Raw genomic sequence first — 83,145 nt, forward strand, 5'->3', positions numbered from 1 at the left:
GTGCCAGATTGAACCGCCCCGCGTTCGCTTCTCGATCAGGAACGGCGCAAAGGACGCCCATTCCGCATCGTTTATCAGCCCGCGAACCACCGCTGGCCTCCGCAAAGAGCAGCGTTGAATCAGACATCAGGCGATTTGGGCGTTCCGTTTGTCCACACGACCTAGTTGTCCCCTAGCCGGACCCGGCTCGGGGAGCCGATGACAACCCGCCATTATGCGCGGCCGTTCGTCGAGTGGCTGGATCTTGCCGGGCTCGACCTTACGCTCTTCGGCACGCACAGACTGCGACGCACGATGGTCGCCTTGATCTACAAGAGGACCGGCAATCTGTGGGCCTGCCTGCTTTTGCGTGGACATGCCAAGCGGGAGACGACGACACGCTACCTGTGAGTGGAGCTCGACACGTTGTAGCTATCCAGAAAAGTCGATCTGTGACGGCCTGGCGGTGCTTCACTGCTGAATCTGCAGCCAAATCCGTCAAACTGGGCAGGAAATTGACCCTGTTCACGCTTGCGCAGTTGCTTCGGCATTGTCATTTTTGGAGCGCGGGTCGAAATTGCCGATGCTAGCCCATCCCTGACAACTCCATCTGGCGCGATGGAGCAGCGCCTTGAATGGTCCCGAGTGCCGTCTCCAGGCCTCGGAGCCTCCAACCATGGCGCCTCCTTGACAGGGCGCCTCTGCACCGAGGATCGAGCACCGATGCGGACGGAAATCGACACGCTCGTCGCGGGCACGGCGCCGTGGAGCCTCCGCGCCATAGGGCTGTCGAAGAGCTACAAGGTCTACCGGCAACCATCGGACCTTTTGAGCGAGATCATAACCGGAAGGCCCAGCCACGATCTAAAGCATGCGCTGCAAGATGTAAGCTTCACGATTGCGCCCGGCGAGGTGGTTGGCGTAATCGGGCCAAACGGGGCGGGTAAAAGCACATTGCTCAAAATAGTAGCCGGCACACTGGCGCCTACCGCCGGCATACTGGACATTCGAGGCAAAATCTCGGCCATTCTTGAACTCGGCACCGGCTTCCACCCCGAATACACAGGTCACGACAACATCTATCTCGGTGGGTTGTGCATGGGTATGTCACGCGAGCAGATCGACCAGAAACATGACTGGATCGTGAAATTCGCTGAACTCGGGCCTGCGATCCATCAGCCGTTCAAGACGTATTCGAGCGGCATGCAAGCGCGCTTAACCTTCGCCACGGCGATCAGCGTCGAGCCAGAGATCCTCATTATCGACGAGGCTCTGGCGGCGGGCGATGCCTACTTCGTCGCGAAATGCGGTCACCGTATCCGCCAGCTCTGCGAGAGCGGCGCAACCGTTCTGTTCGTCAGCCACTCGACGTACCAGATTGCCGCTCTGTGCCAACGGGCCATCTGGATCGAGGACGGGCGCGTGCGCGAGATCGGAAGCGCGGTGGACGTGTGCCGCCATTACGACTACGCGGTGCACGAGCGCATCTCGGGCGGCGAGGGCAGTATGGTCGCTGTGCAGGCGACGGCGACCGGCAGCGCCTTCGACGCTCCCGCCGAGCAGGGGAACGCGCCTGCCATCGCGATACCTGACGTCTCAACCGACGAGGATCCGATGCGCGAGGATCCGTCTTTCGCGACAGCGCGCAGGCTGGAGGGCGAGCTTGAGGTTATCGGCCTCGAGACCGTCCATGCCGAAATCTATCGCCGAGGCCCTTCGCGCATCACCTCGGTTCGGCTGCTCGACGCGGAAGGCCGAGCATTCTCCCGACTGAGGACATGGGACGAGGCACAGCTCGTGGTCGCGTATGAGTATCAACAACCGGCGACCGCGGAGGAACCGACGCTCGGCTTGTCGATAGCCATCAATAGACGCCATGACCTGCTCTCGGTCGCTATGTTCTCCATGGTCAATCCGGTCACCGATGAAGGCCTGGTTGGCTATGAGGAGGTCGAATGGCGCCGTCGCGCGTTTGGGCGCGGCGTCCTCGTGGCGAGATTTCCGCATATCGAGCTTCTGGAGGGAGAGTACCTGCTCTCACTCGGGATCCAGCACAACGTGCCCAGCACCAGCGACTTCCACGAATACCATCACATGCGTTACGTGCTCCGCGTTGGACGCAACGGTTACCCGAGCGGGTCGATTTTTCACCCTCTTGTCGAATGGCGCCACTTTCCGCGCTGAGATTGATGCCATGGTGGCGAACGTTATGGTCGGATTGCCCAGCGATACTCCGAGTCGTTCCGACCGAGGGGACCCGACCGATGAGGCCGCCGCCCGCCCCGAGCCGGTGCTGGGCGCGCCCGAGGCAAGCACGCACGAGAACTGCCAGGTGTTGATGTCCGATCCATCTCCGGAACTGGGCCCTCCGCCCTTCGAGACGACCGATAGGGACCGCTATTGGATCGAGCAGCTCAATCATTTGCAGGCCAACATGATGACAGTGATGGAGGCCAGCAACGCCAACCTTGTCGGCCTGATCGAAACGAACGCCAAGGAGATGCTGACGCTCATCTCCAAGTTAGATGTCGACACGCGCAACCAATCGTCGCTCATCGACCTCCAAATCCAAACGCTGCAAAAAAATGTAGAGGCGGCCAACGCGGTCGCGCGGCAATCCATCGCTGAGGGAACATCGGCACGCTCCGAGGCGCAGCTCATGGGCGCGTCTATGCTGGAACTGATTGGTCAGAACTTCCACAACCTGAGCCAGGTCATGGGCGAACGACTCAGGGACTTATCCCAAGAGTTCGATGTCCGTGAGCAGCGCATCCTTGAGACGTTGATGACCCAACGGCTCCATGCGCCACCGCGCCACTCACCGGACGCGGGAGCAACGCCAAATCCGCAGCCGCGTCAGCCGATCCCGCTGGAGAATGCCTTCGCGCTGCTGCGGGAGCTCGCGCCACTCAATTTCGATGCCTACAGGTCCTGCTTGGCCGAGGGGACGCGCAGCTACGAGGGCCTGCCATCGGAAAGCTGCAGCACCGAACGACATCCTCAAGGGCGTCAGTTCGCCGGTTTCCTTCGGCCCTATCTCGCGGGCCACGTACTGGATATTGGGTGCGGACCGCAGACAGTGCCCAGCTACCTCGCTCATTGGCCCACGAACCAGATCGCAGGCGTCGACCCCATCTCATCAGCCGAAGATCACCCATTTCTGTTCGTACCGGGCGTTGGCGAGTTTCTGCCCTTCGATGACGGGAGCTTCCAGACGGTTGTATCGGGCACAACGCTCGACCACTATTACTTGCTCGATGTCGGGCTCCGGGAAGCGTTCCGTGTGCTGGCACCCGGAGGCTACTTCGTCGCCTGGATCACCGAGTTCGAGGGCGCGCCCCCCTATGATCCGTACTTGCGCGAGATGGAGCCTTACGACTCCGAGCATATGTACCATATCGACCGCCGCTGGTTCCTCCCATTGATGCAGCAGACGGGCTTTGAGGTCGCCGAGGTGATCGCCTTCCACCAGCCGTTCCGATACCTGTTCATGAGCTTCCAAAAGCCGCCGGGTGTCCGGCACAGTCAAGCCGCTTGCGAATGATCCCGGAGGCTGACCTGGGGTCCGCAGATGCCGCATCATCTGACTGGCCTGAACGGTTCCGTTCGCACATGGGCCGACCGCCGCGGGTGCTTCATGTCGGGAACATCGGCAATTATGCTTGGGTCAATGCAAAACTGATGCGCGCACGCGGCGTGGACTGCGTCATACTCGACCCCGACTTCTACCATGTCGCGTCGGCCCCCGAATGGCTTGAAGCCGAGATATCTGGCGATCCGGGCGACCTGTTCTACCCAGATTGGCGGGCGGCGGGCGCGCGCGGATTCAGCCGGCCGGAATGGTTCATCAACGGACCGGGGCCGTTCGTCCTGCGAGAGCTGGCCGCCAGGGAGGCAGGGCGAAAGGTTGCGAGGGCCCGCTATGCCGTGCTGTCCGCGCTCTACAGGCGAGGCCTTGCGTCAGCCAAAGGTAGGCGCTCTCGCTTTCGTGCCCTGATGGAGTCCGATGGGCAGGCCCTCCGTCTGGCGAAGGCGATGGCGAGGCGGTTGGCGCTGGGCGGCGCCGCGTCGCGGATGGCGCCCGCGATCCACAGTGAGGCCTTCCCGAGCGAGCCGGAGATGCTGCCCTCTAGTGTCCCTCGCGAGATCATTGGCAAGGCTTTGGCAGGCTTCGACGTGGTGCTGGGCTACGCGCTCGGCGCTCGATTCGCCCATGGCGTCAACCATCCGCGCTATGCGTCGCTCGAACTTGGGACCTTGCGGGGGCTCCCCTTCGAGGACACGCCGCTCGGTGTTCTGGCAGCGGGGCTATACCGCCAATCGCCGGGCGTGTTTGTCACCAATGTCGACTGCCTCGCCGCCGCGGCACGCCTTGGTATCCCCGAGGAGCGGATCACTGCCATACCGCACCCCTTCGAGCTGTCGGCGGCATTGGCGGCGGCGACGGCACATCCGGTGGCCACCGAAGGACGACCTCTGCTTCTGTGCCCCGCCCGGCACCACTGGACCAAGGGCAACGCCAGTTGGCGGAAAGGCAATGACGTGCTGATCCGCGGAGCCGCACTAGCTGCCGAGCGAGGCGCGGACTTCCGGCTCGTTTTTGTCGAATGGGGAGAGGATGTAAATGCGAGCCGCGAGTTGATCGCCGAGCTCGGGCTCTCTGGACGGACGCGCTGGGTACCGACATTGCCGCGACGAAGGCTGTGGGCTCTCATGCTGGAAGCGACCTGCGTACTCGACCAGTTCGACGCCTCGGCTTTTGGAGGGCTTGCTCTCGAAGGCATGGCGCTCGGCAGACGTGTCGTGACACGCCTCGATCAGGCTCCGCCAGCAGCCTTCTTCTCCATGACGCCACCTCTGCTGGCGGCGGCCACACCCGAGGAACTGGCCGCCCGAATCCTTCAGATCTTGAGGGACCCAGGTGACGCCGAGGGCATCGGGCGTCGCGGCATGGAATGGATGGAGCGTGAGCACGGCGAGGACCGTCAGCTCGCGCTCCAGTTCGCGGCCTTCGAGCGTCTGCTGGCGGCCTCCGGTGCGTCCTCATGACGGCCTTGCCAAACCCGATTGTCGATGGATCCCGGCTGCGCATCCTGCATCTGCCTGTGGACCTCGGCGGCCATCCTGCTGCCCTGGCAAGGGCGCAGCGCGCGCTTGGTCATGATGCAGTCGCTGCAAACCTTGCTTGGTCGCCTTTCGGCTTCCATGGGGACATCAACCATGCCGTCGAGCCGGGGAAACCTTGCCGCCTCGTGCGTCGCGAGCTCGGCCGCGTGGCTCTTCTGGCGCGTGCGTTCCGGGCCGACGTGATCCACGCGCACTTTGGCCAGACACTCTTCTCCCTCCGCCCCTTCCCCATCACCGATCCGTCGCGGCACGGCCTCGTCGAACGAGCAACAGTCGCGGCGGCACGGGCGCTGTGGATGGGGGACCTGGCGCTCTGGCGCCGGATGGGGAAAGCCCTTGCCATGACCTTCTACGGCGACGACGTCCGCCTCGTGAGCGGCGCGGTGGAGCGCAATCCCTGGAGCCATCTTGGCCTTCCCGAAATAGCGCGGGCCTACGAGGAGCGTGACCCGTGGAAAAGGTTGCTCGGGGACAAGTTGGGCCGGGCCGGAGTCACGCTTTTCGCCGTCAATCCGGACCTTCTCGATACCTTGCCCGCCGGTGCAGAATTCCTTCCCTACGCCCATGTCGACCTTGGCCGTGAAGCGCTGGACGCCCTCGCATCCACTTTGCGAACCGAGCGCGAGCTGCGACTCCTGCACTTACCGAGCGACCGGGCAGTTAAGGGCACGGAAATCATCGTCTCGATCGTGGACCGCTTGCGGGCGGAGGGAGTCGCCTGCCGTCTGACCGTGGTCGAGAACCTCAAGCGCGATGAGGTGCCTGCCCTTTTCGCCCGGCATGACGCGCTGATCGATCAGTTGCGCGTTGGTTGGTATGGCGGAGTCGCGGTCGAGGCGATGGCCGCTTGCCGGCCCGCCCTCGCTCACATCGCGCCGCGCGACCTGCAGCACATACCGCACCAGATGGCGGCCGATCTTCCGGTAATCGCGGTGACAGCCGACACTCTTGCCGCCAAAATCCGTGAGCTCGCTGCGCTCGATTCCGCCGCGTTCCGCTCTCTGGGCCTGCGCTCACGAGCCTTCGCGCAGCACTGGCACGCGCCGGAAGCCGCGGCTCGGCGTACCATCGCAGCCTATCGGTCGCAGCTCGGATAGCACCTCGTATTTGATGAGACGGGCGCTGGCGCGAAGCGCGCCAGGGTCGGCCGTCAGACCAGAATGCGGGGTTGAACAGCAGTTGCTGGCGGCCGTGCGGTCCGCAACGTCGGACACCAATGCACCACCGGATGTACCGATGAAGGATGCGCATCACGCCGGCCATGGCCGCAATAGCCAGTCTTTGATCACTCATCTACGGACCGGGCATCGTGGTTCCCTTCGCGCAAACTTGCTAATGAAGGACTCACGAACTGCTCAAAAAGCCGGAGAGACGGATCCAGCATGTTGGAAGGCAAAAAGATCTTCATTACCGGGGGGGCGGGCTTCATTGGCTCTAATTTGGCCAAGCTGCTGCTGGGGGCGAATGAGGTCGCCACCTATGACAACTACGTCCGCAACGCGGCCGACTCTATCCTCGGCGAAGATGTAAAGAAGCTGAAGATCTACACGGGTAACGTCATGGACGGTGAAGCTATTCACAAGGCGGTCACCGAATTCCAGCCGACGCATATCGTTCACTGTGCAGCGGTGGCTGGCATCGACACGGTACGTCAAAAGCCGGTTTCGACACTTGAGATCAACACGCTCGGCACCATCAACTTACTACGGGCAGCTCATAGTGTCGGCGATAACGTCGAGCGGGTCGTCACCTTCTCGACATCCGAGATTTTCGGCTCGCATGCATACGGATCAAGTGAAACCTCCTCGGCCGTTATCGGCGCCGTCGGCGAGGCGCGTTGGACCTATGCCGTCTCGAAGCTCGCAACCGAACACCTCTCGCTCGCTTACTGGACACAGCACCGGCTGCCGACGGCTGTGGTACGGCCGTTCAACGTCTACGGCCCGGGCCAGGTTGGCGAGGGCGCACTCTCGACTTTCATAAAGAGGGCAATCCGCAACCAGGATCTCGTCATCCATGGCTCGGGCACGCAGATTCGCGCCTGGTGCTATGTCGACGACATGATAGCCGGCATCATGGCCTGCCTTGAACACCCCAACGCGGTGGGCAAGGCTTTCAACATCGGCAATCAGCGCGCTGTGACGACGATTTATGGCCTCGCCAACACAGTGATCCGCCTCCTCGGCGCGACGTCGAAGATCACTTTCCAATGGAAGGACTATGCCGACATCGAACTGCGGGTGCCGGACGCCAACTGGGCGAAGTCACAGATCGATTTCGAGGCCAAGGTGGATCTCGAAGAGGGCATCCCGCTGACAGCGGATTTTTATCGAAGCCAAGCGAAGGCCTGACGTCGTTGCAAGGTCAAAGCCTGCCCATGCGGGACTTACGCAACGTGGCAACCCAGCGCCCTTGATCGCGCCGAGCCAGATCCGAACCCGCGTCGCATGATCGGGCATTAATGAGTGAGTGCGAAGACTACAAGAATGATCTCGGACCGTTGGAACTGTCCTTGAGTTCCGTCTTCACCAACGTTATGGCCGGAAGGAACAGCTAGGGCGGGGCGGTGGCGTCCGGCAATTGCGAACACGGCGCAAGCGCAAAGATGTCCGACGAAGTCACCCGGCGGCGGATCGGCAAGACGCCTGTGAGCGTCTTGGCGTTCCTGCGGCTCATCATCGAGCGGAGGGCGCTTCTCCGGGAACTGGTAATCCGCGACCTACGCGACGGCTACCAAGGCTCCACCTTCGCACGCTGGTGGGCGTTGTTTCATCCTTTGGCTCTCATTTCCCTCTACCTGTTCGTGTTTGGCAATGTATTCACGCCTCGGCTTGGTGAGAAGCTGCCGGAAGCGCCTGACTTCGCTGTGTTCTTGCTAAGCGGACTCTCGGTCTGGCTCACAGTACAGATGTCACTGGTGAAATCGGCAAGTGCGGTAGTCGGCTCGACAAATCTTGTAAAGCAGGTCGTATTCCCGATCGAACTACTACCAGTTCGGGCCGTATTGGCGTCCTTGATGCCCATGATACTGGCGATGGCCGCTACTGCCCTCTATTCAGCGCTGCGCTTCGGCATCGTCAGCCCGATGTTACCGCTGGCTTTTCTGGTGGTGTTCTTCCTGGCCATGACGCTGATGGGGCTGGGCCTGTTCTTCGCGGCGCTCACCGTGTTCATCCGAGACACGCGCGAGGTGCTGCAGCTCTTCACTGCAGCGGGCTTGTTCCTGACCCCGGTCCTCTATCTTCCGGGCACATTGCCTGGCTGGTTCGAGACGGCGATCTACCTCAATCCTTTCTCGCATCATGTCTGGTGCCTACAGGACGTCTTCTTCCATCAGGGCCTGATGCATCCGACGGCGTGGATCGGGATGTTTGCTGTTGGCCCACTCGCGCTCTGGCTCGGCGTGGCCTTCTTCGAGCGGACGCGCCACAACTTCGGGGACGCGCTATGAGGTCTGGAGAGAAGGCCCGGCAGCTCAGGGTGCTGCACATCGGAAACGTTGCCAACTATGCGTATAACATCGCCAAGGTGCTGCAGACGGACCGAATCCGCAGCGATGCAATCTCTTGGGACTATTATCATATTAATGCCCGCCCCATATGGGAGGAGGGTGACTTCGACGCCTCGTTGGCCGGAGACCATTTCTTTCCCGCGCTGCCAAGCGGAGCGGAAGCCCGGTTCGACGAGCCGGATTGGTACTGGCACGGGCCGCGCCGGCTCGCCTGCCTAGGGCTGATCGCGCATAACGAGGGCCACCCTAGGCTCGCAGCCATGATACGCCGGATGTGCGAGCGGCATCTTCGACGCATCGCTGACCCCAGCCGGCGCGCTCGAGACGTTGAGCGCGGCGACGTGCGCATCTTGGAGATCCTGGCAGGGGACCTGCTTGGCGGCTTCGGACCGGCCGACAGCCCGCGGCAGGTCCAACGCTGGCTGAATGGACGATGCTGGGGCCGGCCGCTCGTGCCGTTGGCGGAACGGTTCATGGCTGTGGCCACACGACGCCGCGAAGGTCCGGTCTGGGAAGAAGCCGGTGCGGGTGCCTATTTTGGCGGATTGGTCGAGCGTCTCCTCTCAGAATACCAGACTGCTTGGCCGGATCGGGCGATCGATCCGATGCTGCTGCATCAATTCGCCAGCGATATCGGTCTCATGCGTCGGTTGCTCAAGCCTTACGACGTGGTCATCGGCTACGCCATCGACGGCATCTGGCCGCTGCTCGCCGGCCGCAAGTATATTGCCTACGAGTTTGGCACGATCCGGAACTTGCCCTTTGAAGACAACCCGATGGGCCAGTTGGCCTCAATGGTCTACCGGAATTCGGAGCTCACTATCGTTACAAACTGCGACAACGAGGCGCCGGCGCGCCGCTTGGGTCGGCCCTACCGATTCCTACCTCATGTGATCAACGAGAGCGGTCTGATTGAGAGCCGCGACGGGTTGCGTGCCGAGCTTGAGGCCCGCCATGGCGGCTCCTTCTACATCTTTCATCCCCCCCGGCAGCATTGGGACGAAACGCGCAACACGAATTGGGACAAGGGCAACGACAAGCTCTTCCAAGCGCTGGCGATCCTCGTCCACGACCGGGGTTTGGATGCACGGTGCATTGCGGTGAACTGGGGCGCGACACTCGCGAGCAGTAAGGCGCTCATCTCCGCGCTCGGCATCGAGCGAAACGTGATCTGGATCGAGCCTCAGCCTCATCGGCGGATGATGCGATGGATCGCTGCGGCCGACGTCGTGGCCGACCAGTTCACCATCCCGACCTTTGGAGGCATCCCGCCGAAGGCCTTCCTGGCGGGCCGGCCGGTTGTGACCCGCTTCGATCCCGCGCTTCATCGTTGGTGCTTTGAGAACTTGCCGCCGTTCTTGCCAGCATCAGAGCCGGAGGAGATCGCCTCGGCACTCCAAAGACTAGCCAGCGACCCCGCTTTTGCTGCCGAGTTGTCGGCGCGGGGACGAGCCTGGTACCGGATGGAGAACTCCAACGACCGGATCCGTTCCATCTTGGTCGATATGGTCGAGAAGAGCGTCGCAGCCTGACAAGAAGCGCTCGCTGCGGAATGATGAGCCGGCTACTTCCCCACTTACTGGATATCCAATGAATAACGCAGCCCCCTCCGGCCGCATTCTGATCACCGGTGGTAGCGGGTTCCTGGGCCGCGCCTTCATCGCCGCAATGGGGGCCGAAGGGCGGGAGGTCATATCCATAGGGCGATCGCCGGCGCCTGGGGCGCGCCACGCGCCGGCCGATCTTGCCGATCCCGCATCGCTCCGGGCTGCTCTGGCCAGCTTGCGCAACGAGCCGGCCCCTGACGCGATCGTCCATCTCGCCGTCTCGCGCCATCATCGCGATTTCCCTGCCAAGGCACTCGACCTTTTCCATGTCAATGCCAGCACAGCGGCGGAACTCCTCGACTTCGGTTGCGCGAGAGGTGTTCGGCAGGTCGTTTTCGGCTCCACGGGCACGGTCTATGGCGCGGGCGTGACATCGCCGGAAAAGGCCAGCCTGCGCGCGTCGGAGGATACCTTCCAACGACCATCCTCGTATTTCGCGGCCAGCAAGCTCTTCGCTGACACTATGGCCGAGCTGTATCGCGGATACATGTCGGTGGCGGTGCTACGATTCTATGCTCCTTACGGACCCGGACTGAGAAATCGAATGCTCGCTGATCTCGTCGAGCGAGTTCGCGAAGGCAGGCCGCTCAGCCTGCCGTCTTCCGGCGGCGGGCTGACCTTCAGCGCGATCCATATTGACGATGCGGTCGCGGTGCTGAGGGCAGCGCTGGATCTAGGCTGGCGCGACACGGTCAATGTGGCTTCACCAGAAGTCTGGTCCATTGAGAGCGCGGGCCACCTCATTGGGCGGCTGGTGGGGACAGAAGCGAAGTTTGAGCGGGATTCGAACACCTTAGCGCTGCGCCTGGTGCCGGCTGTTGATCTGCTTCAAACCCTCATGCCTGGACGTGACTGGATCCGGCTGGAGGATGGCCTGGCGGGGATGATTGCAGGACTCTGATGTCGTGCAGTAACAAGGGCTGCGCCAGTCATAGACCTGATCTCGAAGATCCCGCGGTGATCCTCCAGCCGAAAGGCAAGCGACTGTCCGGCACCGAGGGCCTATAGCTGGCCATCACAGTGTGACGGCAAACCTTTCTCCCCAAATGCCCACGTTCGCAATGCGCCAGAGCGTGAAGTCGAAGGGCCGGCGACCATCCAGCATGTCGTCTCGCAGCGCGCGGACGCCCGCCGGATTGAACAGATCCGGATAGCGCACGAGCGTTTCCTCGATGCCTTCGTGGATCAGGGGGCGCAACGGGCCACGGAACCAGATCTCCTCGGGCGTCGCAAAGCCGAGCTTGTCCCGCCGCTCACGGACCGCCGCGGGCAGAACGTCGTGCATCGCCCGACGCAGCACGCGCTTGGTATCGCCGCCGACGACCTTGTGATCGTCTCCGAGCGCCAGAGAGAACTCCACTAGCGGATGGTCCAGGAACGGTACCCGTGCCTCAATGGAGTGCGCCATGGAGTTGCGGTCTTCCCAGTGAAGCAACATCGGCAGGTTCGTGGCATAAGTCGACGCTAGGCATAGGCTACGCAGGTCTGTAGGCGGAGCCAGGCCAAGCGATTGCGTAGCTGTTGTGAACGCGTCGGCCGTATTGCCTATGGCGCGCAACAAGTCAGAACCTAGCCAGTTATGCTGGGTGAGCGAGGCGCGCTGACGGCGGAGCGTAGCGCCAACAGACCAAGGCAGGAGTGTCAGCAGGAGGCGTCGCAACTGCGCCGGAATCGGCGAGCCGTGATACCGGCGACGCTCAGCGAGCGTGCGCAGAAACTGCGCGAACTTCCCTTCGCGCACCAGCGCAGCCATGTAAAAGTCGAAGCTTGAATGGTAGCCGGCGAGCAGTTCATCAGCGCCCTGCCCATCGAGCATGACCTTCACGCCGACCCTTCGCGCCTCCTCAAAGACGCACCACTGCGCGAAGATCGACGTCGACCCGAACGGTTCGTCCTGATGCCAGGTGATGTCGGCCGCGCGCTGAAACACGTCATCCGCGCGGGGAAAAGTGAAGTGCGGCCTTGTGCCGGCGTGTGCCACGACCGCATTCACGAACGGCCGCTCGTCGGCGCTCTTCTCGGCGTGACATGACGAGATTGTCTGCAGCTGCTCGCCGGGCGGCAACAGGCCGGACGCCAGGCAGACGATTGATGAGGAGTCCAGCCCGCCTGAGAGGCAGGAGCCGACCGGCACGTCCGACCGCAAATGAAGCCGGACGGATTCGAGCAGAAGAGAGCGAAATCGCTCGGCCGCTTCATTCTCGGAGAGTCGCAGGTCACGCGCTGCGGTCGGATACCAACGCCGTTTTGTGGCGACGGGGAGGGCCGACGCGGCTTCCACAGTCATGCACTCTCCGCCCCGAAGCTGCATGACGCCATCGAACATCGTTTCTTCGGTATGGTCGCTGATGCCGTAGGCAAGGAAGTCATGCAGTCGCACGACGTTCATGCGGCCCCTAAGCCCTGGGAGGCCCACAAGCTGCTTGATTTCTGAGGCCAAGGCGATTTCCCGCGGCCGGACCACGGTATAGAGCGGCTTGATCCCGAAACGATCTCGGGCGGCGAACAGCCGTTTATCGCGCTCGTCCCAGACGATAAATGCGAACATGCCCCGCAGCTGATCCAGGCAGCCCTGGCCCCAGAGCATGTAAGCCCTCAGTAGGACCTCGGCGTCTGTCGCCGTCGCGAAGGCCTCCCCTCGCGCCTCCATCTCGGCGCGCAGCTCAACATGATTGTAGATCTCGCCGTTGAAGATTAGGTGATAGCGCCTGGACGCATCCTGCATGGGCTGCAGACCGGCATCGGATACGTCGATGATTGCCAGTCTCCGATGGCCGAGTGCAACCGGCCCCGCCGCACTCGCGAATGTGCGCCAACCGCGCCCGTCAGGCCCGCGATGCGCCACCATGTCGATACGGGCGACGTCGGGCGCGAAGCCAATGGAGGCATAAAGTCCGCACATTCCCTGTCCGTGTCCTCGTCGTGCACCGATGGCGCGTCCAAGCGATTGGACGGACGGCCTCCACCGAAGATCCTCGCTGAATGCAGGCCGGCGCATCAAACTCGTGCGATACGCGCCAACTCACGAAACTTCATTCCTTCCACCGCGGTGCGAGGCCGGCACGAGCGCAGGCGCCATGCAAAACCTCCGCTAATCTGCGCTTCTCATGTTCCCAGACCAGTTCCCGAGCCGCTGCGCGTGAAGCCGCCTTAAAGCGCGCTACCACCTCTGGCGTCAGCCGCGCGATCGCAGCTGCGATCGCCTCGACGCCAGCGTCACGGCTGACCACGCCGACACCATATGTCTCGACCAGCTCTTTGAGATCGTCGCCTGGAGATACGACGACGGCTAGTCCCGCAGCGATGTATTCGAACAACTTGTTGGGCAGGCTCAGGCGTTGTTGAGGGGTTCGCAGGGGCGGCGTGAAGACACCGACATCGGAACTGGCGGCCGCTGCGTCAACGACCTCCCACGGCTCCACGGACGGCTCGAAGCGGACAAGACCAGCCACCCCAGCTTCCGCCGCGAGGTTTTTGAGTTCACACAGGTACTGGTCAGGACCGGAACCGCGGATCAAAAGTGTATTGCGCTCTGGGAGCGCCGCTAATGCCAGGATTAGCATGTCGATGCCGCGATCTGGCCGGATCAGGCCATGATAGAGAAGCCGCGGCGGCCAGAAAGTCTGTTCCTCGCGGAACGTAGCATGCTTTTCAGGCACGGAGCGCACGGTCGCAGGAAGGCGATGGAGGCCATAGAGATCCTGCAGCGCTCGAGCGAGACTTGGGCCGACCGTCGAAACGCTGTCCGCCGCACCAATTGCCGCGCGCTCCAGATGCGTCACGAAGGGCTTGTGCACCAGCCGCCACCACGGCCTGTCGTCGAATTCGTGCACTGAGAATTCGTGCGAATCGTAATGGACCGCTGCGCCTGTCTCCGCGCGCCAGCGGGCCGCGACGACGAGGGCTGGCCAGTCATTGGCCAGAACGAGGCGAGGCCGGATCTCGCGAAGGCGACCCAAGGCCCAGCGATGACGCTGAGCCGCCCAAAAGCCGTACCCAGCCGCGGCTTCACCCCAGGGTCTTGGAAGATGCGCGGGAAGCTGCCTTAGAACCGTCGGCAGCCGATGCTGCCAGGTCGGACGCGGCTCCGGATAGGAACAGAAAGGCAGGCTTATGGCATCATCAGGCTCGCCGAAGCCGACTGCGCAGGTCGTCAGGCCCATATTCACCAGCAACGCGCCTTGCCGCAGGACGCGCCAGTCCCGCGCGACCCGCGAGAACGAAAGGATGACGGCGTCGGCGCGGCTCACGGCGCGTCTCGGGCGAGACGGCTGGCCGCCACCTGGTCCAGCACTGAATGCAGCCGGCTTACCTGCTGCCGCCAACTCGCCTCAGCCTGGACATGAGCTGCGCCGTTAAGCCCCATGGCCCGGGCGCGGGCCTTATCCCCTGCGAGCTCCGCGACCGCGGCGGCTAGGGCGGCGGCATCGCCCATTGGCACGACCAGCCCTGCATCGAGCCGGCGCACCAGATCCGATTGTCCCGGCAGGTCGCTGACGATGACCGGAGCGCCGCAGGCCATGGCCTCGAGCAGTTTGAGCGGAGCAACACCGGTGCTGGAGCGCCTGTCAGGATCATCAAGAACGCATAGTACGCTGACCGCTCCCCGCAAAAGGGGCGCGATCTCGGCCTGCTTCCGAAGGCCGAGATAGACGAGGCGCGGATGCCCGGCCTTACGAACCAACTGGTCGCGTTCGACGCCGTCACCAACAATGACGAGGCGCACGCTGGCCGGCCATGCCGGATCCTCGAGTGCGAACAGCATCTGACCGATGCCATGCCAAGCGACCAGGCCGCCCACGAAGACCACGAAGGGCGCCAGCTCCGCATCGGCCGGCCCGGCCGGGTTGAAGATATCGGTGTTGGCACCGTTCGACACCATGGATACACGGTCATGGCCAGCGAAGGCTTTCGCCCAGACAGCTAGCCCCTCCGTCACGGCCACTAGGTGGGCAGCGCGACGATACTGGCCGCGATAGGAGCGTTGGATTAGCCAGGAAAGCATGCGCAAGGCAGGGTATGTAATGACCACGTCGCGCGGAGTGCCGTTGATTTCGTGCACGACTGGAACGCCGCAGAGGTGCGCAAACCATGTCACGGGCCATGCCATGAAGTGGCTGCGGACGTAAAGCACGTCATAACTCGCGACCCGGCGCGCCAACGCGATCTGCAACGCGAGCTGCTCGATCACGCGCCCCGCGAGCGACGTCCCGCTACTGGCCCCGCCGCCACGGCTCGCATGGAGGTCCACCGCCCATCCCAGCGCGCGCAATCCCGCGACTACCTCGCCCACTTTCGTGTAGCTGGCTTGACCTTCCCTTGGCGTTTCCAAGGAGAGGTAGGCAAGGCGCGCCAAGTCAGGCAGCCTTAACGCCACCCCTGAGGGCAGCCCGCGCCGTGTCAACGATGCTGCCCTGCATACCGACGTAGAGGTAGGTGCTCGTTGAAATCGCGCTGACCTCCGAAACTACGCGGTCCGAAACGGGCAATTCGTTGCCCGCCGGTGGGCAGCGCCGGTGGTCCATTTGCTGGTACGGTGACCTTGGGTCGTTGAGGGCGGTCGGCACACTGTTGGCCTTGAACTGGTCGACACTCGGGCGAAGCAGGATAGGGCTATAGACGATACACGAAGCCCATATGGAGGCGCAGCCATTTTGTCATCTGCGTGACCACCGCGACACCGACGACGCGCGCCGCTTAACCGTCCGCCATGATCGGGCGCCTGCTAAACTCCTCATCGAAGGCAGCTAGGCTCTCGATAAGCACGGCGGCCCAGACCGTATTGGGTAGCGAGTTCACGCCGATACGAGTCTAGTCGCGGATGCAGTGCCATTCGTCTGCGACTTGACGATCGCCTCCCCCATGCGTTGACCGGTATGGCGGCGCTGAGCCTCGAGATCGATGAAGTCGATCGCCGGAAGGGAGGGAGCGGCGATCATCAAGTGATCTCCGTGAGATCGTCGGGTGCGGCCTCGCGGTAACGCCGCCCGGTCTCCGGGCACACGAGATCCGCGCCTAGCCGGATGCCCGCATGACTCATCCACCCGATCCGCCGCGCCGGAACCCCTGCCATCAGGGCGAAGGGCGGTACGTCATCAACTACCACTGCCCCAGCGGCTATGAAGCAGTAGGCTCCGAGTTCATGGCCGCAGACTATCGTTGCGTTCGCACCGATTGTCGCGCCGCGACGAACATATGTCGGTCGATATTGCGTTTTCCTGACGATTTCTGCGCGAGGGTTGTTGACATTCGTAAACACGCACGATGGGCCACAGAAAACACCATCTTCCAGGATAACGCCTTCGTATACGGACACATTATTCTGTATCTTGACATTAGAGCCGACACTAACATTCGGCCCAATCACCACATTTTGTCCAATATTACAGCCATCACCGATCGCAACATCACTCAAGACATGACTGAAATGCCAGATCTTGCTCCCGGAGCCGATCGAGACGCGGTCATCAATATAGGCCGATTCGTGCACCAGGACGCCTGCTGCCAGCCTTGCGCCGGGGTGGACACGAGGCAGACACTGCGGTTCCCCTTTCGGCCCCCTAAGCGCGGCGGAGGCACGCTCGAGCACGGCGAGGACCCTTAGCCCTTCGTCGCCGTCTGTGCGAGGCACGGACCCTTTGGCAATCACCTCCAGGAAGTGGCGACACTCGTCCTTGAGCGGGTTGCCCGTATCGTACGGTAGGGCTACCCCCTCCTCCTTTTCGGCCTTGACGGCGTGCGGCGTGCCGTCCGACCACTCTACCTTGTGCTCGTAGAGCCGCAGCTTGGCCGTCGCGTCTTTGGCTGAGTCCTCAAACACTAGCATTCCGCGCTCGCCCACCGCGACGATCCGCTGCTCCTTGAACGGGTGCAGCCAAGAGCAGAACACATGGGCGCGCACGCCCGAGGGGAAGCTCATCTGAACCTGGCAGAAATCACCGACGGTAGGATGAAGCGTGGATGCGCCAAAGGCGCTGACGTCCGACGGCTCCTCGCCGGTCAGGCCTAGTATCATCGAGATGTCGTGGGGAGCGAAGGACCACAGCACGTCCTCCTCTCGTCGCAGGATGCCGAACGATAGGCGATTTGAGTAGATGTAGGTTAGGCGGCCAAGGCTGCCCCGAGCGATAAAGGCCTTCATCGCAAGATAGGCCGGATGAAACTGAAGCAGATGACCGACCATAAGCCTTCTGCCAACGCGCGCCGCCAACGTCACAAGCTCTGCACCGTCTCGCGTCGAGAGCGCGAGCGGCTTCTCGACATAGACATGCTTGCCCGCCTCAAGCGCTTCCTTGGCTAGAGCGTAATGGGCTTTCGCCGGTGCAGCGATGGCAACGCCTTCAATACGCGGATCGGCGAGCGCCTCGGCAAGCGAGGCTGAGCGAGTGCCGTACTGATGGCAAAGCGCCCGCGCAACATCCTGATCGGGCTCAACGATCGCCTCGAGTGCACCCAGCGCCGCGAAGTCGCGTACCAGGTTCTTACCCCAATAACCGCAGCCGATCACCGCCACGCGGGGGCCCGCGCCTTCTGCCCTCATCGCCATCCTCCAACTCAGTGCGTCGTCAGGCCTTGACGACGTTCACCGCCCTCACCCCCGCGCGTTCGCAGGCGTTGCGGGTGTCCAGGACCACCTTCGAGGCGGCGGCGACGGTGTGGTAGTCTACGTGGTCGTGATCGGTGGCGATCAGCACAGCGTCGTAGCGTGATAGGCTTTCACGATTGATCGGCACCGAGCTGCGCCCGGCAAGGTCCATGTGCTCGCGAGTCGCAGGGATCACCGGGATCAAGGGGTCGTGATAGTCGACATGCGCGCCTCTTTTCTGGATCAGCTCGATGAGCTTTAGCGCAGGGCTCTCACGCATATCGTCAACGTTCTTCTTGTAGGCTATGCCTAGGATCAGCACGCGCGCGCCGCTGAGTCCTTTGCCAACCATTGCGTCGACCGCCTCAGCCAGCCGTTCAACCACCAGGTACGGCATGCGTGTATTGATCTGGCCTGCCAGCTCGATGAAGCGCGTCGAGATGTCATACTCGCGCGCTTTCCAGGTCAGATAGAAGGGATCTATGGGAACGCAGTGCCCGCCGAGACCGGGCCCGGGATAGAAAGGCATGTAGCCGAAGGGCTTAGTCTTCGCCGCCTCGACCACCTCCCATATGTCCAGTCCCATTGCGTTGTAGACGACCTTAAGCTCGTTCACCAAGGCAATGTTGACAGCTCGGAAGATATTCTCGGTGAGCTTCACCGCCTCTGCGGTAGTGGCGGACGAGACGGGCACGGTGCGTACGACGATCGCGGAGTAAAAGGCATCCGCCATCCTAAGCGCGCCCGCGCTGTCGCCGCCTATCACCTTGGGGATATTGCCAGTGTTGAACTGGTCATTGCCCGGATCCTCTCGCTCGGGCGAATAGGCTAGGAAGAAGTCCTTGCCGCTCCTGAGGCCGCTAAGGGCCTCGAGTTGAGGGCGGATTACTTCAGCTGTGGTTCCGGGATAGGTAGTGGACTCCAGAACGACAAGCTGGCCGCGCCGCAGGGTTTTGCCGATCGCCTCGACCGTCGTGATCACATAGGACAGGTCTGGCTCGCGGTACCTGTTAAGCGGGGTCGGTACAGCAATCAGGATGGCGTCGAGCTCTGCAAGGCGCGAGAAGTCTGCTGTCGCTTCGAAGCGCCCCTCGGCGAGGCCCTGCTTAATCTCCGTCATGTCGATGTGGGAAATCGATCGGAGGCCGGAATTGAGGCCGTCGACCCGGTTCCGATCGATGTCGAAACCGATCACCCGGAAGCCTTTGGAGAGCGCCGACAGGGCCAGTGGAATGCCGACATATCCCATGCCCACGATTCCAACGACGAGGGACCGGCTTGCGACCCTGGCACAGAACTCCTCGACTTCCCGAGGCACGTGATGACGATCCAGCATTTGCATCTTCAGAAACGATTAGTGCCCCGTAGAGCGCTTACGACAGGGGACTCTAACTACGCACCAAATGACCTGCCACTGGTTTGTCATCCAGCGGCGGTCAGAGCCTCGGCGGCTGTTAGTCTTGTCCCGGACCTGGTCCAAGGTCTCTGCCTCCCTCTCCGCCAATCTTCTTTGATATTGCTGGGGAAATTGCGCTGCCGGGCGGCTTACCCTAACGGCTGCCATCACGGGCCTCGATCGTCGATGCTCTGAGAAATCGACAAGCGGGTGCTGGACCAAGAGCTTGTCGCCGACCTCGTGGCTGATGAACGCCATTCGCACGTGGGGCGGTGGGGTCGGCGTGTCAGGTGTCTCACCGAGCCGTCGGCTTTTGGGCCCGCAGTTGTCGCCACGGGCTGATGCCTTTCCCAGCGCGCGAGAGCACAGAAAGACCTCACAGGCCGCGAAACTGTTCTGCGGGCTCATGGTTGCGGCGCGTCTCCCGTCGTCGCCAGCGCGATGCGGCGGGTGAAAATCGAGGCTGCCATGGTCCGGTGGGACATCGTGATCAGCACTGAAAGCGGCAAAGCCTCCCGGATCTTCCGGAAAAGCAGGGTTTCGGTCTCCTGTGACAGAGCGCTGGAGGCGTCGTGCGTGAGGATCCAGCGCGGTTGATGGACAAGCAGCCTGGCAAAGCCAAGTCTCTGCTGGTCCTCGATCCCCAGTTCCTGCGCCCATAAAGACGTTGTCACAACCTGCGCGGCAAGATGGACCAAGCCGACATCGGTCGGGGCGCGGCAGACCAGATCATGAGAGACGTCGTCGGGGCCGAGGGGCTCGGCAATCACCTCGAGCAATGTCGCCTCGGGCAGATAGGGCTTATCCGTCAGGAAGAAGATGTCGCCGTCGTTCGGAAGCACGATTGCCCCTGCGCCGTCGGTCGGCAGGCCGGCAATGGCACCGATCAGGGCCGTTGAGGCCTGCGGCGTCGCCTCGATCAAGACGCGCTCGCCTTGACGGACCTCGGTCGTCAGATCGTTCACCAGTCTGTCGCCAGATGGACCGACGATGGTGAGAGCGGAGAATGTGAGGACCGGCCCGTCACCGATCGTCCGCGACACCAGGCCCGAGGAGGCTCCCTCCCCTACCCGGAGCCGATCGATGGCGTCGCCTAAGGCGAGCACGCGGGATGCCGAGGCCTGCCATTGGGCGATCATCGCATAGTTCGCCGACAGCCAGGACAGCGCCATCGTAACCTGGCCGAAGGCGATCGCCACCTGCATCAGCGTGCCGAGGGTGATCGCACCATTCAGGTATCTCGGTGCCATGATGAGGAGGGGCAGAGTGCCGGTCAGCAGCGCCAGGCCCGACGAGAAGAACATGAGATTGCGGAACGAGGCAGTTTGAACCGCCCATGCCCGCCGGATCGCGTCGAAGGAGCGTGCCAGCCGACGCCTCTCGCCAGCCTCTGATCCTGTGAGCGCAATGGCGGGCGCCTGAGCCACGATATTGACGAGGCGTGACCGATATTGGGCCTCGGCCGCCTGTCGGAGATCTGTGGCCTTCACCAGCGGATGACCCACGACGGTGATCAGGGTCGAAGCGATGATGGCATACGCGATCGCGACGAAGACCATATGCCCCGGCACAGTTACGGATATGGTCCCGGCACTGACGGTGAGCGGGCCTGAATAGAGCCAGAGGACCCCTGCGAACAGGACGAGCTGCACGAGGGCGTAGAGCAGCGACACCGCAAACTCGACGGCCATCTCGCAGACGATGCGAATGTCCTCTGCGATGCGGGCATCCTCGTTGGTGTGGTCGCCCGCCATCGACCTCAGGCGATAGTAGTGTCCCTCTGACATCCATCTGTCGCGCACCAACGTCGTCAGATGTGATCTCAGTGCCATCTGCAGCTTCATCTTCGTCTGCAGGCTCAGGCCCTGGAGAGTCATCATGCCCAGGAGCAGGCCCGCGAGGATCCAGATCTGGCTGTGCAGGCTCGCGTAGGATCGCGCCTCCAGGACGTCGAAGAAATCCGCGTTCCAGGTGGCGAGCCGCAAGACGACCAGCACCTCGACAACGGTCACTGTTCCGACGAGAACCGTAAGCGCCAGAATGCGCCAACGACCGGGTTTGCGAGCGACACCGGCGATCAAGGCGAGCATCCGGAGAGACGACCGACCTGGACGCGGGCTCGAAGCAAGACGAGCACGAACCGCAGCATTGGCGGCAAGCTGTTCCCTCAGAGCGGTGAGGTCGTTGAACAGCATGGCGTGGCTCCGGGCCGAGGGGTCGCCGACATGCGCAACGGCAATGCAACAATTGCCGCAGTTGGCAGTTCATGGCCCATACGATCGCGCTAGTCAAAACTATTGGCGCAGCATTTTCGATCCTTGATGCACATCAAGGCGATGGCTTCAAAATATGTCTCACCTATGCGAGCCGAAATGCGCCGCCCGAATGCGTTGGTCTGGCCGTCATGTCGACAGGTCTCCGGCCAAGGAGAAGTTCCATGTCTATCGGCACCATTCTCGTTATCATCCTGATCGTCTTTCTACTCGGTGGCTTTAGCGGCCGCTTCGGTGGCTACGGTTATGGCTTCGGCCACGGCGGCGTGGGCGCGCTCGGCACCATCCTCATCATCGTCCTTGTCCTGATGCTCCTCGGCCGCCTGTGACCGTCGCCCCGCGCAGCGATATCGGGACTGCCGTTCCGATGCTGGCCATCGGTGATCTTGCGACAATTGACGACCGCTCGGGAGCGGGGCCACGGCAACTGCCGGATGGAGAGATGCGATGACCGACCTTCGACCCAGCCTAACCGCCCCCGCCACGGAGCTTCGCCACGACGGATTGTCGATCGCGCTGCACTGGGCAATGCTCGCCGCTGTGGTGCTGACCTACGCGCTGGGCATCGGACGCGAAGCCGTGCCGCGCGGCCCGGCCCGCGACATGGTGCTGCTGCTCCACATCTCCACGGGGCTGCTCGTGCTGGCCGGAGCTGTCCTCCGTATCGCCTGGCACGCCGGACGGAACGGCTTCGGCTTCCGCTCACCCCCGACGCCTTGGGCTGGCAGGCTGGCTCACCTTGGCCTTTATGCCGGCATGATCCTTGTGCCGCTCGCAGGTCTCGTTGCGGTCTGGACCCGCGGCCAGGCTGCACCCTTCTTCGGGATCGCGGAGTTGCCACAGCTGCTGCCGACGAACCGCGCGGCGGCGGCGTTCCTCGCAGAGGCGCACGAGGTGCTCGCTCACGGCCTGATCGCCCTGGCCGGACTGCACGCGCTGGCCGCCCTGGTCCACCATTTCGTGCTCAGGGACGGCGTTCTGCGCGGCATGCTGCCCCGCTTCCGGTAAGCCCTCTTGCCGGGAAGCGGCGCCTCCCCCTCTCGGCCCAGGAGATCCCGATGCTGCCGCATGCACCCGAACGTCACCTGGTCGATCGGATTGGCTGGCTGCGCGCCGCCGTGCTCGGAGCCAATGACGGAATCATTTCGACGGCCAGCCTCATGGTGGGCGTGGCGAGCGCCTCGACGTCGCCTCACGAGGTCGTCGTGGCCGGAATTGCTGGCCTTGTCGCCGGCGCCATGTCGATGGCGGCTGGAGAATATGTGTCGGTCAGTTCGCAGGCGGACACCGAAAGGGCGGACACCCATCGCGAACGGCAGGAACTGCTCTCCCAGCCTGACTTTGAACTGGCCGAACTTGCCGGGATCTACGAAGCCCGGGGGCTCGATCCGGTCCTGGCGCGCGAGGTTGCGACCCAGCTGATGGCCCGTGACGCGCTCGCCAGCCATTCCCGCGACGAGCTCGGGATCACCGACATCGGGACGGCCAGACCGGTCCAGGCGGCGCTGACATCCGCCGCCACGTTCTCGATGGGCAGCATCCTGCCGGTGATCGTCGCGATGGCCGCTCCGGCCTCCCTCGCATCCGCTGCCATCACCGCGTCGTCGCTCGCCATGCTCGGGATCCTCGGCGCCATCAGCGCAAGGGCCGGAGGGGCCGGAACCGGCCGGCCGACGTTCCGGGTCCTCTTTTGGGGAGCGCTGGCCATGGCGACCTCGGCCGCGGTGGGTATGCTGATCGGGCGGGCGGTCTGATCAGTCAGGCTTCGCGCACCTGATCGCCCCGGCGCGCCAGTCCGGAGCTTGGCGAAGCGGACTGCAATCCTGACAATGCTAGGCCTCCTCCTGGACGAGAATGATTGCCAGACTCCAAGTTCGGTCACGCGCCGGAATGACACCGAAAGGACTGGCCCCGCATCTGCGCCAACCAGGTCACAAACTGCAGCTGGTGGCGAAAGGATCACGGGCCAAATGCATTGTGGACCGCCTAACCGCCTCATTGCCTGTGCCGTGGCTGCCTGCGTTCGGCTACCTTCAGACCCGCCAGCGAAGTGGCGGCGCCCGCTTGCCGGCGCGGCCTATCGCAGCGTCGGATCGAGCCGGTCGCGCAGCCAGTCGCCGAGGATCGACACGGCGAGGGTGGTCACCACGATGGTCAGGGCCGGCGCCAGCATGATCCAGGGCGCGCGGGTGATGTATTCGCGGCCATAGCCAACCATGTTGCCGAGGCTGGTCATGGGCGGCTGGACGCCGAGGCCGAGGAAGGACAGTCCGCTTTCGAGGAGGATCACCTCGGGAAAGACCAGCGTCATGGAGACGATCAGGGTCGAGGCGATGTTGGGCAGGATGTGCTTGAGATAGACCCGCGTCGGCGACGCGCCGAGCTGCGTCACCGCCGAGGCATAGCCCTGGGCGCTGGCCGCAATGGCGAGGCCGCGGGAGATACGGGCATAGCGCTCCCAGCCGAACAGGCCCATCAGCCCGATCAGCAGCGGCAGCGACGAGCCGAAGAAGGCGAGCACGGCGAGGGCCATGATGAGGAAGGGCATGCTCGCCTGGAAGTCCGCCAGCATCAGCACGACCTGCTCGACGAAGCCGCGGAAATAGGCCGCGAGGAAGCCGAGCGTCGTGCCGACAACCGCCGACATCAAACTCGCGCCGAAGGCGATGAGCAGCGAGATGCGGATCGAGGCGATGAGGCGGGAGAGCACGTCGCGGCCGAGTTCGTCTGTGCCGAGCCAGTGCAGCGGATGGCCGGGCGCCACGAGCCGGTTGCGCAGGTTCGGCGCGGTGTAGGAATAGGGGCTGACGAGGTCGGCGAGCAGGGCCACGGCGATCATGCCGCCGAGCCAGGCGAGGGCGAGCCAGACGAGGAGCGGCACGCCGGCGAGCCGCTGGCGCAGGCCGGGGGACGCAGCGGCCGTGTCGATGGCGCGATCGGTCATGAGCCGCTCCTGCCGCCGGCATGACGCAGGCGCGGATCGAGGAAGCCATAAAGGAAGTCGACGATCAGGTTCGAGACGACCATGGTCGCGGCCACCAGCAGCAGGATGCACTGGACCACCGCGAGGTCCCGGTTGGAGACGGCGACCACCAGCAGCCGGCCGACGCCCGGCCAGGAGAAGACGCTCTCCACCACCACCGCGCCGGCGATGAGCGAGCCGACCATGAAGCCGATGATGGTGACGGTGGGGATCGTCGCATTGGGCAGGGCATGGCCGATGACGACCTGCCGCCACGGGACCCCCTTGGCCGAGGCGGTGCGCACATAGGGCTGGCCGAGCACTTCCAGCATGGCGCTGCGGGTGAAGCGCGCCAGCACTGCCGCGCCGCCGATGCCGAGCGTGGCGATGGGCAGGATGGCGTGGCGCCAGCTGTCCTGGCCGCCCGAGGGCAGCCAGCCCAGATGCACCGCGAAGATCAGCACCAGGACGAGGCCGAGGACGAAGCTCGGCACGGTGAAGCCGGCGACCGAGAGCAGCATGACGAGGCGGTCGGTGAGGCTGCCGCGGTTGAGGGCGGCGATGATCCCGGCGGGAATGCCGATGCCGATCTTGATGATCAGGGCGGGAATCGTGAGCGCCAGCGTCGCCGGGATGCGCTCGGCGACGAGGTCCATGGCGGCACGGCCATCGCGCATGGAGCGGCCGAGCTCTCCCTGGGCGATCGCGCCGAAATAGCTGAAGTACTGGCGCCACAGCGGCTCGTCGAGGCCCCAGGCCTTGCGGAAGGCGGCGATGGCCTCGGGCGCCGATTCCGGGCCGAGGATGATGAGCGCGGGATCGCCGGACAGGCGCAGGACCACGAAGGCGAAAGTGACCACGAGGCCGATCGTGATGAGGGCGCGCAGCAGGCGCAGGGCGAAGAAGCGGAGCATCAGGCGGCCTCGCGGTTCGCGGCAGCGGGTCCCGCCACGACATGGCAGGCGACGCGGCGACCGCCGCCAAGCGTCGTCAGGGCCGGCGTCGCCTCGCGGCAGCGGCCTTCCGCCAGCGGGCATCGCGGATGGAAGGCGCAGCCTGGCGGGCGCGCCGCCGGGTTCGGCGGCTCGCCGGTGAGGATGATGCGCTCGCGCTTCGATCCGGGCGCCGGGGCGGCGGAGACGAGGGCGCGGGTGTAGGGGTGCTGCGGTGTTGCAAAAAGCTCGTCGGCGTCGCCCTCCTCGACGATGCGGCCGAGATACATGACGGCGACGCGCCGGCTCACCTGGCGCACGACCCGCAGGTCGTGGCTGATGAAGAGCATGGCGATGCCGAGGCTCTCCTGCAGGTCGACCAGCAGGTTCACCACCTGCGCCTGGATCGAAACGTCGAGGGCGGAGACCGGCTCGTCGCAGACGAGGAAGGCCGGGTCGGTCATCAGCGCCCGGGCAAGGACGACGCGCTGACGCTGGCCGCCGGAGAGTTCGTGCGGATAGCGCATGACCACATGGCGGGAGAGGCCGACGCGGCCGAGCATGGCGAGTGCCTTCTCGTTGCGTTCAACGGCAAGGCCGCGGCCGTGGATGGCGAGCGGCTCGGCCACCTGGTCAAGGACCGTGAGACGGCGGTCGAGCGCCCCGAGCGGGTCCTGGTAGATCATCTGCATGCGGGCCCGCGCGCGCCGCCAGGCCGCCGTGAATGGTTCGGGCATGGGGGCGCCGTCGAAGGCGACCGTGCCGCCATCCGGCTTTTCCAGCCCGAGCACCATGCGGCCGAGCGTCGACTTGCCCGAGCCGGATTCGCCGACGATGCCGAGCGTCTCGCCGGCGCCGACATGCAGGCTGACGCCATCGACGGCGCGGACGGCAACCGGGCGGCCGAAGAGACCGCGGCGAAGCTGGTAGGTGCGCGCCAGGTCGCGGGCGGTGACGAGGCTGATCATGGGGTGAGCGCCAGGGCGGGGGTCGCGGCGCTCGTGGGAGCGGTCGCCACATCGGCCGGCACCGGCACGGCGGTCTCGGCGCCCGGATGGAGGCAGGCGACCCGATGGACCTCACCCGCCGCCGCAAGGCGCGGATCGGTGTCGCGGCATCCGCCGCTGGCGACGGCGCAACGCGGCGCGAAGGCGCAGCCAGCCGGCAGGTGACGCGGATCGGGAACGGTGCCGGGGATGGAGGTCAGCCGCCGCCGCGGTCCGTCGAGCGGCGGCAGCGAGCCGACCAGGCCGCGTGTGTAGGGATGCAGCGCCTCGCCGAACAGGGTGGCCACCGGCGCCTCCTCGACGATGCGGCCGGCATACATGACGGCGACGCGCTCGCAGGTCTCGGCGATGACGCCGAGGTCATGACTGATGAGCACCAGCGCCATGCCGAACTCACGGCGCACGGCGCGCAAGAGGTCGAGGATCTGCGCCTGGATCGTGACGTCGAGGGCGGTGGTCGGCTCGTCGGCAACGAGGAGGTCGGGCTTGCCGGCCAAGGCCATGGCGATCATCACCCGCTGGTTCTGGCCGCCGGAGAATTCATGCGGATAGGCGTCGAGCCGGCGGGCGGCGTCGGGAATGCCGACGAGCTCCATCAGCCGCTTCGCCTCGGCCCGCAGGGCGCCGCCCGAGAGCCCGGCATGAAGCGCCAGCGCCTCGCCGATCTGGCGGCCGACGGTCAGCACGGGGTTGAGGGCGCTCGCCGGGTCCTGGAAGATCATGGCGACCCGGCCGCCGCGCACGTCGTCGAGCCGGGAGGGCGGCGCAGCGAGCAGCTCCTCGCCGGCGAGACGCACGCTTCCCGCCACCCTCGCCTTGGGGGGCAGGAGACCGAGTGCGGCGAGCCAGGTGACGGACTTGCCCGATCCGGATTCGCCGACCAGGCCGACGGCCTCGCCAGGCGCGACGGTGAGGTCAATGCCGCGCAAGGCGGGCACGCCCGCAAAACTGACGGTGAGATCGCGGATGGCGACGAGGGGCACATCCCCCGGGGCTATTGTCGTCTGAATGAGGGACATTGCGGCCCTTTTTCGATCAACGCGGCGGAGCCGGCCGCGGGCGGCGGCCGGCTCGAGGCCAGAGGGATCAGGCGCCGTAATTGCCGGGACGGAAGTCCATGGCGAAGGCCGGGGCGGTCTTCCAGCGGATGGATTTCGCCTTGGCGGTGAAGGTCGCGTTCTGGTGGAGCACCGTGTAGGCGGGGTCCTCGCGCTCGCAGATCTCCAGCATGCGGCGGAAGGACTTGCGGCGGAGATCCCGGTCGGTCGAGGTCTCCAGCACCTCGCAGAGCTGGTTCATCTCGGCATTGGTCCATTCGCCGATCTGCTGCTGCTGGCCGTTGGGGCCGTGCTGGTTGACGATCGAGGAGACCGGATCGTTGAAGGGCGCCGAGTTCGACCAGTCGCGCACGGCGCGCGCCGGCCCGCGCTCCATGATCTGGCTCCAGTTCTCCACCGTCTGCATCTGCACGTTCAGGCCGACCGAGCGCCACATCTCCGTGAGGATCTGCGAGGTCGGGTTCTGGTTGGTGTAGTAGTTGTTGAGCACGCGGTAGACGATAGGATCGCCGCGATAACCAGCCTGGCGGAGCAGGTCGCGGGCGATCTTCGGGTCGTAGTCCGGCACCTTCCAGTCGGCATGGAACATGTCGCCGTAGAACTCCCACTGCAGGCCCGCCGGCACCTTGGTGCGGCCGGCCCAGAGCGTCTCGACGATGGCCTGACGGTCGATGGCATGGGTGAAGGCGCGGCGCACGAGCGGATTGGCGAGCTGGGCGTTGTTCTTGTCGAAGACGGTGAGGCGGTGGTTCTGGATGGTGCCGCCCTGGACCTCGAAGGCGGCGTTCTTCTCGATCTCGCCGATCTGGTCCGGCGGGATGTCGCAGGCGAACTGGTACTGGCCTGACAGCAGGCCGGCGACACGGCTCGCCACTTCCGGCACCTCGACGAAGCGGATGGACTTCAGCGGCGGGCGGCCACCCCAGTACTCGTCATGAGCCTCGAGGGTGAGCGACACGTCGGGGCGGAACTCGACGACCTTGTAGGGGCCGGTGGTGATCGGCTTGCGCGCCCAGTCGAGATAGCTTGCCGCCTCGTCCCAGCCGCGGCGGCTCATGATGTCCGAGCCGTAGCGGGACAGGCGGCCCTCCAGCGTCACGTCGGGCGTCGCATTGATGAAGCGCACGGTATAGCGGTCGACGATGTCGATGCGCAGCAGGTCGGGCCAGATGCGGCGGGCCGTCGCCGCAATATCCGGGGGCAGCTCCTTGCCGGCGCGCGGGGTCGGGATCTGCTCGAAGGCCCTGATGGTGGAGCGGTTCTTCGCCTCGGTATTGGCGAACATGCGCTCGCGCGAGAAGGTGAAGACCACGTCCTCGGCGGTCATCTCGTCGCCGTTGTGGAACTTCACGCCCTGACGGAGCTTCAGCTCGACCGTCTGGTCGTTGACGCGGCGCCACTCGGTGGCAAGGCCGGGGCGCGGCGCGAGATTGCCGAGCCAGTCACGGCCGATCAGGCTCTCCCAGAGCGAGGTGTAGAACACGCGCTCGCCGACATTCGACTGCTCGCGCAGCACGTCGAGCACGTTGGAATTGACGATTTTCTGCACCGCGATGGTGATGCGCGGGCGGTTGTCGGCCTGGGCCACGGCAAAGCGCGGCACGAGGGGCGCGGCGACGGCGGCGCCGCCGAGGAGAAGCACGGAACGACGTGAGGTCTGGCTCATGGACGGAAGCTCCTGCTGGGGGAGGGCTGCGGCATTCCGCCGCCGGTCATCCGCACAGCTAGACCTCCCGGACGACACGGCGGTGAACCCGCCGTGTCGGATCAATGACGGGTCGATCCCGCCCCGCGGGACGGCCTCAGACGGCGAGGCCGAGCCCGATCAGATGCTCGGCGCCGGCGCGGACCAGGTCCTTGTTGCGGACCTCGAGGATCAGTCGGGGGTTGCTGCTGAGCGTGCCCAGGGTGCGGAAAACCTGCGGCCAGACGATGCTGCCCTCGCCGGGATTCCAGTGGCGGTCAGCATAACCGTCGGAGTCCTGCAGGTGGACGTGGTGGAGCATGTCGCCGGCGGCCGTCACGTAGAAATCGACCGGCGGTGCGCCGGTGGAGACATGGGCGTAATGGGCGTGGCCGGTGTCGATCGAGACCCGCACGGCCGGGCTGTCGAAGGACTTGGCGAGGGCCACGCGGTCGGCCGGGTCGCAGTCCTCGATGTTCTCGATGACGAGGGTGACGCCCATGTCCTCGGCGCGGCGCACGGCCTCGGCGAGCGTGTCGTGGGTGCGTTCGACCACCTTGGCGCGGGCGCCGGGATTATAGTCGAGATTGTTGTAGTCCCAGGTCGTGTAGGGCGAGTGGATGACCATCTGCGTGGCGCCGAGCGCGGCGCAGACGTCGAGGCCCTGGGCCATGCGCCGGCTCACGAGGGCGCGCACATCGGGATCGAGGCTGGCGATGGTGAAGCCCCAGAAGGGCCCGTGGATGCCGAGCCTGCCGTGGTAGCCGTCGAGCTCCTTGCGGATCGCCTCGGCGAGCGGCGCCCAGTCGCTGTTGAGCACCTCGGCCCAGAAGAAGTCCTGGATCTCGAGATCGCGCTGGCTGTCGATGATCCAGGAGCGGTGCTGGCGCAGGCCGTCGAGCGGCAGCGCGACGCCAAGTTTGGGCAGGGACATGGGTGTGATCCGTCGATAGGCGGCCCTCGGCCGCGGCGCTCCCGGGCATCGCGCCGCCAGACGACGGGGGAATGACAAAGGGACGCGCAGGAGCCGTGTCGAAATCGGGGGAGCTGGCCCGTCATGGCGTCGGGAGGCTCGTGGTGAGCCTGCCCGAAACGATGGAGCCTTCCATGACGTGCAATCCTCGCCTCTCGCGGCGCTGGGCGGCCGGCATCTTCGCCGGTGTCGCTCTTGCCGCCCTTCCCGCCCTCGCCGGCGACCGCTTCGGTCCGCGCGCCGATCTGGAGCGCCTGTCCGGCACCTATGCCAGCGCGGCGCCCGAGCCCTGGTACGGCGGCTACGGCACCCGCCGGTTCACCTTCGAGAATGGCCGCTGGAGCCTCGTCTTCACCCATGCGCTGGATCCGGCGATGCAGCGGCGCACCTTCTCCTTCCGCACCGACGGCCCCTACCGCGTCGGCGCGCCGTCGGGGAGCGTCGCCGGTGCCTTCGAGGCCGTGTTCTCCGAGGACGTGAAGCGGGTGACGCTGCTCACCGACGATCCCGCCATTATCCAGGCCTTCGGCTTTGCCGGCTGCGGCCTGACGTTCAATGTCGAGGTCGATATCTCCGCCAGGGGCTGCGCGGGCTGGAAGCCCGTCTCGGTCTGCCGCGACGATCACGACCTGATCGCCATCGACGCGGCGGGCCTCTACTTTGGCGTCAGGCCGCGCGACAATGACATGTGCAGCGCCGAGCGGCGTCCGACCGCGCTGCTGATGCCCGTCGTCCGGCAGTGAGGGAGGCTCCGATGCGCTTCGCCATTCTGAACTATGTGAAGCCGGATGGTTTCGCTGATCGTTTGCCGGACAATGGTCCGGACGGGCCAGCCTGGGGCGCCTATACCAAGGCGCTGATCGAGGCGGGCGTGCTGGTCGGCGGAGCGGCGCTGGTGTCATCCCACGCCGCAACCACGCTCCGCCTCGTCGAGGGGCGCCGCGACATCCATGACGGCCCCTATGCGGAGACCAAGGAGCAGCTCGGCGGCTTCTACCTCATCGAGGTGCCGGATATCGACACCGCGCTGGAATGGGCCGCTCGCAACCCGGCGGCTGCCACCGGCGCCGTCGAGGTGCGGCCGGTCCATTCGGCCTGAGCCATGGGGGACGCGGCGGCGAGAGCGGTCGAGCGGGCGGCACGCCTGTCCTATGGGCGGCTGCTGGCGCTACTCGCCGCGCGCGGCCGCGACCTCGCCTCCGCCGAGGACGCCCTCGGCGGGGCTCTGCTGCGGGCGCTGGAGACCTGGCCGCGGACGGGCGTGCCGGACAATCCGGAGGCCTGGCTGCTCGCCACCGGGCGGCGTCTTGCCGTCGATGCCTGGCGCCGGCAGGCGACCGCCGCAACCCATGCACCGGAGGTCACGCTGCTCGATGAGGAGCGGTTCGCCCGGCAGGAGGGTGCCTTTCCCGATCGGCGATTGGCGCTGATGCTCGCCTGCGCCCATCCGGCCATCGATCCCGGCATCCGCACGCCGCTGATCCTCCAGACGATCCTCGGCATCGACGTGCGCCGGATGGCCTCGGCCTTCCTCGTCAAGCCCGCCACGCTCGGTCAGGGCCTCGTGCGCGCCAAGGCCCGCATCCGCGACCTCGCCATCGGTTTCGAGCTTCCCGGGCCCGAAGCGCTGCCGGAGCGGATCGACGCGGTTCTCGGTGCCGTCTACGCTGCCTACACGCTCGGCTGGGACGATGCTTTCGCCGGCGAGGACGCCCGCGGCGACCTGACGGAAGAAGCCTGCTGGCTTGCGCGGATCGTGGCCGACTGCGCCCCGGCCCATGCCGAGGCCAATGCCCTTCTGGCGCTGCTGCTGTTTTCGGAGGCGCGGAAATCCGCCCGCCGCGACCGGCTGACCGGCGCCTTCGTGCCGCTGTCGGACCAGGACCCCGCGACCTGGGACGCGGCGCTCCTCACCGAGGCAGAGGACCGGCTGCGCCGCGCCCGGCCTGAAGCCAAGCCCGGCCGTTTCGGCCTCGAGGCGGCGATCCAGGCCGTCCATGCCGAGCGTCGTCGCACCGGGCGGACCGACTGGCCAGCGATCGAGCATCTCTATCGCGGGCTGGTGGCGCTGGTGCCGACGGTGGGTGCGCGGATCGGCCATGCCGCCGCGCGGGCGGCGGTGTCGGGGCCGGCGGAGGGCCTCGCCCTGCTCGACGCCCTGGGCGTCGAGGCCATTGCCACGCATCAGCCCTATTGGGCGACGCGGGCCCATCTGCTGGCCGAGCTCGGCCGGCCCGTCGAGGCGGCCGAGGCCTTCGAGCGTGCCATCGGGCTCAGCCGCGACCCGGCGGTGCGGCAGTTCCTGACCGAGAAGGCCCGCCATCCCCCGCTGCGGACCGAACCCGCCCGGATCGCTCCGGGCGGGACTGGGACAGGGCCGATCAGCCCTGGCGGCGCGGGATGAGGCGCGTGACCTCGCGGGCCATGTCGCGCACGACCTCTTCCGGAGAGGCCTTCTGCTCGGCGATGCGGGCGAGGTTGTCGACCATGACCTGGGTGACACGCACCGAGTTCTGGCCGGGGAAGGCGTACCAAGGCACCATCAGGTGGACCTGCTTGGTGGCGGCGACGAAGAGCGGGTTCGCCTTGTAGAACTCGGCGAGATAGGACTGGTCGTCGATGGCGAGCTGGTTGCACGGCACATAGCCGGTGTTCTTCACCATCAGCGACGTGCCCTCGGCGGAGGTGGCGAACTTGATGAACTCCCAGGCCGCGTCCTGACGGGCGGGATCCTTGGCGGTCATCATGGCGCCAGCGCCACCGGTCGGCAGGCGACCCTTGACGGGATCGATCACCGGCAGGGTGGTGGTCTGCAGCTCGAAATTGTTGCCGACCATGCCGGAGATCTGGCGGACCTGGGCGGTGGTGCGGAACATCATGCCCATCTTGCCGGCGCCGAAGGCCTGGAGATCGGCGGTCGCGGTGGCGGAGGCGCCGAAGTTCGGCATCTTGCCTTCCTTGACCATGCGATCGAGCAGGCGGACGGCGGCGATGCCCTCGGGACCGTCGAAAGCGACCTTGGTCTCGTCCTCGGTTAGCATGCGGCCGCCGAAGCCGTAGAGCAGGGCGGAGAACATCCAGTCGTCGCCCGGCCAGCGGAAGAACATGCCGGTATTGCCGTCACCGAGGGCGGCGATCTTCGCCGAGAGGGCGATGACGTCGTCCCAGTTCTTCGGGAAGGCCTCGGCGCTGGAGCCGACCTTCTTGAGCAGGTCGACGTTCAGGTAGCTGATCGGGTTCGACGTGGCGAAGGCGAGGCCACACTGGACGCCGCCATGGAAGCCGAGGCCGAGGATCGGGCGCGAATAGCCGAGCTTGCCGAGATCGGACTCACGGTCGAGGAAAGGCTTGAGGTCGGCAGCAATGCCGCGCTCGGCGAAGAGACGCAGGCGGTTGAGGCCCTGGAACGAGACGTCCGGCAGGCCGCCGGTGGTTGCCTGGCGGAGGATGAGCTGGGCGCCGTCCTCGTAGTTCGGCGTGGGGTTCACATAGGTGACCTTCACGCGCGAGCTCTGCTTGTTGAAGGCCTCGGCGACGGCCTCCTGGGCGGCCTTGAAGATCGGCGGCATGGAATAGTGCGCGACGACCTCGATGGTCTGGGCGCGCACGACATTGGGCATGGCGAGCGTGGCGGCACCGGCCATCAGGCCGAGCGTCGAGCGACGGGAGAGTTTCGTGGACATGACGACCTCGGTTCCGGGGCTTGTCGTGGGAGGAACCCCGCCGGCCGGCCCCTCCGGCCGCGGGGGTATGAAAGATCAGACGCGTGGCAGCAGGCGGGTCACCTCGCGCGCCATGTCGGCGAGCGCGGTGTCGACGGAGGCCTTCTGCTCGACGACGCGGGTGACGTTGTCGGTGATGACGGAGGAGATGCGGACCCCGTTCGGGCCGGGGAAGGCGTACCAGGGCACCATGATCGGCATCTGGCGGACGCCGGTCATGAACAGGGGGTTGTCGCGGTAGAAATCACCGAGCCAGCGGGGGTCCTGCGCGGCGATGGCGTTCACCGGCACGTAGCCGGTACCCTTGACCATGATGGCGCAGCCCTCGGGGCCGGTGGCGAAGCGCAGGAAGCGGAAGGCGGCCTGCTGCTTTGCGGGATCGCGGGCGAGCACCATGCCGGCCGAGCCGCCGGTCGGCAGGCGGCCGCGGGCGGGTTCACCGAGCGGGAACTCCCAGGTCACGAGGCGGAAGTTCTGCCCGAGGGCGTTCATCGCCTGCCGCAGGAAGGCGGTCGACCAGAAATACATGCCGACCTTGCCGGCGGCGAAGGCCTGGGCGCCGGCCTCGCCCGACAGGGCGGGCATGCCGCCCTCCCTGACCAGGCGCTCCAGCACCGTCAGCGAGGCGCGCCCTTCGCGGCCGGCGAAGCCGATCTCGCGCTCGGCCGCGTCCATCATCGTGCCGCCGAACCCGAAGAGCAACGCGGAATAGATCCAGTCGCCCTGCCAGCGGTAATAGGCGCCATGGATGCCGTCGCCCAGGGTGGAGATGCGGCGGGAGGCATCGACCACCTCGTCCCAGGTCGTGAGGCGCCGCTCGGGGTCGAGCCCGGCCCGGCGGAACAGGTCGGCATTGACGAAGACGATAGGATTGGAAGTGGCGAAGGCGAGGCCCACCTGAATGCCAGCTGCCTGACCGAGGCCGAGGATTTCCGGTGTGTAACCGAAGGAGGCGGCATCGCCTTCCGCCGCGAGCAGCGGCTTCAGATCGACCGCGAGGCCGCGCTCGGCGACGACGCGCAGGCGGTTCAGGCCCTGGAAGACGATGTCCGGCTGCCGGCCGGTGATGGCCTCGCGCAGGACGAGCTGGGTAGCGTCGTCATAGCTGGCGCTGGCCTGTCGCCAGGTGACCTTCACGTCGGGATGGGTGGCCATGAAGGCCGCGGCGATGCGGTCCTTCACATCCTTGAACACCGATGGCATGGCGTAATGCGCTTCGATCTCCACGGGCGCGGCACGGGCGACCGTGGGGGCGAGCACCATGGTGGCGCTTCCGGCGAGGGCCGCGCGGCGGGTCAGGCGGACGGTCATGGCGCTCTCCGTCGGAACAGGGGATCCGTCCGGGCTCATCCCTTGAGCCCGGTCATGGTGATGCCTTCGATGAAGCGGCGCTGGGCGAGGAGGAAGGCGGCGACCAGCGGGATGGTGGTCAGCGTCGCGGCGGCCATGAGCGCGCCGAAATCGTCGCCGGCCTCCTCGGTGCGGAAATAGATGACGCCGAGCGCGGGGGTGGCGAGGTCGCCCTTCCCCGACACGGCGATGAGCGGCCAGAACAGGTCGTTCCAGTGGGCGACGACGGAGAAGATCGCGAAGGCGGTGGCGGCCGGCCAGGCATTCGGCACGATGATGCGCCAGACGATGGACCATTCGCCGAGGCCGTCCATGCGGGCCGCCTGGATCAGCTCGTCCGGCATGGCGCGGAAGAACTGGCGGAACATGAAGATGGCGAAGACCGAGATAGTGGAGGGCGCGATCAGCGCAGCATAGGTGTTGAGGACGCCGGTCTTGGCGAAGGCGATGTAGAGCGGGATCGCCGGTACATGGGCGGGGATCAGCAGGCCCAGCATGACAAAGGCGAAGAGCGTCTCGCGGCCGCGGAAGTTCAGCTTGGCGAGGGCGTAGCCGGCGGGCAGGGCGAAGGCGAGCTGGAAGACGAGGATGCCGGCGCAGACGATGGCGCCGTTGAGCAGATAGCGGCCGATTGGCACCTCGCGGAAGACGCGGCCATAGTTCTTGTCGATGGCGAGTGTCTCGGGGATCAGCGACATGGAGGCGCGCCAGACCTCGTCCAGCGGCTTCAGCGACACCGACACCATCCAGATGTAGGGCATCAGGAAGAGCAGGCCGAGCAGCGACAGGATGGCGAGGCGCGGCAGGTCGGCGAGAAGGCTGCGGTCGTTCGAACCGGGGATCATCGCCGCCTCACCCGTAATGGACGCGCCGGTCGATGAGGCGCGTCTGGAGCAGCATGAGAACGACCACCACGGCGAGGAACACCACTGTAATGGCGGCGGAATAGCCCATGCGGAAGAAGGTGAAGCCCTCCGTGTACATGGTGTAGAGCAGCACCTCGGAGGCCTTGTTCGGACCGCCCTGGGTGAGTGTCGCGACGATGTCGAAGACACGCAGCGAGCGGATCATGGTGATGGTCAGGACGAAGAGCGTGGTGGGGCCGAGCAGCGGCCAGGTCACCGTCCAGAAGCGCGACCAGCCCGACCGCACGCCATCCACCTCCGCCGCGGCATAGAGGTCGCGTGGGATCGCCGTCAGGCCGGCGAGGAACAGCACCATGTTGAAGCCGACCTGTTCCCACACGCCGATGATGGAGAGGGTCCACATGACGCTGTCGGAGGAGCCGAGCCAGTTCGGGCCGGCGACGCCGATGCTGCGCAACAGCGCGTTCACCGGGCCGATGGTCGGGTGGAACATGTACTGGAAGGCCGTCGCCATCGCGACCATCAGCGAGACGACAGGCAGGAAGAACACGGCGCGGAAAAAGGTCCGCCCGCGCCGCCCGCCCTCGATGGCCAGCGCCAGGGCGAGGCCGCCGATCACAGAGGCCGGCGTCGTTACCGCGACGAAGAAGGCGGTGTTGCGGAAGGAGGTGACGAAGCCGCGGTCCTCCATCAGCTCGGCGAAATTGGCGAGGCCGATGAAGCGCAGCGAGGTGGCGCCGAGCTCGTAGTCGGTGAAGGCGATGGCGACCACCGCGAGGGTCGGCACCAGCAGCATCAGGACGAAGGCGATGATGGCCGGGGCGGTGAGCAGCCAGGCGGCGATGGCCTCGCCGCGGCCGATGCGGTCCGCCTGAGGCGCCGTCGCCGCGAGGGCCGAGGGCAGCGCGAGGTCAGACATAGCGCGGCACCCGCACGACGGGCTGTGCGGGTTCCTGGACCTGCCGGGCTGCGGCGGCGCTGATCAGCCCGACACGATGTCCGCCTGCATCAAAGGCGAGGAGGCGGCCGGCGAGCGGGGCGACGCGGACGGTCTCGCGCGACGGCGCGGCCTCCCAGGCGGCGGGATCGAGGCGGATGATCAGCGGCGTGCCGTCCGTCTGCGTCTGGCCATAGACCAGCACCTCGGCGCCGAGAAACTCGACGTGGCGCACGGTGACGGCGAGGCCCTCGGTGGCGAGGGCGAGATGCTCGGGGCGGATGCCGAGCTGAAGTGGCCCCGCGGCGCGCGGCGCAACCTCGTCCGTCGCCTGGCCTGCCAGGCTGATGCGGCCCTCGGCGCCCGCCTCGCCGGGCAGGATGTTGATGCGCGGCGAGCCGATGAACTTCGCCACGTCGATGGTCGACGGCTGCTCGTAGATCTCGCGCGGCGTGCCGAATTGCAGCACCACGCCGCCGAGCATGACCGCAACCCGGTCGGACATGGTCATGGCCTCGGCCTGGTCGTGCGTCACATAGACGGTCGTGACGCCGACGCGCCGGTGCAGATCGACGAGCTCCCGGCGCATGTCGTGGCGCAGGGCCGCATCGAGGTTCGACAGCGGCTCGTCCATCAGGAAGGCGCGGGGATGGCGGACGATGGCGCGGCCCAGCGCGACGCGCTGGCGCTGGCCGCCGGAGAGCTGGCCGGGGCGGCGCGCCATGAGATGGTCAATGGAGAGGAGCTTCGCCGCCTCCTCCACCTCGCGGCGGATGGCGGCGCGGCGCTCACCGGTGCCGGAGACGAGGCGACCGAGGAAGGGCGCCCGCTCCATCGCCGAAAGCCGCCGCATGACCAGCGGCAGGGCGATGTTCTGCTCGACCGTCATGTGCGGGTAGTGCGCGTCGTTCTGGAACACCATGGCGACGGCGCGGTCGGCGGCGCGCCGGCCGGTCACGTCGGCGCCGCCGATGACGACGCGGCCGCGGTCGGCGCTCTCGAGCCCGGCGATGATGCGCAGCAGGGTGGTCTTGCCGCAGCCCGAAGGACCGACCAGCGACACGAAGGCGCCGGGATCGAAGGCCAACGACACGCCCTTGAGGACGCGCGTCTCGCCAAACGCCTTTTCGATGCCGTCGAGACTGATGCCGGCCATGCCAACCCCGTGTGATGATCGGGCTGGCCTACGCTGCTTGAGCGACGAAACAGCAAAGAGCGGGTGACGGTTCACCGACGATTGGACGACGATTCGGTGACGGTCGCCGCCATGGCGGCTGTCGTCGCCGCGTCATGGGAGGCGCTTAGGCAGCCGGCGAACGAGGTCAGGACCCCACGCCATGCTGCTTGCCCATCTCACCGATCTGCACATCCGCCCGCACGGGCTTCCCGCCTACCGCATGGCGGAGACCAATATGCTGACCGAGCGGGCCATCGACGCGGTGCTGGCGCTCGATCCGCGGCCCGACGCTGTGCTCATCACCGGTGACCTCACCGACAACGGCCTGCCGTCGGAATACGAGAACCTCAAGCGGATGCTCTCCCGCCTGCCGATGCCGGTCTGGCTGATCCCCGGCAACCACGACCGCCGCGAGAACCTCAAGGCGATGCTCAGCGACTTCCCCGGCCTGTCCGACCATCCGCATTTCGCCCAGTGGGCGACCGATCTCGGCCCGGTGCGCCTCATTGGCCTCGACACCGTCGTGCCTGGTTCCGGCGCGGGCAAGCTCTGCGCCGACCGGCTCGCCTGGCTCGAGGAGCAGCTTTCGGCCTCGACCAAGCCGACCATCGTCGCCATGCATCATCCGGCCTTCATCTGCGGCATCCACCACATGGACCGCATCAGCCTGATCGAGGGCACGGCCGAGTTCGAGGCGATCATCCGCCGCCATCCCCAGGTCGTGCGGGTCCTGTCCGGCCATCATCACCGGCCGATCCAGGCGCTCTTTGCCGGCACGCTCGCGATGGTGGCGCCGTCCGTCGCCCACCAGGTGGTGCTCGACCTGGTCGACCGGCCGCCGGCCCAGTTCAATCTCGAGCCGGCCGCCTTCCACCTGCACCTGTGGACAGAGGCCGCCGGCCTCGTGAGCCACACCGCCTATGTCGAGAAGGCGCCGGGCCCCTATCCCTTCCTGCGCGACCCGGACTATCCGGGCGCCTGAGATGCGGACGGGCATCCGTGACGCGGTGGCGTCAACGGATGCCCTTTCCCGAGGCCGTGTTGACGGGCGGGATGCCCGCTGACGACCCCGCTATCCCTTGGCGTGGGTCGCGACCTCCCGGGGCGCATCGGCGCCAGTTCCCTGCGTCGTCTCCGCCTCCGGAGCCAGAGAGGTTGTGAGCCCCTGCGCCGCGGCGGGCGCCATCCCGGCGGTGCCGACATGCCCTTCGGCGTCGTCGGCCAGCCGCGCGTCATGCGCCGCCTTCTCCGCTGCCGCGCAGCCGAAGCGCTCGTAGAGGATCGGCAGCAGGACGAGGGTCAGCAGCGTCGCGGTGAACAGGCCACCGATGACCACGATGGCCAGCGGCTGCTGGATTTCGGCGCCGGGCCCGGTCGCGAAGAGGAAGGGCACCAGGCCGAGCGCGGCGATGGTGGCGGTGAGGGCCACCGGCCGCAGGCGCCGCCGCGCGCCTTCCAGTACCGACTCGCGGAAGGTGAGGGTCCCGCGCGCCACGACCTCGTTGATGTAGGAGACGAGGACGACGCCGTTGAGCACGGCGATGCCGACCAGCGCAATGAAGCCGACCGAGGCGGGAACCGACAGGAACTCGCCCGAGGCCCAGAGCGCGACGATGCCGCCAATGCTGGCGAAAGGCACGATGCAGAAGACGAGCAGGGCCTGCCGCAGCGAGCCGAACGTCATGTAGAGCAGGAGGAAGATGACCCCGAGCGCAATGGGCACGACGATGGCAAGGCGCGCCGAGGCGCGCTGCTGGTTCTCGAACTGGCCGCCCCAGTCCAGCGTGTAGGAGGCGGGCATCTGCACCGAGGCCGCCACCGCTGCCTCGGCATCGGCGACGAAGGAGACGAGGTCGCGACCGCGAACATTGGCGAGGACCGTGGCAAAGCGCTGGCCCTGCTCGCGGGTGACCTGGATCGGTCCATCCTCGAGGCGGATCTCGGCGACCTGGCCGAGCTCGACCGTGCCGCCCGTCGGGGTGACGAGCTGGACGCGCTCGAGATCGGCCGCGGATTCCCGCAAGGCCTGCTCGCCCCTGAGGACCAGCGGCGTTCGCACGGTACCCTCCAGCACGATCCCGAGCCGGCGGCCATCGACCCAGACGCGGATGGCCTCCTGCACCTCGGTGGCGTTGAGGCCGAGCCGGCCTGCCTTCAGCCGGTCGATGCTGACGGTCAGGTACTTCATGCCGCCGTTGCGCATGGCGAAGACGTCCGCCGCGCCCGGCAATGCGCGGATCCGCGCCGCAGCCTCGGAGGCGATGCGGTTGAGCTCGTCGATATCGTCGCCGAAGACCTTGAGCACCACGTCGCCGCGGGCGCCGATGATCATCTCCTGCACGCGCATGTCGATCGGCTGGGCGAAGGCGTAGGAGATGCCGGGCATGGCGTCGAGAACCTGGCGGACCTCGCGCTGCAGCCAGGCCATGTCTGGACCACGCCAGCGCTCTTTCGGGGCCAGCGTCAGGAACATGTCGCTCTCGTTGAGGCCGACCGGGTCGAGGCCGAGTTCGTCGGCGCCGGCACGGGCCATGATGCGCCGGATCTCGGGGATCGCCGTCATCAACTCGCGCTGGATGCGCAGGTCCGTCTGGGCTGTTTCCTCCACCGAGATGGTCGGATGCTTGCGGATCGTGATGATCGGCGTGCCCTCGTCCATGGTCGGCATGAAGGTGGCGCCGATGCGCGGATAGGCCCAGGCGGCGGCGCCAAGGCCAAGCGCCACGGCGACGAAGACCGGAAGCGGCTTGGCGATGACCCGCGCGATGAACGGGTCATAGACCGCGTGCATCTTGCGAATGAGCCAGGGCTCGTGGTGGACGCCGGCCCGCAGCAGATAGGCCGACAGGACGGGCACGATGGTCAGCGACAGCACCAGCGCCGCGGCAAGCGCGAAGCCGATGGTCAGCGCAACGGGCCCGAACAAGCGGCCTTCCAGGCCCTCCAGCGCCAGAAGCGGCGTGAAGACGATGGCGATGATCAGGAAGCCGGTAAACAGCGGCGAAGCCACCTCGCGGGTCGCCTCCAGCGTGGCGTCGAGCCGGTCGCGGAAGCTCGGCTTGGACAGATGCGCGAGCCGGTGCTCGACGTTCTCCACCACGACCACTGCGAAATCGACCAAGAGGCCGATGGCGATGGCGAGGCCGCCGAGCGACATGATGTTCGCGGACAGGCCGTAGAGGCTCATGATGCCGAAGGTCGCCAGCACCGCCAACGGCAGGATCAGCGAGACGACGACGGCGGCACGCAGGTTGCCGAGAAAGAGCAGCAGGATGATGACGACGAAGGCAATCGCCTCCAGCAGCACCTTCTGCACCGTCCACACTGCCTTGGAGATGAGCTCCGAACGGTCGTAGAAGATCTCGACGCGGACGCCCTGGGGCAGCTGCGGCTTGATCGCCTCCAGCCGCGCCTTGACGCCGTCGACGACGGTACGGGCATTGGCGCCCCTGAGGCCGAGCACCAGGGCCCAGATTGCCTCGCCCTCGCCATTGGCGGTGACGACGCCGTTGCGCGGCAGCTCGCCGAAGCGGACATCGGCGATGTCGCCGACCCGCACGATGCCCGACGGCCGGGCGACGACAACGATCGCCCGGACATCCTCGAGCGTCCGGATGCGGCCCTCGGACCGGACGAGCAGCGCCTCCTCGCCATCGCGGACGCGGCCGGCGCCATCGTTTCGGTTATTCGCCTGCAGCGCCTGTTCGAGAATGGTGGTGGTGATGCCGCGGGCCGCCATGGCGGTTGGCGAGGGAACAACCTCGAAGGTGCGGACGAAGCCGCCGAGGACGTTGACGTCGGCAACGCCCGGCACACCGCGCAACGCCGGACGGATGGTCCAGTCCACAAGGCTGCGCTGCTCCTGCGTGCTCATGCCCTCGGCGACGAGGGTGAACATCAGCATTTCCGCCAGCGGCGTGACGATGGGGGCGAGGCCTCCTTCGGTGCCGGACGGCAATTGATCGCGGACCTCCTGCAGCCGTTCGTTCACCTGGGCGCGGGCCCAGAAAATGTCGGTGCCGGCGGAAAACTCGAAGGTGAGCAGCGCCACCGAGTAGCGCGTCACCGAACGCATGTGGACGAGGTTGGGAATGCCGCGGGCGGCGATCTCGATGGGAGCAGTGACGCGGCTCTCCAGCTCCTCCGGAGTCAGGCCCGCGGCCCGCATGGAAACGAGGACCTGTGTCGGCGCGACGTCCGGAAATGCGTCGATCGGCAGCTTGAGATAGGCGTTGGCGCCCCAGGCGATGAGCGCGATGGCGGCAATGAAGGCGATGAGGCGCTGGCGCAGGGCCAGCTCGGTCAGGCGTCCAAGCATGGCCTCACTCCTCCCCGGTCTCGGCGAGTTCGGCGACGAGGGCGAGGAGGCCGCGCGTGGCGATCTCGGTGCCCGGAGCGAGCTCCGCCCGGATGGCGACGCCGCGCGCCGTCTCGGCGACGACCTGCACCGGCACGGCGAGGAAGCCGCTGGCATTGCGCGTGAAGACCCATGTGCGGTCGCGGTGGCGGACGACGCCCGACGACGGCGCAAGCCACTGGGCAAGGCCATTCTGCTCGACACGGACGGAGACGTTCACCGCGAGGCCAGGCCGCACGCTGCCGCCATTGGTATCGACCTCGGCAACGACCGCAACCGATTGGGTCGCGGCATCGACCGTCCGGCCAATGCGGATGACGCGGCCCTGCGCGCCCTGTGTCGGCAGGATGACGCGCGAGCCGACCTGCAGGGCGCCGAGGCGGGTGGCGGGCACCTGGATATTGACCCAGAGCGGGCTGAGGTCGGCGATGGTGAAGATCGGCGAAGATGCGACGACGCGCTCGCCCGCACTGGCGTGACGAATGGTGACGACGCCGTCCATCGGCGCGCGCATCTCGATGGAGGCCATGAGCCTGCGCGTCCGCCGCAGCGTTTCGACCCCCTCGTCCGCCATGCCGATAAGCTTCAGCAACTGGATCTGCTCGTCGAGCTTCGCCGCAGCGTTCGTCGCCTCCGTCTCGGCGACACGCAGGTCGCGCTCGGGGATCACCCGGCTTTCGTGGAGCGAGCGGGAGCGGCGCAGCCGATCCTGGGCGAGGCTCTCGTCGGCAATGGCGGTGAGGAATCCGCGCTGCGCCTCGATCAGGTCCGGCGAGCGCATCGTGGCGATGACCTGGCCCTGACGCACGGTCTCATCGGGCGCCACCAGCACCGTTTCGACCAGTCCGGCGGCGGGCGCCGCCACGACACGGATCTGCTGGGGCGGGACAGCTACCATCGCGGGGAACGACAGGTCCGTCGCGCCCGATTCCGGCTGGATCGGGCTCAACTGGATGCCGGCTGCGCGAACGGCCCTTTCGTCGATGGAGAGGGAAATCGGGCGAAGGGCGGAGGCGGCGGGTGAATCGGCGGCCCGCGCAGGGGCGAGAGCGGCGAGGGCCAGCAGCAGGGAGCCGGTCGATAAACGGAGGACGGAAGGGGTCATGGCTTTGCCAATCAGGAAGCGCGCCCGTCGCGGAGCGGCGGGCCTTGGGACGGGGATGACAGGTGGAAACGGCTCAGCCGCGGAGCGGGCCCGCAGGCGGATGCAGGCAGGGCGGCCGCGCGCCGGGAGGCTCCGGCCTGCGGCCAACGGGCCGCGACGGGACGGGATCGCCTGCACGGCGGAAGTGGAATCGGTCAGTCATGGTCTCGCCAATCGGACCGGCGCAGAGACGGGTCGTCAGGTCGCGACATCACGAGATCGCCGGTGATCTCGCGAGAGGGGCCCGCGCCTCGCGGCACATGCAGGATGCGCCGTGTGCTGCGGCTTGCCGAGCGTGCGAGAGCGAGGATGCGTCCCGCACGCGATCGTTTGTGGCAAGTCTAACGCAGCTTGGTTTGCTTATACGCTCTGTAACGAGGCAAAAAACCCGTCACTGAATCGGTACTGCAAATCACATTGATTGAGAGTATTATCAGGCCTCTGCGGATCTTGGAATGAGACATTGCGCCGCTGCCTATCACAGTCTCCTCGCAGAAGCGTGATCTTCAATCTTTCGTTAAGATGTCTCGGCGCGCGGCGTGATGATCTGTTAGTATTCGGCTTATACTGGAATACCACACTGATTGCCGCGATGGCCTCGGCGTCCGGCTGTCGAGGCTGAAGGGTTGGCTGCTCGGCCATGGACGCCCCGGACATGGTCCGGAGTGCAGGTCGTGTCGAACGCGGTCACGGCACGACGAAGCGGGCGCTCAGCCCTGGCGGCGCAGGAACCGGGTAATCGTCACCGCCCGCCAAATGCCTGCGGCATGGAACGGGTCGGCGCGGTTGAACGACTCGACGGCGGCCCGGCCCGCTGCCTCCACGAGGAACAGGCTGCCGATCATCTGCTCGCCATCGTCGCTCATCAGCGGACCGGACATGACGATCCGCACATTGAAGGCCGAGGTGTCGGCGAGAAAGGCCTTGTGGGCGTCGTAATGGGCAAGGCGGGTGGGCAGGGCGCCGTCGCGGTCGAGGGCGTGGATGGCGAAGAGCGTGCTCATGGGGACGGGCTCCGGGGAGCGGCTTTGGCCGGCAGATCGATGCTGAAACCGCCGAGGAAGCGATCGATCGCGCGCTCGATGACGGGCATCACGTCGTCGGGGGTCGGCAGGTGGTAGATGTGACGGCGGATGCCGAGATAGATGATCCCGCCATGGAGGTTCCACAGGTCCTCCATCTCCGGTTGGGCATTGTGCCGCGCGGCGAAGCGGATCTCTTCCAGGAGCGGCGCCAGCAGCAGATCGCGCACATGGTCGAGATAGCGGCGGTTCAGCGCCTCACCAGCGAGGCCGGCCGCCATGAAGATGCGTAGCCACTCATAGGAAAAGATGGCACCTGAATATTCCGCGTAGAAGGTCAGCATGCGCTCGCGGAGCGGGCGGTTGCGGTCTGTGATCAGCCCAGGCCAGTGCGGCGACATCCTGTCGAGATAGACGCGGGCGAAGACGGCATCCAGCAGCTCGGCCTTGCTGCGGAAATATTGGTAGAGCAGCGCCTGGGTGATGCCCGCGCGCTTGGCGAGGTCGCGCGTGGTGCCAGCGAGCCCGACCTCGGCGAAATAGCAGACAGCCGCGTCGACGATCTGCTCGCGCCGCGCCTCGGGCGCGAGGCGCCTCCGCCTGACCATCGTGTCCGGGCCGTCGGACATGAAATGCATCCCTCCGCTGCCGCCTGGGAAAGCCTCTTGACTTCCGCGTCGGCCCTAGCTGATCATTTGACCAATTAAACAGAACGGGGTCGTCGTCGGCAAGGCGAAGAGGTGTCCCGACACGAGGAGACGTACCATGAAGTGGCCGGCGATGGGCTATGCCCGCGTCGAGAGCCTCGACGAGCTCTGGCGCGCGCTCGACGCGGCCGGGCCCGAGGCGCAGATCCTGGCCGGCGGTCAGAGCCTGCTGGCGACCCTCGCCTTCCGCCTCTCGGCGCCGTCGACCCTCATCGACATCACCCGCATCGCCGCGCTGAAGGGCGTTTCGGTCGCCGGCGACGTGCTGCGCATCGGCGCTCTCACCCGCCATGCCGACCTTGCCCGCGACGCGCTCGTCGCCCGCCACGCGCCCATGCTGGCCAAGGCCGCACCGCTCATCGCCCATCCCGCCATCCGCAACCGCGGCACGATCGGCGGCAGCCTGGCGCTGGCTGATCCCGCCGCGGAATTGCCGGCCTGCGCCGTGGCGCTGGGCGCAACCGTCGTCCTCGCCGCGCCCACCGGCGAGCGGCGGGTCGCGGCCTCCGACTTCTTCCAAGGCCTTTTCACCGCCGCCCTTGAACCGGGCGAGATCATCACCGCCGTCGAGGTGCCGGTGGCCACCGCGTCGAGCCGCCAGACCATCGTCGAGGTGACGCGCCGCTCCGGCGACTACGCCATGGCGGGCCTCGCTGCGGCGCTGGAGATGGATGGGGCCGGCATCGTCACCAGCGCCCGCCTCGTCTTCTTCGGCATCGGCTCGGGAGCGGAGGTCGCCCGCGGCGCCTCGGCCACCCTCACCGGCAAGGCGCTCTCGGCCGAAACCATCGCGGCAGCGCAGGCTGCGCTCGACGGCGACCTCGACCCGCCGACCGACCTCCATGGCGGCCCGGAGATGAAACGCCACCTTGCGCGCGTGCTCACCCGCCGCGCCCTCACCGCCTTCCTTGTTCCCTCGGAGCAGGCCGCATGACGACCCGCATCGACATCACGCTGACGGTCAATGGCGAGCGCGTGTCGCGCAGCGTCGACACGCGGTCGCATCTCGTCGATTTCCTGCGGGGCGATCTCGGCCTTGCCGGCGCCCATACGGGCTGCGAACACGGCGTCTGCGGCGCCTGCACCGTGCGGCTCGACGGCGAGCCGGTGCGCGGCTGCCTTGTCATGGCGGCGAGCCTGGACGGCGCGGTGGTCGAAACCATCGAGGGCCTGTCCGACAGCGGCGAGATCCGCGACCTGCAAGAAGCCTTCGTTGCCCGCAATGCCTGCCAGTGCGGCTATTGCACCCCGGGCATGCTGGTCACCGCCGCCGATATCCTCGTCCAGTCGCCTGAGGCGACGCGCGAGGAGATCCGCGAGCACATTTCCGGCAATTACTGCCGCTGCACCGGCTACCAGGCCATTGTCGACGCGGTCGAGGACGTGCTGAAGGCGCGGGCCGCCAAGCGCGAGGCCGCCTGATGAACGAGATCGTCACGCCCCAGTCGCTCGGCCTGTCCCGCGAGGACCTGCCGAACTCCTACATTGGCCGCTCGGTGCCGCGCCCCAACGCGCGCAAGCTGGTGGAGGGCCGCGCCAGCTACACGGACGATGTCGACCTGCCGCGGCTCGTCCATGCCGCCTTCTATCGCTCGCCCCATGCCCATGCGCGCATCGTGTCGATCGACACCAGCGCGGCGATGAAAGTGCCGGGCGTCGTGCGCGTCTTCACCGGCGCGGATCTCGCCAAGGTCTGTGACCCCTGGGTCGCGGTGCTCGCCCATCTCAAGGGCATGAAATCCGCACCGCAATATCCGCTGCCGCTGGAGCGCGCGACCTGGCAGGGCGAGGCGGTGGTCGCCGTCGTCGCCGAGAGCCGCGCCGCGGCCGAGGATGGCGTCGCGGCGCTGGCGGTCGAGTTCGAGCCGCTGCCGGCGCAGGTCGACATGGAAACGGCGCTGAGCCCCGGTACGGTGGTCATCCATCCCGAGCTCGGCGACAATCTCGTCTTCACCCGCACCGCCGAGACCGGCGACATCGCCGCGGCCATGGCCGCAGCGCACAGGATCGTCGAGGCGACCTTCCATACCGGCCGCCACACGGGCGTGACGCTGGAGCCGCGCTCCATCATTGCCGACTACAATCGCGCCGACGGCACGCTGACCGTGCATCATTCGACGCAGGCGCCGCACATGATGCAGAACGTCTTCGCCACGCAGCTCAGGCTGGCGGAGAGCGACGTGCGCGTCATCTGCAAGGATGTCGGTGGCTCCTATGGCATCAAGGTCCACGTCTATCCCGACGAGATGGCGGTGGCCTGCATGTCGCGGATCATGGGCCGTCCGGTGAAGTTCATCGCCGACCGCTTCGAGGCCTTCGGCAGCGACATCCATGCCCGCGACCACCGCATCAAGGGCCGCCTCGCGGTGGATGCCGAGGGGCGCTTCCTCGCCTTCGACATCGACGATCTCACGGGCATCGGACCCTATTCGGTCTATCCGCGCACCAGCGCGGTGGAGGGCAACCAGGTCGTCAATCTCTGCGGCGGCCCCTACAGCTTCCCGAACTACCGCTGCACCACGACGGTCGTGCTGCAGAACAAGGCGCCGACCTGCCAGTACCGCGCCGTCGGCCATCCGATCGCCACCGCCGTGACCGAGGGCCTCGTGGACCTCGCAGCCGAGGCGCTTGGCATGGATCCGGTGGAGATCCGCCGCAAGAACCTCATCCCCGACGATGCCTATCCCTGCACCTCGCCGGCCGGCATGAAGTTCGAGGGCCTTTCCCACCACCAGTCGCTAAAGACGCTGCTGGACATGGTGCCGGTTGACAGGATCCGTGCCGACCAGGCCGAGCAGCGCAAGCGAGGCGTCTATCGCGGCCTCGGCTTTGCCAGCTTCATCGAGCTGACCAATCCCTCGCCCTTCATGTACGGCATCGGCGGTGCCAAGATCTCGGCGCAGGACGGCTGCACGGTCCGCATGGACCCGGACGGTTCCGTCGTCGCCATGTCCGGCGTCACCGAGCAGGGCCAGGGCACGGAAGCCATCCTCGCCCAGATCGTCGCCCACGGCGTCGGCGTGCCGGTCTCGAAGGTGCGCATCGTCACCGGCGATACCCGCACCGTCCCCTATGGCGGCGGCACCTGGGCCTGCCGCGGCGCGGGCATCGGCGGCGAGGCGGCGCTGCTATCGGCCATTGCCCTGAAAGAACAGATCCTCGAGGTCGCCGGCGCCATGCTGCAAGCGCAAGGGCCGAGCCTCGACATCGTCATGGGCGAGGTGGTCGACAAGGCCACAGGCCAGGCGCGCATGCCGCTCTCCGAGCTCGGGCGTATCGTCTACTACCGCGGCGATACGCTGCCGAAGGAGCTCTCGCGCGAGCTCGTCCAGACCCGGCACTTCATCACCAAGGAGTACCCCTTCGCCTTCACCAACGGCATCCAGGCGAGCTGGCTGGAGGTCGACGTGGAGACCGGCATGGTGAAGCTCCTGGAGCACTGGTGCGTCGAGGATTGCGGCCGCGTCATCAACCCGCTGCTCGTCGACGAGCAGGTGCGCGGCGGCATCGTCCAGGGCATTGGCGGCGCGCTCTACGAGCACTGCATCTACAACGAGGACGGCCAGCTGCTGACCACGACGCTCGCCGATTATCTCGTCCCCATGGCCGCCGAGATGCCCGACATGCATGTCGGCCATGTCGAGACGCCGACGAAGGAGTCGCTGCTCGGCGCCAAGGGCGCAGGCGAGGCCGGCACGGCCGGTGCGCCCGCCGCCATCATGAATGCCATCAACGATGCCCTGAAGCCCCTCGGCGCCAAGGTCTTCGCCCAGCCCTTCACCCCCGAGCGTATCCTGAAAGCGCTCGGGACCATTGCATGACCGGGGCGGAAGGGTGCTAGCCTACCCGCCACGCCGAAGGCCGGAACAACCGGCCACCAACAAAGACTGAACGGAAACGCCGGCCCTCGTGGCCATCCCCAGGAGAGGAATGCCCCCATGTCTGACATCAAAAGGACGGCAGAGACCACCAAGGCTCTTCGCGCCACCCGCCGCACCTTCCTCGCCGGCGCTGCCGGCGCCGCAGCGCTCCCTGTCTTCTCGATCAGGGCCTCGGCGCAGCAGACGCTGAACGTCACCATCGCCGCGAGCCACCCGGTCCAGAACTTCTGGGTCTCGATGATGAAGAACGTGTTCCAGCCGGAGGTCGAGAAGCATCTGCGCGACAATGGCAATCAGGTTCGCGTCAACTGGCGCGAGGCCTATGGCGGCACGCTCTACAAGTTCCAGGACACGATGGAGGCGGTGCGCGATAACATCACCGATATCGGCTATGTCGGCACGCTCTGGGAGGGCTCGACCATGCCGCTCCAGAACGTCACCTATTTCACGCCCTTCAGCACCGGTGACCACGGCCTGATCGCCCGCACCTTCGACCAGCTGAACGAGAGCGTTCCGGCGATCAAGCAGAACTGGAACGGCCTCAACATGGTGCCGCTCTCCTCGTTCATCACCGACACCTACCACATCTGGTCGACCTTCCCGGTCCGCACCCTCGACGACCTGCGCAACAAGAAGATCTCGGCGCCCGGCACCTCGGCCAACTGGCTGCAGGGCACCGGCGCCACCCCGGTCGACGGCGCGCTGACCACCTACTACACCGACATCCAGACCGGCGTGTCGGAAGGCGCCCTGTCCTTCTTCGTCGGCATCCTGCCGACCCGCGTCTACGAGGTGGCGAAATACGTCACCAAGTGCGATGTCGGCGCCATGTATGTCGGCGGCATCGCCGCCAACAAGCAGCGCCACGACCGCTGGCCGGCCGCTTTCCAGAAGGCGGTGGCCGAGGCCGGTAAGATCACCACGCAGAAGCACGTCGAGGACGTGTCCTCGCGCATCGCCGCGGCCGAGAAGGAGATGGTGGACAAGGGCGCCATCATCACCACCCTCGCCGATGCCGAGCGCAAGCGCTGGATCACCGGCCTGCCGAACATTGCCAAGACCTGGGTCGACACCTCCGGCGCTGCCTCGCGCGACGTGCTGCGGGCCTATTTCGCCTCCATCCGCGCGGCCGGCCAGACGCCGGGCCGCGAATGGGATCGCGAAGCCACCAGCTGATCCCCGACATGATCGCGGGCGCCGGTCACTCCGGCGCCCGCACCCGTTTCAGACAGGCATACCCGGAGACAGACCATGGCCGACGACATCGACATGTCGGCGCTCGAGCGCGAAGCGGCGCCCCAGCCCTTCGATCCGATCCGGATGCTGCTCGACGCGCTGGCCGCCATCGGCACGGTCTGGACCTTCGGGCTGATGCTGTTGATCTGCGCCGACGTGATCGGCCGCTCCTTCCTCAGCATGCCGATCACCGGCGTCGCCGAGATCGCGGCCCATTCCATCGTCGGCATCGTCTTCCTGCAGATCGGCGCGACGATCTACGCCAAGCGCATGACCCGCGCCGACTTCCTCATCGACGGCATTCTCTCGCAGCGCGCGCCGGGTCTTGCCTGGGCCATCGAGGCGCTCTTCCTGCTGATCGGCGCCGCGGTCATGGCCTTCGTCGCCTGGGCGGCCTGGCCGGGGGTCTGGACCTCACTCGCCGCCCGCGAATTCTTCGGCGTCCAGGGCCTCTTCACCTTCCCGACCTGGCCCTTCCGCGCCCTTATCGTCCTCGGCGGGGCCGCCGGGGCACTTGCCTACATCATGCTGTTCGTCGCCGAGATCGGCGGCCGGCGCAAACCGGCCGAGGGCTGATCCCATGGATGACGTCACGCTTGGATTCCTGCTGATCGGCGCGATGGTCGCGCTGATCGTCCTCGGCCTGCCTATCGGCCTGTCGCTCATCGGCACCGGCGCCATCGGTGTCTGGCTGATCCGCGAGAATGTCGACCTTGCCTTCCGCTTCACTGCGCTGGCGACCTATTCCGGCATCCAGGACTATCTCTTCGCCACCATTCCGCTCTTCGTGCTGATGGGCCTGCTGGTGTCCATATCCGATGTGGGCAAGGACACGTTCGAGGTGGCGCAGGCGCTGCTGCGCCGCATCCGCGGCGGCCTCGGCATGGCAACGGTCGCCGCCAACGCCGTCTTCGCCGCGGTCACCGGCGTCTCCATTGCCTCCGCCGCGGTCTTCACCAAGGTGGCGGTGCCGGAAATGGTCCGCCATGGCTACACGATGCGGTTCGCCGCCGGCACGGTCGCGGGCTCTTCCATCCTCGGCATGCTCATCCCGCCGAGCCTCCTGATGATCGTCTACGGCGTCCTCTCCGAGGTCTCGATCGGCAAGATGTTCGTCGCCGGTGTCATCCCCGGCATCATCATCGCCATCGGCTTCACGATCATGATCTGGTTCTACGCCATCGTCTGGCCGCACAAGATCTTTGTCGATGCGGCTAAGTCCGATGCCGACGACGTGCCGCCCATGCCGGTCGGCGAAATGATCATCAAGTCAGTGCCCATCGCCTGCCTCGTGGTGCTGATCCTCGGCGGTCTCTATACTGGCTTCTTCACGCCGACCGAGGCGGGCGCCGTCGGTGCCGCGGGTGCCCTCGTCATCGCCCTCATCCGCCGCCGGCTGGACTGGCCGAAGTTCTGGCGGGTGCTGAAGGAAGCCGGCATCGTCTCGGCCTCGATCCTCTTCCTGCTGATCGCGGCGAGCCTCTATTCGCGGATGCTCTCCATGGCGGGCGTGCCCAATGCCATCGGCGATTTCGTCGAGCATCTCGGCCTTGGGCCCTACGGCTTCCTCCTGGCCTTCGTCGTGGTCATCCTGCTGATGGGCATGATCCTCGATTCCACCTCGATCCTGCTGATCATGGTGCCGATCGGCGCGCCCATCGCCTCCGCCATGGGCTTCGACCTCATCCATTTCGGCATCGTCACCATCATCGCCGTGGAGATGGGCCTGCTGACGCCGCCCTTCGGCATCTCGGTCTTCACGGTGAAGGCGACGCTCGGGGATCCGAAGGTGCGAATCGAGACGATCTTTGCGGGCTCCATGCCCTATGTGACGGTGATGGGCATCGCGCTGTTCTTCATCGCGATCTTCCCGCCGCTCTCGACCATCCTCGTGCGCTGAGGGCTCGCCATGCTGTCCTTCGACGAACACAACCTGACCGACGAGGTGGTGAAGCGCTTCGCCGAGTGCCCCGATCCGCGCCTCAAGCAGGTGATCCAGGCGCTTGTGCGCCATGCCCATGCCTTCGTGAAGGAGGTGGAGCTGACCGAGCAGGAATGGTTCACCGCCATCCAGTTCCTCACCCGCACCGGCCAGACATGCGATGACAAGCGGCAGGAGTTCATCCTGCTGTCGGACGTGCTCGGCGTTTCGATGCTGGTCGACGCGATCAACCACCGGATGCCGGACGGGGCGACCGAGAGCACTGTGCTCGGCCCGTTCTATCTTGGCGAGCACCGCGTGACGCCCTTCGGCGCCGACATTGCCGGGGACGAGCCGGGCGAGCGCCTCTTCGTCGAGGGCACGGTGTCATCGCCCGGCGGCGTGCCCATCGCGGGGGCAGCGGTGGACATCTGGCACTCCGACGATGACGGCTTCTACGATGCCCAGAAGGGGCTGGAGCAGCCCTCGCTGCGCGCCCGTTTCATCACCGATGATCAGGGACGGTTCGGCTTCCGCTCCATCGTGCCGTCGAGCTATCCGATCCCCCATGACGGGCCGGTGGGCGAACTGCTGGAGGCGACGAAGCGCCATCCGATGCGCCCTGCCCATATCCATTTCAAGATCGCCGCGCCGGGCCACGAGACACTGGTGACCCATCTCTTCATGCCCGGCGATCCGTGGCTGGAGAGCGATGCGGTGTTCGGCGTGAAGGAAAGCCTCATCGCCACGCTCAGCGAGCGCCAGGGCGGCACCTATCCCGATGGTGGCGCGGCGCCGGCCACATGGACCCATCTCGCGCATGATTTCGGCCTGAAGCCGACGGCGTGACGGCCGACGGTGGGCCGAAAGCGAGGCCGTCCGCGTTGTTCAATCTATTTGACGCTACCAATCATAAAACAAAAGAGAATTTTTTCGTAATTTTACGTAGTTAAGGAACGCTTCATTGGATTTTCTGTAGCGTAAATGGGTCGCTGTTGTCGAGGTTCCCCATGTCGCTGTCCCGCTTGAGCCTGCGCATCAAGATTCCGGCCTTGGTGGTCGGTGCCGCCATGACCACCGCCGCCGTGCTCGGCGTCTCCTCGTATATCGCTGCGCGCAGCAATGCGCTGACGATGATCCAGGAATCGCTCTCGGCGGTGGCCACGGAGCGGCAGAAGGCGCTGGAGAGCTATTTCAGTGCGATCCGCGAGGATACGCTCCTGATCGCGTCGAGTGACATGGCGCGCGACGCGCTTGTGTCGTTCTCCGCCGGCTATCGCGAGCTTGGCCCCACGGCCGAAGAGCGGCTGCAGCGCCTCTATATCGACGAGAATCCCCACCCGACGGGCAAGAAGGACGAACTCCAGACGTCCCCGGATGGCTCGGCCTATTCGCGCCATCACGCGCGCCTGCACCCCTGGTTCAACCGGCTGCAGCGCGAGCGCGGCTATTACGACGTCTTCGTCTTCGATGCGGCCGGCAACCTCGTCTACACGGTGTTCAAGGAGCGCGACTTCGCGACCAATCTGGTCTCCGGGCAATGGCGCGACACCGACCTCGGCGTCGCCTTCCGCAAGGGCCTCGCGGCGGCGCCCGGCACGGTTCACCTCACCGATTTCCGCGCTTATGCGCCCTCCGAGGACGCCCCGGCGGCCTTCATTTCGACCCCCATCCTCGATGTTGCCGGCAAGACGATCGGCGTCTTCGCCTTCCAGATGCCCGTCGACCGCATCAATGCCGTGATGACCGCGACGCACGGCCTTGGCACCACGGGCGATGCCATCATCGTCGGCGGTGACGGGCTGATGCGCTCGAACTCGCGCTTCACCGCCACCGGCCAGACAGACATCCTCAAGACCCAGGTCCGTTCCGGCGTCGTCGACACGGCGTTGCGGGGCAACCCTGCCATTGGCGAGACCGCCTATCGCGATGCCGCCAGCCTCGTGGCCGCGCGCCCCTTCGCCTTCGGTGACCTGCGCTGGTCGGTGACCGCTCTCCAGGCCGAGGACGAGGCCCTCGCGCCGGTCAATGCGTTGAAGCGCAACCTCATCATCATCGCGCTTCTGGTGCTGCTCGGCGTCGGGCTTCTGGGCTATCTCGTCGCGCAGACGCTGACCCGCCCGATCGTCGCCCTGGTCGCCGACATGGGCGACCTTGCCCGCGGCCGCCACGACATCAAGCTGGCCGGCATGGATCGCGGCGACGAGATCGGCCTGATGTCGCGCGCTGTCGGAGTGTTCCGCGACAGTGCCATCAAGCGCGAACGCCTCGAGGCGCAGCAGCGCCGCCAGCGCGAACGTGACGTCGCCCGCCGCGCCAATATGGAAATGCTGGTCGAGCAGTTCCGCGGCGAGGTCTCGGGGGTCATCCACAATCTCTCCGATGGCACCACCTCGATGCGGTCAGCTGCCACCGTGCTGTCGCGCGTCGCGTCCACGACACTCGACCAGGCGACGCAGGCCCGCTCCGCCACGACCGAGTCCAACTCCAATGCCCAGACCATTGCCAGCGCGTCGGAGGAGCTCGGCGCCTCGATCCGCGAGATTGCCGGGCAGGCACACAAGGCCAGCGCCATCGTCAACGAGGTGCGCCAGCAGGCGCTGTCAAGCAACGCGGACGTCGCGGCCCTTGCCGAGGGAGCCAAGAGCATCGGACGCGTGGTCGAGCTGATCCGTTCGATCGCCGACCAGACCAACCTCCTTGCCCTCAATGCCACGATCGAGGCGGCTCGCGCCGGCGAGGCGGGACGCGGCTTCGCGGTGGTCGCAAGCGAGGTGAAGAGCCTGGCGACGCAGACCGCGCGGGCAACCGACGAGATTGCCGCGCAGATCTATGCGATCCAGTCCTCGACCGACACGGCGGTGTCGTCGATCGGCGCCATTGCCCAGCGCATCGACGACATCTCCTCGCTCAATGCGGCCATCGCCGCCGCGATCGAGCAGCAGGACGCTGCGACGCGCGAGATCGCCGCCAATGTGGCCCGGGCGGCTGATGGCAGCCGCGTCATCTCGTCGAATGTCGACGGCGTCGCGACCTCCGCCTCCGACACGACCAGCGAGGCCTCGCGGGTGATGAACACCGCCACTGTGCTTGGCGAAGCGTCCGAGGCGCTTGCAACTTCCGTGTCCACTTTCCTCGATGGCATGGGCGCCGACCTCGACGAACGCCGCCGCAGCAGCCGTACCACCCTCTGTGAGCCTGGATCGCTGGAGGTGAATGGCCAGGAGATCGCCGTGGAGGTGGTGGACATCAGCTCGGAGGGAGCGCGCACGGACCAGCCGCTGAGCGTGCCCATCGGCACGCGGGTACGTCTGCGCATCGCCAAGGTTGAAGTGGCTGGAAAAGTAGCTTGGTCTAGCGACATCGGGACCGGGATTGAGTTCGACGCGCCGCTCGCAGTGCTCCCGCCAACGGCGGACGCTTCCCTCTCCCAGGCGGCCTGATCGAGGGCGATTGAACGCTTCGTCCCATGGCTCGGCGGCACTGTCACCGCAGGGCGGTCACGCCGCCTTCCGGCTGACCATCAGCGCGGCGGTGCCGGTCTGTACCGTCTCGCCGCGCTGGTTCACCACGTCGAGGCGCAGGTCGACGACGCCGCGATCCTCCTTGCGGGTCGGGCGCTTGCCGACGACCGTCACCACCACATGCACCGTGTCCTGCGCCCGCACCGGGCCGGTGAAGGTCCAGGTGATGCCGAGGAGGCCCATCACCGTGCCGTCGAGCAGGCCGGCGCGGGAGGCGAGGCCGAAGGCCATGCCGACGAGCATCGGGCCGTGCGCGATGCGGCTGCCGAACTGGCTCGCCGCAGCATGGACCTCGTCGACATGCAGCGGATTGAAGTCGGCGGTGAGGCCGGCGAACTGGGTGATGTCCGCCTCGATGATGGTCCGCCGCGGCGTCGTATAGGTCGCGCCGGGTTCAAAGGCGTCGTAGCTGAGGCCCATGGTGATCCTCTCCCTCAGGCAGCCGGACGGCAGCGCATCAGCGCCGCGCGCAGGCAGGAGGCGACCTCGACGCCGTCCTGGTTGAAGGCCTTGTGCTCGAAGGTGACAATGCCCTGTTCCGGGCGCGAGCGGCTGCGGCGCACCTCGCGCACCCAGGTCTCGGCGCGGACGGAGTCGCCGGGGAAGACCGGGGCCGGGAACTTCACGTCGGTGAAGCCGAGATTGGCGACGGTGGTGTTCAGCGTCGTGTCGGCCACGGTGAGGCCCACCAGCAGGCCGAGGGTGAAGAGGCTGTTGACGATCGGCCGACCGTATTCGCTGCGGGCGGCCGCGTGGCTGTCGATGTGCAGCGGCTGCGGGTTCAGCGTCAGGCAGGAGAACCAGATGTTGTCCGCCTCCGTGATGGTGCGCGTCACCTCATGGGCGAAATGCTGGCCGACAGTGAAGTCGTCGAAATAGAGCCCGGGCATGGTCGTCTCCTCAGGATGTCGTCTCTGGCGCCAGCGCCACGAGGCGGTGGCCGGCCGGGACGGTCTCGCCCGCCTTGACCGCGACAGTGGCGATGGTTCCGGCGCGCGGGGCGGAGAGCGTCTGGAACAGTTTCATCGATTCGATGACGATAAGGGGTTGGCCGGCTGCGACCACGTCGCCCGCGGCCACCTTCACCTCGGCCACGATGCCCGGCATGGGGGCGAGCAGCGTGTCGCTTCCGGCCCCGCCTGCGCCCGCCGCCTCGTGGGCGTCGAGGGCCGTGCGGACGCTCGCGCGCCATTCGGCCTCGCCGAGGCGGATCGCCACCGTTTCGCCCTCGACCACCGCCGTGCCGCGGCGGCTGTCGCCGTCGATCCGGAAGGAGAGGGCGGATGGGCCGCCGTCGACCTGGATGGAGACCGGACCCTCCGGCGTCACCATGGACACGGCTGTCCCGTCGAACAGGATGCGGGCGGTCTCACGCCCATCGTCGATGGTCACGGTGTAATCCTGCACCGCCGGCCGGCCGGCGGGTGCGAGGATGCGGAAACCGCGCAAGGCGGTCCAGGGCGTTCTGGAGGCCGGCCTGGCAGCCCCGGCGACCAGCGCCGCAGCAATGCCGGCGGCCCGATCCGGAGCCAGCGAAGGGCGCGTCCAGCCGCCGGGGAAGAGGTCGCGCAGCATGGCCGTGGTGGCGCGGCCTTCGGCGAAGGGGCCATGCCCCGCAACATCGACCAGGAAGGCCCGGTTGGTGTCCGGCCCGAGCACCGTCAGGTCTGACAGGCCGCGGATCAGCGCCTGGCGCGCGGCATCGCGGGTCGCGCCATGGGCGATCACCTTGGCCACCATGGAATCGTAGTGGACGGTGATCTCCGACCCGCTCGCGATGCCGGAATCGATGCGCAAGCCGGGCCGGGGCACCGGCTCGCGCCAGAGCGCCACGCGACCCGAGGCGGGGAGGAAGCCGGCTTCGGGACGTTCGGCGAGGAGCCGGGCCTCGATGGCATGGCCGCTGGCGCGGATGGCGTCCTGCGCCAGGGGCAAGGGCTCGCCGGCAGCGATGCGGAGTTGCCATTCGACGAGGTCGAGCCCGGTGATCATCTCGGTTACCGGATGTTCCACCTGCAGGCGGGTGTTCATCTCCAGGAAGAAGTGCTCCCCCGTCGCGGCATCGACGAGGAACTCCATCGTGCCGAGATTGCGGTAGCCGATGGAGTGGGCAAGCCGCACGGCATCGTCGAGAAGCCGGCTCCGGATCTCATCGGCCAGGTTCGGCGCGGGCGCCTCCTCGAAGACCTTCTGGTTGTTGCGCTGGACCGAGCAGTCGCGTTCGAAGAGATGGACCACCGCGCCGTGATGGTCGGCGGCGACCTGCACCTCGACATGGCGGGCCGAGCGCACCAGCCGCTCCAGCAGCAGCCGGTCGTCGCCGAAGGCGGCCTTGGCCTCGCGCCGCGCGGTGCCGATGGCCTCGGCCATGTCGGCCGCCGCCTCCACGACGCGCATGCCCTTGCCGCCGCCGCCGGCCGAGGCCTTCACCAGCAGCGGAAAGCCGACAGCCCCCGCCGCCGCGACGAGTGCGGCGTCATCGCCACTGTCGGCGTCGACGCCGGGCACCACCGGCACGCCGGCAGCGACCGCGAGCCTCTTCGCCGCGATTTTCGAGCCCATGGACGCGACCACCTCGGCCGGCGGGCCGACAAAGGCGATGCCGGCGGCGGCGCAGGCGGCAGGGAAGTCCGGCCGTTCCGACAGGAAGCCGTAGCCGGGATGGATGGCCTCAGCGCCCGTGCGTTTTGCAGCCTCGATGATCGCGTCGATGCGCAGGTAGCTGTCGCGTGCGGCGGCCGGGCCGATATGGACGGCCTCGTCGGCCTCGGCGACGTGAGGCGCATCGGCGTCGGCATCCGAGTAGACGGCGATGGTGCGCAGGCCCATGCGGCGGGCGGTGCGGATGATGCGGCGGGCGATCTCGCCGCGATTGGCGATGAGCAGGCTCTCGAACATGACGCGGCTCACATCCGGTAGACCGGGCGGGGGGAAGTGTCGCGCGGCTCGCCATGGGAGAGGGCGAGGCAGAGGCCGAGCACGTCACGCGTCTGGTCGGGCTCGATGATGCCGTCGTCCCAGAGCCGCGCCGTGGCGTAGTAGGGGTCGCTCTGCTCCTCGAACTGCGCGCGTGTGCGGCGGTCAAGCGCCGCGATGGCCTCCTCGTCGGCGCCGCCCTTGAGGCTGGCGCGGCGAAGGTCGGTGACGACGGTGGCGGCGACGTCCGGGCTCATGGTGGCGATGCGGCTGTTCGGCCAGGCGAAGAGGAAGCGCGGGCGGAAGCCGCGGCCGCACATGCCGTAATTGCCGGCGCCATAGGAGCCGCCGATGATGACGGTGAGCTTCGGCACGCGGGCGTTGGAGACGGCATAGACGAGCTTGGCCGAATGTTTGGCGATGCCGCCGCGCTCGGCCTCGGTGCCGACCATGAAGCCGGTGATGTTCTGCAGGAAGATGAGGGGGATGTGGCGCTGGTCGGCGAGCTCGATGAAATGCGCGCCCTTCACCGCCGATTCCGAGAAGAGCACGCCATTGTTGGCGAGGATCGCGACGGGATAGCCGTGGATGCGGGCGAAGGCGGTGACGAGGCTCGAACCGTAGTCCGGCTTGAAGGCCTGAAGCGTGCCGCCGTCGACGATGGCCGAAAGCGCCTCGGTCACGTCGTAGGGACGCTTGAGATCCGTGGGCACGATCTCGGCGAGGGGTCGGGTGACCCCGGGCGTCGACGCGGCGAAGGGCGGGGGCGAAATCCGCCTGGCCTCCCCGAAGCCTGAGACGATGGAGCGCAGCTTCGCCAGCGCCGCCCGCTCGTCAGTGGCGATATGGTCGGAGACGCCGGAGACGCGGGTGTGCATGTCGGCGCCGCCCAGCGTCTCGCCGTCCACCACCTCGTTGATGGCGGCCTTGACGATCGGCGGTCCGCCCAGATGGATGCGCCCGGTGCCCGCGACCATAACCACCTCGTCGGAGAGGGCCGGGATATAGGCCCCGCCGGCGGTGCAGCCGCCGAAGACGGCCGAGGCCTGCGGGATGCCGGCGGCCGAGAGGCGGCACTGGTTGTAGAAGGTGCCGCCGAAATGGTCGCGGTCGGGGAAGACGCGGTCCTGCTCGGGCAGGAAAGCGCCGCCGCAATCGACGAGATAGAGGCAGGGGAGCCGGTGCTCCTCGGCGATCTCCTGCGCACGCAGGTGCTTCCTCACCGTCTCGGCGAAGAAGGAACCGCCCTTCACCGTCGCATCGTTGGCGATGATCATGCAGGGCGTGTCGTGGACCAGGCCGATCCCCGTGACGATGCCGGCGGCCGGCACCTCGCCGCCATAGAGGCCGTTTGCGGCGAGCGGCGAGAGTTCGAGGAAGGGGCTGCCGGGATCGAGCAGGTGATCGATGCGGTCGCGCACCAGGATCTTGCCGCGGGCGTGGTGGCGGTCGACCTGCGCCTTGCCACCACCGGCAAGCACGGCACCGTGGTGCTGGCGCAATCGCTCGATCAGGTCGGCGAAGGGCTCGGGGCCCGGGCGTTGGAGGCTGGCGGCGGTCATCCTGCGATCCCCTGCTTGACCTGGCCAGTCTGCCTACCTAACGTCTGTTAGGTCAAGATCGCCGAGGGACCGCCATGACCATCCGTCAAAATCCCGCCGAGCTCACCGCCGGGGCACGCTCGCCCTTCTTCGAGACCGAGCACGAGATGCTGCGCGACCAGGTCCGCCGCTTCGTCGAGGAGGAGGTAAAGCCGCACGCGGAAGCCTGGGAGGAGGCGGGCTTCGTGCCGCGCGGCGTGCTCAGGCGCATGGGCAGCCTCGGCTTCTTCGGCATTCGCTACCCCGAAGCCTTCGGCGGCTCGGCAATGAATGCGCTGGCGACCGTCGTCTATGCGGAGGAGCTGGGACGCTCGACCTTCAGCGGCGTCGCCATCACCGCGCTGGTCCATACCGACATGGCCTCGGTCCATGTGTTCAACGCCGGGACGGAAGCCCAGAAGGCGAAATGGATGCCGGGCATTGTCGCGGGCGAGGTCATCACCGCCGTGGCGGTGACGGAGCCGGATGCGGGCTCGGACGTGAAAGGCATCCGCACCACCGCGCGGCGGGTGGAGGGCGGCTACCTGCTCAACGGCACGAAGCTCTACATCACCAACGGCGTCCACGCCGACCTCTACTGCGTCGCCGCGAAGAGCGGCACGGACGGACCGGCCTCCAAGTCGGTGACCATGTTCCTGGTGGAAAAGGGCACGCCCGGCTTCCGCGTCGGCCGCGCGCTCGACAAGCATGGCTGGCGCTCCTCCGATACGGCGGAGCTCGTCTTCGAGGATTGTTTCGTTCCCGAGAGCGCCATCCTCGGCGAGGAGGGCCGCGGCTTCTATGCCATCATGAAGAACTTCCAGAACGAGCGTCTGGTGCTCGGCGCCATGGCGGTCGGGGAATCGCAGGCGGCCATCGACCTGACGCTGGACTATGTGAAGACCCGCAAGGCCTTCGGCGCGCCGCTCTGGGACAAGCAGGCGATCCGCCAGAAGCTGTCGCTGCTCGCCGCCCGCACCGAGGCCTGCCGGCAGCTCGTCTATGCCACCGCCTGGCGCGAGACGCGCGGTGAGGAGGTGACGCGCGAGGTGTCGATGATCAAGGCGCTCTGCGGCGAGCTGGTCAACGAGGTCATGTATGGCTGCCTGCAATTCCATGGTGGCTTCGGCTTCATGCGCGGCAGCGCCATCGAGCGGATGGCGCGCGACGCCCGCGTCCAGTCCATCGGCGGCGGCGCGACCGAGGTCATGCTCGAAGAGGTGGCCAAGCGCCTCTGACAGCGGTTGCCGGACGGCGTCCGGCATGGGACATCGCGGCGTGATGGCCTGAAGGGGAATGGACGGAATGGACGGCGCCGACGAGGCCAGGGGAGCGGATGCGGCGCCGCGGGATGCGCGCCGGACCATCCTCGACGCCGCTGCGCGGATCCTGCGCCACAACGGCACCAAGGCAACGACGCTGCGCGACATCGCCGCCGCCGTCGGCATCAAGGCCGGCAGCATCTACTACCATTTCGCCTCCAAGGACGCGATCGTCGCCGCGGTGATGAACGACGGCGTCGAGCGCGTGCACGAGACGGTGACGCGGGCGCTGGAGGGCCTGCCCCGGACGGCCGGGCCGGCGGAGCGGCTGGAGGCGGCGATCGCCGCCCATCTCCACGCGCTGCTCGATCACAGCGACTACACCTCGGCCGGCCTCAAGGCCTTCACCGACGCGCCGGAGGCGGTCAGGGCCGCGGCGCGCCCGGTCCGCAAGCGCTACGAGGCGGTGTGGGACGGCATCGTCGCGGATCTTGCGACAGCGCGCCTTGTGCCGGATGACGTGCCGGCGGAGACGCTCGCCCTCGCCATTCTCGGCATGATGAACTGGTCGCCGGAATGGTATCGCGCCGACCGCCACGCCATCGACCGGCTGGCGCGCGACTTCGCGTCCATCGTGCTGCGGCCGCCGTCGCGGCTGTGAGCTGCGATCAGCCGGGGCGCCGGCGGATCTCGAACCGGCATTCGGCAGCCCCCGCCGCGGCGCAGGCCGTCTCTCGGCAGCGGCAATCGGGCGCCACCAGCACGCGGTAGAGCCGCTCGAAGACCGCCGCGTGCCAGGCGCAGAGCGGCTCCCCGGCCTGTTCGCCACGCACCAGTGGATTATCGCGCAGCGTGAAGGTCCAGGAATCGATCCGCCGGAATGATCCCGAGCCGGCAAATGTCCAGGCGTTGCGCTCGATGGCCCGCGACAGCAGCGGAGCGGCAAGGGCGGCGGGAAGTGCCTTCAGAAGACGCTGCGCTGCCGCAGGGATGCGGTGGGCGAGGATGTAGTCGGCGGTCGCCGCGCCGGCCTCGCGTTCGAGGGCCTCCGCATCGGGCGCGGTGCGCAGGGCCCGGTGCAGGGCCGCGGCCTCGCCTTCCGGGATCATCGCGTCGCCCGTCGGCAGGCGAGAGAGCCGTGCCGCTGCCATCACCTGAGCGAGGCGGGCCTCACCGCCGTGGCGGCGGATCACCGCCGCGTGCTGGAGCACGGCATTGGGGCCGATGACGGCGCCGCCGCTTGCCATGGCTGCCTCCTCCTGCCCCGCTTACATTGCCGGCGCCGCGGGACCGCCGCCGCAGGCGCGGATCTCGGCGCGCTCCTTCATTTGGGTGCGCACGGCATCGCGGCGTTCGGCGGCACGCGCCGCTCGGTCGGCGGAGGCCTCCCAGTCCTCGAGCTGCGCCTCGGCGAGGGTGCGGGTCTCGTCGAAATGGAAGTCGACCGTCTTCTTCGTCTGCGGACCCCAATAGCCGGCCTTGCCGAGGTCGTAGAAGCTGCGCTTGAAGCCGGCGCGCAGGAAGGCATAGAGGCATCCCAGCAGATAGCGGCGGCGGAAGCCGGTGCCGCGCCAGGGGTAATGCAGGAGCGCCTTCTTCATGTAGAAGCGGCGGTAATTGTTCATGACGCCGTCGAGCAGCTCGCCGCGCTCCATGGCCGCAGGCTTCATGATCGGCGTGACGAAATTGTACTTGGAGAAGTCGAAGACCTCGACCTGGTCCTTGATCTCCTGGAACAGCGGCGTGAAGGGCCAGGGCGTGTACATGGACCAGTTGGCGAGGTCCGGCTGCCAGTCCCAGGCCATGCGGTAGGTCTCTTCCAGCGTCTGCGGCGTCTCGTTGTCGAGACCGACGATGAACTGCGCCTCGACGAAGATGTCGGCCTCGCGCAGCAGGCGGATCGCCGTCTTGTTCTCGTCGACCTTGGTCTCCTTGTTGAACTGGTCGAGCTTCAGCTGCGCCGCGGCCTCCGTGCCGAGGCTGACATGGACGAGGCCGGCCTTGCGGTAGAACTTCAGGTCGTCGCGGTCGCGATAGATGTCGGTGACGCGGGTGTTGATGCCCCATTTCACCTTGTCGGGCAGGCCGCGGGCGATCAGCTCCTCGCAGAAGGCGACGAACTTCTTCTTGTTGATGGTGGGCTCCTCGTCCGCGAGGATGAAGAAGCCGACGCCATGGTTGACGACGAGATCCTCGATCTCGTCGACGACGTCCTTCGGGTCTCGGACCCGGTAGTCGCGCCAGAACTTCCACTGCGAGCAGAAGGAGCAGGTGAAGGGGCAGCCGCGCGCGAGGTTCGGGATGGCGACGCGGGTGCCGAGGGGGATGTAGATGTATTTGCTCCAGTCGAGGATCGACCAGTCCGGCTTGATGGTCGCCATGTCCTTGACGGTTGCGGCCGCCGCCGTGGCGACGATCTGGTCGCCGTCGCGGAAGGCCAGGCCCTTGATGGAGGAGCGCGTTTCGGGCCAGCGGCCGTCGCGGATGGCGCTCATCAGCTCGGTGCAGATTTCCTCGCCCTCGCCGCGGACGATGACGTCCACCCAGGGCGCCTCGCTCAGCACCTGTTTGTACATGAAGGTGGCGTGGACCCCGCCGAGCACGCGCACGGCGTTCGGGACGGTCTCCTTGGCGATGCGCAGCACCTCCTCGGCCTTGTAGATCGACGGGGTGATGGAGGTGACGCCGATGGCGTCGGGCGTAAGCTCGGCCATGCGGCGGGCGAGGTCCTCGCTCGTCACGTTATCGGTCATGGCGTCGATGAAATGGATATCGTCGAAGCCGGCACGTCGCAGGTGGCCGGTCAGATAGGCGACCCACGACGGGGACCAGGTGCCGGCGATCTCCGCGCCACCGGAATGGTAGTTGGGGTGGACGAAGAGGATCCGCATGGCATGCCTCCCTGTGTGTCAAATAAAGTTGACACGTGAGGCGACGCGACGGGTTGACGCAGATCAAGAAAGCGGCCGTCGCCTCAGTCGGCTTCCACCGTGAGGCCGACTGGCCGGGCCGAGGCCTCCAGCCAGTGGAGCAGGCTGCCGGCAAGGCTGCGCGGGATGGCGAGGGTCACCGTGGCGCGGTCATCGCTCATCCACAGCGTGACGCCGACATGGGCGATGGCCGTCACGGCGACATCGTCGGCAGCGAAGGCGGCGGGGTGGAGGTCGAGGCGCAGGCCCTTCTCCAGCACATCCACGAGACGCGGTCCGGAGAGGTCGAGGATGGCGTTGGCATCGGACTGGTCGACCACGGCGGCGAGCCCGTCCAGCGCTGCCGTGAGGTCGGCGACCAGCGCCGGCCGGTCGCCGAAGACGAGCCAGGTGCCCGGCCCGGTGCCAAGGACGGTGACGTCTCCCCCAGACGTCCGCTTCCCGCCGTCCACGACAGGCGCGCCAAGCATCCGCCCGAGTGCCGTCGCCGCGTCTGCCGCCTTGCCGCGCCGCGCGATCACAGTCGCCGCGGCGAGCCCGGCGCGCTCCACGGCTTTCAAGCCCTCGCCGCTGCCGATGCGGCGGGAGAGGCCGGCAAAGCCGCCACGGTGGGTCCAGTCGCTGACAGGATCAGCCATGGAGGCGTGCTCCTTCCGGATCGACGAAGACGGGGGATACGATGGTCGCCACCACGTCGCCTGATCGGACGGGGTCGTGGATGCGCACCTCCTCGCCATGGCGGGCCGGGCCGTTCGCCACCAGCGCCAGGGCGATCCATGAGCCGAGCGTCGGACTATAGGCCGTGGATGTCACGTAGCCCTGGTCGTGCTCGGCGGTGGGCGGCACGCCAAGCGGCAGGACATGGGCACCGGAGCGCAGGCGGACGCCGGCAACGGTCGGCTTCAGGCCGACGAGGGTCGGGCGCGAGGCCTCGTTCAGCGCGGCACGTTCGGCCATGAGGCGGCCGACATAGTCCTTCTTCTTCGACAGCATCCGGCCGAGGCCGAGGTCGCGCGCTACCGTCTGGCCGTTGAGTTCGGCGCCGGCGACATGGCCCTTCTCGATGCGCATGACGGCCAGCGCCTCCGTGCCATAGGGCGTGACGCCGAGGTCCCGGCCGGCCGCCATGAGCGCGCGCGCGAGGGCGTCGCCATAGCCGGCCGGCACGGCGATCTCATAGGCGCGCTCGCCCGAGAAGGAGATGCGGAAGAGCCGCGCGCGCGTCGGCCCGAGGGCCAGGGTGGTGCAGCCGAGATAGGGCAGGGCGGCGTCGGAGACATCCGCCTCCGGCCCGAAGAGCGCCTCGAGAAGGTCGCGCGAGCGCGGTCCGGCGACGGCGAACTGTGCCCATTGCTCGGTGACCGAGACCATCTGGACATCGAGCTCCGGCCATAGGACCTGATGGCAGAAGGCGAGGTGCTGCATGACCTTGCCGGCATTGGCGGTGGTCGTGGACATGACCCATTCGTCCGGACCCAGACGCGCCGTGGTGCCGTCGTCCATGACGAAGCCGTCCTCGCGCAGCATCAGGCCGTAGCGCACCTTGCCGACGGGCAGGGTCGAGAAGGTGTTGGCATAGACGCGGTCGAGGAAGGTGCCGACATCGGGGCCCGAGAGCGCGATCTTGCCGAGGGTCGAGACATCGCAGATGCCGACGCCCGCGCGCACGGCCTCGACCTCGCGGGTGACGCTCTGCAGCCAGTCCGTCTCGCCGGCCTTCGGGAACCATTGCGCCCGAAGCCAGGGTCCTGATTCCACGAAGATCGCGCCCTGCTCCTTGGCCCAGCCATGGGCGGGGGTGAGGCGGGTCGGCTTGAAGTCGCGGCCACGGTGGAGGCCCGCCAGCGCGCCGATGGCCACCGGCACATGTGGCGGACGGGCACGCGTTGTCCCGGTCTCCGGGATGGTGCGGCCGGTCAGCGCCGCAAGGATGGCGAGGCCGTTGACGCTGGAGGTCCGACCCTGGTCGGTGGCCATGCCGAGCGTCGTGTAGCGCTTGAGGTGCTCGACCGAGACGAAGCCTTCGCGGGCGGCGAGCGCCACATCGCTGTCGGTGACGTCGTTCTGGAGGTCGACGAAGGCCTTGCCGCGGCCGCCCTCCACATGGAACAGCGGCGCCACCGCGCAGGGCTCGTCGCCGGCGCGGAAAGCCGGCGTCTCGGCGGGCGTGTGACCGGCCTCGCGGGCGGCCTCCGCGCCGAGCCTTGCGCCGTCGGCAAGAGCCGCGGCGAGGGTGAAACGGCCGGCGGCGGCGCCGGCCACGGCGACATTCGCCGGCAGGTCGCCGGGAATGAAGGCCGCGCGCTCATCCGACCAGACGGGCTTGTGACCGAGATGGGTGGTGAGGGCGAGGTCCGGATTGAAACCGCCGGAGACAGCGAGGCCGTCCACGGCGAGGCGGCGGCGGCCATGGTCGCCGACGATGTCGATGGCCCTGAGCGACTGTCCGCCGATGGCGTCGAGCACCCGCGCGCCGAGGAAGACCGGCACGTCGCCGGCCAGCGCCCGGACCGCCTCCGGCACCTCGCGCCGCGCATCGATGATCGCGGCAAGCGGGGACCCGGCGCGGGCGAAGCTCGCGGCGGTCTGCCAGCCGTCATCGGTGGTGGTGAAGAGCGCCACTTGCCTGCCTGGCAGGGCGGCATAGCGCTCGACATAGGTCCTCATGGCGGAAGCGAGCATCACGCCTGGCCGGTCATTGCCGCCGAAGACGATGGGCCGCTCGATGGCTCCGGCGGCGAGAAGGATGCGCTTCGGCACGAGCGTCCAGAGCCGCTGTCGCGCCTCGCCGGCCGGCGTCACCGGGAGATGGTCGGTGAGCCGCTCCACTGCGCCGACCTCGCCGTCATAGAGGCCGAAGGCGCTGGTGCGGGTGAGGATGCGGACGTTGGACAGGCTCTTCAGCTCGGCTTCCACCTCGCCGGCCCAGACGGGACCGGGCATGGCGTCGACCTCGACCCGCTCGCAGAGGAGCCGTCCGCCAAGGCGGAAATCCTGGTCGACGAGGATGACCCGCGCCCCGGCGCGCCCGGCCGTGAGCGCGGCAGCAAGGCCGGCAGGGCCTGCGCCGATCACCAGCAGGTCGCAGAAGGCATGGGCCTTCTCATAGGCGTCCGGATCGGCGGCGCCGGAGAGACGACCGAGGCCCGCGGCGCGGCGGATGGCGGGCTCGTAGAGCCGCTCCCAGAGCGCCGCCGGCCACATGAAGGTCTTGTAGTAGAAGCCCGCGCCGAGGATCGGCGCAGCGAACTGGGCGATGGCCTGGATATCGAAGGCAAGCGAGGGCCAGCGGTTCTGGCTCGCCGCGTCGAGGCCGGGATGGAGCTCGATGGTGGTGGCGCGGGTGTTGGGCTCGCGCCGGGGGCCACGGCCCTTCTCGACCAGCGCGTTCGGCTCCTCCGGCCCCGCCGAGACGATGCCGCGGGGGCGGTGATACTTGAACGAGCGGCCGACGAGACGGATGCCGTTCGCCACCAGCGCCGAGGCCAGCGTGTCACCGGCATGGCCGGTGAGCGGCCGGCCGTCGAAGCTGAAGCCGATGGGGGTCGCGCGGTCGATCAGGCCGCCGGAGGCGAGGCGATGGCTGGTCATGCCGGGCTCCGCGTCGCGGCGAGGCGGGCGTTCGATATGGCGTGGTCGCGGGTGTCGCGTGTCACGACCAGCCAGGAGCGGCAGCCCTGCGCGTGGTACCAGAGTTCCTCCATCGGGCCGGCCGGATTGGCGCGCAGGTAGACATAATCCGCCATGGCCGCGGCGTTGCCAACCGCCGGGCGGCGCGGGGCCGCATCGCCGTGATAGGCGAATTCGGAACTGTCGCGCGGGCCGCAATAGGGGCAGGGAATGCGCATCGGGCCTCAGTGCAGGTTCGGTTGGGCGCCCTGGCCCTTCTCGTCGATGACGCGGCCGAGGGCGAAGCGGTCGAGGCGGAGCGCGGTCGCCGCCGGATGCGGCTCGTCGCGGGCGATGAGATGGGCGAAGGCATAGCCGGAGCCGGGAATGGCCTTGAAGCCGCCGTAGCACCAGCCGGTGTTGAGATAGAGCCCCTCGACCGGCGCATGGTCGATGATCGGCGAGCCGTCCATGGACATGTCCATGACGCCGCCCCAGCTGCGCAGCATCCGCGCCCGGCCGATGGCGGGCATCAGCGCCATGCCGCCCTCGCAGACATCCTCGACCACGGGCAGGTTGCCGCGCTGGGCGTAGGAATTGTAGCCGTCGATGTCGCCGCCGAAGACGAGGCCGCCCTTGTCGGACTGGCTGATGTAGAAATGGCCGGCGCCGAAGGTGATGACCCCCGGAATGATCGGCTTCAGGCCCTCGGAGACGAAGGCCTGCAGAACGTGGCTCTCGATCGGCAGGCGGAAGCCGGCCATGTCGGCCACCTGCGACGAACTCCCGGCCACCGCCATGGCAACCTTGGCGGCGCGGATCGTGCCGCGGGTCGTCTCGACGCCGGTGATGCGGCCACCTTCACGCAGGAAGCCGGTGACGGCGCAGTTCTGGACGATATCGACGCCGCGGTCGCTTGCCGCGCGGGCATAGCCCCAGGCCACCGCGTCATGGCGCACCGTGCCGCCGCGCCGCTGCAGGAGCCCGCCCTGAATGGGGAAGCGGGCATTGTCGTAGTCGAGGAAGGGATAGAGCCGGCGCACGGCCCCCTGGTCGAGGAGTTCGGCATCGATGCCGTGCAGCCGCATGGCGTTGCCGCGGCGGGCATAGGCGTCGCGCTGGGCGTCGGAATGGTAGAGGTTCAGGACGCCGCGCTGGCTGACCATGGCGTTGTAGTTGATGTCCTGCTCCAGCCCTTCCCACAGCTTCAGGGACAGTTCGTAGAGCGGGATATTGCCGGGCAGCAGGTAGTTCGAACGGATGATCGTGGTGTTGCGGCCCACATTGCCGCCGCCGATCCAGCCGCGCTCCAGCACCGCGACATTGGCGATGCCGTGGGTGCGGGCGAGGTAATAGGCGGTGGCGAGGCCGTGCCCGCCGCCGCCGATGACGATGACGTCATAGGCGGGCTTCGGCGCCGCATCCCGCCAGGCCGGCGTCCAGCGCCGGTTGCCGGTGAGCGCGCCGGCGAGAAGCGAGACGACCGAGTAGCGCATGGCGGGGCGGGTTCTCCGGAGCGGCGACGCGAGCCTTCATAGCGCCGCCTGCGGCAAGCCGCCATGCGCTGGAGGCAGGGCGGCAGCGTTGACAGGTGGCAGCCGGGATCCGCACAATCCGACAATACTGACGTATTGTTGATCGATACGACACCTCAGGACCGCGCGCCATGTCGGAAATCGCCGCCGCCTCCCGCCCCGCTCCGGTCCTCGACCTCGATCCCTATGACGACGCCGTGCTGGCCGAGCCCCATGCCATGCATGACGCGGTGCGGCGGGGAGGGCCGGTGGTGCAGCTGTCGCGCTACGGCGTCCATGCCATGGGCCGCCACCGCGACATTGGCCCTGTGCTGCAGGACTGGGAGACCTTCTCCTCCACCGGTGGGTCGGGCCTCGGCGACATCCGCAAGCCCGGCGCCTGGCGGCCGGCGAGCCCGATCGTCGAGGTCGACCCGCCCCAGCACACCCGGGTTCGGTCGGCGCTCCAGCGCGTCCTCTCGCCCGCGCTCATCCGCGCCTGGCGCGTCGATTTCGAGGCCGCTGCCGACCGGCTGGTCGCGGAGCTGGTGGAGAAGGGACGCTTCTGCGGGGTCCATGACCTTGCCGAGACCTATGTCTCCACCACCTTCCCGCCGGCCCTCGGCCTCAGGAACGGGCCGGAGGTGCGCGACAATCTCTTCCTGCTCGGCGCGCTCAACTTCGACGGCCAGGGGCCGAGGAACGCGCGGTTCGAGGAGACCCAGCGCAAGGCCGACGCCATCTGGGATTGGTACCTCGCCTCGATGCAGCGCGAGGCGATGGTCCCCGGCGGCTTCGGCGCCTCGATCTTCGCGGCTGCCGATCGCGGCGAGATCGAGCCGGAGGTGGCGCCGCTCCTCGTCCGCTCCTTCCTGCGTGGCGGGCTCGACACCACCTCCAGCATGATCTCCGCCGCGCTGTGGTACCTCGCCATGGACCCGGCCCAATGGGCGCTCCTCAGGGCCGATCCCACCCGCATCCGCACGGCCCTTGACGAGGCCATGCGGCTGGAGACGCCGATCCAGAATGTCTGCCGCCAGACCATGCGCGACGTGGTGATCGACGGCGTCGCGGTTCCGGCCGACACCAAGATCCTCATCATGCTCGGCGCAGCCAACCGCGACCCGGCGGCCTGGGAGCGGCCGGATGCCTTCGACCTCACCCGCCAGACCATGGGCCAGCTGGCGCTGGGTGCCGGCGTCCACATGTGCATCGGCCAGATGATCGCGCGCCTTGAGGGCGAAGCGGTGCTGAAGGCGATGATCGCCCGCGTGAAGACACTGGAGCTCACCGGCGAACCGACCCGCGCCCTCAACAACAACCTGCGCGCCCTCAAGACCCTGCCGCTCGCCGTCACCGCAGCGTGAGGCCGACGGTGCCTGACGGATGGCGAGGCGCGTGCTAAAGGGCGCCCGTTGCGCCCGTCCTCCGTCGAGAGCCATGACCCAAGCGATCCTTCCCCATGCCGATGTCGTCATCCTCGGCGCCGGCCAGGCCGGCCTGCAGGCGGCGCTGTCGCTGCGCGAGGAGGGCTTCACCGGCACGATCCAGATGATCGGCGATGAAAAGGCGCTGCCCTACCAGCGGCCTCCGCTCTCCAAGGGCTTCCTGCTCGGCCAGGTTGGCGAGGAGGCGCTGGAGCTGCGCCCCCAGGCCATGCTCGACAAGCTCGATATCCGCCTCGCTATCGGCGTGTCCGGCACCGGCATCAACCGCGCGGCGCGCCGCCTCGCGCTCTCCGACGGTGGCGTCTGCGGCTATGGTCATCTCATTCTCGCCACGGGATCGCGGGTGCGGCTGTGGTCTGGCGAAGGTGCGGACCTTGAGGGCGTCGCCACCTTGCGGACGCTCGCGGACGCCCGCGCGCTTGGCGCCCGGCTGCAGGCGGCGACAGATGTTGTTGTGATCGGCGCCGGCTTCATCGGCCTCGAATTCGCAGCCGTTGCCGCCAAGCGCGGCAAGCGCGTCCATGTCGTCGAGGCCGCCGACCGGGTCATGGCGCGGGCGGTGACGCCGGCCATTTCGGCTTTCTTCCGCGAGCGCCACGAGATTGCCGGCGTGCAGTTCCGCTTCGGTGCGAAGCTCTTGCGCATCGCCGGCCGCGATGGCCGGGTTGCGGGCGTTGAGCTGGATGGCGGCGAGCACCTTGCCGCCGATCTCGTCCTTGTCGGCATCGGCGGCATTCCGAACGCCGAACTCGCCGCGGCCGCCGGCCTTGCGGTCGAGAACGGCGTGGTGGTGGACGAGATGATGGCCACCGCCGACCCGCATATCTCGGCCATCGGCGATTGCTGCAGCCATCCCAATGTCTTCGCGGGCAGCCGTATCCGGCTGGAATCCGTGCAGAACGCCATCGACCAGGGCCGCACCATCGCGGTCCGCCTCGCCGGCAAGCCGCAGCCCTATCGCGCCGTGCCGTGGTTCTGGTCTGACCAGGGTGACCTGAAGCTGCAGATGGCGGGTTTCACCACGGGTTTCGACCACCAGGTAACGATTGGCGCGCCAGATGAGGCCCGCTTCTCGCTGCTGGCCTTCCGGGGTGGCGTGCTCATCGGCATCGAGTCGGTGAACCGTCCCGCCGACAACATGCTGGCACGCCGCATCCTTGCCCTTGCCGAGCCGGTGACCCTGGCGGCCAGCGAGGCCGCAGGCCACGACCTCAAGGCGCTCGCCATGTCGGCGCGCCCTGCGTGATCCCCCGCAGCTTGTAACGCATCGCGTTCCGGTGGTATCGGCTCGCAATACGCGCGCGTCGGGCCCTCAGAACACCGCCCGCGCCGGAGGAACCCGTTGGGGCGGTGAAGGATGAAGAAGACTGCCGGCACCGGTGCCGTCGATGAGCGCCTTTTCCTCCAGTCGGTTGCCCGCGCACTCGACGTGCTGGAAGCCTTTGCCCAGAGCCCGCGGCCGAAGTCGCTCGGCGAGATTGCCGCCGCGACCGGGGTCAACAAAAGCGCAGCCCAGCGCATCGGCCAGACGCTGCTGGCGCGGGGCTATCTCGAACGCTCGGAGAATGGCCGCCTGACCCTCGGCCGCCGGCTGCTCGACCGGTCCTTCGACTATCTGCGCTCCAACCCGCTGGTGGAGCGGGCGACGCCGGTGCTCATGGACCTGCGCAAGCTCACCGGCGAGCGCGTCGACCTCAGCCTCTTCGACCAGGAGACGACGGTCTACGCCATCCGGCTGCAGAGCAAGCGCGAGACCTTCTACGCGACGCTGCCGGGCCGGCGCATCCCGACCTTCCTGTCGTCCGGCGGGCGCGCCTGCCTCGCCCAGCTGCCCGACGCCGAAGTCGAGGAGATCCTCGCCCGCTCGGAGCTGCGCGCCTTCACGCCGAAATCGCGCATCACCCTGCCGGAGGTGTGGGAGAAGATCCGCGAGGCGCGGGCAGATGGCTATTCCTGGGCCGCCGAGGAGGCGCTGATCGGCGAGGTCGTGCTCTCCGCCGCCGTGCTCGACGGCATGCGTCGGCCGATCGGCGCGGTCCATATCGCCGGCTCCTTGAGCGAATGGTCGATCGAGGATTTCCGCCGCCGCTTCTCGCCTCTCGCCATCGAGGCGGCCCGCGCCCTGAGCGGCTGAGACTGGCCGTTCCGCTTGCCGGCCTGCATCAGCGGCAGGCCTCCCATGCTCGCTTCCACAGCGTTTGACAGGCCCCGGTGAGGCCTCTCACACTGGCGATATAGCCGTATCGTTCGGCGATACGCGGAGGCTCGCCATGGGCATGAGCGGTCGGGGTCGCTTCGAGGGCCGCGTTGCGGCCATCACCGGGGCCGGTGGGGCACTGGGCCGTGCCTCGGCCGTCGCACTCGTCGCGGAGGGCGCCAAGCTCGCCCTGTTCGATCGCGATCCCGCAGCCCTCGCCGAGACCGCCGCCCTCTGCCCCGGCGCCATCACCGTCACGGGCGACGCGAGTTCATCTGCCGACGTGAAGCACTTCGCCGAGACGGCGCGGGCGCAGTTGGGGCCGGTGGAGCTGCTGGTCGCGGCGGCGGGCGTCATCGGTCCGTCCAAGATCGCCATCGACGTGGAGGAGGACGAGTTCGACCGCGTCTTCGCCATCAATGTGAAGGGCTCGTGGCTGGCGGCGAAACACATCATTCCGCAAATGCGCGAGGCGGGCCGCGGCGCGGTGGTGCTGTTCTCCTCGACCGCCGGCCTGCAGGGCTCGCCGCTCTATTCGGCTTACTCCGCCTCGAAGGGCGCGGTGACGCTGCTGACCAAAAGCCTCGCCCTGAACCACGCCACCGAGAACATCCGCGTCAATTGCGTCTGTCCGGGGACGATCGACAGCCCGATGCATCGCCAGGGCATGGCGAACATTGCCGATCCCGTGGTGCGGGCCGAGCGCGAGGCCTTCCAGAAGACAAAGCACCCGATGAACCGCTTCGGCCAGCCACAGGAGGTGGCCGCCGCCGTGCTCTGGCTGCTCAGCGACGAGGCCTCCTACACGACCGGCCATGCGCTGCCCGTCGATGGAGGCCGCCTTGCCTGACGCGGGGCGCTTTTCGGCGAGGGGCGTCATCGTCACGGGAGCGGCGCGCGGCATCGGCGAGGCCGTGGCCGAGCGCTTCGTGCGGGAGGGCGCGCGGGTGCTGCTCGTTGACGTGCTGCCCGAGGTGGAGGCGACCGCTGCCCGGCTCGGCCAGCCGTGGCTCCTTCAGGACGTCGCGGCGCCGGGCGCCGGCGAGGCCATTGCGACTCACGCGCTCACCGCCCTCGGCCGCATCGACGTGCTGGTCAACAATGCCGGGATTGGCGGCTCGAAGCGGCTCGCAGACAGCGACGACGCGCTGATCGACCGGTTCCTCGCCACCAACCTCGCCGCCGTGCTGAAGGTGACGCGCGGGGTGCTGCCGCACCTGCCGCGGCCGGGTGGGCGGATCATCAATGTCTCGTCGATCTTCGGCATCACCGGCTATCCCGGCACCACCGCCTATGCGGTGGCCAAGGCCGGCGTCGCCCAGTTCACCCGCCAGCTTGCCGGCGAGCTCGCGCCGGAGGGCATCCTCGTCAATGCCGTGGCGCCCGGCCTCATCGCCACGCCGATGACCACGGGCCATCGCCAGAACGCGCTCTATACCCGGCTCATCGTCGAGGGCACGCCGGTCGAGCGCCTCGGCACGCCCGCCGACATTGCCGGCCCCGTCGCCTTCCTCGCCTCGGAGGATGCGGCTTTCGTCACCGGTGTCGTGATGCCCGTCGATGGCGGCTTCCTCGCCGCCCGCCACGGCAAGGTTTGAATCTTCAAGGGAGAGACGTGATGCATGACATGAGCGTCAAATGGCCGAACGGCGCCCGCTGCGCCGTCATGCTGACCTTCGACTTCGATGCCGAGACGCTGTGGACGTCGCGCGACCCGGACAATGCCCGCCGTCCCGGCGTGCTCAGCCAGGGCCGCTATGGCGCCAAGGTCGGCGTGCCGAAGATCCTCGACACGCTGCGCGACGAGGGCATCAAATCGACCTTCTTCGTGCCCGGCTGGACAGCGGAGAACCACACCGACCGGGTGGAGATGATCCTCAAGGACGGCCACGAGGTCGCCCACCATTCCTATTCCCACCGCTGGGTGAGCGATGATCCGGCGGCCGAGGTCGAGGAGATGGAGAAGGGGCTGGAAGCGCTGAAGCGCACCGTCGGCGTGGTGCCGAAAGGCTACCGGTCGCCCGCCGGCGAGGTCTCGGAAGGGCTCTTCAAGCTCTTGAAGAAGCACAACTTCCTCTATGATTCCTCGCTGATGGACGACATCAACCCCTATCGGCACATCATGCCGGACGGCTCCAAGGGCGTGATCGAGCTGCCCTGGCACTGGTCGCTGGACGATGCGCCCTTCGCGCTGTTCTCGGTGAAGACGCCGCGGCCGATCTTCACCAACGAGCACATGCTCAGCGTCTACAAGGAAGAGTTCCGCGAGATCTACAAGTGGGGGGGGCTCTTCGACATGATCTTCCACCCGCAGGTGGGCGGCCGGCCGAGCCGCATCGCACTGATCCGCGAGCTCATCGCCTTCATCCGCACCTTCCCCAATGTGTGGTTCGCCACCGGCGCCGAGGTGGCGGAGGCCTGGTCGGCGGCCCACGAGACCGACTGATCCGGCGGCATCACACGGGGCCGGGCCGGCATTGCTGGCCTGCCCTTCGCCTGCGTTGACAGGCCGGGGGGGCCTCCCTAACCGTTGCGCCCCAAGTGAAAGGCGCCGGGCAACGGCGCGGCACGGGGCTGGGAGGGAGCCCGGAGGCAGCGGCGGCGCCAGGCGCGCGCCGCACCGGCGATGCCGGACCTCCGCCCGTCCACCCCTTGATGCGGCATCGTCCGCGGGTGGAGAGGCTCGATGAGCGACAATGAGATGACGGGCGGCGAAGCCCTGGCGCGGATGATCCTCGCCTTTGACGGCGGCCCGATGTTCGGCATGGGCGGTTTCCAGCTGCTGCCCTTCTATGACGCCGCCCGCCGCCTCGGCCTCAAGCACAACCTCATCAACGACGAGCGCGCCGGCTGCTTCGCCGCTGACGCTTATGCCAAGGTCACCGGCCGTGTCGGCCTGGTCGACGCCACCCTTGGACCTGGCGCGACCAATCTCGTCACGGGCCTCATCGAGGCGCTGAATGCCGGCACGCCCATGGTCGCCATCGTCGGCGACACCCACCGCGACCATTCCTGGAAGAACATGACCCAGGAGAGCCGGCAGCTCGACATCCTCCGGCCCTGCGCCAAGGAGGTCATCCGCGTCGAGGCGATCCACCGCATCCCCGAGCTGATGCGCCGCGCCTTCGCGGTGGCGACGACCGGCCGGCCGGGCCCGGTCATCGTCGATGTGCCGGAGGATATCTGCCACGGCACCCACGGCTTCACCGACGATGACTTCCGCGTCGATCCCGCCCATGGCGGGGCGCCGGCGCTCCGCTGCCGCCCGGACGGGGCGTCGCTGGCCAAGGCCGCCGATCTCCTTGCCGGTGCCAGCCGGCCGATCGTGCTCGCCGGCGGTGGCGTGCACCTGTCGGGCGCGGCGGCGACGCTGCAGCGCTTCGCCGAGACCTTCTCGATCCCCGTCGCCCATACCATGACCGGCAAGGGCGCCATCGCCTGCACCAGCCCGCTCTCGGCGGGCCTTTTCGGCCGCTATGACCGTATCGCCAACGGGCTGATCGAGGAGAGCGACCTCATCCTCGTCATCGGTTGCAAGCTCGGCGAGATCGCCACCAAGCGCTTCACCGTGCCGCCGAAGGGCAAGCGCATCATCCATCTCGACATCGTCGCCGAGGAGTTCGGCCGCACCGTGCAGCCGGAGATCGTGCTGTGGGGCGATGCCAAGCTCGGGATCGAGGACCTCGCCGCGGCGCTGGCGCCGAAGGCGGAGGCGATCCGCGCGCGCCTTGCGCCTTACGCCGCCGAGGTGCCGCAGCGCATGGCCGCCTGGCGCGCCGACGTGTCGGAGAAGCTCAATTCCGACGAGGTGCCGGTGAGCATGGGTCGGCTGATGACCGAGATCAACGCGGTGCTGCCGGCCGACGGGTTCCTCGTCGCCGATGGTGGCTTCGCGGCCCATTGGGGCGGACTCCTGTTCGACACCAAGCAGCCCGGCCGCTCCTTCGTGCCGGATCGCGGCTTCGCCTCCATCGGCTACGGCCTGCCCGGCGCCATGGGCGTCGCCATGGGCGCGCCGGGCAAGAAGGTCATCGGCCTCACCGGCGATGGCGGCTTCAACATGATGCTGGGCGAGATCGAGACGGCGCGGCGCATGGGGCTCGACCTCACCATCGTCGTCGTCAACAACGCCGCCTCTGGCTACGTCAAGGCGCTGCAGCACCTCGTCTATGGGCCGGGCGCCTACCATGCCTCGGACCTCGCCGAGACCAACTATGCCGATGCCGCCAAGGCGCTCGGCTGCCACGGCATCCGCGTCGAGGACCCCGGCACGTTGCGCGCCGCGCTTCAGGAAGCGCTGGCGACCAAGGGGCCCTCGGTGGTCGACGTGGTGGTTACCCGCGACCCCGCCAAGATGCTGCCCGGCGTCGACAACCGTGCCGCCGCCAAGATGAAGAAGGGCGACCGTCCCGCCTGAGCCGCGGGACCTTCCCGCGCTCTGCGGCGTTGTGCCGGCGCGCCGCCCGTGACCTGATGGTCGCGGCGGATCGCCGGCGCGCGATGCGGAGGACCCCTTGAGCACCGGACTGATCGCCCTTCTGGACGACATCGCCGCCCTCGCCAAGGTGGCGGCGGTGACGCTCGACGACGCGGCCGCGCAGGCCACCAAGGCCGGCGCCAAGGCCGCGGGCATCGTCATCGACGACGCCGCCGTCACGCCGCGCTACGCGGTGGGCTTCGCCGCGGCGCGGGAGCTGCCCATCGTCGGCAAGATCGCCATCGGCTCCGTCAAGAACAAGCTCCTGTTCCTGCTGCCGGCTGCGCTCGCCCTTGCCGCCTTCGCCCCCTGGGCCATGACGCCGCTGCTGATGACCGGTGGCGCCTATCTGTGCTTCGAGGGTTTCGAGAAGGTGCTGGGCATGGTCGTGCCGCACGGCGCCGCGGCCAAGGGACCGGACCCGCTGGCCGCAGCGCCGGCCGATGCTAAGGCCCTCGAGGACCAGCGCGTCTCCAGCGCCATCCGCACCGATTTCATCCTCTCCGCCGAGATTATGGCCATCGCCCTGTCCACGATCACCGTGTCGTCCATCTGGATGCAGGCGCTCGTCCTCGCCGTGGTCGGCATCGGCATCACCATCCTCGTCTATGGGGCCGTGGCGCTGATCGTGAAGGCGGACGATGTCGGCCTCGCCCTTGCCCAGAGCGAGCGGCCGGTGAGCGGCCTCCGCGAGGTGATCCGCGGCCGGCCGACGGGCCTTGCGCCGCGGGAGCCAACGGGCGCCGACCACGCCGTCGCCCATCTCACGCAGCCGGTCGGCCGAGTGCTGGTGGCGGGCATGCCGCATTTCCTGAAAGGTCTCAGCCTTGTCGGCACGCTGGCCATGCTGTGGGTGGGCGGAGGCATCGTCGTGCACGGTCTTGCCGGCTACGGGTTCGCCGGCCCGGAACATGTCATCCACGCCGTCGCGGTCGCCGTAGCGGCGATCGTGCCCCCGGCCAAGGGTGCGGTCGAATGGCTGGTGACCGCCGTGGGATCGGGCCTCGTCGGTCTGGCTCTGGGCGGGATCGTGGCCCTTGCCATGCATGTCATCGTCAGGCCCCTGCTCCACCGTGGCGGCAAGGCCGGTGCGGGTCACTGACCCGCTCGCTGCGTCGAATCCCGGCAGCTCCGCGGTGAGTTGCCCTATGATTGGGCGCTGCACCCCCTGATTGTACACAATTCCGCGGCCTCGCGGCTGGCCCGCTCCTTGCTGGTGTCCTGACACTCGCCGAGAGGTCATCCGCCGCGGAGCGCGTGTCATGCGCCAGGCCACCATTGCCGCCGATCCGGCCCCCGTCACGGTCGATCTCGACCGCACGGCCGTCATCGTCATCGACATGCAGCGCGACTTCCTGGAGCCCGGCGGCTTCGGCGAGGCGCTCGGCAATGAGGTGGCGAAACTCCAGCGCGCCGTGCCGCCCATCGCCCGCCTGCTCGCCGGGTCCCGGGCGGCGGGCCTCCTCGTCATCCACACCCGCGAGGGCCACCGTCCCGACCTCACCGACGCGCCGCCGCTGAAGGTCGAGCGTGGCGACCCGTCCATGCGCATCGGTGCCCGCGGGCCGATGGGCCGCATCCTGATCCGCGGCGAGCCCGGCCATGACATCGTGCCGGAGCTTGCGCCCGTCGCCGGCGAGCCGGTGATCGACAAGCCCGGCAAGGGCGCCTTCTACGAGACCGACCTCGAACTCATCCTGCGCAACCGGCGGATCGAGACGCTTATCGTTTGTGGCGTCACCACGGAGGTCTGCGTCCACACCACGGTGCGCGAGGCCAACGACCGCGGCTTCCGTTGCCTCGTGCCGGGCGATGCCTGCGCCTCCTATTTCGACGAGTTCCATGCGGTGGGCCTGAAGATGATCGCCGCCCAGGGCGGCATCTTCGGCTCGGTCACGACCACGGAGGCCGTCACCGCAGCGCTTTGACATCCTGACCTTGAGAGGGGAGACGAGCATGGCCATGACCGACACGGCCGCTTCACGCGGCCAGCCTGCCTTGTGGACGCCGGGCGACTGGAACGCCTTCTTCGGCTTCGGCACCAACATCCTCGTCAACATGCTGGTGCTGACCGGCCTGCTGCGCTTCGTGCTGAAGATGCCGGACAGCCTCGTCTTCGGCCGCATCCTCCCGGCCCTCGGCCTGATGATGGCCCTGTCGACTATGTACTATGCCTATCTCGCCTGGAAGCTCGCCAAGGAGACCGGCCGCTCGGACGTCTGCGCGCTGCCCTCGGGCGTGAGCGTGCCGCACATGTTCATCGTCACCTTCGTGATCATGCTGCCCATCTCGATCTCGACCGGCGATCCGATCAAGGGCTGGGAGGCGGGCCTTGCCTGGGTGTTCATCCAGTCGGTCATCCTGATGGTCGGCGGCTTCATCGCCCCCTACATCCGCAAGGTGACGCCGCGGGCGGCCCTACTCGGCACGCTGGCCGGCGTCTCCATCGCCTTCATCTCCATGCGCCCGGCCATGGAAATGTACATGACGCCGGTGATCGGCCTCACCTGCTTTGCCATCATCATGCTCTCGTGGTTCGGCGGTTTCCGCTATCCGCGCGGCATCCCCGCCGGCCTCGTCGCCATTGCTGCGGGCATGCTCATCGCCTGGGCCTCGGTGCTCATCGGCCAGCCCATCGGCGGCGTCGGCTTCGACAAGCTCGGCCAGGCCTTCTCGAGCTTCGGCTTCTCGCTGCCGATCCCGGCCATCGGCCACACCTTCTCGGGCTTCCAGTTCCTCGGGATCATCCTCGTCACCGCCATTCCCTTCGGCATCTATGACCTCGTCGAGGCCATGGACAATGTGGAGAGCGCCGAGGCGGCCGGCGACCACTATCCGACGACGAAGGTGCTCAGCGCCGATGGCGTCGTGTCGATGATCGGCTGCCTGATGGGCAACCCCTTCATCAACGCGGTCTATATCGGCCATCCCGGCTGGAAGGCGATGGGCGGGCGCATCGGCTATTCGGCGCTGACCGGCGTCATGGTGCTGGCGCTCGCCTGGTTCGGCATCATCGCACTGCTGACAGCCCTCATCCCCGTCGTCGCCATTGCGCCGATCCTGCTCTACATCGGCATGCTGATCGGCGCTCAGGCCTTCCAGACGACGCCGTCGAGCCACGCGCCGGCCGTCGTGCTGGCGCTGACCCCGCATCTCGCGGCCTGGGCCAAGGTGCTGATCGACGGGGCGCTGGGGGCCGCCGGCACCAATGCCGCAGCCGTCGGCCTCGACAAGATGGCGCAGGTCGGCGTGCTCTATCACGGGCTGGAGATCATGGGCGGCGGTGCCATCATCACGGGCCTCGTGCTCGGCGCCATCGGCGTCTTCGTCATCGAGAAGAAGTTCGTCGAGGCGGCGATGTTCTCGGCGGCAGGCGCTGCGCTGACCTTCTTCGGCTTCATGCACGGCGAGGCGGTGGGCTTTGCCAAGTCGCCCGCCGTGGCCGTCGCCTACCTCATGGTGGCAGCGCTGCTCTATGCCGCCTCGCGCCAGCCGGCGACATCAGAGGACAAGCCGAAACTCGCCGCCCAACCCGCCGAATAGGCCAGCGACGGGGCGGCGGGACCATGGTCCCTGCCGCCCCCGCATCGTTCAGTCGTTGAAGTTCACCACCGCCTTCTCCGACCGCTCGTCCGCATAGTACGGATACACCGCGTAATCGCGGATGAAGTGGAGCGAGATGTAGAAGGAGATGCGGTTGTCGTCGCCGCTGTTCGAAATGCCACGGTGGATGGTGCCGCGGCCCATGTAGAGCACCGACATGGGCTTGGCGACGATCTGGTGGACCTGCAGGTGGTCGACATGGCGCGCCAGCGCGTCGACATCCACATGGTCGACATTCGAGGCCACCGCCTCCAGCGCCTCGTCCGGCGTGTCGTGGGGAAGCGTGATGAACTGGGTGGCGTTGCGGTCGGTGAACTGCGTCAGCGGGATCCAGACGGCGGCGGCATCGGTGGTTTAGTCGACGTGCCAGACCTGCGGCTTCGACCCGATCGGGTTCACCACGAAGCCGTAGCCATCCATGATGGCGCCCTTCTCGGCATAGAGCGCCGCGGCCGTCTCGCACCAGGCGTGGAGCTCGGCGGCGAGCGCCTTGTCGGAGAGCTCCATGGCGTCGCCCTCGTCGTCCTCCTGCCAGATGTTCATCCAGCAGATTTCCCTGGCGGCGATCTGCTGGTCCCACGCGGCGCCCATGGAGCGCTTGAGGTCCTCGTAGGCGCGGGTGAGCAGGGGCCGGGCCTCGTGCGGCACCTGGCCCACATAGCGGAAGCCCATGAGTTCGGGCTTCAGTTTGACATAGTCGCGATCGTCCATCGTGCGCTGCTCCGTTCAACCGAAGGTCGATGCCGCCCGCAGGACAGGCAGCACCTTTGGCATGAACCGAGCGTGAAGGGACTTTGTTGCAGTGCTTCGACAGGACCGCGGCGCGATGGAGTCGAGCCGCGGCGCCTGTGTATCAGAAGGTCACGACCGAGCGGATCGAGGTGCCCTCGTGCATCAGGTCGAAGGCTGTGTTGATCTCGTCCAGCGGCATGGTGTGGGTGATCAGGCTGTCGATGTCGATCTTCCCCTCCATGTACCAGTCGACGATCTTCGGCACGTCGGTGCGGCCGCGCGCGCCGCCGAAGGCCGAGCCCTTCCAGACGCGGCCGGTGACCAGCTGGAACGGCCGGGTGGAGATCTCGGTGCCCGACGGCGCGACGCCGATGATGATGCTCTCGCCCCAGCCCCGGTGGCAGCATTCCAGCGCCTGGCGCATGGTGTGGATGTTGCCGATGCACTCGAAGGAGAAATCGGCGCCGCCGCCGGTGAGATCCACCACCGCCTGCACGACCTTGTCGCGGCCGACCTCATCCGGATTGATGAAGTGGGTCATGCCGAACTTCTTGGCCATCTCGGCCTTGGCCGGATTGAGGTCGATGCCGATGATCTTGTCGGCCCCGACCATGCGGGCGCCCTGGATGACATTGAGGCCGATGCCGCCGAGGCCGAAGACCACGACATTGGCGCCGGGCCAGACCTTGGCCGTCCAGATCACCGCGCCGAGGCCGGTGGTCACGCCGCAGCCGATGTAGCAGATCTTGTCGAACGGGGCGTCCTCGCGGACCTTCGCCACCGCGATCTCCGGCAGGACCGTGAAGTTCGAGAAGGTCGAGCAGCCCATGTAGTGGCAGATGTCGTTGCGGCGGCGGCCGCCGACCGGCGCGCAGGTGACGCGCGTGGTCAGGTCGGGCATGAGGCCCTGGCCCTGCGTGCCACGGCTGGCGGTGCAGA

The 83,145-nt window shown here is 67.3% G+C and carries 71 protein-coding genes; 36 read left to right on the forward strand and 35 right to left on the reverse strand.

Annotated elements, in window-relative coordinates; translation table 11 throughout:
• Positions 1 to 198: 198 nt before the first annotated feature.
• The 9 genes from O9344_RS18460 (at position 199) to O9344_RS18500 (ending at position 11,125) form a co-directional block, all read left to right on the forward strand.
• Positions 199 to 390 carry a hypothetical protein gene (locus tag O9344_RS18460; protein ID WP_298480830.1) on the forward strand — a complete coding sequence of 64 codons (192 nt, stop codon included), beginning with the start codon at positions 199 to 201 and terminating at the stop codon, positions 388 to 390.
• Positions 391 to 702: 312 nt separating this feature from the next.
• The gene (locus O9344_RS18465) at positions 703 to 2,163 is read left to right on the forward strand and encodes an ABC transporter ATP-binding protein (RefSeq protein WP_298480832.1); all 1,461 of its coding nucleotides are present in this window, start codon (positions 703 to 705) and stop codon (positions 2,161 to 2,163) included.
• Positions 2,164 to 2,173: 10 nt separating this feature from the next.
• On the forward strand, positions 2,174 to 3,523 hold the full coding sequence (locus tag O9344_RS18470; RefSeq protein WP_298480834.1) for a class I SAM-dependent methyltransferase: 1,350 nt from the start codon (positions 2,174 to 2,176) through the stop codon (positions 3,521 to 3,523).
• A 68-nt stretch (positions 3,524 to 3,591) separates the two neighbouring features.
• Positions 3,592 to 5,028, forward strand: a complete 1,437-nt coding sequence (locus O9344_RS18475; RefSeq protein ID WP_298480837.1) for a glycosyltransferase family 4 protein — start codon at positions 3,592 to 3,594, stop codon at positions 5,026 to 5,028.
• Positions 5,025 to 6,203 carry a hypothetical protein gene (locus O9344_RS18480; RefSeq protein WP_298480838.1) on the forward strand — a complete coding sequence of 393 codons (1,179 nt, stop codon included), beginning with the start codon at positions 5,025 to 5,027 and terminating at the stop codon, positions 6,201 to 6,203. The genes O9344_RS18475 and O9344_RS18480 overlap by 4 nt, the downstream gene beginning before the upstream one ends.
• Positions 6,204 to 6,488: 285 nt before the next feature.
• Positions 6,489 to 7,457, forward strand: a complete 969-nt coding sequence (locus tag O9344_RS18485) for an NAD-dependent epimerase/dehydratase family protein (RefSeq protein ID WP_298480840.1) — start codon at positions 6,489 to 6,491, stop codon at positions 7,455 to 7,457.
• 254 nt (positions 7,458 to 7,711) lie between these two features.
• On the forward strand, positions 7,712 to 8,557 hold the full coding sequence (locus O9344_RS18490) for an ABC transporter permease (protein WP_298480842.1): 846 nt from the start codon (positions 7,712 to 7,714) through the stop codon (positions 8,555 to 8,557).
• 29 nt (positions 8,558 to 8,586) lie between these two features.
• Entirely contained in the window at positions 8,587 to 10,149 is a 1,563-nt protein-coding gene (locus O9344_RS18495; RefSeq protein ID WP_298480844.1) for a glycosyltransferase, read from the forward strand.
• 58 nt (positions 10,150 to 10,207) lie between these two features.
• Entirely contained in the window at positions 10,208 to 11,125 is a 918-nt protein-coding gene (locus tag O9344_RS18500; RefSeq protein ID WP_298480846.1) for an NAD-dependent epimerase/dehydratase family protein, read from the forward strand.
• A gap of 114 nt (positions 11,126 to 11,239) precedes the next feature.
• Here O9344_RS18500 and asnB read toward each other — a convergent pair whose 3' ends face one another.
• From asnB to O9344_RS18535, 7 genes are all read right to left on the reverse strand, one after another.
• A complete protein-coding gene (asnB, locus tag O9344_RS18505) occupies positions 11,240 to 13,126 on the reverse strand; it encodes an asparagine synthase (glutamine-hydrolyzing) (protein ID WP_298480847.1) in 1,887 nt (628 codons plus the stop codon).
• 130 nt (positions 13,127 to 13,256) lie between these two features.
• Positions 13,257 to 14,474 carry a glycosyltransferase gene (locus O9344_RS18510; protein ID WP_298480848.1) on the reverse strand — a complete coding sequence of 406 codons (1,218 nt, stop codon included), beginning with the start codon at positions 14,472 to 14,474 and terminating at the stop codon, positions 13,257 to 13,259.
• Entirely contained in the window at positions 14,471 to 15,580 is a 1,110-nt protein-coding gene (locus O9344_RS18515) for a glycosyltransferase (protein WP_298480850.1), read from the reverse strand. Before O9344_RS18515 ends, O9344_RS18510 begins: the two co-directional genes overlap by 4 nt.
• Before the next feature lie 439 nt (positions 15,581 to 16,019).
• A complete protein-coding gene (locus O9344_RS18520; RefSeq protein ID WP_298480852.1) occupies positions 16,020 to 16,163 on the reverse strand; it encodes a hypothetical protein in 144 nt (47 codons plus the stop codon).
• On the reverse strand, positions 16,163 to 17,770 hold the full coding sequence (locus tag O9344_RS18525; RefSeq protein ID WP_298480854.1) for a Gfo/Idh/MocA family oxidoreductase: 1,608 nt from the start codon (positions 17,768 to 17,770) through the stop codon (positions 16,163 to 16,165). Before O9344_RS18525 ends, O9344_RS18520 begins: the two co-directional genes overlap by 1 nt.
• Before the next feature lie 19 nt (positions 17,771 to 17,789).
• Positions 17,790 to 19,145 (reverse strand): nucleotide sugar dehydrogenase, encoded by a 1,356-nt coding sequence (locus tag O9344_RS18530; RefSeq protein WP_298480856.1) that lies wholly within the window; start codon positions 19,143 to 19,145, stop codon positions 17,790 to 17,792.
• A gap of 464 nt (positions 19,146 to 19,609) precedes the next feature.
• A complete protein-coding gene (locus O9344_RS18535; protein ID WP_298480858.1) occupies positions 19,610 to 21,400 on the reverse strand; it encodes an SbmA/BacA-like family transporter in 1,791 nt (596 codons plus the stop codon).
• Positions 21,401 to 21,642: 242 nt separating this feature from the next.
• On the opposite strand from O9344_RS18535, the gene O9344_RS18540 reads away from it, so the two are divergent.
• From O9344_RS18540 to O9344_RS18550, 3 genes are all read left to right on the forward strand, one after another.
• Positions 21,643 to 21,807: a DUF3309 family protein gene (locus O9344_RS18540; protein ID WP_298480859.1), complete on the forward strand. Its 165-nt coding sequence runs from the start codon at positions 21,643 to 21,645 to the stop codon at positions 21,805 to 21,807.
• Positions 21,808 to 21,925: 118 nt separating this feature from the next.
• Positions 21,926 to 22,486, forward strand: coding sequence for a cytochrome b/b6 domain-containing protein (locus O9344_RS18545; protein ID WP_298480860.1), 561 nt, complete (start codon positions 21,926 to 21,928; stop codon positions 22,484 to 22,486).
• 50 nt (positions 22,487 to 22,536) lie between these two features.
• Entirely contained in the window at positions 22,537 to 23,232 is a 696-nt protein-coding gene (locus O9344_RS18550) for a VIT family protein (RefSeq protein WP_298480862.1), read from the forward strand.
• A gap of 323 nt (positions 23,233 to 23,555) precedes the next feature.
• Here the strand turns inward: O9344_RS18550 and O9344_RS18555 are convergent, their stop codons facing one another.
• The 6 genes from O9344_RS18555 to O9344_RS18580 form a co-directional block, all read right to left on the reverse strand.
• The gene (locus tag O9344_RS18555; RefSeq protein WP_298480864.1) at positions 23,556 to 24,422 is read right to left on the reverse strand and encodes an ABC transporter permease; all 867 of its coding nucleotides are present in this window, start codon (positions 24,420 to 24,422) and stop codon (positions 23,556 to 23,558) included.
• Positions 24,419 to 25,354, reverse strand: a complete 936-nt coding sequence (locus O9344_RS18560) for an ABC transporter permease (protein WP_298480866.1) — start codon at positions 25,352 to 25,354, stop codon at positions 24,419 to 24,421. The genes O9344_RS18555 and O9344_RS18560 overlap by 4 nt, the downstream gene beginning before the upstream one ends.
• Positions 25,354 to 26,340 (reverse strand): oligopeptide/dipeptide ABC transporter ATP-binding protein, encoded by a 987-nt coding sequence (locus O9344_RS18565; protein ID WP_298480868.1) that lies wholly within the window; start codon positions 26,338 to 26,340, stop codon positions 25,354 to 25,356. Before O9344_RS18565 ends, O9344_RS18560 begins: the two co-directional genes overlap by 1 nt.
• Entirely contained in the window at positions 26,337 to 27,398 is a 1,062-nt protein-coding gene (locus tag O9344_RS18570) for an ABC transporter ATP-binding protein (protein WP_298480870.1), read from the reverse strand. Before O9344_RS18570 ends, O9344_RS18565 begins: the two co-directional genes overlap by 4 nt.
• Positions 27,399 to 27,465: 67 nt before the next feature.
• Positions 27,466 to 29,103, reverse strand: coding sequence for an ABC transporter substrate-binding protein (locus O9344_RS18575; protein WP_298480872.1), 1,638 nt, complete (start codon positions 29,101 to 29,103; stop codon positions 27,466 to 27,468).
• Between the two features lie 136 nt (positions 29,104 to 29,239).
• Positions 29,240 to 30,055 (reverse strand): sugar phosphate isomerase/epimerase family protein, encoded by an 816-nt coding sequence (locus tag O9344_RS18580; RefSeq protein ID WP_298480874.1) that lies wholly within the window; start codon positions 30,053 to 30,055, stop codon positions 29,240 to 29,242.
• 173 nt (positions 30,056 to 30,228) lie between these two features.
• On the opposite strand from O9344_RS18580, the gene O9344_RS18585 reads away from it, so the two are divergent.
• Genes O9344_RS18585 through O9344_RS18595 form a run of 3 tightly spaced genes read left to right on the forward strand, consistent with a single transcriptional unit; the run spans position 30,229 to position 32,498 of the window.
• Positions 30,229 to 30,837, forward strand: coding sequence for a hypothetical protein (locus O9344_RS18585; protein ID WP_298480876.1), 609 nt, complete (start codon positions 30,229 to 30,231; stop codon positions 30,835 to 30,837).
• Positions 30,838 to 30,848: 11 nt separating this feature from the next.
• Complete coding sequence (locus O9344_RS18590; RefSeq protein WP_298480877.1) at positions 30,849 to 31,193, forward strand: YciI family protein; 345 nt, start codon at positions 30,849 to 30,851, stop codon at positions 31,191 to 31,193.
• 3 nt (positions 31,194 to 31,196) lie between these two features.
• Positions 31,197 to 32,498 (forward strand): DUF6596 domain-containing protein, encoded by a 1,302-nt coding sequence (locus O9344_RS18595; protein WP_298480878.1) that lies wholly within the window; start codon positions 31,197 to 31,199, stop codon positions 32,496 to 32,498.
• Here O9344_RS18595 and O9344_RS18600 read toward each other — a convergent pair.
• The 5 genes from O9344_RS18600 to O9344_RS18620 form a co-directional block, all read right to left on the reverse strand.
• On the reverse strand, positions 32,476 to 33,777 hold the full coding sequence (locus tag O9344_RS18600; protein ID WP_298480880.1) for an ABC transporter substrate-binding protein: 1,302 nt from the start codon (positions 33,775 to 33,777) through the stop codon (positions 32,476 to 32,478). The two genes, O9344_RS18595 and O9344_RS18600, sit on opposite strands and share 23 nt — an antisense overlap.
• Before the next feature lie 75 nt (positions 33,778 to 33,852).
• Positions 33,853 to 35,127 carry an ABC transporter substrate-binding protein gene (locus O9344_RS18605; RefSeq protein ID WP_298480882.1) on the reverse strand — a complete coding sequence of 425 codons (1,275 nt, stop codon included), beginning with the start codon at positions 35,125 to 35,127 and terminating at the stop codon, positions 33,853 to 33,855.
• Between the two features lie 35 nt (positions 35,128 to 35,162).
• Positions 35,163 to 36,011 (reverse strand): carbohydrate ABC transporter permease, encoded by an 849-nt coding sequence (locus O9344_RS18610; protein ID WP_298480883.1) that lies wholly within the window; start codon positions 36,009 to 36,011, stop codon positions 35,163 to 35,165.
• A 7-nt stretch (positions 36,012 to 36,018) separates the two neighbouring features.
• The gene (locus O9344_RS18615; RefSeq protein WP_298480885.1) at positions 36,019 to 36,951 is read right to left on the reverse strand and encodes a sugar ABC transporter permease; all 933 of its coding nucleotides are present in this window, start codon (positions 36,949 to 36,951) and stop codon (positions 36,019 to 36,021) included.
• Positions 36,944 to 38,125: an ABC transporter ATP-binding protein gene (locus O9344_RS18620; protein ID WP_298480888.1), complete on the reverse strand. Its 1,182-nt coding sequence runs from the start codon at positions 38,123 to 38,125 to the stop codon at positions 36,944 to 36,946. Before O9344_RS18620 ends, O9344_RS18615 begins: the two co-directional genes overlap by 8 nt.
• A gap of 181 nt (positions 38,126 to 38,306) precedes the next feature.
• Here O9344_RS18620 and O9344_RS18625 point away from each other — a divergent pair, with 181 nt between their 5' ends.
• Entirely contained in the window at positions 38,307 to 39,128 is an 822-nt protein-coding gene (locus O9344_RS18625; RefSeq protein WP_298480891.1) for a phosphodiesterase, read from the forward strand.
• 90 nt (positions 39,129 to 39,218) lie between these two features.
• Here O9344_RS18625 and O9344_RS18630 read toward each other — a convergent pair whose 3' ends face one another.
• The 4 genes from O9344_RS18630 to O9344_RS18645 form a co-directional block, all read right to left on the reverse strand.
• Entirely contained in the window at positions 39,219 to 42,464 is a 3,246-nt protein-coding gene (locus O9344_RS18630) for a CusA/CzcA family heavy metal efflux RND transporter (protein ID WP_298480893.1), read from the reverse strand.
• Positions 42,465 to 42,468: 4 nt separating this feature from the next.
• The gene (locus O9344_RS18635) at positions 42,469 to 43,608 is read right to left on the reverse strand and encodes an efflux RND transporter periplasmic adaptor subunit (RefSeq protein WP_298480895.1); all 1,140 of its coding nucleotides are present in this window, start codon (positions 43,606 to 43,608) and stop codon (positions 42,469 to 42,471) included.
• A 749-nt stretch (positions 43,609 to 44,357) separates the two neighbouring features.
• The gene (locus tag O9344_RS18640; protein WP_298480897.1) at positions 44,358 to 44,651 is read right to left on the reverse strand and encodes a YciI family protein; all 294 of its coding nucleotides are present in this window, start codon (positions 44,649 to 44,651) and stop codon (positions 44,358 to 44,360) included.
• On the reverse strand, positions 44,648 to 45,298 hold the full coding sequence (locus O9344_RS18645) for a TetR/AcrR family transcriptional regulator (RefSeq protein WP_298480899.1): 651 nt from the start codon (positions 45,296 to 45,298) through the stop codon (positions 44,648 to 44,650). Before O9344_RS18645 ends, O9344_RS18640 begins: the two co-directional genes overlap by 4 nt.
• A gap of 136 nt (positions 45,299 to 45,434) precedes the next feature.
• Here O9344_RS18645 and O9344_RS18650 point away from each other — a divergent pair, with 136 nt between their 5' ends.
• From O9344_RS18650 to O9344_RS18685, 8 genes are all read left to right on the forward strand, one after another.
• Positions 45,435 to 46,310 (forward strand): xanthine dehydrogenase family protein subunit M, encoded by an 876-nt coding sequence (locus O9344_RS18650; RefSeq protein WP_298480901.1) that lies wholly within the window; start codon positions 45,435 to 45,437, stop codon positions 46,308 to 46,310.
• A complete protein-coding gene (locus O9344_RS18655) occupies positions 46,307 to 46,798 on the forward strand; it encodes a (2Fe-2S)-binding protein (RefSeq protein ID WP_298480903.1) in 492 nt (163 codons plus the stop codon). Before O9344_RS18650 ends, O9344_RS18655 begins: the two co-directional genes overlap by 4 nt.
• Positions 46,798 to 49,197: a xanthine dehydrogenase family protein molybdopterin-binding subunit gene (locus O9344_RS18660; RefSeq protein WP_298480904.1), complete on the forward strand. Its 2,400-nt coding sequence runs from the start codon at positions 46,798 to 46,800 to the stop codon at positions 49,195 to 49,197. The genes O9344_RS18655 and O9344_RS18660 overlap by 1 nt, the downstream gene beginning before the upstream one ends.
• A 117-nt stretch (positions 49,198 to 49,314) precedes the next feature.
• Positions 49,315 to 50,433, forward strand: coding sequence for a C4-dicarboxylate TRAP transporter substrate-binding protein (locus O9344_RS18665; protein WP_298480906.1), 1,119 nt, complete (start codon positions 49,315 to 49,317; stop codon positions 50,431 to 50,433).
• 75 nt (positions 50,434 to 50,508) lie between these two features.
• On the forward strand, positions 50,509 to 51,069 hold the full coding sequence (locus O9344_RS18670) for a TRAP transporter small permease (protein WP_298480908.1): 561 nt from the start codon (positions 50,509 to 50,511) through the stop codon (positions 51,067 to 51,069).
• A 4-nt stretch (positions 51,070 to 51,073) separates the two neighbouring features.
• Positions 51,074 to 52,393: a TRAP transporter large permease gene (locus O9344_RS18675; RefSeq protein WP_298480910.1), complete on the forward strand. Its 1,320-nt coding sequence runs from the start codon at positions 51,074 to 51,076 to the stop codon at positions 52,391 to 52,393.
• Between the two features lie 9 nt (positions 52,394 to 52,402).
• Positions 52,403 to 53,263: an intradiol ring-cleavage dioxygenase gene (locus tag O9344_RS18680; RefSeq protein WP_298480912.1), complete on the forward strand. Its 861-nt coding sequence runs from the start codon at positions 52,403 to 52,405 to the stop codon at positions 53,261 to 53,263.
• A 161-nt stretch (positions 53,264 to 53,424) separates the two neighbouring features.
• Positions 53,425 to 55,857: a methyl-accepting chemotaxis protein gene (locus tag O9344_RS18685; protein ID WP_298480914.1), complete on the forward strand. Its 2,433-nt coding sequence runs from the start codon at positions 53,425 to 53,427 to the stop codon at positions 55,855 to 55,857.
• A gap of 57 nt (positions 55,858 to 55,914) precedes the next feature.
• Here the strand turns inward: O9344_RS18685 and O9344_RS18690 are convergent, their stop codons facing one another.
• From O9344_RS18690 to O9344_RS18705, 4 genes are read right to left on the reverse strand one after another with little or no spacing between them, the layout of a single operon-like run.
• The gene (locus O9344_RS18690) at positions 55,915 to 56,358 is read right to left on the reverse strand and encodes a MaoC/PaaZ C-terminal domain-containing protein (protein ID WP_298480915.1); all 444 of its coding nucleotides are present in this window, start codon (positions 56,356 to 56,358) and stop codon (positions 55,915 to 55,917) included.
• A 14-nt stretch (positions 56,359 to 56,372) separates the two neighbouring features.
• Complete coding sequence (locus O9344_RS18695; protein WP_298480916.1) at positions 56,373 to 56,828, reverse strand: MaoC family dehydratase; 456 nt, start codon at positions 56,826 to 56,828, stop codon at positions 56,373 to 56,375.
• A gap of 10 nt (positions 56,829 to 56,838) precedes the next feature.
• The gene (locus O9344_RS18700) at positions 56,839 to 58,836 is read right to left on the reverse strand and encodes a biotin carboxylase N-terminal domain-containing protein (RefSeq protein ID WP_298480918.1); all 1,998 of its coding nucleotides are present in this window, start codon (positions 58,834 to 58,836) and stop codon (positions 56,839 to 56,841) included.
• Positions 58,837 to 58,844: 8 nt separating this feature from the next.
• Positions 58,845 to 60,416 carry a carboxyl transferase domain-containing protein gene (locus O9344_RS18705; protein ID WP_298480921.1) on the reverse strand — a complete coding sequence of 524 codons (1,572 nt, stop codon included), beginning with the start codon at positions 60,414 to 60,416 and terminating at the stop codon, positions 58,845 to 58,847.
• Positions 60,417 to 60,490: 74 nt separating this feature from the next.
• Between O9344_RS18705 and O9344_RS18710 the strand changes: the two genes are divergently transcribed.
• Together O9344_RS18710 and O9344_RS18715 are read left to right on the forward strand one after the other, a co-directional pair.
• Positions 60,491 to 61,672 (forward strand): acyl-CoA dehydrogenase family protein, encoded by a 1,182-nt coding sequence (locus O9344_RS18710; RefSeq protein ID WP_298480922.1) that lies wholly within the window; start codon positions 60,491 to 60,493, stop codon positions 61,670 to 61,672.
• Between the two features lie 67 nt (positions 61,673 to 61,739).
• Entirely contained in the window at positions 61,740 to 62,357 is a 618-nt protein-coding gene (locus O9344_RS18715) for a TetR/AcrR family transcriptional regulator (RefSeq protein WP_298480924.1), read from the forward strand.
• A 7-nt stretch (positions 62,358 to 62,364) separates the two neighbouring features.
• Here O9344_RS18715 and bchJ read toward each other — a convergent pair whose 3' ends face one another.
• The 6 genes from bchJ to O9344_RS18745 form a co-directional block, all read right to left on the reverse strand.
• Entirely contained in the window at positions 62,365 to 62,943 is a 579-nt protein-coding gene (gene bchJ, locus O9344_RS18720) for a bacteriochlorophyll 4-vinyl reductase (RefSeq protein WP_298480926.1), read from the reverse strand.
• A gap of 21 nt (positions 62,944 to 62,964) precedes the next feature.
• Positions 62,965 to 64,587, reverse strand: a complete 1,623-nt coding sequence (bchE, locus tag O9344_RS18725; RefSeq protein WP_298480928.1) for a magnesium-protoporphyrin IX monomethyl ester anaerobic oxidative cyclase — start codon at positions 64,585 to 64,587, stop codon at positions 62,965 to 62,967.
• Positions 64,588 to 64,670: 83 nt separating this feature from the next.
• Positions 64,671 to 65,264 (reverse strand): sarcosine oxidase subunit gamma family protein, encoded by a 594-nt coding sequence (locus tag O9344_RS18730; RefSeq protein ID WP_298480930.1) that lies wholly within the window; start codon positions 65,262 to 65,264, stop codon positions 64,671 to 64,673.
• Entirely contained in the window at positions 65,257 to 68,217 is a 2,961-nt protein-coding gene (locus O9344_RS18735; RefSeq protein WP_298480932.1) for a sarcosine oxidase subunit alpha family protein, read from the reverse strand. The genes O9344_RS18730 and O9344_RS18735 overlap by 8 nt, the downstream gene beginning before the upstream one ends.
• A complete protein-coding gene (locus O9344_RS18740) occupies positions 68,214 to 68,474 on the reverse strand; it encodes a sarcosine oxidase subunit delta (RefSeq protein WP_298480934.1) in 261 nt (86 codons plus the stop codon). The genes O9344_RS18735 and O9344_RS18740 overlap by 4 nt, the downstream gene beginning before the upstream one ends.
• Positions 68,475 to 68,480: 6 nt before the next feature.
• Positions 68,481 to 69,731, reverse strand: coding sequence for a sarcosine oxidase subunit beta family protein (locus O9344_RS18745; protein ID WP_298480936.1), 1,251 nt, complete (start codon positions 69,729 to 69,731; stop codon positions 68,481 to 68,483).
• 170 nt (positions 69,732 to 69,901) lie between these two features.
• On the opposite strand from O9344_RS18745, the gene O9344_RS18750 reads away from it, so the two are divergent.
• From O9344_RS18750 to O9344_RS18795, 10 genes are all read left to right on the forward strand, one after another.
• Entirely contained in the window at positions 69,902 to 71,116 is a 1,215-nt protein-coding gene (locus tag O9344_RS18750; RefSeq protein ID WP_298480938.1) for a cytochrome P450, read from the forward strand.
• A gap of 73 nt (positions 71,117 to 71,189) precedes the next feature.
• On the forward strand, positions 71,190 to 72,443 hold the full coding sequence (locus O9344_RS18755) for an FAD-dependent oxidoreductase (RefSeq protein WP_298480939.1): 1,254 nt from the start codon (positions 71,190 to 71,192) through the stop codon (positions 72,441 to 72,443).
• Positions 72,444 to 72,554: 111 nt separating this feature from the next.
• The gene (locus tag O9344_RS18760; RefSeq protein WP_298480940.1) at positions 72,555 to 73,331 is read left to right on the forward strand and encodes an IclR family transcriptional regulator; all 777 of its coding nucleotides are present in this window, start codon (positions 72,555 to 72,557) and stop codon (positions 73,329 to 73,331) included.
• Between the two features lie 142 nt (positions 73,332 to 73,473).
• Positions 73,474 to 74,244: an SDR family oxidoreductase gene (locus tag O9344_RS18765; protein ID WP_298480941.1), complete on the forward strand. Its 771-nt coding sequence runs from the start codon at positions 73,474 to 73,476 to the stop codon at positions 74,242 to 74,244.
• Positions 74,237 to 74,992, forward strand: a complete 756-nt coding sequence (locus O9344_RS18770; RefSeq protein ID WP_298480942.1) for an SDR family NAD(P)-dependent oxidoreductase — start codon at positions 74,237 to 74,239, stop codon at positions 74,990 to 74,992. Before O9344_RS18765 ends, O9344_RS18770 begins: the two co-directional genes overlap by 8 nt.
• 29 nt (positions 74,993 to 75,021) lie before the next feature.
• Positions 75,022 to 75,840 (forward strand): polysaccharide deacetylase, encoded by an 819-nt coding sequence (locus O9344_RS18775; RefSeq protein ID WP_298480943.1) that lies wholly within the window; start codon positions 75,022 to 75,024, stop codon positions 75,838 to 75,840.
• 240 nt (positions 75,841 to 76,080) lie between these two features.
• Complete coding sequence (locus O9344_RS18780; RefSeq protein WP_298480945.1) at positions 76,081 to 77,811, forward strand: thiamine pyrophosphate-binding protein; 1,731 nt, start codon at positions 76,081 to 76,083, stop codon at positions 77,809 to 77,811.
• A 97-nt stretch (positions 77,812 to 77,908) separates the two neighbouring features.
• Positions 77,909 to 78,973, forward strand: coding sequence for a DUF808 domain-containing protein (locus O9344_RS18785; protein WP_298480947.1), 1,065 nt, complete (start codon positions 77,909 to 77,911; stop codon positions 78,971 to 78,973).
• Between the two features lie 160 nt (positions 78,974 to 79,133).
• Complete coding sequence (locus tag O9344_RS18790) at positions 79,134 to 79,799, forward strand: isochorismatase family cysteine hydrolase (RefSeq protein WP_298480949.1); 666 nt, start codon at positions 79,134 to 79,136, stop codon at positions 79,797 to 79,799.
• Between the two features lie 28 nt (positions 79,800 to 79,827).
• Positions 79,828 to 81,414 carry a regulator gene (locus O9344_RS18795; protein WP_298480951.1) on the forward strand — a complete coding sequence of 529 codons (1,587 nt, stop codon included), beginning with the start codon at positions 79,828 to 79,830 and terminating at the stop codon, positions 81,412 to 81,414.
• Between the two features lie 48 nt (positions 81,415 to 81,462).
• Here O9344_RS18795 and O9344_RS18800 read toward each other — a convergent pair whose 3' ends face one another.
• The 3 genes from O9344_RS18800 to O9344_RS18810 all read right to left on the reverse strand — a co-directional run.
• Complete coding sequence (locus tag O9344_RS18800) at positions 81,463 to 81,720, reverse strand: hypothetical protein (RefSeq protein ID WP_298480953.1); 258 nt, start codon at positions 81,718 to 81,720, stop codon at positions 81,463 to 81,465.
• A gap of 108 nt (positions 81,721 to 81,828) precedes the next feature.
• Positions 81,829 to 82,185, reverse strand: coding sequence for a hypothetical protein (locus O9344_RS18805; RefSeq protein WP_298480954.1), 357 nt, complete (start codon positions 82,183 to 82,185; stop codon positions 81,829 to 81,831).
• 142 nt (positions 82,186 to 82,327) lie between these two features.
• The coding region (locus O9344_RS18810; protein WP_298480956.1) for a zinc-binding dehydrogenase at positions 82,328 to 83,145 on the reverse strand (818 nt) is incomplete at its 5' end.

It is taken from the genome of Phreatobacter sp., assembly GCF_027532945.1.
In the GTDB taxonomy this organism is placed as follows: Bacteria; Pseudomonadota; Alphaproteobacteria; order Rhizobiales; family Phreatobacteraceae; genus Phreatobacter.

What these genes read in the sequence shown, in the direction of transcription:
- O9344_RS18460 (WP_298480830.1), top strand. Translation starts at nt 199, where the DNA reads ATGACAACCCGCCATTATGCGCGGCCGTTCGTCGAGTGGCTGGATCTT.
- O9344_RS18465 (WP_298480832.1), top strand. Translation starts at nt 703, where the DNA reads ATGCGGACGGAAATCGACACGCTCGTCGCGGGCACGGCGCCGTGGAGC.
- O9344_RS18470 (WP_298480834.1), top strand. Translation starts at nt 2,174, where the DNA reads ATGGTGGCGAACGTTATGGTCGGATTGCCCAGCGATACTCCGAGTCGT.
- O9344_RS18475 (WP_298480837.1), top strand. Translation starts at nt 3,592, where the DNA reads ATGGGCCGACCGCCGCGGGTGCTTCATGTCGGGAACATCGGCAATTAT.
- O9344_RS18480 (WP_298480838.1), top strand. Translation starts at nt 5,025, where the DNA reads ATGACGGCCTTGCCAAACCCGATTGTCGATGGATCCCGGCTGCGCATC.
- O9344_RS18485 (WP_298480840.1), top strand. Translation starts at nt 6,489, where the DNA reads ATGTTGGAAGGCAAAAAGATCTTCATTACCGGGGGGGCGGGCTTCATT.
- O9344_RS18490 (WP_298480842.1), top strand. Translation starts at nt 7,712, where the DNA reads ATGTCCGACGAAGTCACCCGGCGGCGGATCGGCAAGACGCCTGTGAGC.
- O9344_RS18500 (WP_298480846.1), top strand. Translation starts at nt 10,208, where the DNA reads ATGAATAACGCAGCCCCCTCCGGCCGCATTCTGATCACCGGTGGTAGC.
- asnB (WP_298480847.1), bottom strand. Translation starts at nt 13,126, where the DNA reads ATGTGCGGACTTTATGCCTCCATTGGCTTCGCGCCCGACGTCGCCCGT.
- O9344_RS18520 (WP_298480852.1), bottom strand. Translation starts at nt 16,163, where the DNA reads ATGATCGCCGCTCCCTCCCTTCCGGCGATCGACTTCATCGATCTCGAG.
- O9344_RS18525 (WP_298480854.1), bottom strand. Translation starts at nt 17,770, where the DNA reads ATGGCGATGAGGGCAGAAGGCGCGGGCCCCCGCGTGGCGGTGATCGGC.
- O9344_RS18530 (WP_298480856.1), bottom strand. Translation starts at nt 19,145, where the DNA reads ATGCTGGATCGTCATCACGTGCCTCGGGAAGTCGAGGAGTTCTGTGCC.
- O9344_RS18535 (WP_298480858.1), bottom strand. Translation starts at nt 21,400, where the DNA reads ATGCTGTTCAACGACCTCACCGCTCTGAGGGAACAGCTTGCCGCCAAT.
- O9344_RS18540 (WP_298480859.1), top strand. Translation starts at nt 21,643, where the DNA reads ATGTCTATCGGCACCATTCTCGTTATCATCCTGATCGTCTTTCTACTC.
- O9344_RS18545 (WP_298480860.1), top strand. Translation starts at nt 21,926, where the DNA reads ATGACCGACCTTCGACCCAGCCTAACCGCCCCCGCCACGGAGCTTCGC.
- O9344_RS18550 (WP_298480862.1), top strand. Translation starts at nt 22,537, where the DNA reads ATGCTGCCGCATGCACCCGAACGTCACCTGGTCGATCGGATTGGCTGG.
- O9344_RS18555 (WP_298480864.1), bottom strand. Translation starts at nt 24,422, where the DNA reads ATGACCGATCGCGCCATCGACACGGCCGCTGCGTCCCCCGGCCTGCGC.
- O9344_RS18560 (WP_298480866.1), bottom strand. Translation starts at nt 25,354, where the DNA reads ATGCTCCGCTTCTTCGCCCTGCGCCTGCTGCGCGCCCTCATCACGATC.
- O9344_RS18565 (WP_298480868.1), bottom strand. Translation starts at nt 26,340, where the DNA reads ATGATCAGCCTCGTCACCGCCCGCGACCTGGCGCGCACCTACCAGCTT.
- O9344_RS18570 (WP_298480870.1), bottom strand. Translation starts at nt 27,398, where the DNA reads ATGTCCCTCATTCAGACGACAATAGCCCCGGGGGATGTGCCCCTCGTC.
- O9344_RS18575 (WP_298480872.1), bottom strand. Translation starts at nt 29,103, where the DNA reads ATGAGCCAGACCTCACGTCGTTCCGTGCTTCTCCTCGGCGGCGCCGCC.
- O9344_RS18580 (WP_298480874.1), bottom strand. Translation starts at nt 30,055, where the DNA reads ATGTCCCTGCCCAAACTTGGCGTCGCGCTGCCGCTCGACGGCCTGCGC.
- O9344_RS18585 (WP_298480876.1), top strand. Translation starts at nt 30,229, where the DNA reads ATGACGTGCAATCCTCGCCTCTCGCGGCGCTGGGCGGCCGGCATCTTC.
- O9344_RS18590 (WP_298480877.1), top strand. Translation starts at nt 30,849, where the DNA reads ATGCGCTTCGCCATTCTGAACTATGTGAAGCCGGATGGTTTCGCTGAT.
- O9344_RS18595 (WP_298480878.1), top strand. Translation starts at nt 31,197, where the DNA reads ATGGGGGACGCGGCGGCGAGAGCGGTCGAGCGGGCGGCACGCCTGTCC.
- O9344_RS18600 (WP_298480880.1), bottom strand. Translation starts at nt 33,777, where the DNA reads ATGTCCACGAAACTCTCCCGTCGCTCGACGCTCGGCCTGATGGCCGGT.
- O9344_RS18605 (WP_298480882.1), bottom strand. Translation starts at nt 35,127, where the DNA reads ATGACCGTCCGCCTGACCCGCCGCGCGGCCCTCGCCGGAAGCGCCACC.
- O9344_RS18610 (WP_298480883.1), bottom strand. Translation starts at nt 36,011, where the DNA reads ATGATCCCCGGTTCGAACGACCGCAGCCTTCTCGCCGACCTGCCGCGC.
- O9344_RS18615 (WP_298480885.1), bottom strand. Translation starts at nt 36,951, where the DNA reads ATGTCTGACCTCGCGCTGCCCTCGGCCCTCGCGGCGACGGCGCCTCAG.
- O9344_RS18620 (WP_298480888.1), bottom strand. Translation starts at nt 38,125, where the DNA reads ATGGCCGGCATCAGTCTCGACGGCATCGAAAAGGCGTTTGGCGAGACG.
- O9344_RS18625 (WP_298480891.1), top strand. Translation starts at nt 38,307, where the DNA reads ATGCTGCTTGCCCATCTCACCGATCTGCACATCCGCCCGCACGGGCTT.
- O9344_RS18630 (WP_298480893.1), bottom strand. Translation starts at nt 42,464, where the DNA reads ATGCTTGGACGCCTGACCGAGCTGGCCCTGCGCCAGCGCCTCATCGCC.
- O9344_RS18635 (WP_298480895.1), bottom strand. Translation starts at nt 43,608, where the DNA reads ATGACCCCTTCCGTCCTCCGTTTATCGACCGGCTCCCTGCTGCTGGCC.
- O9344_RS18640 (WP_298480897.1), bottom strand. Translation starts at nt 44,651, where the DNA reads ATGAGCACGCTCTTCGCCATCCACGCCCTCGACCGCGACGGCGCCCTG.
- O9344_RS18645 (WP_298480899.1), bottom strand. Translation starts at nt 45,298, where the DNA reads ATGTCCGACGGCCCGGACACGATGGTCAGGCGGAGGCGCCTCGCGCCC.
- O9344_RS18650 (WP_298480901.1), top strand. Translation starts at nt 45,435, where the DNA reads ATGAAGTGGCCGGCGATGGGCTATGCCCGCGTCGAGAGCCTCGACGAG.
- O9344_RS18655 (WP_298480903.1), top strand. Translation starts at nt 46,307, where the DNA reads ATGACGACCCGCATCGACATCACGCTGACGGTCAATGGCGAGCGCGTG.
- O9344_RS18660 (WP_298480904.1), top strand. Translation starts at nt 46,798, where the DNA reads ATGAACGAGATCGTCACGCCCCAGTCGCTCGGCCTGTCCCGCGAGGAC.
- O9344_RS18665 (WP_298480906.1), top strand. Translation starts at nt 49,315, where the DNA reads ATGTCTGACATCAAAAGGACGGCAGAGACCACCAAGGCTCTTCGCGCC.
- O9344_RS18670 (WP_298480908.1), top strand. Translation starts at nt 50,509, where the DNA reads ATGGCCGACGACATCGACATGTCGGCGCTCGAGCGCGAAGCGGCGCCC.
- O9344_RS18675 (WP_298480910.1), top strand. Translation starts at nt 51,074, where the DNA reads ATGGATGACGTCACGCTTGGATTCCTGCTGATCGGCGCGATGGTCGCG.
- O9344_RS18680 (WP_298480912.1), top strand. Translation starts at nt 52,403, where the DNA reads ATGCTGTCCTTCGACGAACACAACCTGACCGACGAGGTGGTGAAGCGC.
- O9344_RS18685 (WP_298480914.1), top strand. Translation starts at nt 53,425, where the DNA reads ATGTCGCTGTCCCGCTTGAGCCTGCGCATCAAGATTCCGGCCTTGGTG.
- O9344_RS18690 (WP_298480915.1), bottom strand. Translation starts at nt 56,358, where the DNA reads ATGGGCCTCAGCTACGACGCCTTTGAACCCGGCGCGACCTATACGACG.
- O9344_RS18695 (WP_298480916.1), bottom strand. Translation starts at nt 56,828, where the DNA reads ATGCCCGGGCTCTATTTCGACGACTTCACTGTCGGCCAGCATTTCGCC.
- O9344_RS18700 (WP_298480918.1), bottom strand. Translation starts at nt 58,836, where the DNA reads ATGTTCGAGAGCCTGCTCATCGCCAATCGCGGCGAGATCGCCCGCCGC.
- O9344_RS18705 (WP_298480921.1), bottom strand. Translation starts at nt 60,416, where the DNA reads ATGACCGCCGCCAGCCTCCAACGCCCGGGCCCCGAGCCCTTCGCCGAC.
- O9344_RS18710 (WP_298480922.1), top strand. Translation starts at nt 60,491, where the DNA reads ATGACCATCCGTCAAAATCCCGCCGAGCTCACCGCCGGGGCACGCTCG.
- O9344_RS18715 (WP_298480924.1), top strand. Translation starts at nt 61,740, where the DNA reads ATGGACGGCGCCGACGAGGCCAGGGGAGCGGATGCGGCGCCGCGGGAT.
- bchJ (WP_298480926.1), bottom strand. Translation starts at nt 62,943, where the DNA reads ATGGCAAGCGGCGGCGCCGTCATCGGCCCCAATGCCGTGCTCCAGCAC.
- bchE (WP_298480928.1), bottom strand. Translation starts at nt 64,587, where the DNA reads ATGCGGATCCTCTTCGTCCACCCCAACTACCATTCCGGTGGCGCGGAG.
- O9344_RS18730 (WP_298480930.1), bottom strand. Translation starts at nt 65,264, where the DNA reads ATGGCTGATCCTGTCAGCGACTGGACCCACCGTGGCGGCTTTGCCGGC.
- O9344_RS18735 (WP_298480932.1), bottom strand. Translation starts at nt 68,217, where the DNA reads ATGACCAGCCATCGCCTCGCCTCCGGCGGCCTGATCGACCGCGCGACC.
- O9344_RS18740 (WP_298480934.1), bottom strand. Translation starts at nt 68,474, where the DNA reads ATGCGCATTCCCTGCCCCTATTGCGGCCCGCGCGACAGTTCCGAATTC.
- O9344_RS18745 (WP_298480936.1), bottom strand. Translation starts at nt 69,731, where the DNA reads ATGCGCTACTCGGTCGTCTCGCTTCTCGCCGGCGCGCTCACCGGCAAC.
- O9344_RS18750 (WP_298480938.1), top strand. Translation starts at nt 69,902, where the DNA reads ATGTCGGAAATCGCCGCCGCCTCCCGCCCCGCTCCGGTCCTCGACCTC.
- O9344_RS18755 (WP_298480939.1), top strand. Translation starts at nt 71,190, where the DNA reads ATGACCCAAGCGATCCTTCCCCATGCCGATGTCGTCATCCTCGGCGCC.
- O9344_RS18760 (WP_298480940.1), top strand. Translation starts at nt 72,555, where the DNA reads ATGAAGAAGACTGCCGGCACCGGTGCCGTCGATGAGCGCCTTTTCCTC.
- O9344_RS18765 (WP_298480941.1), top strand. Translation starts at nt 73,474, where the DNA reads ATGAGCGGTCGGGGTCGCTTCGAGGGCCGCGTTGCGGCCATCACCGGG.
- O9344_RS18775 (WP_298480943.1), top strand. Translation starts at nt 75,022, where the DNA reads ATGAGCGTCAAATGGCCGAACGGCGCCCGCTGCGCCGTCATGCTGACC.
- O9344_RS18780 (WP_298480945.1), top strand. Translation starts at nt 76,081, where the DNA reads ATGAGCGACAATGAGATGACGGGCGGCGAAGCCCTGGCGCGGATGATC.
- O9344_RS18790 (WP_298480949.1), top strand. Translation starts at nt 79,134, where the DNA reads ATGCGCCAGGCCACCATTGCCGCCGATCCGGCCCCCGTCACGGTCGAT.
- O9344_RS18795 (WP_298480951.1), top strand. Translation starts at nt 79,828, where the DNA reads ATGGCCATGACCGACACGGCCGCTTCACGCGGCCAGCCTGCCTTGTGG.
- O9344_RS18805 (WP_298480954.1), bottom strand. Translation starts at nt 82,185, where the DNA reads ATGGACGATCGCGACTATGTCAAACTGAAGCCCGAACTCATGGGCTTC.